Source organism: Citrobacter sp. RHBSTW-00859, assembly GCF_013729795.1.
Lineage (GTDB): Bacteria > Pseudomonadota > Gammaproteobacteria > Enterobacterales > Enterobacteriaceae > Citrobacter > Citrobacter braakii.
The window spans coordinates 1,607,139-1,722,481 of record NZ_CP056284.1 but is presented as its reverse complement, the minus strand read 5'-3'; the positions used below and the strand labels follow the sequence as shown (position 1 = coordinate 1,722,481).

Below are 115,343 nucleotides of genomic sequence, written 5' to 3'. Positions count from 1 at the left end.
GCATTCCAACACGGAACAAGGTACCTCAATGTCGCTGAGGGCCTGGCTGAGTTTATGCATGACTGACCACGCGCTGTCACCATCAGGGCTAAGCAATTTGAGCGCCACCAGGCTGTTCTCATTGCTCTGACCGTTTTGCGGAATCGGTTCAACCTTTGAACCTGCGAAACCCACCGACCAACGATAGCACTGTGGCAGACGATGAACGATTGAGAGTTGTAATGTCATCACTTTCTTTCCCTGGAAGCACAATCACTTCACAATTATTTTACATCAATATTAACACATCATTGACAATACGTCTTTAAACAGTTCGTAAACGTTTACACCCTGACTTTATGCTGCTTTCCGAACCAAATATTTAAATTTATTCAACGGTTCTGGCATATTTCCGCGCTATATGTACTCGTTTCTGCGATCTAACTCAACCTTTTTAACTACAATGATGTGACTTTTTACATAAATTGATTTTACATAAAATAAACATAAGTGGGGAAATTGATAGATTTTCGGTTGATGTACATCAACTCTGGAGGCCCTATCGCCCCCAGGTTGTGTAATAGATCACCGTTTTTTGGCGCGGCTGGCGTAGAGATAGAAGAGAATTGAGCAGGTAGCGCAAAACGCTATCGACCAGATCATCGGCCAGGCCGAGTTAAAGGTCGCCAGTGACAGCAGCGCCCCAACGATGGCGCCAATGCCAAAACGGAACGTCCCTGCCAGCGATGACGCCGTTCCCGCCATATGCGGAAATTCATCCAGAATGACCGCCATGGCGTTGGATGACACCATCGACACGCAGCCAACAAACGCCGCAACGCCCACCACCAGCGCCCAGAAACCAACCCCGAACAGTGCGCTAAAGACCATCCAGCCCGCCATCACGAACTGGATCCACAGGCCAGTACGGAACATATTCAACGCCCCAACCCGACGAACAAAGCGGCTGTTGATGATGGTCATCACGAACAGGAAAACAATGTTCAGCGCGAAGTAATAGCCGAAATGCTGCGGTGAAACGTGGTTGATCTCAATGTAAACAAAAGGTCCGGCGCTCAGGAACGAGAACATCCCGGCAAAACTAAACCCACTGGCCAGCATATAGCTCAGTACACGCTTGTGGCGAAACAGCGAGGCAAAGTTGCCGAGAGTAGTACGCAAGCGAAACGGCTGGCGGCGCTCAACCGGCAAGGTCTCTTTGATCAGCGTAAAGATCATCACCGACGCCAGAATAGCCGCCACGGCGAGGATCCAAAAGATGTAGTGCCAGCTCAGCCATACCAATACCCAGCCGCCCACGATGGGTGCCAGTAAGGGTGCAATTGTCGTGACCAGCATGACAAATGACATCATGCGCGAAAACTCTTCCTTCGGATAGATATCGCGCATCAGGGCGTTGATAACCACGCTCGCCGCAGCCGCAGCCAGACCATGGAAGAAACGCATCACGATCAGTTGATCGATAGTTTGTGCCAGTGCACAGGCAACTGCCGCCGCCGCAAACACCAGCGTCCCGCCCAGAATCACCGGCTTGCGCCCAATGCTGTCAGCCATTGGACCATAGAGTAACTGCCCCACCGCGAACCCAAGAATATAGGTACTGAGGGTCATCTGCGCGCTACCTGCAGGCACACCAAACTGTTCAGAGATAACAGGTAGTGCCGGAAGATACATATCAATCGACAACGGCATCAGCATGGCTAACAAGCCAAGGATAAAGACAATGGCAATTGACGAGTTCTGCCGGGTGGTCACATTTAGCTCCTGAAATTAACGCGGGGTTAAGTTAACGCTGGCGATTTCTTCTTCGGTCAATGGACGGTATTCACCCGGCTCCAGATCCTCATCAAGCTTGATGTCACCAATCCGTTCACGGTGCAGTTCCACAACGTGGTTACCGACGGCGGCAAACATACGTTTAACCTGATGATAGCGCCCTTCGCTGATGGTCAATCGCACCTGAGTTGGCGTAATAACCTCCAGCACGGCCGGTTTGGTCAGGTCTTTCTCATTATGCAGTTGTACGCCATGGGCAAACTGTTCGGCGGTGTCATCTGCCACCGGCGACTCCAGCGTTACCAGATAGGTTTTCTCACAATGGTGACGTGGCGAAGTGATGCGATGCGACCACTGTCCGTCATCGGTCATCAGCACCAGTCCGGTGGTGTCGATATCCAGGCGCCCTGCCGCATGCAGTTTGTAGGCAACCGGCTCATCAAGGAAATAGAGCACTGTCGGGTGATCCGGGTCATCCGTTGAGCAAACATAACCCTGAGGTTTATTCAGCATAAAATAGCGCGGGCCATTTTGTTGAATCAGGGAATTGCCGTCATATTCTACGTCGTGTTCTGGCAGCAGCTTAAAGGCACTGTTTTTGACGATTTCACCGTCGACGGTAACGCGGTTAGCACGGATCTCACGCCCGGCAATAGCGCGGCTGACGCCGAGTTGCTGAGCGATAAATTTATCAAGTCGCATGAGTGTGATTTTTGCCTGTAAAAAACAAGAAGCGGGATTGCGCCCGAAAAGTGGGACGATTATCCGCCCAGTATAGCGGCGTTACACCATCCCTCAAGGGAAATGATTCATGGCATACTATACATTGTTGCTGCTTACCTTAATGAGCCCATGATTTTTACTCTTCGCCCGTACCAAAAAGAAGCCGTGGATGCCACGCTCAACCATTTCCGCCACCATCGCACGCCAGCGGTTATCGTCCTGCCAACCGGTGCGGGAAAAAGCCTGGTGATTGCTGAACTGGCCCGCGTGGCGCGTGGTCGCGTGCTGATACTGGCGCACGTTAAAGAACTGGTCGCGCAAAACCATGCCAAATATCGCGCGCTGGGGCTGGAAGCCGATATTTTTGCCGCAGGTCTGAAGCGTAAAGAGAGCCACGGGAAAGTGGTATTTGGCAGCGTACAGTCGGTAGCGCGTAATCTTGACGCCTTTCAGGGAGAATTCTCGCTGCTTATCGTCGATGAATGTCACCGTATTGGTGATGATGACGAGAGTCAGTATCAGCAAATCCTCACTCACCTGACCAAAGTAAATCCCCACTTACGCCTGCTCGGGCTTACTGCCACTCCTTTTCGTTTGGGCAAAGGCTGGATTTATCACTTTCATTATCACGGTATGGTGCGCGGCGATGAAAAAGCGCTGTTTCGTGACTGCATTTATGAATTACCGTTGCGTTACATGATTAAACACGGCTACCTGACGCCGCCAGAACGCCTCGACATGCCGGTAGTGCAGTATGACTTCAGCCGCCTGCAGGCACAGAGTAACGGCCTGTTTAGCGAAACGGATCTCAATCAGGAACTGAAAAAGCAGCAGCGAATAACGCCGCATATCATCAGCCAGATTGTCGAGTTTGCCCAGACGCGCAAAGGGGTGATGATTTTCGCCGCCACAGTGGAGCACGCCAAAGAAATCCTGGGCCTGCTGCCTGCTGACGATGCCGCGCTAATCACCGGAGACACGCCTGGCGCAGAGCGTGATGTGCTGATTGAAGAGTTCAAAGCCCAGCGCTTTCGCTATCTGGTGAATGTGTCGGTCCTGACCACTGGCTTCGATGCCCCGCACGTCGACCTTATCGCCATTCTGCGCCCGACGGAGTCAGTTAGCCTTTACCAACAAATTGTCGGTCGCGGCCTGCGCCTGGCGCCGGGTAAAACCGACTGTCTGATCCTCGATTATGCCGGTAACCCGCACGATCTTTACGCGCCGGAAGTGGGGGCGCCGAAAGGGAAAAGCGATAACGTTCCGGTGCAGGTGTTCTGTCCCGCCTGCGGGTTTGCAAACACCTTCTGGGGCAAAACAACGGCAGACGGCACGCTGATTGAACACTTTGGCCGCCGCTGTCAGGGGTGGTTTGAAGATGATGACGGCCATCGCGAACAGTGCGATTTTCGTTTTCGTTTTAAAAACTGCCCACAATGCAACGCGGAAAATGATATCGCCGCCCGCCGTTGTCGGGAGTGCGACACGGTGCTGGTTGACCCGGATGACATGCTGAAAGCCGCGCTCAGGCTCAAAGATGCGCTGGTCCTGCGCTGTAGCGGCATGGTGTTACAAAACGGCCAGGATGAAAAAGGTGAATGGCTAAAAATCACCTATTACGATGAAGATGGTGCCGACGTTAGCGAACGCTTTCGCCTGCATACTCCCGCGCAGCGTACGGCTTTCGAGCAACTGTTTATTCGCCCGCACACCCGAACGCCCGGCATTCCCTTACGCTGGATAACCGCCGCCGATATCCTCGCGCAGCAGGCGCTGTTACGTCATCCTGATTTCGTGGTGGCGCGCATGAAAGGTCAGTACTGGCAGGTCCGTGAAAAGGTCTTCGATTATGAAGGACGCTATCGTCGGGCACATGAATTACGCGGTTAATCGTACTTTTGATTGATGTACCAGCCGTTTAAGTATAGAATCTCGCCCGCTTTTGCATACGCAAAGCAGATCACTTACCTGTTGCTGGGTCGCCTGTAGCAGGAATTATTAAAGAGAGATTTAAATGTTTACTATCAACGCTGAAGTACGTAAAGAGCAGGGTAAGGGTGCGAGCCGCCGCCTGCGTGCCGCTAACAAGTTCCCGGCAATCATCTATGGTGGCGCAGAAGCCCCGGTTGCTATCGAACTGGATCACGATGCAGTTATGAACATGCAAGCTAAAGCTGAATTCTACAGCGAAGTTCTGACCATCGTTGTTGACGGTAAAGAAGTTAAAGTTAAAGCTCAGGCTGTACAGCGTCACCCGTTCAAGCCGAAGCTGGCACACATCGACTTCGTTCGCGCGTAATCGCTTACAAGTTGAATAAATATCCTCCGGCATAGCCGGAGGTTTTTCGGATGCGCCTATAAGGCTCTGTTACCAGCCGCGCCCTAACAGGCGCATACGATCTGACATTTGCATCAGACTTCGTTACTTACGGCCCGTAAACGGGCTACCCGCATAAGGGATCGATAACTGCTCACCCATTTTATCTTCTGCAAGCTGGTGCTTTATGTATTCCTGTATCTTCACCGTGTTCTTACCCACCGTATCTACGTAGTATCCCCGGCACCAGAACTCTCTATTCCTGTACTTGAATTTCATATCCCCAAACTGTTCATACAGCATCAGACTGCTTTTCCCTTTCAGATACCCCATAAAGCCGGATACGCTCATTTTGGGTGGGATTTCCACAAGCATATGGATATGATCCGCACAGCATTCCGCTTCCAGGATCCGCACGTTTTTCCACTCACACAGCTTTCTTAAGATGCTGCCTATCGCCCTGCGTTTCTCACCGTAGAATGCTTGTCTCCGGTATTTGGGCGCAAAAACTATGTGATATTTACAGTTCCATCGGGTGTGCGCTAAGCTCTTTTCGTCCCCCATTGGGACCCCCTTTTGATTTCTTGTTAAACATTTGCAGTTGCCAGACCGCAATGTGTTTTAACAAATCAAAAGGGGTTTTAATAACTGGCCCAAAGCTGAAAGCTTTCCGGAACCCCCAGCCTAGCTGGGGGTTTTCTGTGCACAAGAAAAACCCCGCCTCGGCGGGGTATTTTTATGGGATTTTGTTGGCGGTAAAGATGAATCACGCAAGCCGGATGGGGGCGTTAACGCCCCCATCCGGCAAACGGCTTTATTTCCCGCCCGAGGTACGACGCTGTAGCTGATCGCGCAGGTTCGGCGGCGTACCTTTGATGGTCAAAGTATCTGTGGCTGGATCCCAGAAAATACGCTCACCCAGTAACATGGCGTCGAAGTTGATGGTTAACCCGCCGCCGCTTCCGGCAAATTTGGTTAACTGACGCAGCGTGCTGCGATCCGCCGGGAAGCTCTCTTCCAGCTCGTAGCCTTTGTCAGCGGTAAATTCGCTGAAGCTGACTTCACTGACGCCGGAAAGCTCTTTGGACAGCGACTCCAACTCGATCTCTTCACCGGCCTGCAGTTGCTCGTTACAGTAGCTGTACACCTGCTGACGCACGTTCTGGCGTTCAGCTTTATCGAGTTGCGCCTCGGCGGTAAAGTCATCGACCGCCTGCAACAGGCCGCGGTTTTGCGCTTTGGCGTTAAGCCCCTCGCTGGCGCCCAGGAAGTCCATAAAGAAATCGGCGACTTTGCGCCCTACCCGCCCTTTCAGGAACGTCAGATAGCGCGTGGACTCCGGGTTGGTTTCCCACTCGGTTAAATCAATACGCGCCACGATATCCGCATGATTGATATCCAGATAGTGCGTCGGGTTGATATCCAGATTTTCATTGACGCGCATACTGCTTAAATTGTTCAGCACGGCGACCAGCAGATACTCTACCGCCAGATAGCGGTAATGGCAGAACAGGACAATGCCGCCATCAGCAAAAGGATATTTCGCCAGTTCGTCTCGCAAGCGCCCAGTCGCTGCACGACTAAAGGCCAGAAAATCCTCTTCGCCCTGACGCTGTAAACGCAGCGTTTGCGCCAGTTCACTCTCTGCGTTAAACAGGCCATAAGCTTTATTCTTGGCGCTGTACACCCGATGCAACTCAGCCATCATATCGACAACGGTCGCTGTCGGTTCCAGTAATGAATCGCGCAAGACCAGCTCAAGGTTCTGCTCGTCACGTTTGATAAGCTGGTGCAGGGCAATCTGGTTGATATCCAGACTCATGATAAACTCTCCTTTTAGACCGGGCGGTATTCAACCACCTGCCGGGCAGTGACGCAATAGAAGATAAAAAAGCAGAAAAAAAACTGTCTGTACGGTAATATGTTGCCCTTTCATGAACAGACTGATTTCGATTTATGCCACAAATTTCCCGCTATAGTGACGAACACGTTGAACAACTGCTGAATGAGATGCTCAACGTACTGGAAAAACATAAGGCGCCGACCGACCTTTCCCTGATGGTACTGGGAAATATGGTGACTAACCTTATCAATACAAGCATCGCACCGGCCCAGCGCCAGGCGATTGCCAACTCTTTTGCCCGCGCATTGCAGTCTTCGGTAAACGACGACCAAGCGCATTAAGAGCCTGCTCCGGGGAAACGAACAACAGTTTATGGTAACTCATCGTCAACGCTACCGTGAGAAAGTCTCCCAGATGGTTAGCTGGGGGCACTGGTTTGCCTTGTTCAACATTCTGTTGGCCATGGTGCTCGGTAGCCGTTACCTGTTTGTCGCCGACTGGCCGACAACCCTTGCAGGTCGTGTTTATTCCTACCTGAGCGTTGTCGGGCATTTTAGCTTTCTGGTGTTCGCCACCTATCTGCTGATCCTGTTTCCCCTGACGTTTATCGTCATGTCCCAGAGGCTGATGCGATTCTTATCAGCTATTCTGGCGACGGCTGGCATGACGCTGTTGCTAATCGACAGCGAAGTTTTCACCCGCTTCCACCTGCATCTCAATCCAATCGTCTGGGAACTGGTCATCAACCCAGACCAGAATGAAGCGGCGCGTGACTGGCAGCTGATGTTTATCAGCGTACCGGTTATTCTGTTAATTGAAATGCTGTTTGCGACCTGGAGCTGGCAAAAGCTGCGCAGCCTGACGCGTCGTCGCCATTTTGCCAAACCGTTAGCAGCATTCTTCTTCGTTTCCTTTATCGCCTCGCACGTGGTGTATATCTGGGCGGATGCCAATTTCTATCGCCCGATTACCATGCAGCGTGCGAATCTGCCGCTCTCCTACCCGATGACGGCACGTAAATTCCTGGAAAAACATGGTCTGCTGGATGCGCAAGAGTATCAGCGACGCCTGATCGAACAGGGCAATCCGGAAGCGGTTTCCGTGCAGTACCCGCTCAGCGAACTGCGCTATCGCGATATGGGCACCGGTCAGAACGTGCTGCTGATTACCGTCGACGGTCTGAACTACTCACGCTTTGAAAAACAGATGCCTGCGCTGGCTGAATTCGCCGGGCAGAATATCTCGTTTACGCGTCACATGAGCTCAGGCAACACCACGGATAACGGGATCTTTGGCCTGTTCTATGGTGTCTCGCCAAGCTACATGGACGGCATTTTGTCGACCCGTACGCCTGCGGCGCTGATTACTGCACTGAACCAGCAGGGTTACCAGTTAGGGCTATTCTCCTCGGATGGCTTTACCAGCCCGCTGTATCGCCAGGCGCTGCTGTCAGACTTCTCCATGCCAAGCGTACAAACGCAATCTGACGAACAAACCGCAAGCCAGTGGATTAACTGGCTGGGACGCTACGCGCAGGAAGATAACCGCTGGTTCTCGTGGGTCTCCTTTAACGGGACGAACCTTGATAACAGCAACCAGAAGAACTTTGCCAAACGCTATGCCAGCGCCGCTCAGGATGTGGATGCCAATATTAACCGTATTCTTAGTGCCCTGCGCGACTCCGGTAAACTGAACAACACGGTGGTGATTATTACCGCAGGTCGGGGCGTGCCGCTGACTCAGGAAGAGAACAATTTTGCCTGGTCGCGCGGTCATCTGCAGGTTCCGCTGGTTATTCACTGGCCGGGAACGCCTGCCCAACGCATCAATAGCCTGACCGATCATACAGACCTGATGACAACGCTCATGCAGCGCCTGCTGCACGTCAGCACGCCTGCTAACGAATACTCGCAGGGGCAGGATCTGTTCAATGCAAACCGCCGCCATTACTGGGTTACCGCCGCCGACGGCAGCACGATGGCCGTTACCACGCCAGAGATGACGCTGGTGCTGAACAACAACGGTAATTATCAGACCTATGATTTACGCGGCGAAAAAATAAAAGATCAGAAACCGCAGCTAAGCCTGCTGCTACAGGTTCTGACGGATGAGAAACGATTTATTGCTAACTGATTAATTATAAATCACTTAGCGATGCTTCCCCTTGCATTCGCAGCGGAAAGCAGTAGTATTAGCAGCCATAGCATCGGCACGTAGCGCAGCCTGGTAGCGCACCGTCATGGGGTGTCGGGGGTCGGAGGTTCAAATCCTCTCGTGCCGACCAAAAATCCCAGAAAAACCAACCTTCATGGTTGGTTTTTTTATGCCCGCGATTCCACGTTCCTTATTATTACCCCGGCCTTTAGCACAGGTTTTACTACTTACCCATGCACAAATTGGGGTAAAATTTACCCTCTCATCAGCGCGATGAAACTAGACGAGTGATGCGCTGAAAACAATAATGATACTAATAAAAACTCAGGAGAATAGTATGCCTGAAGCAACGCCTTTTCGGGTGCTGATTGTCGACGACCACCCACTAATGCGGCGAGGAATTAGTCAATTATTGCAACTGGATCCCGCATTTAACGTAGTCGCGGAAGCAGGTGACGGTGCCAGCGCTATCGATCTGGCTAACCGTCTGGACCTGGATGTGATCCTGCTGGATCTCAATATGAAAGGCATGAGCGGACTGGACACCCTGAATGCGCTGCGCCGGGATGGCGTCACCGCGCAAATTATTATTCTTACCGTCTCGGATGCCGCCAGCGATGTGTACGCCTTAATTGATGCCGGCGCGGATGGTTATTTACTCAAAGACAGCGATCCTGAAGTCTTGTTGGAGGCCATTCGCAGCGGCGCCAAAGGCGGTAAAGCTTTTAGCACACGCGTCAGCGAATATCTGCGCGAACGCGATCTGTTCGGCGCACAAGAAGATCCCTTCAGCATTCTCACCGAACGTGAACTGGATGTATTGCATGAACTGGCTCAGGGGCTGTCGAACAAACAGATTGCGTCAGTGCTGAATATTTCCGAACAGACCGTGAAAGTGCATATTCGCAACCTGCTGCGCAAACTCAATGTGCGCTCTCGCGTTGCAGCTACCATTCTGTTTTTACAAACGCGCGGAATGCAGTAATCCATGAAGAGGCCGGATAGCCCCGATATGCGAAGCGCTATCGGGGCTATTCTGGATACTTATTTCTCCTGTGGCGTTAGCTGCTCCATCGCCTGCTTAATGCTCCGTTCTATTACCGCCCGACGGGTATCGTTGGCAGGTAATAGTTTCAGCATCATCTCCCACGCCGCAACCGCCTCGCCGAAGCGCTGCTGTTCAAAGGCGTTGAAAGCGTACATGCTGAGAACCCGCACGTTGGCATGTTCGCCACGCACCAGTTGGCGTAACAGCTCCCCTCCCCGACGGTTATCATCAGGATCGGAAGAACGGGTCAGCGCTTCCGCATAGCCCAGCGCCGCATCGCTGTTTTTAGGATCCAGTCGATAGGCATTGGCATAGGCTTCAGTGGCCGTACTGGCGTTACCGAGAACCATGCCAATGCGTCCAAGCATGATCCAGCCTTCAACATTTGCGGGATCGGCTTGTAAACGCGTACGCAGCCCCAGCGCCAGACGCGCCATATCTTTTTCATTGAGCGGTTCCGCTTTCGGATCCAACGCTCGCTCCAGCAGCGCCGGAGCCTGAGCGGTGGCCTGCTGCCAAACCTGAACCTGCTTATAGCTGCCGGTTTGGTAATAGCTTACTGCGCCAACCACCAGCGCCACCACGATACCTGGCACAAACAACCCGAATCCACCGCGCTTGCCATTCGGAATAACATCGTCAGGAAACGCTTCCTGTTTCACCCGAACGCGTCGGCGAGTACGGGCGAAAATAATCCAGCCCCCCAGACCAATCGCTACCACCGGCATCACCCACAGCAGCACGGTAAGCGGCGTTAACGGCGGATCGTACGTGACGAAGTTGCCGTAGCGCGCCACCATGTAATCGACAATTTCTTTCTGGCTTTTTCCTTCCTGCATTAGTTCGTACACTTTCTGACGCAGGTCGGTGGCAATCATCGAGTTAGAATCGGCAATGCTGTTGTTCTGGCATTTAGGACAACGCAGTTGTTCAGTAAGCTGGCGAAACTGCTGCTCCTGCGCTTCGTCCTTAAACTGCATCACGTCGATAGTCGCAAGCGCGGATCCCGAGATAACCAGCATTAGCAGGCCCAGTAAAAATCTCATTGCGCAGCCTCCTTACTGTACTTGTCCCATAACGGTTTGATCTCGCTCTCCCACACCCGGGCGTTCAGATCGCCGGCATGGCGATAGCGAATAATGCCTTTGCCGTCGATCAGGAACGTCTCCGGAGCACCGTACACGCCAAGATCCAGACCGAGCATACCGTCGCCGTCAAACAGACTTAATGAGTAAGGATTACCCAGCTCTTTGAGCCAGACAATGGCTTTCTGACGATCATCTTTATAGTTCAGACCCACTACCCGCACGCCTTGCGCAGACAGCTGATTCAGATACTGATGCTCGGCGCGACAGGTCGGGCACCAGGTCGCCCAGACGTTCAGCAATACCGGTTTGCCCTGCGTCAGCACATCGGCCTGATAGTGCTGACCCGGATTTTCCAGTGACTCCAGGCGGAATGTCGGAACAGGTTTGCCGATCAGCGCCGATTCCAGATTAGTGGGATCGTCCCCCTGAGCGTTACGCGCGAGCTGCCACAACAGCGCCGCCGCAATGATGAGAAAAATAATAAACGGAATTAACAGTGCGTTGCGCTTCATACAGCCTCCGACGCATTTTTTTGCACCGCGGCGCGAGGACGCGTCCGCTGGCGATAGCGTGGATCAAACAGGCAGAACAACCCGCCCAGCGCCATCAGCAATCCTCCGGCCCAAATCCAGCGAATAAACGGTTTGTAGTACAGGCGTACAGCCCATGCGCCATTATCCAGTTCTTCACCCAGCGCAGCGTACAGATCGCGCGTGAATCCTCCGTCAATTGCCGCTTCGGTCATCATCGAACTGGTGCTGTTATAGAAGCGTTTTTCCGCATGCAGCGTGGCTTCTGGCTTACCATCTCGGGTAACCCCAATAATGGCAACGCCGCCCCGGTAGTTTGGCCCGGTAATATCTTTCACTTCGCGGAAAGTGAACTGATAGTTATGGATACTAACGCTATCACCCGCTTTCATGCGCACATCGCGTTCAACGCTGTAGTTCTGGCTAAAGGCAATACCAACAATGGTAATCGCCAGCCCGACGTGACCCGATACCATGCCCCAGTAGCTTGGCGTCAGCTTTGTCCCACGGGAAATACGCAGGAACGCTTCGGACATCGCCAGTACGAATATCCAGCACGCCATCGCCAGCCCCACCACTGTCATGGCGCCAATGCGATCCTCTAGCAGCCACGGCAGCAGCAGCGACAGAACAAGGGTGGTGACAAACGCGATAAGCAATAACGTTTTCAGTTTACGCGGTCGGTCACGGCCCCAGCGCACTAATGGCCCAATCCCCAACAACAGTGCGAACGGCGCCATCAGCCAGGTGAACATAGTGTTGAAAAACGGCTCGCCAATCGAAATGCTGCCCAGCCCCAGCTGTTTGTGCACCAGCGGCAGCAGTGTGCCCAGTAGCACCACCAGCATGGCGGCAATCAGCAGGACGTTATTCCCCAGCAGCAGTGATTCACGCGACCACAGCGCGTTGTTCACCCGTGAGCGAACCTTGTGACCGCGCACCGCAAACAGCAGCAGGGAGCCGCCAATTACCAGCACCATAAAGGCCAGAATAAACATTCCGCGCGACGGATCGGAGGCGAAAGCATGCACCGACACCAGTACGCCGGAGCGCACCAGGAAAGTACCTAACAGACAAAGTGAGAATGCGCAGATTGACAGCAGCAGCGTCCAGGCTTTAAAGCTGGCGCGCTGTTCGGTTACCGACAACGAGTGCATCAGCGCCGTTCCCACCAGCCATGGCATAAACGAGGCGTTTTCAACCGGATCCCAGAACCACCAGCCGCCCCAGCCCAGCTCGTAATAGGCCCAGGCCGAACCGAGCACAATGCCCAGCGTCAGAAACACCCACGCCGCCAGCGTCCACGGACGCGAAAAACGGGCGAATGTGCTGTCCAGTCGTCCGCTCATCAGCGCAGCAATCGCAAACGCAAAGGCGACCGAGAAGCCGACATACCCCATGTACAGCAGCGGCGGATGGAAAATCAGCCCCGGATCCTGCAACAGCGGGTTCAGGTCACGTCCTTCAATCGGGAAGTTCGGCAACGTGCGGGCAAACGGGTTGGAGGTAAACAGAATAAACAGCAGGAAACCGACGCTGACCATTCCCATGACCGCAAGCACGCGGGCGACGATATCCAGCGGCATGCGCTGGCTGAACGCTGCAACGGCGAACGTCCAGCCGCTCATCAGCAGCACCCACAGCAGCAGCGAGCCTTCATGCGCCCCCCACGTCGCCGCCACCCGATACCAGACCGGAAGCTGGGTATTGGAGTTGCTGGCGACGTAGGTCACGGTAAAGTCATTAACCACGAAGGCGTTGACCAGAATCAGGAACGCCCCCATCACACAGATAAACAGTACCCAGGCAAAGGGACGCGCGGAGGCCATCATCCGCACGTCGCCACGCGCTACGCCCCAAAGCGGATAGACCGACAGCAGTAATGCAACGCCAAGCGCAAGGCACAACAGCGCATTGCCAATTTCAGGCATCATGACGTTTTATCCTTATAAACACTTTCCGGGCGACGGTGGTTTTCCTGCATCGCTTTTTCGACTTCCGGCGGGGTGTAATTTTCATCATGTTTAGCAAGCACTTCTTTGGCCTGCACATGATTTCCCCCGTCCAGTTCGCCCTGAACGACGACGCCCTGCCCTTCGCGGAACAGATCCGGCAGAATGCCTTCATAGGTGACATCCACCACACCTTCGGCGTCATAGATGCTGAAATTCACCTTCAACGACTGCGGATCGCGCTTTACGCTGCCAGGCATTACCATACCGCCCACGCGCAGGCGCTGGCCGACTTCAGGCATTTGCTGCGTTTCGCGCTTACCGTAGAGTATCTCTCCCGGCGTATAGAACAGATCGATATTGGAACGCAGCGCGTAGAGCACCAGCGAAATGGTCAAAGCCAGACCTGCCAGGACCGCGCAGGCTATCCATAACCGATTTTTACGTCGAATATTCACGCCGCCTCCCGTTGCACTTGCGCCGCGCGCATGCGCGCTTCTCTCGCCCGCTGCTGCGCGACACCGCGTAAGATGGCACGATGCTGTAACGCAGAATGCAGCACCAGCGCCACCAGCGGGATAACGCTCATCGCCACAGCCAGCCAGACATACAAGGCGTAACCGCCCATCGCGAAAAAATCACTCCATGATGCAAATGCAGGGGTCATTGGCGGCCTCTTTTTAAGATCAGTTCGCTCACCCACGGGCGGCGTTTTTCCATCATCAAAATCAGGTTACGCATGCGCATCAGCGCCAGCGTGACAAACAGTAACAGGTAGCCGACGATCGCCAGACGCAGCGGCGCGCGCATTGCCGGATCGATACTCTGCTGCATACGGGTCGACCCCTGATGCAGCGTATTCCACCACTCGACCGAGTAGTGAATAATCGGTAAGTTGACCACGCCAATCAGCACCAGAATGCCGGCAGCGCGACCAGCCAGACGGCGGTCGTCAAAGGCATGCCACAGCGCAATGGCGCCAACGTAGAGAAACAGCAGCACCAGTTCAGAGGTGAGTCGGGCATCCCAGACCCACCAGGTACCCCACATCGGTTTGCCCCATGCAGAGCCCGTCACCAGCGCAATAAAGGTAAACACGGCACCAATGGGCGCCATCGCGGCCAGCGCCAGATTGGCCATTTTCATCTGCCAGACCAGGCCAATAAACGCGGCAACGGCCATCGATGCATAAATACCCATCGACCAGATTGCCGCCGGAACGTGCAGATAAATAATGCGATAGCTCTGCCCCTGCTGATAATCCGCAGGCGCGAAGCCAAAGCCCCAGATCAACCCGGTTATCAGTACCACCGCGCTGGCAATCGCCAGCCACGGGATAAACCAGCCGCAGATCTGATAGAGCCGAGGAGGCATCGCCAATTGATGAAGTGTTTTCCACATAGTTCAGTCACCAGACTCCGTAAATTAATATCCGTTGTGCCGGGGCGCCTTGCCCGGCCTGCATATCTCAACTGCGCTACTGCACGCTGATCCGTAACGCCGCAGCTGTGGCAAACGGGCTTAGCGTGGCGCTGCCGACCAGCAACGCGCCCAGAATCGCCATGTACCCTTCAACCGGTAAGTGCATGGAAGCCGCATCCATCGCCGCGGTCGCAAAAATCAGTAAGGGTATGGTGAGCGGAAGTACCAGCACGCTTAACAGCACGCCGCCGCGCTTTAAGCCCACCGTCAACCCCACGCCCGGCGCGCCGAGGAAGCCCAGCGTCGGCGTCCCGAGTAACAAGGTCAGCGCCATAATTTTCCAGCCGTACATGTCCATGCCCAGCAGCAACGCCACCAGCGGCGAGAGGATCAGCAGCGGCAGGCCGGTCACGACCCAGTGCGCCATCACTTTCGCCAGCACCACTGCCGGCAGCGGCAACGGCAGCAGCATCAGTTGCTCAAGGCTGCCGTCCTGCAGATCATCACGAAACAGGCGCTCCAGCGCCAGCAACGACGCCAGCAGCGCCGCAACCCAGATGATGCCCGGCGCAATACGCGCCAGCAGTTGCGGCTCCGGCCCAATGCTCAGCGGGAACAGCGTAATAACAATCAGGAAGAACCATAAAGGATTGGCGATTTCCGCACTATGACGAAACGCAACTCGTAGTTCTAAACGGAAGATTCGCCACATCATTGCGTTGCCCTCTCGCTGGTCAGCGCAATACGTCGCACTTTATCGGTCTCGACATTGAGCGGTTGGTGGGTGGTGAGAATAACAATACCGCCCTGCTCCGTATGCTGCGCCATACGCTGAGTCAGTCGCTCAACGCCGTTCACATCAATGGCGGTAAAGGGTTCGTCGAGGATCCACAGCCGGGCGCGGGTCAGCCACAAACGGGCCAGCGCCACGCGCCGCTGTTGTCCGGCGGAGAGTTGATTCACCGGGATGTCTTCATATCCGGCAAGCCCCGCCTGCGCCAGCGCAGCCAGACACTGTGCGACGTCGCCGTCATGATGGAAGAAACGCAGGTTTTCCAACGCCGAAAGCCGGGTTTTTATCCCCGGCTGATGTCCGATCCACAGCAGTTGTTGATGGTAGCTGTCCCGCACGTGATGCAGCGGTTGCTCTTGCCAGCAAACCTCCCCTGCGTCGGGACGCGCCAGCCCGGTAAGTAACCGCAGCAAAGTGGTTTTCCCTGCGCCGTTGCTGCCGGTAATTTGTACCCATTCCCCTGCGTTGACGCGAAATGACAAATCGCTGAACAGTATTCTGTCATCCCGCTCGCAAAGTAATTCTCTGGCTTCAAGCATACCTGGTTATCTACATCCTGTTAAAATCCCGGTTTGACTTCGCGCATATCAGGCAGTTTGTGCGCTATCCCTTTATGACAGTCAATACAGGTTTGCCCGTCTTTCACGGCCTGGTCGTGCATTTTGGCCGCAACGCCTTTCTGGGCGGTTAAATCCATAAACTCGAAGTTGTGACAGTTTCGACACTCTTGCGAATTGTTATCTTTCATACGCCGCCACTCATTTTGCGCCATCGTTAAACGATGGTCTTCAAATTTCTGCGGTGTATCTATCAACCCCAGTGCTTTCGCGTACAGCTCTTTACTGGCCTTGATCTTACGAATCATTTTCGGACCCCACTCATGTGGGACGTGACAATCAGGGCAAGTCGCTCGCACACCACTACGGTTGTTGTAGTGTACGGTTTCCATGTATTCCTGGTACACCGTATTGCGCATTTCGTGACAGCTAATGCAGAACTCTTCTGTATTGGCCTTTTCCATACCGGTATTAAAGCCGCCCCAGAAAATAATGCCGCCCACAAAGCCGATTAACAACAGCGTGCCGAGCGCCAGACGGCTGGGGCGACGCCACCATTGCCAGACGCGCTTAATCCAGCCTGGTTTACGGTTAGAATTTTCCATAATGACCTCTTATTTCCCGTAACCTTTCGAGGGGGTGAAGGTATTTTCAACAATCGGCGCGGCGTCAGCCTGCGGAACGTGACATTGCAGGCAGAAATAACGACGCGGCGCGACTTCAGCCAATACCTTGCCGTCGCTGTCCATAAAGTGCGTCGGACTGATGCGCGGCGCACCGGTGGTGCGATAGCTTTCCACACCGTGACATTGCAGGCAGCGGTTAGTGTTAGTCGTCACCTGATACCCTTCAACGCTGTGCGGAACCATCGGCGGCTGATTCACATAGTTCAGCGGCATACGCACTTGCTCTTTCGGCATGCGAATCGCCCCTTCTTGTGTCCCTGAGACTTCCGGTGACTGACTCAGATCCACTCCGTTTGCAGCCCAAACGGCCCCACTGACTACCAGGGCCAGCGCAGCCGTCCATTGACTCAGCGCTTTAATCAGGTCATGGCTTTTCATGATTTCGCTCCCGAACTCCATCGTGTTGTTATTGTAAAAACATCCTCAGAACAGACATCCACACAGCGACCGCAGGCCATGCAATCGCGGCTGGTTACCTGCACCGGACTTTGCTCATCCAGCACCGGCGCACGTAGCACATGCGGTTCCGGGCAAACATGAAAACAATCCATACAGCGGTTACATCTGTTACGTTCTTTTGCCGAAACGGTTAATGCACCTTTACTCCCCACCACGCTATACAGCGCACCCAGTGGGCAAAGATGCCCGCACCAGCCATGCTCAACGACCAGTAGATCAAATAAAAACAGCGCGAGGATCAGCAGCGCCCCGCTGCCAAATCCCATGACCAGGCTCCGTCCGAGCAGAGAGACTGGATTTATCCACTCCCACAGCAGCGTACCGGTCACGGCGGAACCGACCAGGATAACCACCAGCAGGACGTACCGTATATGTCGCGGCAGGGTTGCAGACTGATTCAGGTCAAACCTTCTGCGCAACCAACTGGCTAAATCGGTGACAGGGTTCATGGGACAAACCCAACTGCAAAACAGTCGCTTACCCGCCAGGGCATACAGCACCGTGATGATGACCGCCCCCGTTAACGCAACCGTCGCCGGCAGGTGTCCGCTGGCCAGGCTTTGCAGGGTAATCAGCGGATCGGTGAACGGGATGGAGTCCAGCAACAGGCTGCTACTGTAATTGCCATGCAGGATCCAGACGCCAAGCCACGGGCCGCTAAGGAACATCGCCAGTATCAGAAACTGGCTCAGACGACGCAGCACCAGCCAGCGATGACTCTTCCACCATCCTTTTTTTACCTGCGCTTCACGCCCGGCGTCACGTTTACGATTTGCCATTGTTCCCCTCCAGCCAACCGAAGCGGTAATGGTGTCCTAACTCCCCTTTCGCCAGCGACAGGGGCAGCACTTTTATTGCTGGCTGCTCCAGGACGCAGACTTTTTCGCATTTCCCGCAGCCGGTGCAGGCATCGCTGTGTACGGTCGGAATAAACCGCGCATGCTTGCCGGTACGCATGTTGCGGTCCAGCTCCAGGGTGATAGCCTCATCGATTTTCGGGCATTCGCGATAGCAAACGTCGCAGCGTAATCCCTGATAGTTGAGGCAGTTTTCGTGATCCAGCAGTACCGCCAGCCCCATGCGTGAATCGTCAATAGATTCAATGTCCCTGTCCAACGCACCGCTGGGGCAAACTTTGGCGCACGGAATGTCTTCACACATTTCGCAGGGAATATCACGCGCGACAAAATACGGCGTACCGGCAGCCAGCCCTGAGGCCAGCGTCGCCAGCTTCAGCGTGTCATACGGGCAGGCCTGAACGCACTGACCACAGCGCACGCAGGCACTGGCGAATGCCTCCTCGCTCAGCGCGCCTGGCGGGCGTAGCCGCACGCCGGTTGCACGTGCGGTTTGCTGTTGCAACCCCAGCGCCACGCCAACGACGGCCAGTCCGCCCGCTGCGCGAACCATATCGCGCAGAAAGCGGCGGCGGCCATTTTGGGGTTTTGCTGACCGGGACATAACGCGTTACACCTTCGCCAGTTTCACAGCGCACTTCTTGAAATCCGTCTCTTTGGAGAGCGGATCCGTCGCATCCAGCGTCAGGTTGTTCACCAGCTGTGCGGCGTCGAAGAACGGCATGTAGACCAGCCCCTGCGGTGGACGGTTACGCCCGCGCGTTTCAACTATCGAGATAACTTCACCACGACGGGAAACCACTTTGACTTTGTCGCCACGGCGCAGATCGCGTGCTTTTGCATCCAGCGGATGGATAAACAGCACAGCTTCCGGGAAAGCACGGTGCAGCTCAGGTACGCGACGCGTCATACTGCCGGTATGCCAGTGCTCCAGCACACGTCCGGTAGACAGCCACAGGTCGTACTCTTTATCCGGCGCTTCTGCGGCAGGTTCAAATGGCAGCGCGAAGATGACCGCTTTGCCGTCCGGCTTACCGTAGAACTTGTAGCTTTCACCCGCTTTCACGTAAGGGTCGTTGCCTTCGCTGTAGCGCCACTGGGTCTCTTTGCCCTCAACGACCGGCCAGCGTAAACCGCGCGCTTTGTGGTAATCGTCAAATGGCGCAAGGTCATGCCCGTGACCGCGACCAAACCAGGCGTACTCTTCGAACAGTCCTTTTTGCAGATAGAAGCCCAGCTCGCGGGATTCATCGTTCAGCTGATCTTCAGCCAGTTCAGCCACCGGGAATTTCGTCACTGCAGGCGTGGCAAACAGTACGTCATACAGCGTTTTGCCGCGCAGTTCCGGTTTCTGTGTCAACAGCGCTTCCGGCCACACTTCTTCTGTTTTGAAGCGACGAGAGAACTGCACCAGTTGCCACAGATCCGATTTCGATTCACCCGGCGCTTTAATCTGCTGACGCCAGAACTGTGTACGGCGTTCCGCGTTACCGTAAGCACCTTCTTTCTCTACCCACATCGCGGTCGGCAAGATCAGGTCGGCCGACAGAGCGCTGACCGTCGGGTACGGATCGGAGACGATGATGAAGTTGCGCGGATCGCGCCAGCCCGGCATACGCTCTTCGTTGATGTTCGGACCGGCCTGCATGTTGTTGGTACACATCGCCCAGTAGACATTGAGCTTGCCATCTTTCAGCGCACGGTCTTGCGCCACGGCATGCAGACCGATTTTTGCCGGAATAGTCCCCGCCGGAATATTCCAGTGCTTCTCGCAGATATCGCGGTGTTTTTCGTTCGTAACCACCATGTCCGCAGGCAGACGGTGGGAGAACGTACCGACTTCACGCGCGGTACCGCAGGCGGAAGGCTGACCGGTCAAAGAGAACGGACCGCAGCCTGGCTGGGAGATTTTACCGGTCAACAGGTGCAGGTTATAGACCAGGTTGTTGGCCCACACGCCGCGGGTATGCTGGTTGAAGCCCATCGTCCAGTAGGAGATGACTTTTTTCTTCGGATCGGCATACAGCTGCGCCAGCTGTTCCAGCTGATCTTTCGGTACGCCGGTCATTTCGGCGGTTTTATCCAGCGTGTACTCGGCAACAAAGGCTTTGTAGTCCTCAAAGCTCATCGGCTCAGAGGCATCGGAGCCCGGGTTTTTCGCCGCTTTTTCCAGCGGATGGGTTGGACGCAGACCGTAGCCAATGTCCGTCACGCCTTTACGCAGATTAACGTGCTTGCTAAAGAAATCCTGGTTGATCGCATTGTTTTGAATGATGTAGTTAGCGATGTAGTTGAGGATCACCAGATCGGTTTGCGGCGTGAAGACCATGCCGTTATCCGCCAGCTCAAAGCTGCGGTGCTGGAAGGTGGAGAGCACCGCGACATTAACATTGGGATCGGAAAGACGACGGTTGGTGATGCGCGACCACAGGATCGGGTGCATCTCCGCCATATTCGCGCCCCACAGGACGAAAGCATCTGCATGCTCGATATCGTCATAGCAGCCCATCGGTTCATCCATACCGAATGTACGCATAAAGCCGACTACCGCTGACGCCATGCAGTGACGCGCGTTCGGGTCGATGTTATTCGAACGGAAACCCGCTTTAAACAATTTGGCAGCGGCATAACCTTCCCAAATCGTCCACTGACCCGAGCCGAACATACCGATAGACTCCGGACCTTTCTCTTTCAGGGACGTTTTGAATTTCTCTTCCATCACGTCAAAGGCCTGGTCCCAGCTAATCGGGGTGAACTCGCCTTCTTTGTGATACTTACCGTCCTTCATGCGCAGCATCGGCTGCGTTAAACGGTCTTTTCCGTACATGATTTTCGGCAGGAAGTAACCTTTGATGCAGTTAAGCCCACGGTTAACCGGCGCATCCGGATCGCCCTGGCATGCCACAACACGCCCTTGCTGCGTCCCGACCAATACGCCACAGCCCGTCCCGCAAAAACGGCACGGGGCTTTGTCCCATTTGATGGCTTCTTGCTGACCGACTACCGCACGGGCTACGCCCGGCACGCTTAACCCGGCAGCCGCCGCAGCGGCCGCAACGGCGTTAGCTTTCATAAAGCTACGACGACTGAGTTTCATGGTGTTTCCTCACCTTGCTCATCCTGCTGGTGATAAACCAGCGACACCGCCAGCACGCCCGCAACGTTGCGCACTGACTCAATAGTTTTCATTAACGTTTCGCTGTGCTCAGCTTCCACCACCACGATCAGTTGACCGCTTTCCACATCGCTGAGTGCAACTTCGCAACCTGGGAATGAACGCAACTGCGTGGCGATATCATTGATATGCTGACTTTTGGCCTGAACGACCAGGCTGCAGACCTGCCAGTTATTGTCCATGGTTGTACTCCGCGTTAATGGCTGATACCGGGCAGATAGCGACACATGCGCCACATCCGTTACAGTCCTGATTGTCGAGCTGCGGCTGATAAATGCCGGACAGCGTGGGACGAAAGGTTATGGCCATGGGCTCACAGCTATCCTGACAGCGATGACATTCAACGGACTGATGTGCGAGACAGTTTTCCCCAATCGTAAAATTCAGATCCCATGCCCTGGTGTGGCGCGGAAGAAAAAGGGATTCAGAACAGGCCTCTGCGCAGGCATAGCAAAAGCTACACTCGCCGTGTTTGAAATTTACGCTCGGGTAACCGCCCTGGCCTCGCTGCAGGATGTCGGTTTCACACGCCTGGATGCAGGCGTCACAACGAAGGCAATGGGCCAGAAAGTGAGAGTCTTCCTTGCTCCAGGGCGGACGGATCCCTGAGTTGGCATTTCGCCAACTGCCTGTCAACATGCCTCGACGGGATAAATCAACCATGACATTGTCCTTCCATAATGACGCCCTTCCCTGGCGGGTTGAACGACATAAAAAACTGCACTATTTATGAGTAGTTATTTTTAGTCGTAAGATATTTCAGGATGTGTTAGAGGTGCATACCCCAATCGGGGTAAATGCTGTTGCCGGATCAAAGGAGTGTTGAGTTGGCGGGAAAAAATGCGCTTTTGCTCACAATTCAATGAGTTATATAAAACCGTATATAACGAACCACTCAAAAAGAGAATGATTTTATAATTAAGATTATTCTTAGAATATATCGCTAGTCTGAAAGCAGACATATACCAAATACACTTAAAATATAAGTAAATCCAGCTTAATCGATTATGTAAATATGTTAACCTGCCCCAGACTCGTTCATAAGACAGAAGAAAGGAAACACTGTGAACAATAAGATGAAAACAATTGTCCCTGCCGTACTTTTCGCCGCCTTTGCCAGCGCCTCTGCATGGGCTGCCAGTAACGATGCCAGCGCTCAGCCGCTGGAAAAAGTCGCCCCTTATCCTAAGGCGGAAAAGGGTATGAAGCGCCAGGTTATTCAGCTTACCCCTGAGAAAGATGAATCTACTCTGAAAGTAGAACTGCTGATCGGACAAACGCTGGAAGTTGACTGCAACCAACACCGCCTGGGCGGAGAACTGGACAGCAAAACGCTGGAAGGTTGGGGATATGACTACTATGTCTTCGACAAAGTGACGTCTCCGGTTTCAACCATGATGGCCTGCCCGGACGGTAAGAAAGAGAAGAAATTTATTACCGCGTATCTGGGTGATGACGGCATGCTGCGCTACAACAGCAAGTTACCGATTGTGGTCTATACGCCGGAGAACGTGGAAGTTAAATACCGTATCTGGAAAGCGGAAGAGAAGATTCAGGACGCAGTCGCGCGATAAGTAAGAATGTGCCGGAGGGCGGCGTACCGCCTTATCCGGCATTTTATTTACAGTGCGATATCCGCTACAGTTTTCTGCTCAGGCTGCGGTGGCGCCTGAGGTTTCAGCTGAGGTTTCGGCGCTTCATCAGCAGCCTGCGGCTTGTCATATTTCAGCCCCAGAACATCACTGGTGTATTGCAGCTCTTGTTCCGTAGCTTCAACGTTACCGTTCAGCTTGGTACCATAAGACGGAATAATGGTTTTCAGTTTCGCCTGCCATTCAGGGCTGGCCACTTTATCTTTAAACACTTTTTCCATCAGATGCAGCATAATCGGCGCCGCGGTTGATGCACCCGGAGAAGCGCCCAGCAGCGCGGCAATGGTGCCCTCTTTATCGCTGACGACTTCGGTACCCAGACGCAGCACACCGCCCTTCTCCGCATCACTTTTAATGATCTGCACACGCTGGCCCGCCTGCCATAAACGCCAGTCTTCTTTTTTCGCCTGCGGATAGTACTCTTGCAGCGCGGCAAAACGGTCGTCATCGCTGAGCATCACCTGGCTTACCAGATATTTCACCAGATCGAAGTTATCCAGACCCACGTTGACCATCGGCATAAAGTTCGAGGTGGTGGTCGAGCTGAGCAGATCCCACAATGAACCGTTTTTCAGGAATTTGGTGGAGAATGTCGCGAATGGCCCAAACAGCACGACGCGTTTGCCATCAAGGATACGGGTATCGATGTGCGGCACGGACATCGGCGGCGCGCCAACGGAGGCCTGGCCGTACACTTTCGCCAGGTGGCGATTCACCACGTCCGGATTATCCGCAACCAGGAACTGCCCGCCAACCGGGAATCCGGCATAACCTTTCGCTTCCGGAATGTCGGTTTCCTGCAACAGCTTCAGCGCAGCGCCACCGGCACCGATAAAGACAAACTTCGCCTTGATATCGTGTTCCGCTTCGTTATTTTTCAGATCGGCGACCGTGACGGTCCAGCTATTGTCGGCATTGCGTTTAAAGCCACGCACTTCGGTACTCAGCTGCAGCGCAAAGTTGGGCTTTTTCTGCAACGAGGCAATCAGCTGGCGCGTGATTTCGCCGTAGTTTACGTCAGTACCAATCTCGGTACGCGTTGCCGCGACTTTCTGCTTCGGATCGCGGCCTTCCATGACCAGCGGCGCCCACTCTTTAATCTGCGCGTGATCTTCGGAATAACGCATGCCACGGAATAACGTGCTCTGCTGCAGTGCGGTGTAACGGGCACGCAGGAAGTTCACGTTCTCGTCACCCCAGACAAAACTCATGTGCGGAACGGTGGTGATAAATGAGCGTGGTTCATGCATTACGCCATTATTGACCTGATAGGCCCAAAACTGGCGGGAGATCTGGAAGGCTTCGTTGATTTCGACTGCCTTTTCAATGCTGATGCTACCGTCGGCCTTTTTAGGCGTGTAGTTCAGCTCCATCAGTGCGGAGTGGCCTGTTCCGGCGTTATTCCAGCCGTTTGAGCTTTCCTGCGCTACACCATCCAGTCGCTCAACCATGGTCATTGACCATTGCGGTTCCAGCTCCTGTAAATAGGTTCCCAGCGTGGCGCTCATGATGCCGCCGCCAATCAACAGTACATCCGTTTCCTGCTCTTCCGCCGCTTTCGCTTTTGCCGCCATCGAGACAACATTCAGCCCAACGGCCATGGTGAAGAGCATGGCAGTCACTTTTTTCATAATGTTAATGCCTTACTTTTAGTATCGCTTTTTTGCTTTTAATGCAGGTGAAAATCGAGCGGTATCAACGGTAACACTTAAGTAAAAATATTTAAATATTGTTTATAAATTATATTTAATTTTTAAAAATGTTATTAATACGTTGATAGTTTATACGGTTATTGACAATCATTTCTGGAAACCGGTCCGTCAGACAGGTACTATGCTGCGCTTTGCTATTCACCGCACGGATGCCTGTCGGTCTGCTGTATCGGGCCATTTTTGACCTAAGAGTAATGATGTCTGCCACTCAACCCTCCTCTGTCGCAGTAGCGGAGCACGCGACGCGCGCAGTGCTGCGCCAACCCCGTTTACTGGTTCGCGAAACGCTGGCCGGTGTGGTAACCGCCCTGGCGCTGATCCCGGAAGTGATCTCTTTTTCCGTTATCGCCGGCGTCGATCCTAAAGTCAGCCTGATAGCCTCAGTCGTACTGTGCCTGGCAATGTCATTTTTAGGTGGCCGTCCGGCAATGGTTACCGCAGCGGCAGGATCGGTCGCGCTGGTGATTGGCCCGATGGTGCATCAACACGGCGTCCAGTACATCCTGCCTGCGGTGGTGCTGGCCGGGATTATTCAGATCCTGTTTGGCGTATTGGGGATGGCGCGTCTGATGCGATTCATTCCTACAGCCGTCATGACCGGTTTTGTGAACGCGCTGGGTATTTTGATTTTCTTTGCCCAGGTCCCGCATTTCTGGGGTAAAAGCCCGCTAATCTGGGGGCTGTTTGTCCTGACCCTGCTGATTGTGCTGTGGGTTCCGCGGTTTATTAAAGCGATCCCCGCGCCGCTTATCGCCATCGTGCTGCTGACGGTGTTCACTGTCACCAGCGGACAACTATTACCGACCGTCGGTGACGAAGGTTCAATGCGCGGCGGCCTGCCGGGATTCACGCAGTTATTGGTACCGCTCAACCTGCAAACGCTGGCGATTATCTGGCCCTGCGCGCTGAGCATCGCTTTTGTCGGGTTAATGGAGTCGCTGTTAACCGCCCGTCTGGTGGATGACCTGACGGTTACGCCGTCGAATAAGAATCGCGAGAGCGCCGGGCTGGGGATAGCCAATATTCTGGCCGGTTTTTATGGCGGCATCGCCGGGTGTGCGATGATTGGTCAAACCATCGTTAACGTCGAGATGGGCAAAGGACGCAGCCGCGTCTCGACGGTCGCCGCCGGGCTGGTGCTGTTGTTGCTGGTCACTGGGTTAAGCGAAGTAATGGCGAAAATCCCCATGTCGGTGCTGGCGGGAATTATGGTGATTGTGGCGGTGAAAACCTTCAGTTGGCACAGCATCCAGCCCGCTACGCTGCGGCAACTCCCCGTTACCGAAACGCTGGTGATGCTGATGACCGTCGCGGCGACGGTGTCAACCGGCAACCTGGCGCTTGGCGTGGTTGCCGGGGTGATGACGATGCTCATTCTGCCGCGTATCGTCAGAGGCAAACGTGCGGCTACATCAGAAACAGCGTTGCCAGACCGAGAAAAATAAAGAAACCACCGGTATCGGTGATTGCCGTAATCATGACGCTCGAGCCGACCGCCGGGTCGCGCCCGAGCTTCACCATCGTCATCGGAATAATAACGCCCATCAACGCCGCCATCAGCAAATTGAGCATCATCGCCAGGGTCATCACGCCGCCGAGCGCCATGTCATCGTACAGCCACCAGGTAATGCCGCCCATAATTCCGCCCCACACGAGGCCATTAATCAACGCCACGCCCATTTCGCGCAGGATCAAAAACGTCAGGTTTCCCGGCTGAATATTTTGTAGCGCCAGCGCGCGAACAATCATGGTGATGGTTTGATTCCCGGTGTTGCCGCCGATCCCCGCCACAATCGGCATCAGCGAGGCCAGCGCGACCAGTTGCGAAATTGTATGTTCAAAGCCGTCGATCACTCGCGAAGCAATAAAGGCGGTACAAAGGTTAACGGCCAACCACGCCCAGCGGGTTTTTACCGCTTTCGTGACGGGGGCAAACACATCCTCTCCGGCGCTTAAGCCGCCCATTCGACGCAGATCGGTATCGGTTTCTTCATAGACCACATCGACGATCTCATCGATGGTTAAACGGCCCATCAGTTTACCTGAAGAGTCAACGACCGCGGCACTGACCAGGTCGTCACGTTCAAAGGTTCGCGCGGCGTGTTCGGCGATATCTTCCGGAGAAAAGGTGAGCGGATCATCTTCCATCACCTCGCTGACTTTTCGCTGCACATCATTGAGCAGAATACAGGTGAGCGTCAGTTCCCCGACCAGCACTTTATTGCGGTCGGTCACGAAGAGTTTATCGGTGTTCTCCGGCATTTTTCCCAGCCGCCGCAGGTAGCGTTGCACCACTTCCAGCGTCACGTCCGGACGCACGGTGATAACTTCGAACTCCATAATCGCACCGACGCGATTCTTCTCGTAGTGCAGCACCTGGCGGACGCGCGCCCGCTCCTCGGCCGGTAACGTCGCCAACAGTCGACCCGTGAGGTTACGAGGGAGGTGCTGAACCAGATAAATCTGTTCGTCGATATCAAGGTATTGCAACGCATCCAGCAGCTCACGGTCGCTCATCTCATCGATCAGGTCGTCCCAGACGTTTTCAGACGCCTCAAGCAGGACGTTACCGCGCTTTTCACTTTCGACCAGTCGCCACAGGGCGTGACGCTCTTCAGAAGGTAATGCTTCAAGGGTATCCGCCAAATCGGGCGGCGGCAGGTGGGCGACCAGCGCCCCTACCTCAGCAATATCGTCGGCTAACGTGCCGACGTCATATTGCTCAGCCAGGGTAAGCTTGCCCAATAGCGTTGAAACAACGGCTTTATCAGTGGTCAGCAGCCAGATAAGACGCGCACGCTCTTCATCACGCAGTCTGGCGCTGTTTTTGTTTGTTACAGGCATTAATCATAAATCCATGATATGAAATATCATTAATCATGATGCCGATTTATGTAAATAACAATAAACAGTGCCGCCGGGTGGATAAAAAACCGGCGGCATGTGGGATCATGCGGTGCGAGCCACCGCGTCACGCGAGGCGGCATCACGCTCATCGCCCAGCAGTTCACTCAACTGTCCGTTACGCATTTCCAGCAGACGATCGGCGTGAATAAAATAGTGATCGTCATGGCTAATGGCGAAGATAGTTTTACCCATTTCTTGCATCAGCGGTAACAGGACCTGATAGAACTCACGACGGAAATGGGGATCCTGATCGGCAGCCCATTCATCCAGCAGAATGATGTCGCGCTCCTCCGCCAGAGCCAGCAGCAGCGCCACGCGTTTCTTCTGCCCTTTCGACAGCTTCAGATTGAGGATGCGACCATCATTCATCTCCAGCTTGTGACCCATCTTCAGATGTTCCAGCCACTTCGCTACCAGCTGCGGATTGGCTTCTTTACCTTCCGGCCCCAGCAGTTTGTCGAACAGCCAGACGTCGGTAAACACGGCGGAAAACAGCTTGCGATAATCTTCCGGCTTTTCAACAGCCACGGCCTTACCATCAAGCAAAATTTCACCTGACTGCGGCTGGTATAGCCCAGTCAGTAACATCGCCAGCGTAGATTTCCCGCTGCCGTTGCCGCCAATCAGGAAGATCAGTTCACCGCGATGAATCGTCAGATTTACCGGCCCTACGGAAAAGGCATTATCCTGATAGTGGAAAACCACGTTACGCAGTTCCAGCGTTTGCCAGTTTGGAAAAGCGGTTGGGCGCGGGAATTCGGCCTTAAAAGGTGCCAGTGCGAATTTATTCAGCTTGTTGAAAGCCACCTGCGCAGTGAGCAGGGTTGGTAGCGCGCCAACGGCAGAGAGCAGCGGTGTACGCAGGAATAACAGCGTCAGTGAGTAAGTCGCCGCCACGGCGGTATCCGCCCAGCCCAGACTATTGGCCATCCAGAACACCAGGCCAATGGCGCCCAGCATCATAATGTTTGACCAGTTGACCGCGCTCAGGTGGAAGGTATCGGCGCGAATAATATGGTGACGGTACTCTTTGGCATCCGGGACGTACATCTGATTAAAGATATGCTCGGCGCGCTCGCGGTTGAGCGTCAGCTCTTTGCGCCCTTCCAGCACCGTCTGATAATCGTTGTACAACTTGTCTTCTGTTTCGCGCAGGGTAGCCATGTGCTTATACACCCGCGCCACCAGCACAAATCCCCCCCAGATGGTGATTGCCATCCAGATAGCCGTCACCAGCAGCATTTTGGTCGACAGCATCGCCAGATACGCCGCCGATCCGATGGTCAGGATAATCCCCTGCACCAGCTCAGGCAGACGAACAAAGGCGATGGTGATGTTGCGAATATCGCTGGTTAAACCGGCCAGCAACGAGGCGCTGCCAAGCTGTTCAATACGCTCGACGTGGGTATCCAGAATACGTTTGATAAATTCGCTACGCAGACGGTAGACAAAGTGGTGGCCGAGCGTGGTCAACGCCAGCTGAGAGCCGAGAGTGACAACCATCAATAGCAGCAACAGGCCAAGAAACTCCGGCAGCACCATCAACGTGGTGTCGACCGTTTCAATCAGACGCTGGTTGATAAACGCAATCAGCCCAATCCCCAACGCTGCGCTGGCGAGGCTGAGCGCCATGACGCTGATAAATGGCCAGCGATACTGCCGCCAGACAAGAAGTAAAAGTTCCATGCGAACAACCCGGACAAGTAATAACAGCCCGCAGTTTAAACATCTCTTCGCTGACAGCAAAAATAATTCTTATTTTTATTCTTTTTTACCCGCCTGACGAAACGTCAGATTGTAGCGACAGTCTCCGGTCAACGGATGATACCCCGTCTTAAGCGGCTGGATCCCATGATAAAACAGCCGCGAAGTACCGCCCCACACCACCACATCGCCATGTTCCAGCAACAAACGCTTTAAGGGGTCATTACGGCGCAAGCCGCCAAATTGAAAGATGGCCGGCAATCCTAGCGACACCGAGACAATCGGCGCCCGCAGGTCGGGTTCGTCTTTATCCTGATGTAAGGACAGTTTTGCCCCTGGCGTGTAGCGGTTAATCAGACAGGCATCGGGTTGAAAATCAGCATAGCCCGCCGCCGTCGCTGCCTGTTGGCACAGGTCAGCGAATGCATCCGGCAGCGGCGGCCAGTGCGCGCCGGTTAGCGGATCAAAAGGAGAATAAAGGTAACCATGTTGATCCGTCGTCCAACCCAGACGACCGCAGTTGGTCATTGCCACCGACATCGTGTAGCCGCCGGGCGTCACCATCTGGCGAAACGGCGACTGTCTGGCGATAGCGGCTATCGCCTGCAGCAGAGACGGTGCGCAGTCAAAAGCGAAGCGTCGCAGAATAACCGCGCCTGACGCCAGCGGCTCCTGCCAGGGTTTCGCATCCGCAAAGAGATCGAGCATTATGTTTCCTCGCCAGTCGTTTCACGTTGCAGTAACTGTGCTTTGCGCGCAATGCCCCACCGGTAGCCCGAAAGCGCGCCATCGCCGCGGATCACCCGGTGACACGGGATGACGATTGCCAGTTTATTCGCCCCACAGGCGCTGGCCACCGCACGCACCGCCTTCGGTTTGCCGATGGCGCTGGCCAGTTGCTGGTAGCTCATCGTTTCGCCGCACGGAATTGCGCGCAACGCCTGCCACACCTGCTGCTGAAATGCGGTTCCCCGGATATCCAGCGGCAGCGATAACGGCGCGTCACGCGCATTGATTGCGGCGATCACTTCGCGCACGCGCTGCTGAAAATCGGCATCTGCTGGCACATCCTGAGCGGCGGGAAACAGCTCATGCAGATCCGCAACCAACGTAGCGTCATCATCACCTAGTAAGATCGCGCAGATACCACGTTCGCTTTCCGCCACCAGACAGCGACCCAGAGTGCAATCTGCCAGGGTATAGCGTACAGAAACGTTGTCACCACCTTTACGAAATTGCTTTGCGGTCATGCCTAACGTCTGATCCGCTTTTCGGTAGTAGCTGCTGCTGTCGGGAAATCCGGCGTTGAGAATTGCCTGCGTTACCGGAACGCCTTTCGCCAGCGCATCGCGCAGACGACGGGCGCGCCAGGACTGCTGCCACGCTTTGGGGGTCATGCCCGTTGTGGCTTTGAACAGGCGATGTAAGTGATACGGGCTCATCGCCACCTGCTGCGCCAGCTCGTCCAGCGTGAGGGGAGATTCCTGCTCCAGCAACTGGCAGGCGTGGGCTATTTTCTCCAGCCGATGCTGGTGGGCGCTGTCTTTATCCGGCTGACAACGTTTACAGGGACGAAAACCGGCGGCCAGCGCCTGCCGGGCATCGGCAAAGAAAGTGACATTTTTGCGCAGCGCATGTTTCGCCCGACAGGACGGACGGCAGAAAATGCCGGTAGTCTGGACGGCGAAAACAAACTGACCGTCAGCGTCAGCGTCACGATCCACAACGGACTGCCAGCGGTCATCATCAGTTATGTGTAAACGATTTTTCATTATGGACTCCTTTGTTAAGCATAGCGCTTAGCCTCAGTGTGTCCCCATAGCCGGATACAAAAACCCGCAATCTTGCTTATTAATTTTTTTCGCTGAGCAGGAAGCTTTTAAACTGCGGCGACATCCAGGTTTTAAACCCCTCGCCCTCTTTTATAATCATATAGACCGCGAGTCCTTCACGACGCACCACCTCTTTGGCCTTTTCCGGGCCGAGAACCATCAATCCGGTATCCCAGCCGTCAGCCTCCAGCGCCGTTGGTGCGATTACCGTTACAGATACCAGGTTGTGTTCAATCGGACGACCGGTTTGCGGATCAATAACATGGGAAAGGCGCTTACCATCCAGCTCATAATAGTTACGGTAGCTGCCGGAGGTGCTAATGCCATGCCCGTTAATGTCGACAATCGCCTGCACCGCGTTTTCGCGATCGGTCGGTTTCTGAATCGCGACTCGCCACGAAAGCCCGTCTGCATTCATACCGCGGCTGTTCAATGCACCACCAACAGATACCAGATAACGGGCGATCCCTTCCTGCTCCATTAATCGTGCCAGATGATCGGCGGCATAACCTTCGCCAACGGTCGAGAGATCCACGTACAGCTCGGGCAAATCTTTTTGCAGGTAGTTCCGATGCGCCTCATTAACAACCTTCAGATGTGAAAGCCCGGTTTGCGCTTTTGCGGCGTCAATTTGCGCCTGCGTAGGAATATGCACCGGTTGCTGATCCGGGCCAAAGCCCCACAGATTGACCAACGGACCCACGGTAATATCCATGGCCCCACCGGTTTTTGCGCCAATGCGTAGCGCCGAAGTCACGATATCGGCCATAGCATCATTAACCGGCCATGGCGACAGGCTTTTCGACAGGTTGAAGCGCATTAACGCAGAATCATTTTTATAGGTAGAGAGAAGCTGATCGTCGGCATCCAGCTGAGCCTGGATCTTCGCCTGCAGTTCCCCGGCGCGTTTGGCATCTACGCCCACCGCACTGACCCGCCAGAAAGTGCCCATGGTTTTACCTTCCAGAACGGTGGCAGGTTGTGTGGTCTGGGCAGGTTTCGGGACTTCATCGCACCCGACAAAAAAGATCGTCACAGCCAGTAGTGCTGCGCGATAGAAATTCACTTCCATACGTAATTATCCTCATGCGAACGGGCGCAAGAGTACACCAAAAATCGTTGTTTGTACGACGAAAAAACGGCATTAAAAAAGGCCCCGCAGGGCCTTTTAACGACATGAGCGCAGATTAGAACTGGTAAACCAGACCCAGCGCTACGATATCATCGGTAGCAATACCTGCTGCCTGGGTAAACGCATTGTCATCCAGCAGGTTGATTTTGTAATCAACATAGGTAGACATGTTTTTGTTGAAGTAGTAAGTCGCGCCAACATCAACATATTTCACGATATCCTGGTCACCGTAGTTGGTGAAGCCATTGCTGATGTCTTTGCCTTTTGACTGCAGGTAAGCCACGGAAGGACGCAGACCGAAATCGAACTGGTACTGTGCCACAACTTCAAAGTTCTGTGCTTTATCTGCGAAGCCATATGCAGCAGTCCGGTTGCTACCGTTAGAGGTACCGAAACGGGTTGCGTTATAGGACTGGGAGTACTGTGCAGCCAGGTAAACGTTGTTAGCGTCGTATTTCAGACCACCGGTATAAACCGTTGCACGGTCACCGTTACCGTACACGCCAAGAGCATTCTGATCAGCGGTACGTTTAGAGGTAGTGATCGCACCACCGATACCAAAGCCAGAGCCGAGATCGTAAGTCAGAGAGCCGCCGTAACCATCGCCATTCTGGGTCAGCAGGCTACGACCACCTTCGTTTTCACCGCTTACGCTGCCGTTTTTACCCTGGTACTGCAGGGCAAAGTTCAGACCATCAACCAGGCCAAAGAAATCTGTATTACGGTAGGTCGCATAACCGTTACCACGCTGCTGCATGAAGTTGTCCGCACCGTAGGTGTCACCGCCGAATTCTGGCAGGACGTCGGTCCAGGACGTTACATCATAAGTTACACCGTAGTTACGACCGTAGTCGAAAGAACCTGCATCAGCGAATTTCAGGCCTGCGAATGCCACACGCGTCCAGGCGTCGTTGCTGGATTCACTCTGGTTGCCTTGAATCTGGTATTCCCACTGGCCGTAACCGGTCAGTTGGTCGTTAACCTGGGTTTCGCCTTTGAAGCCGATACGCATGTAAGTCTTATCACCATCATCACCTTTGTTATCGGAGAAATAGTGCAGACCGTCGACTTTGCCGTACAGGTCTAATTTGTTGCCGTCTTTGTTATAAATTTCAGCCGCATTTGCTGCGCCTGCTACCAGCAGTGCTGGTACCAGGAGGGACAGTACTTTAACTTTCATGTTATTAACCCTCTGTTATATGCCTTTATTGCTTTTTTATGCCACTGCATACTGATTAAGGTCATTAACCAGTCGGCAACTTCATTCTCCGCAAAAACACAGAATAATCCAACACGAATATGATACTAAAACTTTTAAGGTGTTTCATTTATCGACATAGATGTTTCAAAATATTAATAAGGGGGAACTTTTTTAAAATCAAAAAACAGGCAAAATAAGCACAAATAATCAAGAACTGTTTTAATTAAATTTAAAATCAATAAGTTACATTGAAAATAGTTATAGCACTGAATGACAAAACAAAATCTTCACTCGCAACTAAAATAGACTCGCTATCATCATTAACTTTATTTATTACCGTCATTCATTCATGAATGTCTGTTTACCCCTATTTCAACCGAATGCTTCGCGTTCGGTTTTTTTTTACCCTTCTTTACACAAAACTTACCGTTCTGTGCTACCGATGCAAAACTATAACAACTATTAACTATCTCATTGCGTCGTATTCAGATATAAATCTGATTAATAATTTCTTGTTATTTAATGCTAAATGTATACATTCCGTACAAATATTTGTACCCGCCTTTATCCACTGTACACCTTTGCATTGTCATAGCTGCAACAGAATGGAGCGTAAAAAATGCGGGCCATCCGGCGTGGTGTAAGTGTGGCAATTCATATATTACCCTTTATACTGCCCCATCATCTTTCGCGTCGTTTAACAGGTCATAAACACGAATGAGTCAGTCTGACACAACGGCTTCTACCCGATTCTCCCTGCTACCGGGAAGTATTACCCGTTTCTTCTTATTACTGATCGTTGTGCTGTTGGTGATGATGGGCGTTATGGTCCAGAGCGCCGTCAACACCTGGTTAAAGGATAAGAGCTATCAGATTGTCGATATCACCCATGCCATTCATAAAAGGGTCGATACCTGGCGATACGTGACCTGGCAAATCTATGACAATATTGCCGCCACGGCCAGTTCACCTGGTGCCGAAGGACTGCAGGAAACGCGTCTGAAACAAGACGTCTATTATCTTGAGAAACCGCGCAGAAAGACCGAGGCGCTGATTTTCGGTTCCCATGACAGTTCTACGCTGGAGATGACCCAACGCATCTCAACCTATCTTGATACGCTGTGGGGCGCGGAAAATGTTCCGTGGTCTATGTATTACCTGAATGGTCAGGACAATAGCCTGATCCTTATCTCAACGTTGCCGCTAAAAGATCTGACTTCCGGTTTTAAAGAGTCGGCGATTGGTAATATTGTCGATTCACGGCGAGCGGAAATGTTACAACAGGCCAATGCGCTGGATGAACGTGAAAGCTTCTCTTCACTGCGCCGTCTGGCGTGGCAGAACGGGCATTACTTCACGCTACGCACGACCTTTAATCAGCCTGGACATCTGGCAACCGTTGTCGCCTTTGATCTGCCGATTAATGACTTGATCCCACCCGGTATGCCGCTGGACAGCTTCCATCTGGTTCCAGATGCCACGTCAACAACCGAGCATCTGAATGAAAAAGAGTCGCCTGACAGCGTCAGCATTAATTTCAACAACAGTAAAATTGAGATCTCTTCGGCGCTAAACTCAACGGATATGCGGCTGGTGTGGCAGGTTCCGTTTGGCTCATTGCTGCTCGACACCTTACAAAGCATTCTGCTGCCGCTGTTACTCAACATTGCTTTGTTGGCCCTGGCGCTGTTTGGCTATACCACCTTTCGCCACCTTCCTGCCCGTTCCACCGAAGTGGCACCAAACCTTGCGGCAAATAATGAACTGCGTGTTCTGCGCGCCATCAATGAAGAGATTGTGTCTCTGCTGCCTCTGGGCTTGCTGGTGCACGATCAAGAAGCAAACCGCACGGTTATCAGCAATAAAATTGCCGACCACCTGTTACCGCATTTAAATTTGCAAAACATTACCAGTATGGCGGAGCAGCATCAGGGGGTGATTCAGGCCACCATCAATAATGAGCTGTATGAGATCCGGCTGTTCCGCAGCCAGATCTCATCGAGAACACAGATCTTTATTATTCGTGACCAGGACCGCGAAGTGCTGGTTAATAAGAAGCTGAAGCAAGCGCAGCGACTGTATGAGAAAAACCAGCAGGCCCGGGCGGCCTTTATGCAGAATATCGGCAGCGCACTGAAAGACCCGGCTAAAACACTTGCCGCTAATGCTGCCGCACTGAATAGCCCGGACAGCCAGAAACTGGCCAATCAGGCAGACGTTCTGGTGCGTATGGTAGATGAAATCCAGTTGGCCAACCTGCTGGAAAGCGACGCCTGGAAAAGTGAATCGACGCTGTTTTCCGTGCAGTCGTTAATTGATGACGTGGTTCCGGAGGTTCTGCCAGCCATTAAACGTAAAGGGCTGCAGCTACTGATTAAAAATCACCTTAGCGCCCATGATGAACGCCGCGGCGACCGCGATGCCCTGCGCCGTATTTTGCTGTTGCTGATCCAATATGCGGTAACCACCACGCAAATTGGCAAAATCACGCTGGAAGTCGACCAGGATGAGTCGGAGACTGAACGCCTGACCTTCCGCATTCTGGATACCGGGCAAGGTGTCACGTTGAATGAAGTTGATAACCTGCACTTCCCGTTCATCAATGACACCCAGGGCGATCGGTATAGCAAGGCCAACCCGCTGACGTTCTGGTTATGCGATCAGCTCGCCCGCAAGCTAGGTGGACACCTGAACATTAAAGCGCGGGAAGAACTTGGAACACGTTATATAGTCCATGTTAAAATGCCGCTGCACGATCAACATGCTGAAAGTGAAGAGCGTTTGTTAGATGACGTCTGCATAATGGTTGATGTCACCTCTAATGACGTACGCAGCATCGTATTACGCCAACTGGAGAACTGGGGAGCAACCTGCATCACGCCTGATGAGCGGTTGAATAGTCAAGAATATGATCTCTTTTTAACAGATAATCCGTCTAATCTTACTGCCTCAGGCCTTCTTTTAAGCGATGATGAGTCTGGCGTGCGGAAAATTGGCCCTGGTCAGCTGCGCGTCAACTTTAATATGAGCAATGCTATGCAGGAAGCTGTCCTCGAGCTGATAGAAGAGCAGCTGGCACAAGAAGAGATCCAGGAACTCCCCCTCGGCGGAGATGAAAACGCCGAACTTCATGCCAGTGGTTACTATGCACTCTTTGTAGACACAGTACCGGATGATGTTAAGAGGTTGTATACTGAGGCAGCAACCAGCGATTTCGCTGCGTTAGCCCAAACGGCCCATCGCCTGAAAGGCGTGTTTGCCATGCTTAATCTGGTACCCGGCAAGCAGTTATGTGAAGCGCTGGAACATCTTATTCAAGAGAAAGATGCTCCAGGTATAGAAAAATACATCAGCGACATTGACGATTACGTCAAGAGCTTGCTGTAGCAAGGTAGCCCAATACATGAACACTATGAACGTAATTATTGCCGATGACCACCCGATTGTACTGTTCGGTATTCGTAAATCACTTGAGCAAATCGAGTGGGTAAACGTTGTCGGCGAATTTGAAGACTCCACTGCACTGATCAACAATTTGCCTAAGTTAGATGCTCATGTGTTGATTACCGACCTCTCCATGCCAGGAGATAAATACGGTGACGGGATCACGTTAATTAAGTATATCAAGCGCCATTTCCCGAGCCTGTCGATTATTGTTCTCACCATGAACAACAACCCGGCAATCCTGAGCGCGGTACTGGATCTCGATATTGAAGGAATTGTCCTGAAGCAAGGCGCGCCAACAGATCTGCCGAAAGCGCTTGCCGCGCTGCAGAAGGGTAAGAAATTCACCCCGGAAAGCGTTTCTCGTCTGCTGGAAAAAATCAGCGCCAGCGGTTACGGCGACAAACGTCTGTCACCGAAAGAGAGCGAAGTTCTGCGCCTGTTTGCCGAAGGTTTCCTGGTTACTGAAATCGCGAAAAAACTCAACCGCAGTATTAAAACCATCAGCAGCCAGAAAAAGTCGGCAATGATGAAACTCGGTGTGGAAAACGATATCGCCCTGTTGAATTACCTTTCTTCCGTCACGCTGAGTCCGTCAGACAAAGAGTAATTCTTTTAACATCGACGTGCCTGATGGCACGGCGTTTATCAGGCCTACGAATGACACGATATTGTGCGTGTTACGTAGGCCGGATAAGGCAAACGTCCCCATCCGGCCTCTTTTATTCCCGCGCCTTTCTCACTCTTTCCGCATAGACCGTCAGCGTCTGCTTCAATACATCTAACGTCACCGGCTTAGACAGACAGCTATCCATACCTGACTCCAGACAACGCTGCTTCTCTTCAGCCAGCGCGTTAGCCGTCACGCCGACAACCGGCAGGGTTAATCCTAACTGGCGAATACGCTGGGTCAGACGATAACCATCCATGTTCGGCATGTTAACGTCGCTCAGCACGATGTCGATATGGTTTTTACTCAGTACATTGAGTGCGTCCACGCCGTCATTCGCGGTTTTACACTGATACCCCAACGATCCCAACTGATCGGCCAGTAAACGCCTGTTGATAGGATGATCGTCGACCACCAGAATCATCATGTCATCGTTAGTTGCAGCAACTTTATCCGGGGCTGGCAACGCCGTTGAAAGCTCTTCACTGCTCAGCTCAAGGCTGTAGATATGCGCCAACAGCGCGGGCAATTCGTGAGGCGATGCCACGCTGTGCACCCACTCCCCAGGCCCCCTTTCCAGCGGAATACCGATATGACGACGGCAGAAAATCACCGCGGCACGTCCCTGCCACGCCTGGTCCAGCACATCGTCGGCAATCAGCAGGTCATCCGCATCCGGTTGCTGTCCCTCATAGCACTGCACCGTCATCCCGTTACGCGCCAGACTGGATTCAATAAACTGGTACAGCGACGCGTTACGCACCGCCAGCCAGCAACGTTTACCGACAAGCCCTTCGATACCTTTTTTCAGCGGGTACTGCGCGCCATAAAGCGGAATACGCAGCATAAACTGGCTACCCATTCCCGGTTCAGAATCGACGGAAATATCCCCATCCATCATGCTGATCAGTTTTTCACAGATAGCCAAACCAAGCCCGGTACCCTGGAAATTACGCTGTACGCCGGTTCCCACCTGGAAGAAAGGATCGAACAAGCGGACGACCTCTTTGGCAGGGATCCCAACCCCGGTATCACGCACGCGAATACTGAGATAGTCTTCGTTGCACTGCACGTGCAGCACAATGCAGCCGGTATCGGTAAACTTGATAGCATTACTCAGCAGATTGGAAATCACCTGCTGCAAACGCATCGGATCACCATTGAGCGCCACCGGTACATTCGGGTCGATAAAGCAGTACAACCCCAGCTGTTTGCGAACCACCAGCGGCAGATAGTTAGCCGTAATATGATTCATTACTTCACGCGGTGAAAACTCGCGCGGTTCAATCTTCAGCTGTTCAGATTCAATTTTCGAGAAATCGAGAATATCGCTGATAATTTTCAACAGCAGGCTGGAAGAGTTGTTCATCGCCGTCACCAGGCGATCCACTCCGTTGGGTAACTCTTTGGTTTGCAACAAATCAAGGTTACCGATAATGCCATACAGCGGCGTACGCAGCTCGTGGCTTACCGTCGCAAGGAACATCGATTTGGACTGGCTCGCCTGCTCCGCCGCCTGCGCCATCTCCTGCAACGACTCTTCCATTTTAACGCGCGCGCTGATGTCAACCAGCACACAAATTGCCACGTTTTCATTACGATAGCGCGAGTGCACAAAGCTGATTTGCAGATTGGTATTGTTGCTGGTCAGCACATCAACAAAATTGACCTGCTGGCCGCAGATAATTTGCGTTAACCGTTGCCGGTCTTCATGCGTTAGCATGTTGAGATAGGTGTGCGCCAGCTCATTACTCAGGATGTTAATGCCATCTATCGTACGCAGAATACAAATCCCAACCGGCGCAGAAGCCACGATTTTACGGTTAAACTGCTCGTGCTCTTCCAGACGCTGGGCATCGCTTTCCGCAGGAATAAAAATGCGCCGCTCATACATGCGCGTGAGCATAAATAACGCCGCGCCAACCAACACATTCAGCAGAATAGCGTTCAGGATCATCATGCGGATCCGCTCCAGCACCAGATCGACCGGTACTGAATAAACAATGCTTAGCGATGACGGGGGCAGGTTTTTCTTCAGCACCAGTTCGTGAAAACCCGACGTATAGCCAAACCAGGAGCGCTCCTGCATCCAGCGAGGTTCAGCCTTAATATTCCCCTCGGGGCCGGTGAGCGAAATCAGCGCATGGCCATTTTCATCAAGGATGGTCACTCCCATCGGCAAACTGCCCGGCGTGAAAAAGTTCTCCATGCGGATAGGCTGTTCCACACCCAACAGCGCCTGCAGGCGATTAGCGAGATAAACCGGCGTCAGCGCATAGAAATAGCCTATCCCCGGCCGCGGCCCCTGGCTAATCCAGAACAGGTTATTACCGTTTTCGTCCTGCGGCGCATTGCGATACTTAATAATGCGCTCATGCAGCGCCTTCAACGCCCCGTCACGTTCGACAGGCATATCACGCAGACCGAAATTGGCCATGCAAAGGTTGTCGCTGCCGATCAGGAACACACGATTCAAATCATAGGCCGCGGAAAAGTTATCCCGCCAGTAGCGCATAAACCACGCCAGCGATTCCAGCGAACCTCGCCAGGCGTTGCCCATCACCGAGCAGTCGGAGTCGGCAAACAGCGGCTCGAAGTTTGGCACGGCGGTTTTATCATCTCGCGCGCGCAACGACATCACACCGTTTTCCGCCGTTAAGCGATTCTCCGCGATATATTTCAGCTCTTTAATCACATCAGAGGTGCGCTGAATGTAACGTTGGGCCTGATCGGAACTGAGGTTAAGCTCCTGGTGAATCTCGGACTCTCTCTGGTGCAGCGCATTCACGATGTAGAAAACGGAGGCAAATGCGATTAGCCCCCAGATCAGGAGCGCCAACGCCCTGAACAGATAGCGTGAGACTTTTAGCGTTGAATGAACGGAAGCAAGGTATTTCAAAGGGGCGAAGCTCCGCCTCAGGGCATTAATAGAGTGCGGTTAAGGTAGCGGTAAATGTCCGGCGTCGCAATGCCCTCTCTTTACGGGAATATGATACACCGCTCTGAAACCATTGTCTTAACCCGTGATAATCATCGTTTGCCTGAAAAACACTGCACGGATGTCAGAATGCGCGACCTGAGATGGCTGGCTCGTCGGTTATACCCACGACGATTACGCAACCAAATGATCATGATGGCCATCCTGATGGTCATCATTCCGACGATATCTATAGGTTATATCGTAGAAACTGAAGGCCGTTCAGCAGTCTTATCTGAAAAAGAGAAAAAACTGTCATCGGTGATAACCCTGCTAAACGATGCGCTGGGCGACCGCTTTAGTCACTACCCAAATTTGCCGCGTGAAGCACGCATTCGCGCGCTTAATCAAGAGTTGGCCCCCATCACCGAGCGCATTACGCAAGCGTTTCCCGGCATTGGCGCCGGGTATTATCACAAAGCGCTGGATGCCATTATCACCTACGCCCCCTCCGCGCTTTACCAAGGCAACGTAGGTATCACCATCACCGAGGATCATCCCGGACGCGAAGTGATGAGTAGCAACGCGCCTGTGGTCTATTCCGGGCGACAGGTTCGCGGCGACATACTCAACTCAATGATCCCAATAGCGCGCCAGGGAGAGGTTATTGGGTATATCTGGGCCAATGAGCTCACCGAAGATATCCGCCAGCAGGCCTGGAGAATGGATGTCAGGATTATTGCCGTACTGGTTGCCGGGCTCATCTGTAGCCTGCTGCTCATCGTGCACTTCTCACGTCGACTCAGTGCGAATATCGACATCATCACTGATGGGCTTTCCACGCTGGCACAAAAAACCCCTACCCGACTGCCTGAACTCCCCGGCGAGTTAGGACAAATCAGCCGTAGCGTCAATGCGCTGGCACAAACGCTACGGGAAACCAAAACCCTTAACGATCTGATCATTGAAAATGCCGCAGATGGCGTGATCGCCATCGACAGGCAAGGCGACGTTACCACCATGAACCCGGCGGCAGAACAGATAACGGGCTACACGCTGCATGAGCTGGTCGGACAGCCCTATGCGACACTCTTTGCCAATACGCAGTTTTATAGCCCGGTACTGGACACCCTTGAGCACGGTACTGAACATGTGGCCCAGGAGATTAGCTTTCCAGGACGTGAACGCACCATTGAGATCAGTGTAACCACCAGTCGGATCCATAACGCACACGGCGAGCTGATTGGCGCGCTGGTTATTTTCTCCGATTTAACCGCCCGTAAAGAGACCCAGCGTCGGCTGGCGCAAACCGAAAGGCTTGCCACCCTGGGTGAGCTGATGGCCGGCGTCGCGCATGAAGTGCGAAACCCGCTGACCGCAATTCGTGGCTACGTCCAGATCATCCGCCAGCAAACCTCGCTGCCGGAACATCAGGAATATTTATCTGTTGTGCTGAATGAAATTGATTCCATCAATAAAGTTATTCAGCAACTGTTAGATTTCTCACGCCCACGACAAAGCCAGTGGCAACAGATTCGGCTCAATGCGCTCATTGAAGAGACGCTAATCCTGGTGCAAACCGCTGGCCTGCAGGCACGGATCGCCTTTACAACGGAATTAGATCCCAACCTGCCGCCGATCGTCGCCGATCGCGAGCTTCTCAAACAGGTGATCCTCAATATTTTAATCAATGCGGTACAGGCGATCGCTGCGCGAGGCGAAATTCGCATCCGTACCTGGCAATACTCGGCCTCGCAACAGGCCGTGATGATTGAAGATAATGGCAACGGTATCGATCTCGCCATACAGAAGAAAATATTCGATCCCTTTTTTACGACAAAAGCATCAGGCACCGGTCTTGGACTGGCGCTGAGCCAGCGCATCATCAACGCGCATCAGGGGGATATCCACGTAACCAGCCAGCCTGGCTGCGGGGCGATATTCACTCTGATTTTACCTCTTAACCCGCAGGGAAATCCGTCAGAATGAAAACGACCTATCGTATTCTCATCGTTGATGATGAAGAAAATGTTCGCCGTATGCTTGCCACCGCATTTTCCCTGCAAGGGCATGAGACACATTGCGCCAGCGACGGGAAAGCCGCGCTGAGCCTGTTTAGCGAAACGCAGCCAGACGTGGTGCTGATGGACATTCGCATGCCGGAGATGGACGGTATCGACGCGCTGAAAGTTATGCGCACGCAGCAACCACGGATCCCCGTCATTCTGATGACCGCTTACGCTGAAGTAGAAACCGCAGTAGAAGCTTTACGTAGCGGCGCATTCGACTACGTGATTAAGCCCTTTGATCTCGACGAGCTAAGCATGGTGATTCAACGCGCATTGCAACTGCAGGAGATGAAACAGGAAATCCGCAATCTGCATAAAGCGTTGACCACCAGCTGGCAGTGGGGACACATTCTGACCACCAGCCCGCGTATGATGGATATCTGTAAAGACACGGCGAAAATCGCCCTCTCCCAGGCAAACGTGTTGATTAGCGGTGAAAGCGGCACAGGAAAAGAGCTGATCGCCCGCGCCATTCACTACAACAGCAAACGCGCCAATGGCCCCTTTATCAAAATTAACTGCGCGGCCCTGCCGGAGTCGTTGTTGGAAAGCGAGCTATTTGGTCACGAAAAAGGCGCGTTTACCGGGGCACAGACATTACGCCAGGGATTGTTCGAACGCGCTCATCAGGGAACTTTATTGCTTGATGAAATTGGCGAGATGCCGCTGGTGCTGCAGGCTAAGCTGCTGCGCATTTTGCAGGAGAGGGAGTTTGAACGCATCGGCGGGCACCAGACCATTCGCGTTGACATTCGAATCGTCGCCGCCACCAACCGCTGTCTGCAAACGATGGTGAAGGAAGGAACGTTTCGCGAAGACCTGTTTTACCGGCTCAACGTTATCCATCTGACTTTGCCGCCCTTACGCGAGCGTCGTGAAGATATTGCCTTATTAGCAAACCACTTTTTACAAAAATTCAGCTCTGAAAATCAGCGGGATATTATCGAAATCGACCCGACGGCGATGTCGATCCTCACCGCCTGGCCCTGGCCCGGTAACATTCGCGAACTGTCAAACGTCATCGAACGTGCAGTCGTTATGAATACCGGTGCGGTGATCTTTGCCGACGATCTCCCCGACCCGTTGCGCAACCCGGTGAGCGCCACAACAGAAACAAAACCGACTTACTCCGGGGAACGCAATCTGAAAGAAGAGATTAAACGTGAGGAAAAACGAATTATCCTCGAAGTCCTCGACAATCAGGACGGCAATCGCACCCGCACGGCGCTGATGCTGGGAATTAGCCGTCGCGCTTTAATGTATAAATTACAAGAGTACGGCATCGACCCATCGGGTTCCTGATACGCAAGTTTGCTATGCAGAATTTTGCACACTGCGCAAAATTCTGCATAACCCCTCGTGGTCTCCTTTCACCAAGACCACAAAAATAAACCAATAAATTCAATCAACTAAACATTAATACGTTTCTTTAGTCATTCTGGCACCCTGCTTGCAATTCCCTGAGCGTACCCAAAATGGAGTATGCAAAAAGGGAAACATAATGAAAACAAAACTGATTACCTTACAAGACGCTGCGGGCTTCTTTCGTGACGGCATGACCATCATGGTCGGTGGTTTTATGGGCGTTGGCACACCACCTCGTCTGGTTGAAGCCCTGCTGGAGTCCGGCGTCAGAGATCTGACGCTGATTGCTAACGATACCGCCTTTGTCGATACCGGTATCGGCCCCCTGATCGTCAATGGGCGGGTGAGCAAAGTGATTGCCTCGCACATTGGTACAAACCCGGAAACCGGTCGTCGCATGATTGCCGGCGAGATGGATGTACAGCTGGTTCCGCAAGGTACCCTGATCGAGCAGATTCGTTGCGGCGGCGCGGGTCTTGGCGGCTTTCTGACCCCCACTGGCGTTGGCACCATCGTGGAAGAAGGCAAGCAAACCATGACGCTTGAGGGTAAAACCTGGCTGCTTGAACGCCCATTACGCGCCGATTTAGCGCTTATTCGCGCCCACCGCTCTGACATGCTTGGCAACCTCACCTACCAGCTCAGCGCCCGTAACTTTAACCCTCTGATTGCCCTCGCCGCTGATATCACGCTGGTCGAACCGGACGAAATGGTTGAAACAGGGGAGCTGCAGCCTGACCAGATTGTGACCCCCGCCGCCGTTATCGACCATATCGTCATTCCACAGGAGAGCTAATCATGGATGCTAAACAACGTATTGCGCGCCGGGTGGCGCAAGAACTTCGCGATGGCGATATCGTCAACTTAGGTATCGGCCTGCCAACGATGGTAGCTAACTATTTACCTGCTGATATTCACATTACGCTGCAATCTGAGAACGGTTTTCTGGGACTGGGCCCAGTCACCACCGCCCATCCTGACCTGGTGAACGCGGGCGGCCAACCGTGCGGTATTTTGCCGGGCGCGGCGATGTTTGATAGCGCCATGTCGTTCGCGTTGATTCGCGGCGGTCATGTTGATGCCTGTGTGCTTGGCGGGTTGCAGGTCGATGAGCAGGCAAACCTCGCCAACTGGGTGGTTCCCGGCAAGATGGTGCCCGGCATGGGTGGCGCAATGGATCTGGTGACCGGTGCACGTAAAGTCATTATCGCCATGGAGCATTGCGCAAAAGACGGCTCAGCAAAAATCCTGCGTCAATGCACCATGCCGCTCACTGCACAGCATGCTGTGCATATGCTGGTCACCGAGCTGGCTGTATTCCGCTTTATAGATGGCAAGATGTGGCTGACTGAAATCGTCGAAGGATGCGACATCGCCACGCTATGTGAAAAAACCGAAGCACAGTTTGAAATTGCCGACGATCTGCGCATCCTGCGAGGTGACGCATGATTGGCCGCATCGCCCGCTTTATGACACGGGTAGTCAGCCGCTGGCTGCCCGACCCACTGATTTTCGCCATGTTATTAACGTTGCTGACCTTTGGCATCGCGCTGTGGTTAACGCCGCAGACCCCCATCAGCATGGTGAAATTCTGGGGTGACGGTTTCTGGAACCTGCTGGCGTTTGGTATGCAGATGGCGCTGATCATCGTAACCGGCCATGCGTTAGCCAGTTCCGGGCCGGTGAAAAGCCTGCTGCGTACGGCGGCATCAGCCGCCAAAACCCCCGCTCAGGGCGTCATGCTGGTGACTTTTTTTGGTTCAGTTGCCTGCGTTATTAACTGGGGATTTGGTCTGGTGGTCGGGGCGATGTTCGCCCGCGAAGTTGCTCGTCGGGTACCGGGTTCCGATTATCCGTTACTGATTGCCTGCGCCTACATCGGGTTCCTGACCTGGGGCGGCGGCTTCTCCGGCTCAATGCCTTTGCTGGCGGCAACGCCTGGCAACCCGGTCGAGCACGTAGCGGGCCTCATTCCTGTCGCGGATACCCTGTTCACCGGCTTCAATATTTTCATCACGCTCGGCCTGATTGTGGTGATGCCGTTTATCACCCGGATGATGACGCCAAAACCTTCAGATGTGGTGAGCATCGATCCGAAACTGTTACTGGAAGAAGCTGATTTTCAGAAGAAACTACCGCCAGATGCGCCGCCATCTGAAAAACTGGAAGAGAGCCGCATTCTGGCGCTGATCATCGGTGCATTAGGGATTGCCTATCTGGGTATCTACTTTGCCGAGAAAGGTTTCAACATCACCATCAATACCGTCAACCTGATATTTATGATTGCCGGTCTGCTGCTGCACAAAACGCCGATGGCCTATATGCGTGCCGTCAGTGCTGCCGCACGGAGTACCGCCGGGATTCTGGTGCAATTCCCCTTCTATGCCGGCATTCAGTTGATGATGGAGCACTCCGGCCTCGGTGGGCTCATTACTGAATTTTTCATCAACGTTGCCAACAAAGATACCTTCCCACTGATGACTTTCTTCAGTTCAGCCCTGATTAACTTTGCCGTGCCATCCGGCGGTGGCCATTGGGTTATTCAGGGACCGTTCGTCATGCCTGCCGCTCAGGCGCTGGGTGCCGATCTTGGCAAATCAGTCATGGCCATCGCCTACGGTGAGCAGTGGATGAACATGGCACAACCGTTCTGGGCGCTACCCGCGCTGGCCATCGCCGGTCTCGGAGTACGCGACATTATGGGCTACTGCATCACCGCCCTGCTCTTCTCCGGCGTCATTTTTGTTATTGGATTGACCTTGTTCTGACGGCAACAACTTAATTAAAGGAACTGAAAAATGAAAAACTGTGTCATCGTCAGCGCGGCACGTACCGCAATCGGCAGTTTTAACGGCGCACTGGCAACTACGGGTGCCGTCGAGCTTGGATCAACCGTCATTAGAGCCGCTCTTGAACGCGCGCACCTTGACCCACAGCGCGTGGACGAGGTGATTATGGGCAACGTGCTGCAGTCAGGACTCGGGCAAAACCCAGCGCGTCAGGCATTATTAAAAAGCGGCCTGTCCGACACCGTTTGCGGCTTTACCGTCAACAAAGTGTGCGGCTCTGGCCTGAAAAGCGTAGCGCTTGCCGCCCTCGCTATCAAGGCCGGACAAGCCCAGGCGATCGTCGCGGGTGGGATGGAAAACATGAGCCTGGCCCCCTACCTGTTAGACGCAAAAGCCCGCTGGGGCTATCGCCTCGGTGACGGGCAATTATCCGACGTGATTCTGCGCGATGGCCTGATCTGCGCCGAGCATGGTTACCACATGGGGATCACTGCAGAAAATGTTGCCAAAGAGTATGGCATCAGCCGCGAAATGCAGGATGAACTGGCTCTGCAGTCGCAGCGTAAAGCCGTTGCCGCAATCGAGTCTGGCGCATTTGAGGCTGAAATCGTGCCCGTCAGCGTGTCATCACGGAAGAAAACCATCATCGTTGAGCGTGACGAATTCCCCAAAGCTGACTCGACGACCGAAGGCCTCGCCGCATTGCGTCCAGCATTCGATAAAGCAGGAACCGTCACCGCAGGTAACGCCTCGGGGATCAACGACGGTGCAGCGGCATTAGTGATAATGGAAGAGTCCGCAGCACTGGAGGCTGGGCTGAAGCCATTGGCGCGGATCAAAGCCTGGGCCAGTGGCGGTGTAGCTCCGGCTATGATGGGGATGGGGCCGGTTCCCGCCACGCTGAAGGCACTGCAACTGAGCGGCTTACAGCTTTCTGATATCGATCTGATCGAAGCCAACGAAGCATTTGCTGCTCAGTTTCTTGCCGTTGGTAAAACGCTGGGATTTGATCCGCAAAAGGTTAACGTCAACGGTGGGGCAATTGCGCTGGGACACCCTATTGGCGCCAGCGGCGCGCGAATACTGGTGACGCTGCTGCATGCGCTACAGGCACGGGATCAAACGCTTGGACTGGCCACACTGTGCATCGGCGGCGGTCAGGGCATTGCGATGATAGTGGAGCGAATGAATTAAAAAAAAGGGCCGGATATTTCCGGCCCTTTTTATCACGTCTTAATTACTCTTCAGCGTCGTCCGCTGCATCGTCATCGCTTTCCGCTTCAGGCGCGATATCCTCGTCCCCTTCAGCAGCGCTACCGTCGATGGAGTCGAGCTCTTCATCATCAACCGGTTCAGCAACGCGTTGCAGACCCACAACGTTTTCATCTTCCGCAGTACGGATGAGGATAACGCCCTGGGTGTTACGTCCTACCACGCTGATTTCCGACACGCGAGTACGCACCAGCGTACCTGCATCGGTGATCATCATGATCTGGTCGGTATCTTCAACCTGCACTGCGCCGACAACGGAACCGTTGCGCTCGGTGACTTTGATGGAGATAACGCCCTGGGTCGCACGAGACTTGGTCGGATACTCTTCCGCCGCCGTACGTTTACCGTAGCCGTTCTGGGTAACGGTGAGGATAGCACCTTCACCGCGCGGAACGATCAGCGATACCACGCTGTCGCTTTCCGCCAGTTTGATACCGCGTACGCCGGTCGCGGTACGTCCCATCGGACGAACAGCCCCCTCTTTGAAGCGCACCACTTTACCGGCAGCAGAGAACAGCATAACTTCGTCACTACCAGACGTCAGGTCAACGCCAATCAGCTCATCGCCTTCGTTCAGGTTAACCGCAATGATACCGGCTGAACGCGGACGGCTGAACTCGGTCAGCGCTGTTTTCTTCACGGTACCGCTGGCGGTTGCCATGAAGACGTTGACGCCTTCTTCGTACTCACGTACTGGCAGAATTGCGGTGATACGTTCGTTAGCTTCCAGTGGCAGCAGGTTGACGATAGGACGTCCACGCGCACCACGGCTTGCTTCCGGCAACTGATAAACCTTCATCCAGTACAAACGACCGCGGCTGGAGAAGCAGAGGATCGTGTCATGGGTGTTGGCCACCAGCAGGCGGTCGATAAAGTCTTCTTCTTTAATTCGTGCTGCAGATTTGCCTTTACCGCCACGACGCTGCGCTTCGTAATCGGTTAACGGCTGATATTTCACGTAGCCCTGATGAGACAAGGTCACGACAACATCTTCCTGGCTAATCAGATCTTCGATGTTGATGTCAGCGCTGTTCGCGGTGATTTCGGTCCGACGTGCGTCGCCGAACTGTTCACGAATCAGCTCCATCTCTTCACGGATGACTTCCATCAGACGATCGGCGCTACCCAGAATGTGCAGCAGTTCAGCGATCTGCTCCAGCAGCTCTTTGTATTCGTCGAGCAGTTTTTCGTGCTCAAGGCCGGTCAGTTTCTGCAAACGCAGATCCAGAATGGCCTGGGCCTGCTGTTCAGTCAGGTAGTACTGACCGTCACGCACGCCAAATTCCGGTTCCAGCCATTCAGGACGTGCGGCATCATCGCCGGCACGTTCCAACATGGCAGAAACGTTACCCAGCTCCCACGAACGCGCGACCAGCGCTGCTTTCGCTTCTGCCGGGGTCGGCGCACGGCGGATCAGTTCGATGATCGGATCGATGTTCGCCAGCGCAATCGCCAGTGCTTCAAGGATGTGCGCACGGTCGCGGGCTTTACGCAGTTCAAAGATAGTACGGCGGGTTACGACTTCACGGCGGTGACGTACAAACGCAGCAATAATATCTTTCAGGTTCATGATTTTCGGCTGTCCATGGTGCAACGCAACCATGTTGATACCGAAAGAAACCTGCAGTTGGGTCTGGGAGTAGAGGTTGTTCAGAACCACTTCCCCGACTGCGTCGCGTTTCACTTCAATCACGATGCGCATACCGTCTTTGTCAGACTCGTCACGCAGCGCGCTGATACCTTCAACGCGTTTGTCTTTTACCAGCTCGGCGATTTTCTCGATCAGGCGCGCTTTGTTCACCTGATACGGAATTTCATGGACGATGATGGTTTCACGGCCAGTTTTGGCATCCGCTTCGACTTCCGCGCGTGCGCGGATGTACACTTTGCCACGGCCGGTACGGTAGGCTTCTTCAATACCACGACGACCGTTGATGATCGCGGCGGTCGGGAAGTCCGGACCCGGAATATGTTCCATCAGCCCTTCAATGCTGATGTCTTCATCGTCAATGTATGCCAGGCAGCCGTTGATCACTTCCGTCAGGTTGTGCGGCGGAATGTTGGTTGCCATACCTACCGCGATACCGGACGAGCCGTTCACCAGCAGGTTAGGAATTTTGGTTGGCATGACGTCAGGAATTTGTTCGGTGCCGTCGTAGTTATCGACGAAATCCACCGTTTCTTTTTCCAGGTCAGCCATCAGCTCATGGGCGATTTTCGACATACGGATTTCCGTATAACGCATCGCCGCTGCGGAGTCGCCATCGACAGAACCAAAGTTACCCTGACCATCTACCAGCATGTAACGCAAGGAGAATGGCTGCGCCATACGAACAATGGTGTCGTAAACGGCGATATCACCATGAGGGTGGTATTTACCGATTACGTCACCAACGACACGGGCAGATTTTTTATAGGCTTTATTCCAGTCGTTGCCCAATACGTTCATGGCGTAAAGTACGCGACGGTGAACCGGCTTCAGGCCATCTCGGACGTCCGGCAGCGCACGGCCAACAATGACCGACATCGCATAATCCAGATAGGAGCTCTTCAGCTCTTCCTCAATGTTGACCGGTGTAATTTCTCTCGCAAGGTCGCTCATCTAACCGCTATCCCTCTACTGTATCCCGGATTCAAAGGTCGCAAATTATAACACATCCGTGCAGATTCAGGTAAATGGATTCCCCCTGACAGAGGCTTTATTCATCCCGTCAGGCTGATATACTCATTTGCATCGCAAATTTAGGAGTAGAAGCCCCAATGAATGCCGAAAAACCTCCGGTAACTCACAACGTTGATCAGGAAGAAATTGCCAAGTTTGAAGCAGTCGCGTCACGCTGGTGGGATCTTGAGGGTGAATTTAAGCCACTGCACCGTATTAACCCACTGCGCCTGGGCTATATCACGGAGCGCTCAGGCGGCCTGTTTGGTAAAAAGGTACTCGACGTCGGCTGCGGCGGCGGCATTCTGGCGGAAAGCATGGCGCGCGAGGGCGCAACCGTCACCGGGTTGGACATGGGCTTTGAACCGTTACAGGTAGCAAAACTGCATGCGCTGGAGAGTGGCATCCAGGTGGAATACGTTCAAGAAACGGTTGAAGAACATGCGGAAAAACATGCGCATCAGTATGACGTTGTGACCTGCATGGAAATGCTGGAGCACGTACCGGACCCGCAGTCGGTGGTCAGGGCCTGCGCCAGACTGGTCAAACCGGGCGGCGAAGTGTTTTTCTCCACGCTTAATCGCAACGGCAAATCCTGGCTAATGGCGGTGGTCGGCGCGGAATATATTTTGCGTATGGTGCCGAAAGGTACGCATGATGTGAAAAAATTCATTAAGCCGGCTGAACTGTTAGAGTGGGTTGACCAGACCGTGCTGAAAGAGCGTCATATGACCGGCCTGCACTACAACCCGATCACCAACAGTTTTAAACTCGGCCCCGGCGTTGATGTGAACTATATGCTACACACTACCGCGCAAGCAGATTAACCTCCTCCACCCGGCCGGATAAGGCGTGCAACGCCGCAATCCGGCACCGTACCTGATAGTGCGCAGCTTTCGGGCCTGCGCATCGCCTACCAATCCTGAGTAGGATCGTCAGGGCAATTTTTGCGCCAGGTCATAAGAACTTACCTTGCCTTAGATGAAGAAATCAGCACTCGATCAAATTTTCTATTTTTTTTCTCAATTATTGACATCCTCGCCAGGCCTTATAAGACGCGCACTTAGCGATTATTACCCTTTTGCAACCTCAATTTAACCTCAAAATCAACTCTTGTACTGAAAAGAATCCCTACTAGAATACTCACCATATAGCGTCTACTTTATCAAACAACCCCTACATATAGTATTTATCCACAGACTTAGTCACAACATGACTTTGTGGATAATATGGGGGATATTTTTTCTTTCACGGACAGGTAAAAAACCACATGAATCAGAGTCTGCTGGTGACAAAGCGTGATGGTAGTACAGAGCGCATCAATCTCGACAAAATCCACCGAGTTCTGGATTGGGCGGCAGAAGGACTGAATAACGTATCGATTTCTCAGGTCGAGTTGCGCTCCCACATTCAGTTTTATGACGGTATCAAGACATCCGATATCCATGAAACAATCATCAAAGCTGCCGCCGACCTGATCTCCCGCGAGGCACCGGATTATCAGTACCTGGCTGCTCGCCTGGCGATTTTCCATCTGCGCAAAAAAGCCTACGGCGAGTTTGAACCGCCGAAACTGTTCGACCATGTCGTGAAAATGGTTGAAATGGGCAAATACGACAATCATCTGCTGGAAGACTACACGGAAGAAGAGTTCAAGCAGATGGACTCGTTCATCGTACACGACCGTGATATGACCTTCTCCTACGCTGCGGTGAAGCAGTTAGAAGGTAAATACCTGGTACAAAACCGTGTTACCGGTGAGATTTATGAAAGCGCGCAGTTCCTCTACATTCTGGTAGCGGCCTGCCTGTTCTCTAACTATCCGCGTGAAACGCGTCTGCAATACGTAAAACGTTTCTACGACGCCGTTTCTACGTTTAAAATTTCGCTGCCGACGCCGATTATGTCCGGCGTGCGCACCCCTACCCGTCAGTTCAGTTCCTGCGTACTGATCGAGTGCGGCGACAGCCTGGACTCCATCAACGCCACCTCCAGCGCGATTGTGAAATACGTTTCCCAGCGCGCCGGCATCGGTATCAACGCCGGTCGCATCCGTGCGCTGGGTAGCCCGATCCGCGGCGGTGAAGCGTTCCACACCGGTTGTATTCCGTTCTACAAGCACTTCCAGACCGCGGTAAAATCCTGCTCCCAGGGCGGCGTACGCGGCGGTGCTGCAACGCTGTTCTACCCAATGTGGCACCTGGAAGTTGAAAGCCTGCTGGTCCTGAAAAACAACCGTGGCGTCGAAGGCAACCGCGTGCGTCACATGGACTACGGCGTACAGATCAACAAACTGATGTACACCCGTCTGCTGAAGGGCGGCGACATCACGCTGTTCAGCCCGTCCGACGTTCCAGGCCTGTATGATGCGTTCTTCGCTGACCAGGACGAATTCGAACGTCTGTACACCAAATATGAAAACGACGACAGTATCCGCAAGCAACGCGTGAAAGCCGTTGAGCTGTTCTCACTGATGATGCAGGAACGTGCCTCTACCGGGCGTATCTATATTCAGAACGTTGACCACTGCAACACCCATAGCCCGTTTGATCCAATTGTCGCTCCGGTGCGCCAGTCTAACCTGTGCCTGGAAATCGCCCTGCCGACCAAACCGCTGACCGACGTTAACGACGAAAACGGCGAAATTGCGCTGTGTACGCTGTCCGCATTTAACCTCGGTGCTATCAACAGCCTGGACGAGCTGGAAGAGCTGGCCGAATTGGCGGTGCGCGCGCTGGATGCGCTGCTCGATTATCAGGATTATCCAATTCCTGCCGCCAAACGCGGCGCGATGGGTCGCCGTACGCTGGGTATTGGCGTGATCAACTACGCCTACTGGCTGGCGAAAAACGGTAAGCGTTATTCTGACGGCAGCGCGAACAACCTGACTCACAAAACCTTTGAAGCCATTCAGTATTACCTGATGAAAGCCTCTAACGAGCTGGCGAAAGAGCAAGGCGCGTGCCCGTGGTTTAACGAAACGACCTACTCCAAAGGTATTCTGCCGATCGATACCTATAAAAAAGATCTCGATGCTATTGTCAACGAGCCGCTGCATCTGGACTGGGAACAACTGCGTGAATCCATCAAGACGCACGGTCTGCGTAACTCCACGCTGTCAGCCCTGATGCCATCGGAGACCTCTTCGCAGATCTCTAACGCTACCAACGGTATTGAACCGCCGCGCGGCTATGTGAGCATCAAAGCGTCGAAAGACGGTATTCTGCGCCAGGTCGTGCCGGACTACGAACACCTGCACGACGCGTACGAACTGCTGTGGGAAATGCCGAACAACGATGGCTATCTGCAACTGGTAGGTATCATGCAGAAATTTATCGATCAGTCGATTTCCGCCAACACCAACTATGATCCGTCGCGCTTCCCATCCGGAAAAGTACCGATGCAGCAGTTGCTGAAAGACCTGCTCACCGCCTACAAATTTGGTGTCAAAACGCTGTATTATCAAAACACCCGTGACGGTGCGGAAGATTCTCAGGACGATCTGGTGCCGTCCATTCAGGACGATGGCTGCGAAAGCGGCGCATGTAAGATCTGATGAACGATGCCGGGTGGCACCAGGCTCACCCGGCCTACAGTAGCTTGGTTTGTAGGCCGGAAAGGGTGCTTGTAACGCCATCCGGCACTCATCCCACAAAGGATTCACATCAATGGCATACACCACTTTTTCACAGACGAAAAATAACCAACTTCTGGAACCGATGTTCTTCGGCCAGCCGGTGAACGTCGCCCGCTACGATCAGCAAAAATATGACATCTTCGAAAAACTGATCGAAAAGCAGCTCTCTTTCTTCTGGCGTCCGGAAGAAGTTGATGTTTCTCGCGATCGCATCGACTACCAGGCGCTGCCGGAGCATGAAAAGCATATCTTCATCAGCAACCTGAAATATCAGACGCTGCTGGACTCCATTCAGGGACGTAGCCCGAACGTGGCGCTGCTGCCGTTAATCTCGATCCCTGAGCTGGAAACCTGGGTGGAAACATGGGCGTTTTCAGAAACGATCCACTCCCGTTCCTACACCCACATCATTCGTAACATCGTGAACGATCCGGCGGTGGTGTTTGATGACATCGTCACCAACGAGCAGATCCAGAAACGCGCGGAAGGCATTTCCAGCTATTACGACGAATTGATTGAGATGACCAGCTACTGGCATTTGCTGGGCGAAGGCACGCATACCGTTAACGGTAAAACGGTTGTCGTAAGCCTGCGTGAACTGAAGAAGAAGCTGTATCTGTGCCTGATGAGCGTGAACGCGCTGGAAGCGATCCGCTTCTACGTCAGCTTCGCCTGCTCCTTCGCCTTCGCCGAACGTGAACTGATGGAAGGCAACGCGAAAATTATTCGCCTGATCGCCCGCGATGAAGCCCTGCATTTGACCGGGACCCAGCATATGCTGAACCTGCTGCGCAGCGGCGTGGACGATCCGGAAATGGCGGAAATCGCCGAAGAGTGTAAGCAAGAATGTTACGACCTGTTCGTACAGGCTGCGCTGCAGGAAAAAGAGTGGGCGGATTATCTGTTCCGTGACGGCTCAATGATTGGCCTGAATAAAGACATTCTGTGCCAGTACGTTGAGTACATCACCAACATCCGTATGCAGGCTGTCGGACTCGACTTGCCGTTCCAGACCCGCTCTAACCCAATCCCATGGATCAACACCTGGCTGGTGTCTGATAACGTGCAGGTTGCGCCGCAGGAAGTGGAAGTCAGCTCTTACCTGGTCGGCCAGATCGATTCGGAAGTCGATACCGACGACCTGAGTAACTTCCAGCTCTGATGGGCCGCGTTACTCTGCGCATCTCTGGCACACAACTGCTGTGCCAGGATGAACACCCTTCCCTGCTTGCCGCGCTCGAATCGCACAATGTTGAAGTTGAATACCAGTGCCGCGCAGGTTATTGCGGCTCCTGCCGTACCCGCCTGGTAGCGGGACAGGTCGACTGGATTGCCGAACCTCTGGCCTTCATTCAGCCAGGTGAAATTTTGCCCTGCTGCTGTCGGGCAAAAGGCGATATTGAAATAGAGCTGTAACGCGTGGCGGGATAAAAATTAGGACTAAAAAAGAGCCGCCGATGGACGGCAGCTCTTTATTTCTCCTGGAGGCAGGTATGGTCACGTTGACGGCAGACGGCCTTATCTAGCCGTTAATAACGTTTGATCCAACCAGGCCTGTGACCGGAGGTGCATCACAGACCTTGTGCCATTACTCTTTATTCAGGAATGTCACTGCTTTGTCGGGGAAGTCGGTGAACAGCCCGTCAACGCCCGCCTTGTTATACAGAATGTCATACAGCTGGTTTACGTCAGTGGTGTAATCCGGCAGCTGATCGGCACGAACGGTATAAGGATGCACCACCATCTTATTCTGATGCGCGTCCTGTACCATACCCGTTAACGAGATATTGCCTTTCTTCGACTTCTCATCAATCAGCATGTGATAGTCCGGCCCAATGCCGTCCGCATACTGCGCAACCTGCTTCATGGCACCCGGTTTAAACATCCAGTCGTAGTTGTAATTAACCCAACTACCGTCCGGCTTTTTCTCCTGAGTTTCATTCCAGTCAGTGTACGCAATCAACTGTACCAGATTGAGATCCATCCCCATCTTCGGTTCCAGTTCATTCTTAATGCGCTTTAACTCTGCGACATCAAAACACTGTAGATAAACCTTGTCATTCTTGTCGGTGTACCCGTACTTTTTCAGCACTTCCAGCGTTTTAGCCGCAATGTCCTTCCCTTCCTGATGATGGAACCACGGCGCTTTCATTTCCGGGTAAATGCCAATGTTTTTGCCGGTTGAATGATTTAATCCCTGAACAAACTCAATCTCTTCTTCGAAAGTGTGCACACGGAAATCAGATTTACCCATCGGGAAACGCCCCGGGTAGGTCTGGACCTTTTTGCCATTTTCGATATCAAAGCCTTCGGTAAATTTCAGCGATTTAATCTCATCCAGCGTAAAGTCGATAGCGTAGTAGCGCCCATCTTTACGCGCACGATCCGGGAAACGCTCGGCAACATCGGTGACGCGGTCAAGGTAGTGGTCATGCAGGACAACCAGATGGTCGTCCTTGGTCATCACCAAATCCTGTTCCAGGTAATCAGCCCCCTGAGCATAAGCCATCGCTTTTGCTGGCAGCGTATGCTCCGGTAGATAACCGCTGGCGCCACGGTGCGCAATCACGATTTTTTCTGCGGCAACCGCCGCGCTGCTCACCACAATACCTGTCAGCATTAGCGCCACGCTGAGACTTTTCAATGTGGTTTTCATCTATTAGCCCCCGTTACGCTTCAGTGCGATCTCTTCGTGATGGCGTTTTTCGCCAATCATGACGACCACCAGCAGAATAACCGCCAGCACGCTACCGCCAATCATCACCATAAAGCCGCCGTCCCAACCGAAGAAGTCAACGGTATAGCCAACAATGGCGCTTGCCGCTACGGAACCGCCGAGATAACCGAAAAGACCGGTAAAGCCAGCCGCCGTACCCGCCGCTTTTTTCGGTGCCAGTTCCAGCGCATGCAGACCAATCAACATTACCGGACCGTAGATCAGGAAGCCGATGATAATCATACAAGCCATATCCACGTTCGGGTTGCCTGCCGGGTTCATCCAGTAGACGATAGTCGCGATAGTCACCAGCGTCATAAAGAACACGCCGGTCGCACCACGGTTGCCACGGAAGACTTTATCCGACATCCAGCCGCACAGCAGCGTGCCCGGAATACCCGCATATTCATACAGGAAGTAGGCCCAGGATGATTTATCCAGCGCGAAATGTTTCACTTCTTTCAGATAGGTCGGGGACCAGTCCAGGATGCCGTAACGCAGCAGATAAACAAACACGTTGGCGATAGCGATGTACCACAACAGTTTGTTCGGCAGTACGTATTGCATGAAGATCTGCTTCGCAGTCAGCTCTTCTTCCGCTTTCTCGTTGTAATCGTCCGGGTAGTCGTTCTTGTACTCTTCGATAGGCGGCAGGCCACAAGACTGCGGCGTATCACGCATCAGAGCAAAAGCAAACAGCGCGACGACGATCGCACCGAAAGCAGGCATGTACAGCGCCGCTTTCCAGTCATTGAACCAGGCCATACCCAGCAGGAACAACAGAGGAGGCAGACCACCGCCCACGTTGTGCGCACAGTTCCAGACGGAGACAATGCCCCCACGCTCTTTCTGCGACCACCAGTGCACCATGGTACGACCACACGGCGGCCACCCCATTCCCTGGAACCATCCGCAGAGGAACAGCAGCACAAACATAACCGCAATGCTCGAAGTCGCCCACGGCACAAAGCCCATGAACAACATGACAGCGGCGGCCAGAATCAGACCCGCTGGCAGGAAAACGCGCGGATTCGAGCGATCCGAAACGGACCCCATGATGAATTTCGAAAATCCGTAAGCAATGGAGATACCGGATAACGCAAAACCCAGATCGCCACGCGAGAAACCTTGCTCAACCAGGTACGGCATCGCAAGGGCAAAGTTCTTACGTACCAGATAGTACGCGGCATAGCCAAAGAAAATCCCCAGAAAGATCTGCCAACGTAATCGACGATATGTCGGGTCGATCTCCGCTGCAGGCAAACGCGCCGTGTGTGACGCTGGTTTAAAAATGCTCAACATAGTGTAGCCTCCGTGGCCGTCTTTCATTCGAAGTAAACACTGCAGTTCGTCATTACTACCCTACCGCTCCCAGTGTGGCCGCGATGTTAAGGAAAGATACATAACAAAAATGTGAAACGCTGCACATATTGTTACAGATTTATGACAAATGTTCATAAAGGCGCACGAAATCACGTTTCATTTTCGAATAATGAGCGATTATGCGCGAAATCAAACAATCCATGTTTTTTATGTGGCTAAATGATAAAAAACGAACTGTGAGGAAAAACAATGAAAATTCGCGACTCGCAAACAAGTGACGTGATTATCATTGGTGGAGGAGCAACAGGTGCAGGGATCGCACGCGATTGTGCGCTGCGCGGGTTGCGCGTCATCTTAGTGGAACGCCACGATATCGCCACAGGGGCGACCGGACGTAACCACGGTCTGCTGCACAGCGGAGCACGCTACGCCGTCACCGACGCTGAATCTGCCCGGGAGTGCATCAGCGAAAACCAAATTCTCAAACGTATCGCCCGTCATTGCGTTGAGCCGACAGACGGTCTGTTTATTACCCTGCCGGAAGATGAACTCTCCTTCCAGGCAACCTTTATTCGCGCCTGCGAAGAGGCCGGTATTCGCGCAGAAGCAATTGACCCTAAGCAGGCGCGCATTATCGAGCCTTCCGTCAACCCACAGCTGATTGGCGCGGTAAAAGTGCCGGACGGCACGGTTGATCCTTTCCGCTTAACCGCCGCCAACATGCTGGATGCGCGTGAGCATGGCGCAGTAATCTTAACGGCGCATGAAGTGACGGGACTGATTCGTGAAGGGGCAACGGTTTGCGGCGTGAACGTACGCAATCATCTGACGGGTGAGATGCAGTCTCTGCATGCGCCGGTAGTCGTCAACGCCGCCGGGATCTGGGGCCAGCGCATTGCGGAATATGCCGATCTGAGCATCCGTATGTTCCCGGCCAAAGGTTCGCTGCTGATTATGGATCACCGCATTAACCAGCATGTCATCAACCGCTGTCGTAAGCCGTCTGACGCCGATATCCTGGTGCCCGGTGATACCATTTCGCTGATTGGTACCACCTCACAGCACATTGATTACGATGATATCGACAGCAACCGCGTCACCGCAGAAGAGGTCGATATACTGCTGCGTGAAGGCGAGAAACTGGCACCGATTATGGCGAAAACGCGCATTTTACGCGCCTACTCCGGCGTGCGTCCTCTGGTAGCCAGCGACGACGATCCAAGTGGCCGTAACGTCAGCCGTGGGATTGTACTGTTCGATCATGCCCAGCGTGACGGACTGGACGGGTTTATCACCATTACCGGCGGCAAATTGATGACCTACCGCCTGATGGCAGAGTGGGCCACCGATGCCGTTTGCCGTAAGCTGGGCAATACCCAACCTTGCACAACGGCAGACACGGCGCTGCCTGGCTCACAAGAATCGACCGAGCATACGCTCAAACGCGTGATCTCGTTGCCCGCGCCACTGCGCGGCTCAGCGGTCTACCGTCACGGCGATCGCACCCCTGCGTGGCTTAGCGAAGGTCGTCAGCACCGCAGCCTGGTCTGTGAATGCGAAGCGGTCACTGCAGGTGAAGTGCAGTACGCCGTCGAGAATTTGACCGTCAACAGCCTGCTGGATTTGCGTCGCCGTACCCGTGTTGGAATGGGGACCTGCCAGGGCGAATTGTGTGCCTGCCGCGCCGCAGGTTTGCTGCAACGTTTTAATGTCACCACCGCCGCGCAATCTATCACCCAGCTTTCCGATTTCCTCAACGAACGCTGGAAAGGCGTGCAGCCTATCGCCTGGGGAGATGCGCTGCGCGAAAGCGAATTCACACGCTGGGTCTATCAGGGATTGTGCGGTCTGGAAAAGGAGCACCAGGATGAAATTTGATACCGTCATTATCGGCGGCGGCCTGGCCGGACTGCTGTGCGGCCTGCAACTGCAAAAAAGCGGTTTACGCTGCACGATTGTCACTCGCGGCCAAAGCGCCCTGCATTTCTCCTCCGGCTCACTGGATTTGCTCAGCAACTTACCCGATGGCCAACCGGTGACGGATATAGAAGCAGGCCTGAATGCGCTGCGCACTCAGGCACCCGCGCACCCGTACAGCACCATCGGAACGCACAACGTCCTGGAGCTGGCCCAGCAGGCGCAAAATCTGCTGGAAGAATGCGGAACGCATTTGCAAGGCAAGGTACATCAGTCACATCAACGCATCACCCCGCTGGGAACGCTGCGCTCAACCTGGTTAAGTTCCCCGGAAGTTCCGGTCTGGCCGCTGTCCGCGCAGCGTATCTGCGTTGTAGGTATTAGCGGTTTACTGGATTTTCAGGCACATCTCGCCGCGGCGTCGCTGCGTCAACGCAATCTCAGCGTCGAGACGGCAGAAATCGATCTGCCTGAGCTGGATGTCCTGCGTGATAACCCGACCGAGTTTCGCGCCGTCAATATTGCGCGCCTGCTGGATAACGAAGATAAATGGTCGCTGCTCTATGACGCTTTACTGCCAGTAGCAAAAACCTGCGACATGATAATTATGCCGGCCTGCTTCGGTCTGGCGGATGAACAGCTCTGGCAATGGCTTAACGAGCGCCTCCCCTGCTCGCTGACGCTGTTACCGACCCTACCGCCTTCGGTACTGGGTATGCGTTTGCATAACAAATTGCAGCGCCAGTTTGTGCGCCAGGGCGGCGTCTGGATGCCGGGTGATGAAGTGAAGAAAATCACCTGTCAGGACGGCGTGGTCAGCGAAATCTGGACCCGTAATCATGCCGATATTCCTTTGCGGCCACGTTTCGCCGTGCTCGCCAGCGGCAGCTTCTTCAGCAGCGGGCTGGTCGCCACGCGTGAGGCCATCTACGAACCTATCCTGGGGCTGGATGTACAGCAAACCGCCACGCGCGCCGAGTGGTATGAGCGTGACGTCTTCGACCCACAACCGTGGCAGCAGTTTGGCGTTACGACCGATGCCGGGCTGCGCCCGTCGCTGGCGGGACAAACGATAGAGAACATGTATGCCATCGGTTCCGTTCTCGGCGGATTCGACCCTATCGCCCAGGGTTGCGGAGGCGGCGTGTGCGCTGTTAGCGCCTTACACGCCGCACATCATATTGCGAAACGTGCAGGAGGCCAGCAATGAGCGACACACGTTTTGAAAGTTGTATAAAATGCACGGTGTGCACCACGGCCTGCCCGGTAAGTCGCGTCAATCCGAACTACCCTGGCCCTAAACAGGCCGGACCGGACGGTGAGCGTCTGCGCCTGAAAGATGGCGCGTTATATGACGATGCGCTGAAATACTGCATCAACTGTAAGCGCTGCGAAGTGGCCTGTCCGTCAGATGTGAAGATTGGCGATATCATCCAACGCGCGCGCGCTAAATACGACACTACGCGTCCGTCGCTGCGTAACTTCGTCTTAAGCCATACCGATTTGATGGGTAGCGTATCCACACCATTCGCCCCGATAGTGAATACCGCCACCTCACTCAAACCGGTGCGTCAGTTGCTGGATTACGCGCTAAAAATCGACCATCGCCGTACGCTGCCGAAGTACTCTTTTGGCACCTTCCGCCGCTGGTATCGCAGCGTTGCCGCACAGCAAACGCAATATCAGGATCAGGTTGCCTTTTTCCACGGCTGTTTTGTGAATTACAACCATCCGCAGCTCGGCAAAGATCTGATCAAAGTGTTGAATGCGATGGGAACCGGGGTGCAACTGCTGAGCAAAGAGAAATGCTGCGGCGTACCGCTGATTGCCAACGGTTTTACCGATAAAGCGCGTAAGCAGGCGGTGAGCAACGTGGCCTCGCTCAGAGAAGCAATTGACGGCAAAGGCATTCCGGTGATCGCCACCTCATCAACCTGCACCTTTGCGCTGCGTGATGAATATCCGGAAGTGCTGGACGTCGACAACTCAGGTCTACGCGAACACATTGAACTGGCAACCCGCTGGCTGTGGCGCAAGCTGGATGAAGGCAAAACGCTGCCGCTGAAAACGCTGCCGCTGAAAGTGGTCTACCACACGCCATGCCACATGGAGAAAATGGGCTGGACGCTCTACACGCTGGAACTGCTACGACAAATTCCAGGGCTGGAGCTAACGGTGCTGGACTCGCAATGTTGCGGGATTGCCGGGACATACGGCTTTAAAAAGGAAAACTACCCGACATCGCAGTCCATTGGCGCACCGCTGTTCCGCCAGATTGAAGACAGCGGCGCTGATATCGTCGTCACCGACTGCGAAACCTGTAAATGGCAGATTGAGATGTCGACAAGCAAACGCTGCGAACACCCCATCACCCTCCTTGCCAAAGCGTTAGGTTAATTCTGTTGCCCGGTGGCGTTGGCTACCGGGCTTTAGCACCTAATAACTACTTTTCAGCGGTTGAATTGCCGGTCCTGATTTAAACATTGCCAGCCTGCGATCCAGCGCTTCGGTATAAAGCATGGTATCCACGCCTACCGCGACAAAATTTGCTCCCCATTGCAGACATTTCTGCGCCATTGTTGGGTCAACAGCGAGGAAACCGGCTGCTTTTCCGGCTGCGCGGATACGGCGAATGCTTTGCTCAATGATCCGCTGCACCTCCGGGTGTCCGGCATTATCCGGATAGCCCAACGACGCAGAAAGATCCGCCGGGCCAATAAAGACACCGTCAATACCGTCAACGTCCAGAATGGCATCCAGATTATCCAGTGCCGCTTTGCTTTCGACCTGTACCAGCAGGCAGAGTGATTCATTAGCCTGGGCCATATAATTGTCGATACGCCCCCAGCGCGCCGCCCGTGCCACGCTGGCGCCGACACCACGCTCGCCGAGCGGTGGATAACGAGTCGCGGAAACCACCTGAAGCGCCTGCTCTGCGCTGTCGACCATCGGGACAAGCAGCGTCTGCGCGCCAATATCCAGCACCTGCTTGATCAACGCTTTACTGCCTTCCACCGGGCGAACCACAGGCTGGCTGGCATAAGGCGCAATCGCCTGCAACTGATGGTAAAGATCCTGCACCGTGTTCGGCGCGTGTTCTCCATCAATCAGCAGCCAGTCATAGCCCGACGTCGCGGCAATCTCCGCCATGTAGGAGGTGGTCGAACTGAGCCACAGGCCGACCTGGACTTCCCCTTTGCGTAATCCTTCTTTGAAGGGATTTGATAACAATGCGTTCATAACGATCCTTACAACGTAGATAAGATTAATGATGCGCAGCGCCTGCTTGTGAAACTGAACGGTTCACACTCAGCGTAAAGATGATTAGCGAGCCAATAATCGCGACGCCCGCGAGGACCAGCAGGCCCGCCGCATCGCTGGCAAACACCGTTTCGGCTTTGACGCGCAGAATGGGAGCAATAAAGCCGCCGACGGCACCAAACAGGTTGACGAAGCCGATTCCCGCCGCCAGAGCAGTCCCGGAAAGAAGTTGCGTTGGCATCGTCCAGAACACCGGCTGTACCGCAATGAAACCGACTGCCGCGACGCAGAGCGCCACAATCGCCAGTACCGGTGAAACCAGCCCGGAAAGGCCAATGCCGATTCCTGCCGCCAGCAGCGTCAGCGCAGCAACATTACGCCGGTCGCCGGTGCGATCGGAGTAGCGGGGAATAAGCCAGGTACCAAACAGCGCCGCCACCCACGGTATTGCCGCCACGACCGAAGCCGTAAAGCCCACTTTTGTCCCTAACAACGCAGCAACCTGGGTTGGCAGGAAGAAGATCAGGCCATACACCGCCACCTGGATCGTCAGATAGATAATCGCCAGTTGCCAGACACGGCCGTTACGCAGCGCATCCGACAGGCGCGAAGTGACCTTTTTCTCTTCTTCACTTGTCAGTTGGCTAATGAGTACTGCCTTTTCCTCCGCGCTCAGGAAACGCGCCTGCTGCGGGGTATCATCCAGCCAGAAGAAGGTGAAAATACCCGCACCTACCGCCAGTAAACCTTCGATAACGAACATCCAGAACCACCCTGGATGCCCCATAAAGCCGTGCATCTCCAACAGCGCACCGGAAAGCGGCGATCCCAGGGTTAACGCCAGCGGCGCCCCCATGTAGAACAGCCCCATGATGCTGGCGCGGTTACGCTGGGGGAACCACTGGGACGTCAGGTAGATCATACCGGGGAAGAAGCCCGCCTCTGCCGCCCCCAGCAGAGTACGGATAATCAGAAATTTCGATTCAGTATCCGCCCATGCCATCGCCGCAGAGAGGAATCCCCACAGCAACGTGGTGGTACCAATCCAGGTTCTGGCACCAAATTTACGCATCAACAGGTTGGCAGGAACCCCCAGAAAGGCGTAAACCACAAAGAAAATCCCCGCGCCCAACGCGTAAGCTTCGTTGCTCAGACCGGTATCAATCTGATAGGTCTCTTTGGCAAAACCGATGTTCGAGCGGTCAAGAAACGCCAGCACATACAGCGCCAGCATAAAGGGAATCAAACGGGCGCGGTTTTTCTTCACCACACCATCAAGTAACGTGGTACTCATAGCAAGATCCTCAAAGAAATGAGGGCGTTGCCGTGGCATTGGCAACGCACTGGTCATTAGTGGCTATAAGGGCGCTTCAGATTGCAGTCGCGGTTAAGCTCGACGCCAAATCCTGGTTTGTCGAGCACTGACTTATGAATGCGGCCATTGACGGGTACCGGTTCGTCCAGAAGGATCGGATCAAACTGTGGACGCATCGTTGAACAATCCGGGCTGGTCATCAAAAACTCGCTGAACGGGGTATTGGTGAACGTGATCACCGCATGGTGCGAGTAAACCGAGGAACCATGTGGCACCACCAGTTGTCCGCGCGATTTAGCAATAGCGGCAATTTCCACCAGCGTGGTTAACCCACCGCACCAGCCCACATCCGGCTGCATGATATCGATGCCGGTTTCTGAGAGTGTGCGGAAGGACTGCAGCGTCCCGTGGTGTTCACCGCTGGTGACCATCATCCCCGCCGGGGCGTTACGTTTCAGCTCGCGATAACCTTCATACTGCTGCGGCGGCAGACACTCTTCGATCCACTTCAGATTAGACGGTGCGCAGGCATGGGCCAGTTTGGTGGCATAGTTCACGTCCTGACTCATCCAGCAATCAAGCATCAACCAGAAATCCGGACCGCATTTCTCACGCATGTCGGCTACCATTGCCGCATCTTTGCGGATCCCTGCATCCCCGTCATGCGGCCCCCAGTGGGTCGGCATTTTGCCGCCAATAAAGCCCATTTCTTTCGCCAGATCAGGGCGCGCACCGGTCGCGTAGAATTGAATTTCGTCGCGTACCGCGCCGCCCAGTAGTTTGTAGACCGGTAACCCCACCACCTTGCCAAACAGATCCCACAACGCCAGATCCACGCACGAGATGGTGTTCATCACCAGACCGCCGGAGCCGGAATAGTACATCGTTGCGCCCAGCATCTGATCGTGAATGAGTTTAATATCACTGACGCATTTCCCTTCAATAAAACGATTGAGATGCTTTTCCACAATAAAGCACCCCATCTCCCCTGCCGTGGAAACAGCAAAACCGGTCTGTCCGTTTTCAGCTTCCACTTCAACAATCAGTGTCCCTAATACGTTTATGCCAAAGGACTGGCGCGATTGCTCATATTCACGATATTTGCTCATTGGCGTGGCGATATGATCGTCAATCCAGTGGTTAGCCCCCTGATCGTGATAATCGCCGCCGCCAGCGCCTTTATCCGCCGTAGCACCACCGGTAAACCAGGCACGAACGTGTTTAATTTTAGGTAGGGTCATGGTGTTCTCCTTTTTATGAAGCGAGTGAGTCGAAGGGACTTTTCCATCCCAACAGGCGTGAAATATCCCTGGCGCAGGCAATCGCTTTACCGGCCAGATAATCACGGTTCTCTTCGTTAATTTGCAGACGAGTGCCGACCACTGAAATCGCGGCGGTCAGTTCATTGTTAGCGTTAAAAACAGGCGCTGCGACGCAGCGAACATCGGGATAATCTTCGCCATTATCAAAGCTCCATCCACGCTGTCGAATACGCTCCAGCTCGTCATTCAACTGCTGTGGCCTGGTGATCGTGGTCGGCGTTGCCTGTTCCCATATCAGCTGTTCAATAATGGCTTTTCGTGCGGCTGCCGGTTGCCAGGCCAGCAGGCATTTGCCGATACCCGAGCGATAGAGCGAAAGACTTTTCCCTTCGTGGGAGCGCACGCTGATAGTGGATGACGATTCCACTTTCAGAATGTAATACGCGCTTTCGTGGTCGATGATCCCGAGATGGCAAAGTAACCCTGTCTCATCCATCAACTGTGTCAGCCGTGGACGCGCCAGTTCACGTAAATCCATCTTGCTCAGCGCATGCCCGGACAGCTCAACCAGCTTGGTCCACAGGCAGTAATTTTCCTGATGATCAATGCTGATAAAGCGCTGACGCTTCAGTTCATTAAGTAACAGGTACGCGGTGCTTTTTGGAATACCCAGCGCCTCTATGATGGTGGCGGCGCTACATGGGCCGATACGCGCAATGAGATTGAGTATTTCGATCGCCCTGGTGAGCGCGGGAACTTTGCTTGATTCCAACATACTGGACTCCAGTCTGAGATACTGGAATCAGTGTGGTAGGTTAAGGGGGTTAAAATTGTGAAGCGCATCAAATCCTCTCGTTCTTCCAGCTGGCTGGAGAAAAAACGAGCATAATTGTGAACTAACGCACGGATTTTTTTACAGAGAGTACAACAGGTTGGACTGATAACGGGAAGGCCAGAATGCCTTCCCATAACAAGCGCGTGAGAGAGTGCAAGTCAGGAAGACAGCGTCAGGGATTCAACCACTTCTATCCAACCGTGTTCGCTGGCAATATCCTGCCCGTTGAGCCAACGGCGCAGCATATTGAGCGCCATCATTGCGCACACTTCCTGACGCACCGACAAACTATAACGATTAGCGTTCAGCCGTACGCGTAAGGCATGCGTTCCATCAGGCGTTGCCAGCGCAAAGTTAATATGTTCGTTTTCGAAAGCCGATACCGCCAGCGCCAGCCCGGCATAATGGTTGCCGCGTCGTTCGGTTATCCAGTGTGCCGTTTGCGCCAGCGTTTCTTCCTGGGGCGGAACCACTTCGCTCGCTAACAGCGGAGCATTCGCGCGCGAAAGCTGCAGCGCCACCAGACCACCGGTGAATTGTTCGCTTAGCGTCAGGCTGTATTGCCGTTCCTGCAACGTGCGGGCGATTTGCGCGGGTAAACCTTCCGTACCTTCGAAAATCATATTCTGCCCGGCAACCCGCTTAACTTCTGGCCACAGCGCCAGCATCGCTTCCCGTTGGGAATCCGGCCCGGTCAGCTTTAGTTCGATAATCGGCATTGACGAGCGGTAGCCCATTGTCACTCCCGGAGGCAATTGCAGCGGATTCAGGCTCTGCGCCAGCTCGCTTTCAGAACGACCAAAGGTGGTTAATCGCAGGCATAGCGGGGGTTGAGACAGCGAAAAACGCTCACGCAAACGCGGCAGGATCTCATGCTCAACCATGACTTTAAATTCTGATGGCACTCCTGGGGTAAAGAACATCAGGCAGCGGTTAAGCTTCAGGGCAAACCCACACGCGGTTCCTACCGGATTATTGATGAATTCCGCACTGGCAGGTAGCTCAGCCTGTTTGCGGTTACTCGGTGCCATCACGCGTCCACGATCGCGAAAATAACGCGCCATCTCGGCGAGCCATGCTTCATGCAGCACCAGCCCTTCACCTTTTGCCGTGGCCGCCGCCAGCGCGCTCAAATCATCGCTGGTTGGTCCCAGACCGCCGTTAACGATCAGTACATCGGCATGTTCGCTACGCTCACGCAAAACGGCGACCAAATCATCAAGATTGTCACCTACCGTGTTGCGACGGGTTAGCGGTAACCCCTGATTAAAGAAAAAATCGGCCAGCCAGGCGGCATTCGTGTCGACGATTTGTCCGTGCAACACTTCATCCCCGGTGGATAGCATCTCCACGTTTAACATCGTGTTCTCCTGCTTTTATGATGAAAACACTATAACGCATGGAGGGGGGAAGGCGCGACTGAACGCCGCGCCGGAAAAATCAGAAACTCGCGTTAACCCCAACGTACGGGCCGTCAGCAATCGCGTTATCGCGGTTACCGTCTTTGCCTGCCAGGTTCAGGTAGCGATAACCGGCTTCAATGCTCAGCGGACGCATAATGGTCAGACGCGCACCTGCATTCGCTTCTTCATAGCTGTCGATACCGCTGGAAAGAGAATCGGGAGAGTAATAATACTCGCCAAACAGGCGGAGGCTGTCGCCAATCGGCCACTGCAAACCGCCACCGACCGCCGCCGCGTAACCCTCGTCACCATCATTCGGGTTAGTATAAATGCCTTTCCCACCGACCGTTGCCAGCAGCGGACCGAGAGGAATATTCAGACCCAGTCCCAGACCGGCCGCATCGCCGTCGTCATCGTTATGCATCCAGTTACCGCTGACGGCCAGACCGGTGGTCTCAGTACCCATACCGAAACTCAGGTTGGTGTAGTCTTCGCCAGCCTGGCCGCTGATGCTAATCGCGCTCGCCGACGCGGAAACAAACAGCATTCCGGCAAAACCCAACATTAAACTTTTTTTCATTTTCTATCCTTTCCAGCAAGAATCAAAACATAGCCCCAAAACCGGTGAATTGTACTGTCAGATCACGAGGAATCAATGCACTAAAAAAGCGATGCAATAACATATTGTAAGCAAATACTACTCACAAGATTTAGATAAGGTTAAATTCTTGTAGCAATTACGCCACTGATGGCAGCAGAACGCCATTTTCTACAAACATCCTGTTTTCCCTGCCAAAGCGGCGTTATTCGTCGATGAAGCGTTTTTTCTACCGCCAGCAAAAGGTAAGATGCGTGCACGATGGAATTTTCTATACCTCCCCCTACAAGGATTCGACTTATGCGCCAAAGAACAATTGTTTGCCCATTAATTCAAAACGATGGCTGTTATTTACTGTGCAAAATGGCAGACGACCGCGGTGTGTTCCCCGGTCAGTGGGCGCTTTCTGGCGGCGGCGTTGAACCGGGTGAACGTATTGAAGAAGCTTTGCGCCGTGAAGTAAGAGAAGAGCTGGGCGAACAACTAGTGTTATCAGACATTATGCCATGGACCTTCAGTGACGATGTTCGCACCAAAACGTACGCCGATGGCAGTCAGGAAGAGATTTATATGATTTATCTCATCTTCGATTGTGTGGCGGCTAATCGTGAAGTGAAGATTAACGAAGAATTCCAGGCATTCGCCTGGGTTAAAGCGGAAGATCTCGGCTCTTACGATTTAAATATCGCCACGCGTAAAACGTTAACCTTGAAAGGGTTACTGTAAGTTATCATTTTAATAGCGGCATTGCGCTCATCAGTCTGCAGATAACAGCAATGTCGCCCAAACTACTCAAGAACCTACATGATCTTTTTTTCATTAAGATAAATAAAAACACGCTATTCCTCTCTCTTTCCCAAACCTTAAACTCTTAAGGATAAATTAACCTTCCGTCATTACTCTTTGAAGCCTGATGAAATAATTAACGACGCCCCTATTTATCACTAAAAATAAAACGTCGGTGGCGTTAAATGGCTTGAAGGAATAATGATGTCTGACTTTTTGCCTTTCTCTCGCCCGGCAATGGGGGCTGAAGAACTTGCTGCTGTGAAGACGGTTCTGGACTCTGGATGGATAACCACCGGCCCGAAAAATCAACAGCTGGAAGAAGCCTTCTGCCAGCTCACGGGAAATCAACACGCCGTCGCCGTCTGCTCCGCAACGGCAGGAATGCACATCACGCTGATGGCGCTGGACATCGGTGCAGGCGATGAGGTCATTACACCGTCAATGACGTGGGTTTCTACCCTCAACATGATTGTCCTGTTGGGTGCGACGCCAGTCATGATCGACGTCGACCGCGATACGCTCATGGTCACACCGGAGCAAATTGAGGCCGCCATCACCCCGCGAACCAAAGCCATTATTCCGGTACATTACGCAGGCGCCCCCGCCGACCTGGACGCGATTTATGCCATTGGCGAACGCTATGGCATTCCGATTATAGAAGATGCGGCCCACGCCGTAGGGACGTTGTATAAAGGTCGTCATGTCGGCGCGCGCGGCACGGCAATATTCTCGTTTCACGCCATCAAAAATATTACCTGCGCCGAAGGCGGGTTGATCGTTACCGACGACAGCCAGCTTGCCCAACGGCTTCGCAGCCTGAAGTTTCACGGTCTGGGCGTTGATGCCTTTGATCGACAAACCTATGGCCGGGCGCCGCAGGCCGAAGTGCTTGCGCCAGGGTACAAGTACAACCTCACGGATATCAATGCCGCCATTGCGTTGGTACAGCTAAATAAACTGGAACACCTGAACTCACGCCGGGCGCAAATTGCCCGCGAGTATCAACAGGCGCTGGCCGATACGCCATTTCAACCACTGAGTCTGCCCCAGTGGGCGCACGTTCACGCCTGGCACCTGTTCATCATTCGCGTTGACGAAGCCCGCTGCGGTCTGAGCAGAGATGCCTTAATGGAAGCGTTAAAGGCCAAAAATATCGGCACCGGTCTGCATTTTCGTGCGGCCCATACGCAAAAATATTACCGCGAACGCTTCACTACCCTTTCGCTCCCCAATACAGAATGGAATAGCGCGCGCATTTGCTCACTGCCGTTATTCCCCGATATGACCGCCGATGACACCCAGCGGGTAATTACGGCACTTCGCGAGATTGCAGGACAATAACCATGTTTGAAGCAGCACCGATCAAAAAAGTCTCGGTGGTCATTCCCGTTTTTAATGAACAGGAAAGCTTGCCAGAGTTAATCAGACGTACCAGCGCTGCCTGCGAAAAATTGGGCAAAGACTATGAAATTCTGCTAATTGATGACGGCAGCAACGACCATTCCGCACAGCTGATGATGGATGCTTCCCAGGCACCGAACAGCCATATTGTTTCTATTTTATTGAATCGCAATTACGGGCAACACTCGGCGATTATGGCCGGTTTCAGTCATGTCACCGGCGACGTGATCATCACACTGGATGCCGATTTGCAAAACCCGCCGGAGGAGATCCCACGGCTGGTCGCCACCGCAGATGAAGGCTTCGATGTGGTCGGCACGGTACGTCAGAACCGTCAGGACAGCGTATTTCGTAAGACCGCATCGCGAATGATTAACCATCTGATTCAGCGCACCACCGGTAAAGCGATGGGCGACTACGGTTGCATGTTACGCGCTTATCGCCGCCATATCGTCGATGCCATGCTGCATTGCCAGGAGCGCAGCACCTTTATCCCGATTCTGGCCAACATTTTTGCCCGGCGCGCTACGGAAATCCCGGTACACCATGCAGAGCGTGAATTTGGTGACTCCAAATACAGCTTTATGCGTCTGATCAACCTGATGTATGACCTGGTGACCTGTCTGACCACAACGCCACTTCGTATGTTGAGCCTGTTGGGCAGCGTAATCGCCGCCACTGGCTTTACCTTGTCTATCCTGCTTGTGGTTCTGCGTCTGACGCTCGGTCCACAGTGGGCCGCGGAAGGGGTATTCATGCTGTTTGCCGTCCTGTTTACCTTTATCGGCGCACAGTTTATTGGCATGGGTTTACTCGGCGAATATATCGGTCGCATCTATAACGATGTCCGCGCCCGCCCCCGCTATTTTGTTCAACACGTTATCCGCCCACAAACCACGCAGCCAACCGAGGAAAACCGCGCATGAAAGCCATCGTATTTGCCTATCACGATATGGGATGTCAGGGTGTCCAGGCTTTGTTGGATGCCGGTTATGAAATCGCTGCCATTTTTACGCACACTGATAATCCGGGCGAAAAAGCATTTTTTGGATCGGTTTCCCGCCTTGCCGCCAGCGCCGGAATTCCGGTTTACGCCCCGGACGAGGTCAATCATCCCTTGTGGATTGAACGCATTAGCCAACTGGCGCCGGATGTTATCTTCTCGTTCTACTATCGTCATTTACTGAGTGATGAGATCCTCAGTCTTGCGCCTGCGGGGGCTTTTAATCTGCACGGTTCGTTGCTGCCGAAATACCGTGGTCGCGCGCCGCTGAACTGGGTATTGGTCAATGGCGAAACCGAAACCGGCGTCACGCTTCACCGCATGGTCAAACGCGCGGATGCTGGCGCCATTATTGCCCAGCAGCGCGTCGCTATTTCGCCGGATGACGTGGCGTTAACGCTGCACCATAAATTGTGCCAGGCTGCGCGTCACCTGCTGGAACAGGCACTGCCCGCGATTAATACCGGGGATTATGCAGAACGCCCCCAACAGGAAGCAGATGCTACCTGTTTTGGTCGCCGTACACCGGAAGATAGCTTCCTCGACTGGAACACACCTGCCGCGGAGTTGCATAACCAGGTCCGCGCCGTCAGCGATCCGTGGCCGGGCGCACACAGCTATGTCGGTACACAAAAGTTCACCGTCTGGTCATCGCGCGTTTGCGTAAATGACTCAGCGACCCAACCGGGTACCGTCATCTCCGTTTCTCCTTTGCTGATCGCCTGTGGCGATGGCGCCCTGGAAATTATTACCGGACAAGCTGGCGATGGTATTGCAATGCAAGGGTCGCAACTGGCGCAGGTTCTGGGCCTGGTTCCAGGCTCCCGCCTGAACAGTCAATCAGTTACCACCACTAAACGTCGTACACGCGTGCTGATCCTCGGCGTCAATGGCTTCATTGGTAACCATCTGACCGAACGCCTGCTGCAAGAAGATCATTACGAAGTGTATGGGCTCGATATTGGCAGTGACGCCATTGGACGTTTTCTGCAGCATCCGCGATTCCACTTCGTCGAAGGCGACATCAGCATTCACTCCGAATGGATTGAATACCATGTTAAAAAATGCGACGTCGTGCTGCCGCTGGTGGCGATCGCAACGCCAATCGAATATACCCGCAACCCGCTGCGCGTATTTGAGCTCGATTTTGAAGAGAACCTGAAAATCATTCGCTACTGCGTGAAATACCATAAGCGCATCATTTTCCCGTCAACGTCCGAAGTCTACGGCATGTGTACCGACAAAGTCTTCGATGAGGACAGCTCGAATCTGATCGTCGGTCCGGTGAATAAACCACGCTGGATCTACTCCGTTTCCAAGCAGTTGTTGGACCGCGTAATCTGGGCGTACGGCGAAAAAGAGGGATTGCGCTTCACCCTGTTCCGCCCGTTTAACTGGATGGGGCCGCGTCTGGACAGCCTTAACGCCGCGCGTATCGGCAGCTCACGCGCCATTACCCAACTGATCCTCAATCTGGTGGAGGGTTCACCGATTAAGCTGATTGAAGGCGGCAAGCAAAAACGCTGCTTTACCGACATTCGGGATGGTATCGAAGCCCTGTACCGCATCATTGAAAACGAAGGCGGACGCTGCGACGGTGAGATTATCAACATCGGTAATCCGCAGAACGAAGCGAGTATTCAGGAACTGGCAGAAATGCTGCTTACCTGCTTTGAAAAACATCCATTGCGTAGCCACTTCCCGCCGTTTGCCGGTTTCCGTGACGTCGAAAGCAGCAGCTACTATGGTAAAGGTTATCAAGACGTTGAACATCGTAAGCCCAACATCCGCAATGCGAAACGCTGCCTGAACTGGGAGCCCACCATTGAGATGCAGGAAACGGTAGAAGAGACGCTGGACTTCTTCTTACGCAGTGTGAATATCACGGAACACACATCATGACCCAAGTCGGCTTGCGCATAGATGTCGATACTTTCAGGGGGACGCGCGAAGGCGTACCCCGCCTGCTGGAGACATTGAACCGACATAACGTGCGGGCAAGTTTTTTCTTTAGCGTTGGACCGGACAACATGGGACGCCACCTCTGGCGTCTTGTGAAACCACAATTTCTGTGGAAGATGCTGCGCTCAAACGCCGCATCACTTTACGGATGGGATATATTGCTGGCGGGAACCGCCTGGCCGGGAAAAGAGATCGGCCAGGCCAACGCGGCGATCATTGCGCAAACCGCCCTGATTCATGAAACCGGTTTGCATGCCTGGGATCACCATGCCTGGCAGGCGCGAAGCGGAAACTGGAATGATAAACAGCTGATTGATGATATTTCACGAGGCATCACGGCCCTTGAAACTCTTATCGGACAACCCGTCACTTGTTCTGCCGTTGCCGGATGGCGTGCCGACGATCGCGTCGTCCACGCCAAAGAAACGTTCCATCTGCGTTATAACAGCGACTGTCGGGGAACGTCGTTATTCCGTCCGGTGCTGACATCCGGGAAAACAGGTACGCCGCAAATTCCCGTCACGCTACCCACCTGGGATGAAGTGGTTGGTCAGGAAGTCCAGGCGGTGGACTTCAACGCTTACATTCTCTCCCACATCCAGATGAGCAGAGGAACACCGGTGTATACCATTCATGCGGAAGTTGAAGGCATCGCCTTTCAGCAGAATTTTGACGAGCTGCTTACTCGCGCCGCAGACATGGGGATAACATTTTGCCCGCTCGGCGACCTGTTACCGGACGATGTCAGTTCGCTGCCAACAGGGCAGATCGTGCGTGGCAAAATACCCGGCAGAGAGGGATGGGTCGGCCGCCAACAACCAGTGAGTGTGACAAGATGAAACTTACTGTCCGCTACACCCTGGCATTTATCGCTTTTATTGCGCTGTATTTTATTCTCCCCATCAACAGTCGCCTGCTGTGGCAGCCTGATGAAACGCGCTATGCCGAAATCAGTCGGGAAATGCTGACCTCTGGCGACGGGATCGTTCCGCACTTTTTAGGGCTGCGGTATTTTGAAAAACCAATTGCCGGATACTGGTTAAACAGCATCGGGCAATGGCTGTTTGGCGCCAATAATTTTGGCGTCAGAGCAGGAGCCATTTTTGCCACTTTGCTGACGGCGCTAATGGTAGCCTGGCTTGCCATGCGGTTGTGGCGGGATAAGCGCACCGCCGTACTCTCTTCGGTTATCTTTTTAACGTTTTTTTCGGTTTACAGCATCGGTACCTACGCGGTACTTGATCCCATCATTGCGCTCTGGCTAATGGCGGGCATGTGCTGCTTTTGGGAGGGGATGCAAGCCACCAGCAGAACGCGCAAAATTACCGCCTTTCTGCTGTTAGGGTTAACCTGCGGCATGGGCGTGATGACCAAGGGTTTCCTGGCACTCGCCGTTCCTGTACTCAGCGTACTGCCGTGGGTTTTCGTACAAAAGCGCTGGAAAGATCTCATTATCTACGGTCTGCTGGCAGTAGTCGGTTGCATCGTGACTGTGCTGCCTTGGGGAATAGCGATTGCCCGGCGTGAGCCGGATTTCTGGCATTACTTCTTCTGGGTCGAGCATATTCAACGTTTCGCGCGGGAGGATGCCCAACATAAGGCCCCCGTCTGGTACTACATTCCGGTATTGGTGGCAGGCGCATTACCGTGGCTCGGGCTGCTCCCCGGCGCGCTGCGTACGGGCTGGCGTGAACGGGATGTTCCGCGCAGCGCACTGTACCTGCTGAGCTGGTTTATCATGCCAATCCTGTTTTTCAGCATTGCGAAAGGAAAACTGCCGACCTATATTCTTTCCTGCTTCGCGCCGCTGGCAATATTGACGGCGCGTTTCGGCCTGCAGGCCGCGCAAAAAGGCGCAACCGCGCTGCGCGTGAATGGCTGGATCAACGTTCTGTTCGGCGTGACCGGCATTGTCGCCACGTTTATTGTTTCTACACTGGGTCCATTAAAGACGCCGGTCTGGTCGCATATCGAAACCTATAAGGTGTTTTGTGCGTGGGGCATTTTTATCATCTGGACGCTCTTTGGCTGGTATACGCTAAATAACCGCGAGAAGAACTGGACGTTCGCAGCGTTGTGTCCATTAGGCCTGGCACTGTTGTTTGGCTTCTCCATTCCTGACCGGGTGATGGAATCTAAACAGCCACAATTTTTTGTCGAGATGACCAAAGAGTCGCTGGAGTCGAGCCGTTATATTCTCACCGACAGCGTTGGCGTCGCCGCGGGGCTGGCCTGGAGCCTGAAGCGTGACGACATCATAATGTACGGACAAACGGGCGAGTTAAAATATGGCCTTAACTACCCGGATGCCCAGGGGCGTTTTGTCGGTCGGGGGAACTTTGCCGAGTGGTTAGCGCAACATCGTCAGCAAGGAAACATTACGCTCGTGCTCACAATTGATAAGGATGAAGATATTAATCGACTTGCTATCCCTCCCGCTGACTATATCGATAATCAGGGGCGTCTGGTCCTGATTCAGTATCGGCCGAAATGATCTGGATAGCCTTAGTTCTCGCCAGCCTGCTCAGCGTCTGCGGTCAGTTATGTCAGAAGCAGGCGTCGCGACCCGTTCCCGTTCGAGCGCGAAAACGCCACATTACGCTATGGATTGGGCTTGCTCTGGCAAGTCTCGGTCTGGCCATGCTGCTATGGCTGGCGGTGCTGCAGAACATTCCGGTCGGCATCGCCTACCCCATGCTGAGTCTTAATTTTGTATGGGTGACTCTGGCTGCCTGGAAAATCTGGCGCGAACCCGTCACCCCGCGCCACTGGCTGGGAGTGGGGTTAATCATCACCGGCATCTTTATTCTTGGGAGCGCGGTGTAATGGGCATCTTTTGGGGATTATGCAGCGTTATTATCACTTCAGCCGCCCAGTTGAGTCTTGGCTTTGCGATGGATAATCTGCCGCCAATGCTGCAGCCGCAGCAATTCATTTCCGCCGTATTCTCTCTTAGCGTCGGCGCATTTGCTTTGTATGCCGGACTGGCAGGGTATTTACTGTCGGTGATTTGCTGGCATAAAGCGCTGCACCAGCTCGCACTGAGCAAAGCGTATGCCCTGCTCAGCCTGAGCTATGTACTGGTGTGGGTTGCATCAATGATCCTGCCCGGCTGGCAGGGAATATTTTCAGCGAAAGCGCTCGCCGGAGTGCTGTGCATCATGGCAGGGCTACTGACGATTTTTTTACCTTCACACCAGTGCCAACCCTGAGATTATTTATCTTCAGACAGTCGTAACAGGCGTTCCCATTCCTCGCACGTGTACTGTCTGGCATCAATTATTTTGATTAACCGTGAGGTATCGCGATTAATGCAATACAGTGCATCTTTCAGCGGTGAAAGGAGGTCTCCGGGCTTAACCCACTCGGAAGAGTGCGCCTCAGCCAGCATCTTTAGCGAACCGCCGCCATCACAAAGTACGATATAGAGCCTGCCTGCTTTTTTGTGACAGCAAGACTTCTTCACATGCCATTCCATAGCGCACCTTTTGTTAAAAAATTTCACAACAGGTTACACATTAGCAGATAAACAAAATGACAATAGCGACTCAATAGCGAAAGTGAGAAATGTAATTACTGTTTGCTTAATTTTAAGAATGAAGCACTTACCCAATCTGACAGCGCACGACGAGAGATTTTAATCCCTCCGGATTTTAGTTCGGGTGGCAATGTCAGCCAGCATACCGGTTGCTGAAAGCGGGCCAGCTTATCTTTCACCCACTCTGCCAGATTGGTGTCACCCGCATTGGTGTCATACTCAACGACCGCCACCGGGCGATGACCAAACTCTTTGTCTTCTATCGGCACAATGAAGGCTTGCAGAACATGCGGATGCGCAGCAATCACGCGTTCCACCTCTTCCGGCTGTATGCCTTCCCCGCCGCTAAAGAACAGATTGTCCATCCGACCGACAATGGTTAACTTGCCGTCCTTCAACACCCCGCGATCGCGGGTGGCAAACCAGCCTTCCGCGTTTACTAAAGGAATCAGTTGCCCGTTACGCCAGTAACCTTGCGCCATGCTGGCGGCACGCAGCCAGACTTCACCATCAACGATTCTGACTTCTCTGCCTGCCAGGGGCGACCCCACATCTGCCAGGCCATCCGCTTCTTTCGCACAGACCGTAGAAGCAAACTCCGTTAAACCGTAACCGCACCAGCAGCGAATCCTTTGCTCGCGCGCCTGTTCCGTCAATTCAACAGGAATTGCCGCGCCACCCAGGAGCACTGCTTTGAGCGTTACCGCCGTTTTGTTGACCAGCAGGCGCCACAGCTGCGTGGGCACCAGCGAAGCATGAGTGCATCCAGCCAGCATTTGCTCCAATGGTTGCTTGTCGCGCACGGTCATTCGTGCCCCGGCAAACAACCAACGCCACAAAATACCCTGGCCGGAAACATGAAACAGCGGCAGCGAGAGCAGCCAGTCATCTTCAGCATCAAATGGCATTAATGACAGCACGCCCTGCGCGCTTGCCAGATGAGCCTGACAGGTATGCACCGCTGCCTTTGGCAATCCGGTAGAACCTGAGGTTAACGTCATCGTGCTCAACCGCTGGGGTAACCACGCGGCGGCATGCTTGCCTGGCACTGCCTGCATCTGCAACGGATGGAGTCCCGCGAGAACATTAGCTGCCTCAAGATCCAGCGCAAAACGCAGCGTTAAGTCCGGGACCAGCGCGTCAAGCAGCGATTGAGGCAGCTGCGGGTTCACAGGTAAAACCCGCGCCCCACATTGCAGCAATGCCAGCCAGGCCAGCAAAGCACGCGGATGATTCCAGGCGCGAAGCAGGACGCCATCGCCCTCTTCCACGCCCTGAGCGGCAAAACCGCTGGCCAGATGGTCAACGCGCGTGCAGAGCTCGCTCCAGCTTAATACTTCATCGTTGAGGCGTAGAGCAGGCACCTCTGCACGAACCTGTCGCCAGTGACGCCACGGCCAGTCATCGGGTTGTACCAGGCCCGATATGCTTACGCTATCGGGCATTTCCCGCTGGGTCATAGCAGGCGTTCCAGCGCATCAACATCGATACACGGCAATGCGCTACCCGGCCAGGTGCGTACCTGCTGGCACTGCATCAGGCTCAGGGTATCCAGCCCCGGAATGGTCTGCGGCGTCAGCCAGGCGGCAATTCGCGCCAGTTGGGTTAAGCCCAGGCTCGACTCGATCGACGAACTAATAACAGCGGTGAGACCAAGTGCATGCGCCGCTTCCACCTGTTCGCGCACTTTATCGAGACTGCCCGTCAGCGTAGGTTTGATAACCACTGCCTTGACGCCCTCTTCGGCTTCGAAGATGAAATCCGCTTCACGCAAGCTTTCATCCCAGGCAATGGCAATGCCGGTTTCACGCGCAAAAGCACGAGAGTCATCGCGGGTTTTGCATGGCTCTTCGAGAAAAGCGATGCGCCCGCGGTACTCTGGATTAACGTACTTCGCGAACTGCTGGGCTTTCAACTGCGTCCAGGCTCGGTTGGCGTCAAGTCGCAAATGCAGCTCCGGGATAGCCTCAAGCAGCAGGTTGGCGACCATACCGTCGCGAACCGCTTCATACAGTCCGACCTTTATCTTCGCTACTTTTTCACCCGGCATGTCCGCCAGTTGCAGTACCAGATCATCAGGATCGCCCGTACACAGCGGCGCTGCACGGTAGTCTGCGTCTTCTGGCAATGCGCCAGCCAGTTCGGCCAGCGCACAGCTTGCGCCAAAGGCGACCGAAGGCAGCTGCGGTAAGGAAGAATCCCCCTGTAGCCAGCCGTTGACCCAGGCCAGCAGCTCGGTTTGCGCCTCTTCCCAGCTCTCCTGACTGAAGCCCGGCAGCGGGGAGATCTCTCCCCACCCTTCGCGCTCGCCGTCATAAAGGCGAACGTACAGCCCGTCACGCGTTTTTAACCGCCTGTCGCGCAGAATCACCCCCGCGTCCATGGGGATCTGCCAGCGGTATACCTGCGCGCTACGCATTACGGATTCCGTTTAAATTTGCTGAAATCCGGCTGACGTTTCTGGTTAAAGGCGTTACGGCCTTCCTGACCTTCTTCCGTCATGTAGAACAGCATGGTGGCGTTACCCGCCAGCTCTTGCAGACCAGCCTGACCATCGCAGTCGGCGTTCAGTGCAGCTTTCAGGCAGCGCAACGCCATCGGGCTGTTTTGCAGCATTTCACGACACCAGCGTACGGTCTCTTTTTCCAGATCGGCCAGCGGAACCACGGTGTTTACCAGGCCCATATCCAGCGCTTGCTTCGCATCGTACTGACGGCACAGGAACCAGATTTCACGCGCTTTTTTCTGACCGACAATACGCGCCATGTAAGAGGCACCCCAGCCGCCATCGAAGGAACCGACTTTCGGACCGGTCTGGCCGAAGATGGCGTTTTCAGCCGCAATGGTCAGGTCACACATCATGTGCAGCACATGGCCGCCGCCGATGGAAAAGCCTGCAACCATCGCCACTACCGGCTTCGGACAGGTACGAATCTGGCGCTGGAAGTCCAGTACGTTCAGGTGATGCACACCGGAATCATCCTGGTATCCGCCGTAGTCACCGCGCACTTTCTGATCGCCACCTGCGCAGAACGCTTTGTCGCCAGCACCGGTCAGAATAATCACGCCAATGTTGTCATCATAGCGAGCATCCGCCAGCGCCTGGATCATCTCTTTCACGGTGACCGGACGGAAGGCATTGCGTACCTGCGGACGATTAATGGTGATCTTTGCGATACCGTCGGTGGATTTCTCGTAGAGAATGTCGGTGTAGCCTTCAGAGCAATCGTGCCATTCTATCGGTGCGTAAAGCATTGTTTCATCAGGATAGATCATAAAATGTCCTATAGTCAGCGATGCAGAATCTGAGCCAGACAGTCCACCACGTCAGCGGGATTGTCCCGATGCGCGTTGTGTCCGGCATTACGAATCACATGGCTTGGTACGGATATTTCCGCCGCCAGAGCGCGGAATTTATCGTCACGTTCACCACATAAATAATAAAACGGAAATGTGCGCTTAGTGAGTTGCGCACGTAAATCAGGTTGTACGGCCAGCGAGGTGGCCTCCAGCATCGCCGCCAGCGTATGCCCGTTATTCTGGCTACGCATTGCGACCAGCGCTTCTCTTTGCGCCGCATTCAGCGAGGAAAAAACCGGCTGTTGATACCAGTCAATAAACACCTCGCACAACGGCTCAGCGCGAAAACGCGCAGCCCAGCGACCATCAGAGAGGCGACGCTGAACGCGCGCCTCCTCACTTTGCAAGCCTGGATGTCCACCTTCAACCACCAGACCGCACAGTCCTGGCATCTCCTGACAAGCCGCCATCATCGCGACTCTGCCGCCAAGAGAGTAACCTACCAACCAGTATTTAAGTATGTTGTAACTAAGCAGTGTGTTACGCAGCAAAGCGCTTACGTCGTCGAATCCGCTCACGCTGATGTCAGCGGAGCCACCGTGTCCCGGCAGGTCGATATACAGCCGCGAATAATTCTTAAACGCTTCGCCAACCGTCTGCCATTCCCGACAATCACCGGAAAAACCGTGCAGGAAAACCAGCCAGGGAAATCCCGTCTGACCCACTTTCGCCTGCGCGTGCAGGATCATAGATGGCTTACCTGTGCCAGCAGTTGCTGCAGGGTTTGCGCCCCATCAGTTTCGTTTACCACCAGCTCAATCACCGTTGCCGCCGGAGTACGCCAGGCGTTAGTCAGCGCGCTCTCCAGTTGCTCCCAGTTTTCCGGGCGCTGGTATTTAAGGTTAAACATGGCGGCAGCATGCTCAAAATGCACGTTCTGCGGCATCAGGTAGAACCGTTCGCGTTCGCTTGCTGGCGTCGGCAACAGGGAAAAAATTTGCCCGCCGTTATTATTGACCACTATCAGGACAAACGGCGCGGAAACCTGGCGCAATAACGCCAGCGCATTGAGGTCATACAGCGCAGATAAATCGCCGACGATAGCCAGCGTCGATTTCGCGCTGGCGCGCTGTACGCCTGCTGCCGTTGACAGCAGGCCGTCAATGCCGCTCGCGCCACGGTTGCTATAGACCGGGTAACCCGCCGGAAGCTGCGACAGCGCATCAATCAGGCGCACCACCAGGCTGTTGCCTACGAACAGTTGCCCCTGCTCCGGCAAGTATTCGCGGATACGGTGGGCTAATTGCGCTTCACCAAACGCGTCGCGACGGGCTTCTACCGCCTGCCAGGCCAGTTGTGCCAGGCGTGGGATCTCCACGCACCAGGGCTGACGTTTCTCCGCCGGATGCAGCTCCAGCCAGTCGCCAACCGTCGCTACCAGTCTGCGCCCACGATGGTGAGCCGGATCGAGGCGGCCTTCGATATTATCGACAATCCAGTATTCCTGCGGATCACAGCTGGCCTGCCATTGCAGGAGCCGTTTTCCGGTCAGGCTACTGCCAAGCTGCACCACAATCTGCGCCTGCTGTAATTCAGTGACCGCTTTCGCATTTCCCAGCCACAGGTCGGCGCACGGCAAAGGTTGTCCGGTTTGTGACAGAACATCGCCAATCAGCGGCCAGCCTAGCATCTGCGCCCACTGCGCAACCTTTTTGCCCTCTTCCGCGCTCATGCGGCCTGCAACAACAACGCCGCGTTTTTGTCGCCAGAAAAACCAGTCACGCTGTTTGTCGCTTTCCAGCCGACGCGACTCACGCAGCCAGGGTTTATCATCCTGCCACCAGTCGCCAAGGCGCTGCTGCCAGTCAATCCCCGTTTCGTCCATGTCGCCATACAGCGGTTCCGCAAATGGGCAATTGATATGAACCGCCCCGCTATGCAGCGCAGCTAAGGCGTTATCAATGGTGGATACCAGCCAACTAGCCGGAATGTTCTGGGTCGGGCGCGGTAAAGAGAGCGTTTGCGATGGATGCGAGGCAAACATTCCGGCCTGACGAATCGCCTGGTTAGCGCCGCAGTCGATAAGCTCAGGAGGTCTGTCAGCCGTGAGTAGAATCAGCTTTTCACCGGTCAGGCCCGCTTCAATCAACGCGGGATACAAATTTGCCACCGCCGTACCGGACGTCACAATCACAGCGACAGGCTGCCGGCTGACTTTTGCCAGACCTAAGGCCAGATGCCCAAGGCCACGCTCATCAAAATGAGTATGGTGAATAAAAGCGGGGTTTTCCGCAGCCGCCAGAGTCAACGGTGTAGAACGAGAGCCAGGGGCAATGCAGACATGCCTGACGCCGTGGCGAGTGAGTGCTTCCAGAATGACCGCCGCCCAGCGTCGGTTAAATGCGCTTACTGACATGAGATTGTCCGGTATCAATATTGCGACACAGTATAAAGAATCGAATAAATGGATTTTTGATATGAGTCGGTAATATACAACTCATTACCCTTCCATCTGTAATAAAGTGCGCAGTCCTGCCGCTTTATTGTCTATTTCTTGCCATTCCTGTTCAGGATCTGAACCACGCACGATCCCTGCCCCGGCATACAGGCGTATCACATTTTCACTAATTTTCGCCGACCGTAATGACACGCAAAACTCGCTTTGGCGCAGAGAAAGGTAACCCGCAGAACCGGCATACCACTCGCGTTCAAACGGTTCATTTTGTTGGATAAATTCACGCGCCAGCTCACGCGGAATACCTGCGACTGCCGCCGTGGGCTGGAGCTGCATCAGACAAAGCGTATCATCAGCCTGATTCAGTTCCGTCCAGATACAGCGGCGCAGGTGCTGCACTTTGCGCAGTCTAAGCACCTGCGGCGGCAGCACATCAAGAGTTTGCGTACAGCCTTGCAGACGCTGGCAAATATCTTCGACCACCAGCATATTCTCGCGCTGGTTTTTATCATCTTTCATTAGCCATTCCCCCAACTGCCAGGCCCGATGATCCTCAGGGTGGTTGGCAACGGTTCCCGCCAGCGCCTCGGTGCGCAGCGCCGTGTCACGCCGCCGATACAGACGTTCAGGGGAAGAACCAAGAAACGCACACTTTGCGGAGAACGCCATAAAGAAATGGTAGCAGTTCAGGTTTAGACGACGACTGGAAGCCATCACGGCCGCGGCGTTAACCGACTGAGAAAACTGTAAATCGGTCGCCCGCGCCAGCACGACCTTATCGAGCTGTTCCCTATTGATCGTTTGCGTGGCGAGCTTTATCAGGTCTATCCAGCCAGTTTTATCCGGCCAGTTCTGTTCTCCCGTCAAACGCAGACGCAATGCGGGCAGCGGCTTTACGTTGGCGAGCGATGAGATAAACGCCACCGCCTGCGCGGCGTCTTCACGCAGCGACACGTCGCTAAAGAGATGTAAGCGTAAGCTTGCCACTCCGGCGCAACGTCGCCACTCCAACCGTGGCAATAACAAATGGCCGCGCTGAGGCTCAAAGGCATTCAGGCCCCAGATACGCAGGTCAGGATTATCATTATGCTGATGTAAAAAATGCTGGGCTAATTCGAGCGAGGAAAATGTAGCAACAGCGCCCAGTACGGCGGCTTCTTCATCGCCATTACGCTGTTGCCAGTAAAACTGGGGCCAGACAGGTTGACTGGCCAGCCATCCTAAAGCGTCAAACGCATCATTCAGTGGGAAAGGGATATCGTAAATACGAATTCCAGGTGCTGCTGGTATCTCTTGCGACAAATGACGCATCAGACTTTCCAGCGCAGTAGTGATTGAATGCACGCGGACCTCTCCCTGTTAAAAACCTCACATTATACGGGGTACTGAGCAGAAAAAGCAGTACCCCCAGTTAGGGAGTACGTACAAATGCGCTGACGGAATGGAATTTATCGCCGTGCTAACAATAATCCCATCACTAAACCGACCGTGGCGCCAACGCCGATTCCGCGCCAGGGTTTTTCATGCACATAATCATCCGCCCGGCAAACGGCTTTCTTTGCGCGGTAATAGTAGCTGTCAGAGGCGTGGCTGACACGATTTCTCACCTCTTCTAACGCCCGCTCTGCCCGCGCTTTTAACTCAAGGTATTTTTGATCGGCTGGATCGCCGGAAGAACGCAGCACCTCCTCCAGCGTTTCACTCAATAATTCCAGATCGTCATCGATACGTGATTCATAAGAATGAAAAGACATTTTATTCTCCCTTTCTATTGACGTACCCGCTAACTATAGACAATCAGGCGTGTTTGCGCCTGTTTACGCCTGATGTGCTTCCCGCGCCATTCCGACGTGTGGAATACCGTCTTCGTCATAAATATCCGTGACCGGCACAAAGCCAAAGCGCGCATAGAATGATTGCAAATGTGCCTGCGCCCCCAGATACAGCGCCTTGTGCGGCCAATGCTGCGTACAGGAGGCCAGCGTCTGAGTCATTAGCTGTTGCCCCAATTTTTCACCCCGCAGCGCTTCGCTTACAATCACCCGACCAATGACGACCGGCTCAAGCTCATCATCGCTTTTCAAAATCCTCGCATACGCCACCAGTTCATCGTTATGCCAACCCAGAATGTGCCGGTTTTCACCACTGAGGTCATCACCATCCACATCCTGATACGGACACCGTTGCTCAACAACAAATACCGCACAGCGAAGCTCAAGAATGGCGTACAGCTGCTGTGTATTGAGCTTTGCATGGTGGAGATCTTGCCAGTGAATCATAGTCTGCCCCTTTGTTGTGATAACCTGAACACCCTGCCTTATTGATGGCGAAAAGTGTAACGCGAAGATGGAATTACTATTTTTAGGCACGTCTGCGGGAGTCCCCACGCGCTCACGCAATGTAACGGCAATTTTACTGAATCTGCAACACCCGACTCAGGCGGGGCTGTGGCTTTTCGATTGTGGTGAAGGAACGCAGCATCAGATGCTGACCACGCCATTTAACCCTGGAAAACTCGAGCGTATTTTTATCAGCCATTTACACGGCGATCACCTGTTTGGTTTACCGGGGCTGCTGTGCAGTCGCTCAATGGCCGGGAACGTCCAGCCACTGACGCTTTACGGACCAAAGGGATTGCGAGAGTTTACCGAAACGGCTTTGCGTTTGAGCGGCTCCTGGACCGATTATCCGCTGGATATTGTCGAAATCACCGCGGGTGAAATTGTTGATGACGGCCTGCGTAAAGTAACGGCGTACCCGCTGGAGCATCCGCTGGAGTGCTACGGTTTTCGTGTTGAAGAGCACGACAAACCGGGGGCACTTGACGCCAGCGCCTTGAAGGCGGCTGGTGTTAAAGCGGGCCCGTGGTTCCAGGATTTGAAAGCCGGGAAAACCATCGTGCTGGAGGATGGTCGAGCGATTAACGGTGCCGATTTTCTCGGCCCTGCCACCAGAGGAAAATCTGTGGCTATTTTCGGCGACACAGGACCTTGCGCGTCCGCCATTGAACTGGCACGCGGTGTGGATGTGATGGTACATGAAACCACACTGGACTCCTCAATGGAGGAAAAAGCCAACAGCCGCGGTCACAGCTCGACCCGACAAGCCGCCCAGTTGGCGCTTGAGGCCGGAGTGGGACGCCTGATCATGACCCACGTTAGCTCACGCTACGATGAAAAAGGCTGTCAGCGGTTACTCGAAGAGTGCAAAGCGATATTTCCAGACACTGAACTGGCTCACGATTTCGCCATTTTCACCGTTTAATGCTCCATTTTTCCGCCTCAGTGCCGATAACAGTGGAAAGGCTGGCTTTCACACTGAGGACAGGATGAACAATTTCCAGAAAGATATTGATGACAGGACAAACCTAACCCTGTCTAACCGTTTTGAACTGCTGCTGTTTCGCCTTGGCAAATCCGTCGAGGAGCAGAAATCAGAACTGTTTGGCATCAACGTATTCAAACTGCGTGAAATCGTACCGATGCCGACCTTTACGCGTCCCGCAGGTATGAAAGCCCCGTTGCTGGGTATGGTTAACATTCGCGATCAGGTGATCCCGGTGATTGATCTGCCTGCCGTCGCGGGCTGTAAGCCAGAGACCGGACTCAACATCCTGTTGATCACGGAATATGCCCGCAGCGTTCAGGCGTTTGCGGTGGAGTCGGTAGAAAACATTATGCGTCTGGACTGGCAACAGGTGCATACCGCCGAGAAAGCCGTCAATGGTCGCTACATTACCAGTATCGCCTGTCTGGACGACAACAAAGAGACTAACAATCTGGCGCTGGTGCTCGATGTCGAACAGATCCTGTACGATATTGTACCGTCGAACCACGACCTGCGCGCAACAGAGCTGAAAACCAATAAGTTCAACATTACGCCGGGTGCGGTGGCGATTGTGGCTGATGATTCCAAAGTGGCTCGCGCGATGCTGGAAAAAGGGCTTAACGCCATGGAGATCCCACACTTGATGCATGTGACGGGCCAGGATGCGTGGGAAAAGATACAACAGCTATCTGAAGAAGCAGAAGCGGAAGGTAAACCAATCAGCGAGAAGATTGCGCTGGTGCTCACCGATCTGGAAATGCCGGAGATGGACGGTTTTACGCTTACCCGTAAGATAAAAACCGACGAACGCCTGAAGAAGATCCCGGTCGTTATCCACTCCTCACTTTCCGGTAGCGCCAATGAAGATCACGTACGCCGAGTGAAAGCAGATGGTTACGTGGCCAAATTCGAAGTCAATGAGCTGTCTTCAGTAATTCAGGAAGTGATGGATCGCACAGCGAAAGGCATCAGCGGCCCGCTGGTGAGCCGTCAACTTTCGGCCTGACGCCCCAGCAACTTGAAGTATGACGAGTATATACAGGTAAAAAAAAAGAGTCTGGACATTGTCCAGACTCTTTTTCGATCACAGCATGATGAATTACATCAGCGGAGCCGCTAACTGCACGATGCTGATCAACGGTTGCGGGTAGATACCCAGCACCAGTACCAGCAGAGCAGAAATCAACACCACGATACCGCCCGCGCTGTACTGCCAGTTGGACGGCGCATCGCGATTCAGTTGCTGCGGTGCGCTCAGGTACAGGCTCACGGCAACGCGCAGGTAGTAGTACAAACCAATCGCGGAACCCACCACCACGGCGGCAACCAGCCACCACAGATTAGCCTGCACACCCACCGCCAGTACGTAGAACTTACCGATAAAGCCCAGCGTCATCGGAATACCCGCCAGAGACAGCATCATCACCGTCATCACCGCCGCGAGGATTGGACGATGCCAGAACAGACCACGGTAGGAGAACAGAGAGTCTGCATCCGGACCGCGGTACGGGCTGGACATCAGGCTGACCACACCGAACGCACCGAGGCTGCTGAACAGATAACCGGCCAGGTAAACGCCAACCGCTTCCATCGACATCTCGCCGCTCTGCAGGGCAATCAGCGCCACCAGCAGGTAACCGAGGTGAGAGATAGAAGAGTAACCAAGCAGACGTTTGATGTTGGTCTGGCTCAGCGCCATCAGGTTACCGAAGATAATAGAAGCAAAGGCAATCACACCCAGCACGATCCGTACCGCTTCGCTATCACCTACCGGTGCGTACAGGAACAGACGCATCACCACGCCGAAGATAGCGATTTTGCTCGCCGTCGCCAGGAAGGTGGAAACCGGAGCCGGAGCGCCCTGGTATACGTCTGGCGTCCACAGGTGGAATGGAACCAGTGAGAGTTTAAAGCCGAGGCCAACAATCATCAGACCGAAGCCCGCCAGCAGCAGCGGTTCTTGCAGCATACCGTCGCCGAGGCTCTTACCGAGCGCGACAAACGACAGGTTGCCAGACTGCGCGTACACCAGCGCCATACCAAACAGCAGGAAGGAAGACGCTGCGGCAGACAGAATGGTGTATTTGATACTGGCTTCCAGCGAACGTTTCTGACGGAACGCATAGCCAACCAGACCAAACAGCGGCAGAGAGATAAGCTCAATACCAAGGAACAGCGCCGCCAGATGGTTAGCGTTAGCCAGCAGAATACCGCCGAGCGCGGCAATCAGCACCAGCAGATAGAACTCTTCCCGGTTGTCGTCGTAGCCTTCCAGCCACGGGTAAGCGAAGGTACAGGTGGCAAGACTCGCCAGCAGCACCAGCCCGGTGTAGAGCATGGCGAAACCGTCAACCCGCATCAGCGGGGTGACGTCCATAGCGCCCGCCTGGCCAACAAACCAGAGCGAAACCAGTGCGGCGTTAAGCCCAATGACCGACAGCGTGGCATTGAGGAAGTGATTGCGTCGCCACGCAATGGAGAGCATCACAACCACCACCGTCAAGCCGACGATCAGCAGCGGTAGCAGCGCAATCAGGTGTTGTGGAGTTATTGTCATGGCGATTTACGGCCTTGTAGTAGTAACGGAATTAACAAACCACTGCTGGATGTTGCTCATCGCAGAATGCGAGGTATCCAGAATCGGCTGCGGATAGAAGCCAAGCAGTACCAGAAGCACGACCAGCAACAGGATGATAAACAGCTCACGCAGCGACATCCCTGGCAGTTCAACACTGGCAATCTGGCTCTTCGCCTTACCAAAGTAAGCGCGATGCAGCATCGCCAGCGAGTAAACAGAAGCAAACACCAGACCAAATGTCGAGATCACGGTAATAACCGGAACCACCTGGTAGCTGCCGAACAGAATCATAAATTCGCCAACGAAGTTACCTGTACCCGGCATACCCAGCGTACACACTGCAAAGAACATTGACAGTGCAGGCAACCATTTCATTTTGCCCCACAGGCCGCCCATCATACGCATATCACGCGTGTGCAGACGTTCGTACAGCTGACCACACAGGATGAACAGACCGGCTGCGGACAGGCCGTGCGCGATCATCTGAATCACCGCACCCTGGTATGCCAGCTGGCTGCCGGTGTAGATAGCAATCAGTACGAAGCCCATGTGGGATACGGAGGTGTAAGCAATCAGACGTTTGATGTCGTACTGATTAAAGGCCATCCACGCGCCGTAGAAGATGCCGATGACGCCAAGCCACATTGCGATAGGCGCAAACTCCGCTGACGCATTCGGGAACAGCGGCAGGGAGAAGCGCAGCAGACCGTAGGCTGCGGTTTTCAGCAAGATACCTGCCAGGTCAACGGAACCTGCGGTCGGTGCCTGGGAGTGAGCATCCGGCAACCAGCCGTGCAGCGGAACCACCGGCATTTTCACCGCGAAAGCGATGAAGAAGCCCAGCATCAGCAGGTATTCCACGCCGTGGGACATCGGAGTATTCAGCAATTCTTCATAGTTGAAAGTCCACACACCGGTCGCTTTGTAGTGCACAAACACCAGCGCCAGGATGGCAATCAACATCACCAGACCACTCGCCTGGGTATAAATGAAGAACTTGGTTGCTGCCGTGATACGCGTTTTACCGTCAGAGGCTTTATGCCCCCATAGCGCGATCAGGAAGTACATCGGCACCAGCATCATTTCCCAGAAGAAGAAGAACAGGAACATGTCGATGGCAAGGAACACGCCGATTACGCCGCCTAAGATCCACATCAGGTTCAGGTGGAAAAAGCCCTGGTATTTTTCGATTTCATTCCAGGAGCAAAGTACCGCCAGAACACCGAGCAGGCCGGTCAGCACCACCATCAGCAGCGACAGACCGTCGATAGCAAGATGAATCGAGATGCCAAAGCGTGGGATCCACGGCAGGACAAACTCAGACTGCCACTGCGGAATGCCAGTGGATTGCGTCAGTGAATAGCCGCCCTGCAACCAAAGTTGCAGGCCAAGCGCCAGCGTCAGTCCCATGGTAATCAGCGCGATCCAACGCGGCACCTTCACGCCAAAGCGTTCGGTCTGCCAGCACAGGAAGCCACCGATAAAGGGAATCAATATTAGCCAGGGTAGTAACATGGCGATTTTTATTCCTTTTTAAGGCCCCTAATAGAGGCCTGATTTTCAACGAATTTGGATAAAATTCACTTTACGATCAACGCAGTACCATCAACAGAGCCAGCACAACGACGGCACCGATGCTCATTGATGCTACATACCAACGCAGATAGCCGTTCTCGCTTAACAACAGGCCTTTACCTGCAAAGCGGGAAAGGATCGCCGGAATGTTCATCATTGCGTTCAGCGGATCGCGTTTCAGCAGCCATGCAACGCCCAAGAACGGCTTGACGAACACTTTGTCGTACAGCCAGTCGAAGCCCCAGGCGTTATACCACCAGGTACCCAGCAGACGGCCTGGCGCACTGTTGGCAATCGACGTCACCAGAGTACGTTTACCCAGCCACAGCCATGCAGCGATCAGAATGCCTGCAATCGCGACGATACCGGAGGTAATTTCCAGGGTCATCACGCGACCATGCTCAAGCTCGGTCGTCGCAGGCAGTACCCCCTGCAGCGGTGGCACAATCAGTGCGCCAACGAAGGTGGACAGGATCATCAGCACAATCAGCGGCAGATGATGCGTAATCCCCTTCCCTGCGTGAGCGTGAATTTGCTCTTTACCGTGGAACACGATGAAAATCATACGGAAGGTGTACAGAGAGGTCATGAACGCACCGACCAGACCTGCAACCATCAGATTGATATGACCATTCGCCATCGCACCGGCCAGAATCTCATCCTTACTGAAGAAGCCTGCGGTAATCAGCGGCAGAGCCGACAGCGCCGCGCCACCGATCAGGAAGCAGAGATACACCAGCGGAATAGACTTACGCAGACCGCCCATCTTGAAGATGTTCTGTTCGTGGTGACAGGCCAGGATAACCGAGCCGGATGCCAGGAACAGCAGCGCTTTAAAGAAGGCGTGCGTCATCAGGTGGAAAATCGCCGCGTCCCACGCCTGAACCCCGAGAGCCAGGAACATATAACCAATCTGGCTCATGGTGGAGTACGCGAGAACGCGTTTAATGTCGGTCTGTACCAGCGCGGCAAAACCAGCCAGTACCAGAGTGATAGCCCCGATAATCCCCACCAGATGCAGGATTTCCGGCGTCATCAGGAACAGGCCGTGAGTACGTGCAATCAGGTAGACACCGGCGGTAACCATCGTCGCGGCGTGGATCAGCGCGGAGACAGGCGTCGGACCTGCCATCGCGTCAGCAAGCCATGTCTGCAACGGCAGCTGCGCGGATTTACCCACCGCACCGCCCAGCAGCATCAGGGTTGCCCACATCAGCATGTTGTTACCATCTGCAAAGTGAGCAGGTGCCAGTTCCACCATTTCGCGGAAGTTCAGCGTGCCCAGCTCGTTGTAGAGGATAAACAATGCGAAGGCGAGGAACACGTCACCCACACGGGTCACCACGAAGGCTTTCATTGCCGCAGCGCCATTCTTCGGATCGGTGTAATAGAAACCGATCAGCAGATAGGAGCACAGGCCCACGCCTTCCCAGCCGAGGTACATCAGCAGCAGGTTATCCGCCAGTACCAGAACCACCATGCTGGCGATAAACAGGTTGGTGTAGGCGAAGAAACGGGAGTATCCCTCTTCACCGCGCATATACCAGGAGGCGAACATGTGGATCAGGAAACCCACACCGGTCACCACACTGAGCATGGTCAGCGACAGGCCGTCCAGCACCAGGTTAAAACCGATATTGAAGTCACCGACAGACATCCACGTCCACAGCGGCTGGCTGTAGGCCTGTTGACCATTAGCAAAGAAGTCAACGCCAACAAACGCGGTCACCAGCGCCGCCAGGCCAATCGACCCGACGCCCACGGTCGCGGACAGATTTTCTGACCAACGACCGCGAGAGAACGCCAGTAATACAAAGCCAATAAATGGCAGAATAATGGTTAAGGCAAGCATGTTCATCCACGCATCTCACTTACTGAATCGATGTTCAGGTTCTGGCGACGGCGATGAAGTTGCAGCAACAGCGCAAGTCCAATGCTCGCTTCCGCAGCCGCAAGGCTGATGGCGAGAATATACATCACCTGACCATCGGTCTGGCCCCAGTAGCTTCCGGCGACCACGAAGGCCAGCGCGGAGGCGTTAATCATGATTTCCAGCCCGATCAGCATAAACAGCAGATTGCGGCGGATAACCAGACCGGTTAAGCCCAGTACGAATAAGACAGCCGCGAGGATCAGTCCATGTTGTAAGGGGATCATGCGTGCTCCTCCGTTTTTCTTTTCGCGCGGTCATCGGTGCGATTGCTCAGCACTTCACCAGAACGCTCTTCGCGCCCTACGTGGAAGGCCACAACCAGACCTGCCAGCAGCAGCATCGAAGCCAGCTCGACCGCCAGTACATACGGTCCGAACAGGGAAATACCGACAGCTTTCGCGCTAATTGGCGTCCCGTCGATGCCCTGATCGTTAACACCCAGAATGGCATAAACAATAACCGCCAGCATGATGGCCGACAGAATCGCCGGTCCAATCCACACCTGCGGTTTCAGCCACTGGCGTTCCTGTTCAATTTCAGAACCACCGAGGTTGAGCATCATGACCACGAACACGAACAACACCATGATGGCGCCCGCGTAGACGATTATTTCCAGCGCCCCCGCGAAGTAAGCACCTAACGAGAAGAACACCCCGGAAATCGCCAGCAGCGAAATAATCAGGTACAGCAGTGCGTGTACCGGATTGGTGTGGGTGATCACCCGCAAGGTTGCGAGAATGGCTATCAGGCCACAGATATAAAAAGCGAACTCCATTGCCCCTCTCCTTACGGTAACAGGCTCTTGACGTCGATAGGCTTGGCTTCGTTCTCTGCTTCGCCCTTATCTTTGCCGTCGATTGCCATACCTGCCATCCGGTAGAAGTTATATTCCGGGTATTTACCCGGACCGGAGATCAGCAGATCCTCTTTCTCGTAAACCAGGTCCTGGCGCTTGTACTCACCCAGCTCGAAATCTGGAGTCAGCTGAATAGCCGTTGTCGGACAGGCTTCTTCGCACAGGCCGCAGAAAATGCAGCGTGAGAAGTTAATGCGGAAAAACTCCGGATACCAGCGGCCGTCTTTGGTCTCTGCTTTTTGCAAAGAGATACAGCCTACCGGACACGCTACCGCACACAGGTTACAGGCAACGCAGCGCTCTTCGCCGTCCGGGTCACGGGTCAGAACGATACGACCACGAAAACGGGGCGGTAGATAGACCGGCTCTTCCGGGTACATCTGCGTTTCGCGTTTCGCGAACGCATGCAGGCCGATCATCCAGATACTGCGTACCTGGGTGCCGAAACCTACTAACAATTCTTTTAAGGTCATGGTCTTTGTGTCCCTTATTGCGCCTGCCAGAGAATGACAGCCGCCGTTACCAGCAAGTTGACGAGCGTCAGCGGCAGACAGACTTTCCAGCCGAAGGACATTACCTGGTCATAACGAGGACGCGGTAACGACGCACGAATCAAAATGAACATCATCATGAAGAACGCGGTTTTCAGCGCGAACCAGACGAATGGCGGTAAGAACGGACCATGCCAGCCACCGAAGAACAGGGTAACCATCAGTGCAGAAATGGTGACGATGCCGATGTACTCACCCACGAAGAACAGACCGAATTTCATACCGGAGTATTCAATGTGGTAACCGTCGGCCAGTTCCTGCTCGGCTTCTGGCTGGTCAAACGGGTGACGGTGACACACCGCCACGCCCGCGATGGCAAAGGTGACAAAACCAAAGAACTGCGGAATAACGTTCCAGATATCAGCCTGGTTGTTGACGATGTCGGTCATGTTAAATGAACCGGCCTGCGCCACCACGCCCATCATGGAAAGTCCGAGGAATACTTCGTAGCTCAGCGTCTGCGCAGACGCACGCATCGCACCGAGCAGCGAGTATTTGTTGTTACTGGACCAGCCTGCGAACAGCACCGCGTATACCGCGAGGCCTGCCATCATCAGGAAGAACAGGATCCCGATGTTCAGATCTGCAACCACCCAGTTCGGGCTCACCGGCACGATGGCGAAAGCCAGCAGCAGCGAGGTGAAGGCGATCATCGGTGCCAGGGTAAAGATGACGCGATCCGAGAATTTCGGGATCCAGTCTTCTTTAAAGAACATCTTGATCATGTCCGCAACCAGCTGGAGCGAACCGCCCCAGCCAACACGGTTCGGTCCGTAACGGTTCTGGAACAGACCGAGCAGACGACGTTCGCCAAAGCTCATGAATGCCCCGCAGGTGACCACCACCAGCAGAATCACGACCGCTTTGAGAACGCTCAGCAGGATCTCAATCAGATCGGGTGTAATCCAACTCATTGTTGTGCCTCCTGCAGATCCTCAAGACGTGCACCAGCCAGAACCGGCGCGATGCCAGGCATACCCATTGGCAAACCAACCTGCCCTGCCGTTAATCCTTCAGCGATTTCAACCGGCAGCGTAACCGTGTTGCCATCGTAGCTGAAAGAAACGCGCGTACCGGCATTCACACCCAACTTCGCGGCATCAGCCGGGTTGAGTTTGATGTACGGTTGCGGCATACGGGTCTGGAAGACAGGCGCACGCTGGGACATTTCGTCACTACCAAACAGATGATAGTAAGGCGCGACACGCCACTGACCATCCTGAGCCTGGAAGCTCGCCGGAACGGTTGTGAAGTAATCCAGACCATCTGCAGAAGCTTCGATCAGACGCACGCCCGGATCGCCATGACGCAGTTTACCGCCCACTTCATCCTGGAACTTGTTCCACGCCTGTGGGGAGTTCCAGCCCGGAGCCCAGGCAAACGGAATTTGCGAACGCGGCGCAGACGGCTGGTTGTTCCCTTCCATGGAGAAAGCGAACATGGTGTCTTTGTCCTGCGGCTGGCGTGGTTCGTGAACGCTGATGTTGGCGCGCATTGCGGTACGACCACTGTAGCGGTGCGGTTCACGTGCCAGTTTCTGTCCACGGATACGGAAGCTTGCATCCGGCGCGGCATCTTTAATACCCGCCAACTGCGGTAACTTCTCAACGACCGCGTCGATAACATGGTCGAGCTGCGTCCAGTCCACTTCACGACTCTGCACGGTACTGTGCAGCGAGTGCAGCCAGCGCCAGCTTTCCAGCATTACGGTGTTGCTGTCGTAGTAGGATGGGTCATAGACCTGGAAGAAACGCTGGGCGCGCCCTTCGTTGTTAATTACCGTACCATCGCTTTCAGCGAAGCTAGCGGCGGAAAGCACCAGATGGGCGTTTTCCATAATAGCCGTGCGCTGATGGTCAACGACCAGTACCAGCGGCGCTTTCGCCAGCGCGGCGTTCACACGCGTTGCTGAAGCATGGCGATGCAGGTCATTTTCCAACACCACAACGGCGTCAGCACGACCTGTTTCCAGTTCGGTCAGCGCGTCGTCGAGGGAACCACCGCCAATCATACCCAGCCCCATACTGTTGACAGAGCGAGCAATCATGGTGATTCCGACGTCTGCACCACGGCCTTTCAGCGCCTTCGCCACGTTGGCAGCAGCCTGAATCACGTCGGCGCTACCGGCGTTGGTACCGGAAATAATCAGTGGTTTCTTCGCCCCGGCCAGAGCCTGAACGATGACGTCAATTTTGTTCTGCAGGTCACGGTCGATACCGTCAACCGCCGGTGCGTTGTTATCCAGTGCATGGGCGATAGCGAAACCTAAACGCGCCTGATCTTCAACCGGCGCACGGTAGGTCCATGCCGCGATATCATCCAAACGGGTGTTATCGACGTTGGTAACGAACAGCGGGTGCTTGGCGCGCTGGCCAATATTGAGGATTGCCGCAATCTGCCAGTCGGCCACTTTCTGCGCCGCCGCCATTTCACGCGCTTTACCTTTCACCGCCTGACGCACTGCCAGCGCAACGCGCGCGCCGGTTTGGGTGACATCTTCGCCCAGGACCAGAACCGCATCGTATGACTCGATTTCGCGCAGTGCCGGGGTATGAATACCGCCGTCACGCAGCACGCTCAGAGCCAGTTGCAGACGTTCCTGCTCGCCCTGGGCAATACCGGTATAGAAGTTATCCGCACCGACCAGTTCACGCAGCGCGAAGTTACTTTCAACGCTGGCCCGCGGGGAGCCGATACCAATCACTTTCTTCGACTGACGCAGAATATCTGCCGCGCCCTGCATCGCCTGTTCGGCGTTCAGCGTGATCAGGTCATCGCCACGACGCTGTACCGGCTGACGCGGACGGTCTTTCAGGTTCACGTAACCATAGCCAAAACGACCACGGTCGCAGAGGAAGTAGTGGTTAACGGTACCGTTGTAGCGGTTTTCGATACGACGCAGTTCACCGTAGCGCTCGCCCGGGCTGATGTTACAACCGATAGAACACTGCTGGCAGATGCTCGGCGCAAACTGCATGTCCCATTTACGGTTATAACGCTCGGAGTGCGTTTTATCGGTGAAGACGCCGGTCGGGCAAATTTCCACCAGGTTACCGGAGAATTCGCTTTCGAGCGTACCGTCTTCCGGACGACCAAAGTAGACGTTGTCATGTGCGCCATAGACGCCCAGATCCGCACCATCGGCGTAATCTTTGTAGTAACGTACGCAGCGATAGCAGGCGATGCAGCGGTTCATTTCGTGAGAGATGAACGGCCCCAGGTTCTGGTTGCGGTGAGTACGCTTCGTGAAGCGGTAGCGACGGAAGCTATGACCGGTCATGACGGTCATATCCTGAAGGTGGCAGTTACCGCCTTCTTCACAGACCGGACAGTCGTGCGGGTGGTTAGTCATCAACCACTCCACTACGCTTTCGCGAAACTGCTTCGCTTCTTCGTCATCAATTGAAATAAAGGTGCCTTCGGTGGCCGGTGTCATACAAGACATCACCAGGCGACCACGCGTGTCTTCCGCGTTTTGATATTGCTTCACCGCACACTGGCGGCAAGCACCGACGCTTCCCAGCGCCGGGTGCCAGCAAAAGTACGGAATATCAAGGCCGAGAGACAGACAAGCTTCCAGCAGGTTGTCCGCTCCGTTGACCTCATATTCTTTGCCGTCTACATGAATCGTAGCCATAGTCAGCATGCTTCCAGTTGGCTCGGTCTAAAACCGAGCGTTAATCGAATTTCTGATCGCGATTCAGGGTTACCCTGCTATTACCAGCGCTCTTTCAGCAGGTTCGGCTGAATACCACCAATCTGATGGGTATTGCTGAAGGACTGCTTGATGCCAGCTTCGAATTCTTCGCGGAAATATTTAATGGCGCTCTGCAGCGGCTCCACCGCACCCGGTGCGTGTGCACAGAAGGTTTTACCCGGGCCGAGGAAACGACACAGTTGCTCAAGCGTCTCGATATCCCCAGGCTGGCCTTCGCCACGCTCCAGCGCGCGCAGAATTTTCACACTCCACGGCAGACCGTCACGGCACGGCGTACACCAGCCGCAGGACTCGCGGGCAAAGAACTCTTCGAGGTTACGCACCAGAGGAACCATGCCAATCTCGTGATCGACGGCCATTGCCAGCGCGGTGCCCAAACGGCTACCGGCTTTACCAATGCTTTCGAATTCCATCGGCAGATCGAGGTGCGCTTCAGTCAGGAAGTCAGTACCCGCGCCGCCCGGCTGCCAGGCTTTGAACTTCAGGCCATCGCGCATGCCGCCCGCGTAATCTTCGAGGATCTCGCGCGCGGTAGTACCGAAAGGCAGTTCCCACAGGCCAGGGTTCTTCACGCGACCGGAGAAGCCCATCAGCTTGGTGCCCGCGTCTTTGCTCTGCGAAATGTTCTGGTACCACTCCACGCCGTTCGCGAGGATAGCTGGTACGTTACACAGGGTTTCGACGTTGTTAACGCAGGTCGGCTTACCCCAAGCGCCAGAGCTTGCCGGGAACGGCGGCTTGGAACGTGGGTTAGCACGACGACCTTCAAGGGAGTTAATCAGCGCCGTCTCTTCACCGCAGATATAGCGCCCTGCCCCGGTGTGGACAAACAGTTCGAAGTCGAAACCGGTGCCCATGATGTTTTTGCCAAGCAAGCCGGCTTCGGTTGCTTCGGCAATCGCGCGACGCAGATGCACAGCCGCTTCGATATATTCACCACGCAGGAAGATGTAACCACGGTACGCTTTCAGCGCAAACGCGGAGATCAGCATGCCTTCTACCAGCAGGTGCGGCAGTTGTTCCATCAGCAGACGGTCTTTATAGGTACCCGGCTCCATTTCATCGGCGTTACACAGCAGGTAACGGATGTTCATGGATTCGTCTTTCGGCATCAGGCTCCACTTCAGACCGGTGGAAAAGCCCGCACCGCCGCGCCCTTTCAGGCCAGCGTCTTTTACCTGATTAACGATTTCATCCGGTGACAGCCCGGTCAGGGCCTTACGTGCACCTTCGTAGCCGTTCTTGCTACGGTATTCGTCCAGCCAGACCGGCTGTTTGTCATCACGCAGACGCCAGGTCAGCGGATGCGTTTCGGGAGTACGGATAATGTCTTTCATTTATACCGCTCCAGCAGTTCGGGAATGCCTTCCGGGGTCAGGTGAGCATGAGTATCCTCATCGATCATCATGTTCGGCCCTTTATCGCAGTTCCCCAGGCAACAGGTCGGGAGCAGCGTAAAACGACCGTCAAAGGTCGTCTGCCCCGGCTTGATGTTGAGTTTTTTCTCAAGCGCAGCCTGGATCCCCTGATAGCCGTTGATATGGCACACCACGCTGTCGCAGTAGCGGATCACGTGGCGACCTACCGGCTGGCGGAAGATCTGGCTATAGAACGTGGCAACACCTTCTACGTCGCTTGCCGGGATCCCCAGCACATCAGCGATCGCATAGATCGCCCCATCCGGCACCCAGCCACGCTGTTTCTGAACGATTTTCAGCGCTTCAATGGACGCCGCACGCGGGTCTTCGTAGTGGTGCTTCTCGTGCTCAATCGCTTCACGCTCAGCCGCACTCAGCTCAAAAGCCTCGGTTTGTGGTTGTTGATTCTCGTGCATAATTAGCGGTCCACATCTGACATAACAAAATCGATACTACCCAGGTGGACGATAAGGTCGGACACCAGGCTGCCACGTACCGCTACCGGGATCTGCTGCAGGTGCGCATAGCTCGGGGTACGGATACGGGTACGGTAACTCATGGTGCTGCCATCGCTGGTCAGGTAGTAACTGTTAATACCCTTGGTCGCTTCCACCATCTGGAAGGACTCGTTTGCCGGCATAACCGGTCCCCACGAAACTTGCAGGAAGTGGGTGATCAGGGTTTCGATATGTTGCAACGTGCGCTCTTTCGGCGGCGGCGTAGTCAGCGGGTGATCCGCTTTGAACGGGCCTTCCGGCATGTTGTTGAGGCACTGCTCAAGGATGCGCAGACTCTGGCGCAGCTCTTCAACTTTCAGCATCACGCGGGTATAGCAGTCGGACACGCCGCCGCCAACCGGGACTTCAAAGTCAAAGTTTTCGTAGCCAGAGTATGGACGCGCTTTACGCACGTCAAAATCAATACCGGTCGCACGCAGCGCAGCACCGGTACAACCCCAGTCCAGCGCTTCTTTCTTACCGTAAGCGGCAACGCCTTGCGAACGGCCTTTCAGGATGGTGTTACGCAGTGCGGCTTTCTCGTAGGAATCCAGACGTTTTGGCATCCAGTCGAGGAAGTCACGCAGCAGTTTGTCCCAACCGCGCGGCAGATCGTGTGCCACACCGCCGATACGGAACCAGGCCGGGTGCATACGGAAACCGGTGATCGCTTCCACTACGTCATAGATTTTCTGACGGTCGGTAAAGGCGAAGAAGACCGGCGTCATCGCGCCGACGTCCTGGATGAACGTGGAGATGTACAGCAGGTGGCTGTTGATACGGAACAGTTCAGACAACATAACGCGAATCACGTTGACGCGATCCGGCGTGGTGATGCCAGCCAGTTTCTCAACGGCCAGTACGTAAGGCATTTCGTTAACGCAGCCGCCGAGGTACTCGATACGGTCGGTGTACGGAATGTAGCTATGCCAGGACTGACGTTCACCCATCTTTTCAGCGCCACGGTGGTGGTAGCCGATGTCAGGCACGCAGTCGACGATTTCTTCGCCATCAAGCTGCAGCACAATACGGAACGCGCCGTGAGAAGACGGGTGGTTAGGACCGAGGTTGAGGAACATGAAGTCCTCGTTTTCGGAACTACGCTTCATGCCCCATTCTTCTGGTTTGAAGGTCAGTGATTCCATTTCCAGATCCTGTTTGGCTTTGGTCAGCTCAAACGGATCGAATTCGGTCGCACGCGCCGGGTAGTCTTTACGCAGCGGATGACCTTCCCAGGTATGCGGCATCAGCAGACGCGTCAGGTGCGGGTGACCTTCGATGTCGATGCCAAACATTTCCCAGGTTTCACGCTCATACCAGTTGGCGTTCGGGAACAGTTTGGTGAACGTCGGTACGCGCAGGTCGTTTTCAGACAATGCCACCTTGAGCATGATATCGCGATTGCGTTCAATGGAGATCAGGTGATAGAAAACGGAAAAATCCGCGGCAGGTAAGCCTTCGCGGTGCGTACGCAGACGTTCGTCCATGCCGTGTAAGTCAAACAGCATGACGTAAGGTTTCGGCAGTCTCTTTAAGAAATCGCCAACTTCCAGTAATTGTTCACGCTTGACCCAAACAACAGGTACCCCGGTGCGAGTCGCCTGAACGGTAAAGGCATCCGGCCCAAAACGGTTGCACAGTTCGCCAATGACCGGGTCATCAAGGTGATCCCGTGTTTGCCATACAGCGTCTTGCGCGGTTAAGTCGGTCATATTGTTCACCATTGCAAATGGTCCGTGGTGGTCGGCAGTGCTTCGCGCTATTTATGTAGTGATAAGCGAAGGAAGTGCTGCTGCCGACAGGCGCAAATTAAATCTCGTCTGGTGTACGAAGATTCGTTACAGCAATACGTTCGCCGCGTTTACGCTCGCGTTCTGACTGCATATTGGCGCGATAAACGCCCTGATCGCCAACCACCCAGGAGAGCGGACGGCGTTCTTTGCCAATGGAATCTTGCAGCAGCATCAGAGCCTGCATATACGCTTCCGGACGCGGCGGGCATCCCGGGATGTACACATCGACCGGAATAAATTTATCAACGCCCTGCACCACAGAATAGATGTCGTACATACCGCCGGAGTTGGCGCATGCGCCCATGGAAATAACCCATTTCGGTTCCAGCATCTGATCGTAGAGGCGTTGAATAACCGGCGCCATTTTGGTAAAGCAGGTTCCGGCTACGACCATCAGGTCAGCCTGACGCGGCGATGCACGTAGTACTTCCGCACCAAAACGGGCCACATCATGCACGGCGGTAAACGAGGTCACCATCTCAACGTAGCAGCAGGAAAGGCCAAAGTTATATGGCCAAATTGAGTTTTTACGGCCCCAGTTAACCATGTCATGCAGCTTGCCCATGAACACGTTTTTGTTAACTTCTTGCTCCAGGGGGTCGGTTACGATCTCCTGTTTTTGCAGGGGGTAACGGTCGTTCTCACCGTTAGGATCTATGCGGGTGAGCGTATAATCCATCTTAATGCCTCGCGGTTAGCGTTGACGATTAGCGATACTGTTCGTTTCCGGGTTCATACGCTCGCGGCGTGAACGCACGGGCGTCCAGTCCAGCGCGCCAATACGCACCAGATAAACCAGACCTGCCAGTAACACAAAAATAAAAATTGCAGCTTCCACAAAGCCAATCCAGCCGCTTTCACGGATAGAAGTTGACCATGCGAACAGATACAGCGCTTCAACGTCGAAGATAACGAAGAACATGGCTACCAGATAAAACTTGGCAGACAGGCGCAAGCGGGCGGTGCCGACCGAGTCGATACCTGATTCAAACGGCACGTTTTTAGATCTCGCGCGCGCGCGACCACCTAAAAACCAGCCGCCGACGAGCATCAGGCAGCACAGGCCAATGGCAACAATAAGAAAGATAGCGAATGCCCAGTGATGAGCGATGATTTCAGTGGATGTTGACATACTCATTGCTTACTCATCAAAAGTAGCGCCAAATTCTCTGCTCTTTTCGGCAGATGAACGCCACATCGATTCATGGGGAGGAATAAAAAAAACCTTACAATCACTGTGAAAAACCATTTTATACAGCTAATTGATGGGGTTTTTTACTCCTTTCTATAACCTTTTGTCAACTTTAACAAAAGTTTCCTCACATTATTTTACACCGCTCCAACTTCATTAACATAAAGTGCTATTTAGACCAATTTCGATCTCATCATCGGTCATTTTTAATGTTGTTGAATCGTGTCCGTAGTGAAGTAAAAAAGATAATACTCACCTATTTTGACAGGAATTCACCCAGATGCCTCCCCCTAAATGGGAGTATTTTCTTGATCTGTGACACGCTTTTGTTAATTCACCATAAAAAACAGCAACAATTTCTCTAGTTTTTTAACATGGAAACAATTAGTAACGCTGCTGCTTATTTTTCAGCCAGGTGTCAGGCCGTTTTTTTACCTTCTGATTTTGTTAAGTTTTAGTATAGCAAATGACATAAAGCGGCAATATTTACATAAAAAAAGAGCCGCTGGATGTTTTTTCATCACCAGTGGCTCTTTTTTACACTAACATTTTAAAACGATTTTTTGTGACGGATTACTCAAAGTCGCCTTCAACAATCAGCGAGTCATCTCCCCCTTCCGGGGTAAACTGATTGTATTGCCAAGGATTTTGATACGTTTGCATCGACTTAAAGATAACTTCTGCCAACTCATTTTGCGTGGACGGATCGCAGCACAACAAATACTCAGTATCAGGCAATGGCGGTAATCCGTCGGCGGCGCCCAGTACGCGTAAATCCGGACTCATCATTTCAACAGGCCGCGCAGTGACGCCGAGCCCTGCTTTTACCGCCGCGCGAACCGCAGGTAAGGTTGAAGCAACATAAGCCAGGCGCCACGGGATCTGAGCAGCATTTAATGTCGCCAGCACGATATCGCGAAACGGGCTCGGATCGTCCAGCAGAACCAACGGTACCGGCTCACCTTTTTGCAGAATATATTCGGCAGCACAGTACCAATGCGTTGGCGAGGTACGCAGATTCAGACATTCAAAATCGCCAGGACGGTTGGTAGTCACAACCAAGTCCACTTCTTGCGACTTCAGCATATCCACCATGTAGGCGTTACGCTTGACCCTCACATCCAGCGCAAGCTTCGGATAAACCGAACTTATTCGGTTGAGCAGGAAAGGCAGTATGGTATCGGCTGATTCATCAGAAGCACCGATAGTTAACACTCACTGAAGATTATTAAACATTAATGATGAGCATGCCTCATCATTAAAGCGCAGTATTTTTCTGGCGTAACCCAACAGTTGTATACCATGTTCGGTCAGTAGTTTGTTGCGTCCATGGCGCGCGAACAACTCTTTCCCCACGAGTTGCTCAAGACGCTGCATTTGCTGACTCACCGCAGACTGAGTTCGACATACCGCAGCTGCCGCAGCCGCAAAGGTATTCAGGTCGGCAACAGCAACGAAGGTTCTCAGCAGATCGAGGTCGAGGTTAATTATCGGACGATTTGCATTTATCATAGTTTTTCACTTACTCGCGGGTCATACCGGGTTAATGCTGTGCATTTGGAATCAAACAACTCCATTTGTAATGTGCCTCCCTCGCAGTTTCGCTTAGTGTAACCAAGTGAAAATAAGGATGTATTTGGTTTAACAAACGAAACAATTCTCTTTCCTGGCTATTTTAATTCCCGTGATATTCATCGGAATATAGCAACGAGAAAGAGCCGAATTTTTAGCTGCTGGATGATTCTGACTTAGGGAAAACATGTAAATTTTGTAAATTTAAAAAAAAGTTAACGAACAATAATTTACACATTAAAAACTAACTTTTCAGTGTGTTAGGAACAACCAACAAACATTTGAATTATCTTAAAATTCAGACTACTTACCATTTCATGAGACTTATCTTAACCTAAAACCACTATATTTATAAGTGTTATCGTGAATAATTCCAGGCTACCAGGTGTTATGTCAGAGCATCGGTTTTCCTATTATTGGCCCATCCAATTTAATGTCGTTTAAATATTAAATAATAATTAATTAAGAATTCTTCAATTCATTAATTATGCTTAACAATGAATTCACACCGTATCACGTACGGATCAGGCCGATAACAGGTCCCGCAGTTAAAACCTCAGTATTTTCGAATTACCTCATCCAGCTTAGACACCCGTGACATTTCGCTTTACAGGCTTAACTTTTTTTGACCAAACAAATCACCACAATCAAACCAATAAAACAAAACATACTACCAACAAAACATATTCAGATAGATTATTATCTCATAATATTTACATTATTTAGTTGTTAACAGTTAATTATCACTTCATAGCTTTTCAAAATCTTCTACTAAAGACCCTTCAAAACTCACCGCCGTGGGAGTACATTGTGCTGGGCTGACTTCCATGGCAGGGAGTGGCATTCACAGCTAAAAAGGTCAACGTTCATGTCCCCCATTGAAAAATCCAGCAAATTAGAAAACGTCTGTTATGACATTCGCGGCCCGGTTCTGAAGGAAGCAAAGCGCCTGGAAGAAGAAGGCAATAAGGTTCTGAAACTGAACATCGGCAACCCGGCGCCATTCGGGTTTGAAGCGCCAGATGAAATACTGGTGGATGTGATCCGCAATTTGCCAACAGCGCAAGGATATTGCGACTCCAAAGGCCTTTATTCCGCCCGTAAAGCGATTATGCAGCATTACCAGGCCCGTGGTATGCGCGATGTAACCGTGGAAGATATTTATATCGGCAACGGCGTTTCTGAATTAATTGTGCAGGCTATGCAGGCATTGCTGAACAGTGGGGACGAAATGCTGGTTCCTGCTCCTGATTATCCGCTGTGGACGGCGGCGGTATCGCTCTCCGGCGGTAATGCCGTGCACTACCTGTGTGACGAATCATCAGACTGGTTCCCGGACCTGGATGATATCCGCGCCAAAATTACGCCGCGTACGCGTGGGATCGTCATCATCAACCCAAACAACCCAACCGGCGCTGTTTACTCTAAAGAGCTGCTGATGGAGATTGTTGAGATTGCTCGCCAGAACAACCTCATCATCTTTGCGGATGAGATTTACGACAAAATTCTCTACGACGACGCTGAGCACCACTCCATCGCTGCAATGGCGCCGGATCTGCTGACCATCACCTTCAATGGCCTGTCAAAAACCTATCGCGTTGCCGGTTTCCGTCAGGGCTGGATGGTGCTGAACGGGCCGAAGAAACATGCTAAAGGGTATATTGAAGGTCTTGAGATGCTGGCCTCTATGCGCCTGTGTGCCAACGTTCCGGCGCAACATGCCATTCAGACCGCGCTGGGCGGATACCAGAGCATAAGCGAATTTATCATGCCTGGTGGGCGTCTGTATGAACAACGCAACCGCGCCTGGGAACTGCTCAATGACATTCCTGGTGTCTCCTGCGTAAAACCGCGCGGCGCGCTGTATATGTTCCCGAAAATTGATGCTAAACGCTTCAACATTCATGACGACCAGAAGATGGTGCTCGACTTCCTGCTGCAGGAAAAAGTACTGCTGGTTCAGGGAACAGCGTTCAACTGGCCGTGGCCGGATCATTTCCGCATCGTCACGCTGCCGCGTATTGACGATATTGAAATGTCGCTGAGTAAATTTGAGCGTTTCCTGTCAGGGTATCACCAGCTGTAATTAAACAAAGGCTGTCGGATGGATGACGAGTATTTGCATCTGACAGCCTTCTCTGCGCAAAATGACTCTTAGGTTGCCATCATATAAGGGTCGTTATGAAGCAGAGCCATTTTTTTGCCCACCTCTCCCGTCTGAAGCTCATTAATCGCTGGCCGCTGATGCGCAACGTGCGCACCGAAAACGTGTCTGAACACAGTCTGCAGGTTGCCATGGTTGCCCATGCGCTGGCCGCGATCAAAAACCGCAAATTTGGTGGTCAGGTTAATGCTGAGCGTATTGCTCTGTTGGCGATGTATCACGATGCGTCAGAAGTGCTGACCGGTGATCTCCCTACCCCGGTGAAATATTTCAACTCACAGATTGCGCAGGAATATAAAGCGATAGAGAAAATTGCCCAGCAAAAGCTGGTCGATATGGTACCTGATGAACTGCGCGATATTTTTGCGCCGCTCATTGATGAACATGCCTTAAGTGAAGAAGAGAGATCGATTGTTAAACAGGCCGATGCCCTGTGCGCGTATCTGAAGTGTCTGGAGGAACTCTCTGCCGGTAACAACGAATTTCTGCTTGCCAAGACGCGTCTGGAAAAAACGCTCGAGTCGCGACGCAGCGAAGAGATGGACTACTTTATGGACGTGTTTGTCCCGAGTTTTCACCTCTCATTAGATGAAATCAGCCAGGATTCTCCGCTATAAACGCATGACCCGGTGGCGGCGAAGATATCCCCGTCGCCATCCGCCAACAACATCAAAACGGAAACAGCATCGGGATCATCACCACGCACACCGCCATCACAATGATGGTAAACGGTACGCCAATCTTCACGAAATCGCTAAAGCTGTAGTTGCCAGGTCCGAGCACCAGAGTGTTTACCGGCGAAGAGACCGGTGTCATAAAGGCTGCGGATGCTGCCATCGCAATCCCCATCGCAAAAGGATACGGTGAAACGCCCATCGACTTTGCAGCCGCCAGCGCGATTGGCGCCATCAGCACCGCCGTCGCGGTGTTGGAGATAAATAACCCGATAGTCGCACACAGCACGAACAGGCAGCCCAACATCACATACGGGCCATACCCGCCACCGACATCCATCAGCCCTTTCACCACCAAGTCGACACCGCCGGTTTTTTGTAAAGCCAGCGCGAAGGGCATCATCCCGACAATCAAAATAATGCTTGGCCAGTGAATCGCTTTATAGGCACTTTCGGCATCAATACAGCGAAATTTCCCCATCAGTAGACAAGCGATGATCGCAGCCACCGTATTGGGAATTTCATCAGTGAGCATCAGAGCAACCATCAGCACCAGACAGAAAATCGCATGCGGTGCCTGGCTGTGCGCCGGAGAAGCTTCACTGACTTCCTCTGGCATATTCAGCACGACAAAATCACGCCCTTTTTGTCCCAACAGTGTGATGAGCTTCCAGTTGCCCACCACTAATATGATATCGCCCATCAGCAATGGCTCATCCACCACCGCTCCAGCCAGAGCCGCGCCATCGCGCTTCAGCCCAACGACATTCAGCCCGTAGCGGGTACGAAAAGCGATTTCCCGTACCGTTTTGCCGATCAATTCCGATTCAGGGATCAGAGAGATCTCGGCCATCCCCACATCAAGCGCCTGCTCGGAGAAGTATTCGCCGCGCAGTACCATTGGTTCCAGAAACTGTTCACTGCAAAATTCACGCAGGTCGACATCGGCCGCAGACATATCAATCAGCAATACATCACGGGCGCGAAACTCAGAAACCCCGTTAACGTCGACTATTACGCGACGAAAGCGACGCCAGCGTTCCACGCCAATCACGTTTGCCCCGTAGCGCTCACGCAGCTTCAGATCATCCAGACGCTGGCCAATCATAGGAGAACCGGGACGAATCGCCAGCCGACGCGCGCGCCCGGTCAGGCGATATTCTTTAATCAGATCGCGAAAGGTCCGGCGTTTCCAGCCGTCTCCCGGCTGTCTGGAATCTTCTCCCTTGAGCATAAAGCGCATCAGCAGCATATAAATTATGCCGAGAACCAGAACCACCAGCCCCAGCGGGGTAACGCTAAAAAAGCTGAACCCGTTAAGTCCTTCACGTAACAGTTCACTGTTGACGACCAGGTTCGGCGGCGTCGCCACCAGCGTCATCATGCCGCTTATCAGGCCGGCAAAGCTCAGCGGCATCATCAAGCGTGAAGGGGAAATTTCCATGCGCATGGAAACGCTTAAGACCACCGGGATAAAGATGGCGACCACGCCGGTCGAACTCATAAACGCCCCGAGTCCGGCAACGGTAATCATCAGCAACACCAGCATTTTGACTTCACTGCTGCCAGCCACCTTCACCAGCCAGGCACCCATTACTGTCGCCACCCCGGTACGCACCAGGCCGTCGCCGATAATGAATAATGCCGCTATCAAAATAACGTTAGGATCGCTGAATCCGGAAAAGGCTTCTGTGATGCTCAATGTTCCGCTCAGAACAAAGGCAATGATGACCAGCAAAGCGACCGCGTCCATACGCACTCTGCCAGTAACAAACAAGACGACGGCAATCGCCAGCAATGAGAGAACCCATATCAATTCACCGTTCACAACATATCCTTGTTAAATGAGAGGGATGGATCGATTCTGCCATAAAAAAGCCCCAACAATCTGGGGCTAAATCATGTTCAGGTATTTCTTACCACGACCACATTGCCGTTGGGCTGTTTGGTCACAGAAATATGTTCCAGACTGGTCAGCGAAAAATCGACCTCATCCAGACGCGGCGTGTCCACAGGCGCGTTGACCGCTATCACATGACACCCTGCCGCCAGTCCTGAAAGCACCCCAGCGGGCGCATCTTCCACCACCGCGCATTCCTGTGGCGCAAGACCCAGAAGCTGGGCGCCTAACAGATAGGCGTCTGGCTCGGGTTTGCCTCTTTTTACCCGCTCGGCGGTGACAAACACTTCAGGAGCAGGCAGACCCGCGACACGATGACGCGCTCGTGCGACCGGCATGGATCCGGAGGTCACAATCGCCCATGGAATACCCGCTTTATTGAGGTGGTTGAGTAAATCAACAGCTCCCGGCAGCGCAGTGATCCCAGCGGTTTCCGTCGCTTCGATCTGCTCCAGGCGGGTGAATTCCGCGGCGATCTCAGCCTCAGATTTGCCCAACATAAAGTGTCGCAGGGAGGTAATGGCCTGCTTGCCATGAATAAAGCCGAGCACCTCGGCGTGATCGAGACCAAAACGATCGGCCCAGTTGCACCACGCGCGTTCTACTGCGGGTAAGGAATCGACCAGCGTTCCATCCAGATCAAACAGAAAACCTTTGCACTGCACGCTCGCCCCCTCAGGCATTAATGATTTGGTTAATTTCATTCGCACTCAGGTGATACTGGCGCGGGCAAGAGTGCCAGACATTCAGCATACGCTGATATTTTTCCCACATCGGGGTCTGGGCGTTGAAGCCATGCGTACCCGCATCAAAGTGGGTATAACGACCTTCTACATTAACCATAAAACGTACGTACCCGAGGTAACGGGCTTCCGTTGCGGCGTCAAAGCCAAGGAAGGTCACGCGACGCTCATCAATAGCCTGCGCGTCCTTAAGATTAGTCCAGGACACATGTAATGCGTGATACATCTCCATAATATCGATAATCGTACGACAGGTTTCTTCCGTCAGCTCACCAAACTCACGATCCAGCTCGCGCATCTGCAAGCCGTAACCGCGTTCAATAATCGTCTGCAAACGACGATAACGCTCGGCGTTAGTGGGATCGAGCATAGTCATCATTTTGTACTGATTAGACAAAATCAGACGTTGAGCGTTGGTCATTTCCATTTGGGACTCCTGTATCACTACTACTGCGATGAAAAAAAAGAAGGCATCTTGTGCCTTCTTTTATATGCGTAATCAGGGGTCAATTACAAATCATCGAGGAAAGTTTTATCCAGTTGTTTGAAGGCGCGCTTAAGCGTGTCAGCCAGCGCCTGATAATCAGGCTTTCCTTCTACCGGAGTGAGCGCCTGCCCGGCTTCTTGCAATTTACCCCGAACTTCGTAGAACCAGTTGAGTATTGAAGGCGGCAGCGGCGTTACAGAACGTTTACCCAGCCACCACATGCCCTGCATCGGCAGGCTGAGCGCAAACAGCGCAGTCGCCACGGCCGGTCCCAACTGCCCCCCTAACGCAATTTGCCAGCATAAGGTGAAGACGGCGATAGGCGGCATAAAACGGATCGCGTAACGCGTCATGCGGATCACGCGGTTCTCTACAAACACTGGCGCGAGGCGCTTTTCCATTGGCCACGTCTTCGCATAGTGCTGCCCCCGGCGAAACAAGCTAAAAAAATTGACGGAACGATTATCCGGTGTCGACATGGCGGTTACCTCAACTTCACATATAAAAATTAAAAAATTTGTGCAAAACAACAACTACAAAGGACATCGTTCAAAACATTTTGTCTTTAATACCCACATTCAGGTATCCTGTGCCGGCCTGTAAGGCCTTTAGTCCAAAATCATTGAGTCGTCAAATTGACACATAGTATGCCATTGGCTGAAAAATACGCAAAATGACATAGACTCAAAGGTATTTATTCCATCGTGCCCAAAAAGACTATGGCGCATGATGTTAATCATAAACGTCGGTGTCATCATGCGCTACGCTCTATGACTTCCTGACGTTTTTTTAGCCACGTATCATAAATAGGTACTTCCATGTCGAGTAAGTTAGTACTGGTTCTGAACTGCGGTAGCTCCTCACTGAAATTTGCCATCATCGATGCAGTAAACGGTGAAGAATACCTCTCTGGTTTAGCCGAATGTTTCCATCTCCCAGAAGCACGTATCAAGTGGAAAATGGACGGCGGTAAACAAGAAGCGGCTTTAGGTGCAGGCGCCGCTCACAGTGAAGCGCTGAATTTTATCGTTAATACTATTCTGGCACAAAAACCAGAACTGTCTGCTCAGCTGACTGCGATTGGTCACCGTGTTGTTCACGGCGGCGAGAAATACACCGGCTCTGTGGTTATCGACGATTCTGTTATTCAGGGTATCAAAGACGCAGCCTCTTTTGCACCGCTGCATAACCCTGCACACCTGATCGGTATCGCAGAAGCGCTGAAATCCTTCCCGAATCTGAAAGACAAAAACGTGGCTGTGTTCGACACCGCGTTCCATCAGACCATGCCGGAAGAGTCTTACCTCTATGCTCTGCCATACAGCCTGTACAAAGAACACGGTGTTCGTCGTTACGGCGCACACGGTACCAGCCACTTCTTCGTGACTCAGGAAGCGGCAAAAATTCTGAACAAACCGGTTGATGAGCTCAACATCATCACTTGCCACCTGGGCAACGGCGGTTCTGTATCTGCTATCCGTAACGGTAAATGTGTTGATACCTCCATGGGTCTGACCCCGCTGGAAGGTCTGGTGATGGGTACGCGTTCCGGTGACATCGACCCGGCGATCATCTTCCACCTGCACGACACCCTGGGCATGAGCGTTGACCAGATCAACAAAATGCTGACCAAAGAGTCCGGCCTGCTGGGTCTGACCGAAGTCACCAGCGACTGCCGTTATGTTGAAGATAACTACGCGACTAAAGAAGACGCTAAACGTGCAATGGACGTTTACTGTCACCGTCTGGCGAAATACATCGGTTCTTACACTGCGCTGATGGATGGTCGTCTGGATGCAGTTGTCTTCACCGGTGGTATTGGTGAAAACGCAGCGATGGTTCGTGAACTGTCTCTGGGCAAACTGGGCGTTCTGGGCTTTGAAGTTGACCACGAACGTAACCTGGCCGCACGTTTCGGCAAATCTGGTTTCATCAACAAAGAAGGTACCCGTCCTGCGGTGGTTATCCCAACCAACGAAGAACTGGTTATCGCGCAAGACGCGAGCCGTCTGACTGCCTGATTTCACACCGCCAGCCTAGCTGGCGGTGCTGTTTTGTAACCCGTCTACATCGACGGTAACGAAAGAGGATAAACCGTGTCCCGTATTATTATGCTGATCCCTACCGGAACCAGCGTCGGTCTGACCAGCGTCAGCCTTGGCGTGATCCGCGCAATGGAACGCAAAGGCGTTCGTCTGAGCGTCTTCAAGCCGATCTCTCAACCGCGTGCCGGTGGCGATGCGCCAGACCAGACTACCAGCATCGTCCGTGCTAACTCTTCTCTGCCAGCCGCTGAGCCGCTGAAGATGAGCCACGTTGAATCTCTGTTGTCCAGCAATCAGAAAGATGTGCTGATGGAAGAGATCATCGCGAACTACCACGCGAACACTAAAGACGCTGAAGTTGTACTGGTTGAAGGCCTGGTCCCAACTCGTAAACATCAGTTCGCACAGTCTCTGAACTACGAAATCGCGAAAACGCTGAACGCAGAAATCGTCTTCGTAATGTCTCAGGGTACTGATACCCCGGAACAGCTGAACGAGCGTATTGAACTGACTCGCAGCAGCTTCGGCGGCGCGAAAAACACCAACATCACCGGCGTAATCGTTAACAAACTGAACGCACCGGTTGATGAGCAGGGCCGTACTCGCCCGGATCTGTCCGAGATTTTCGACGACTCTTCCAAAGCGAAAGTGATCAAAGTTGATCCGGCTAAACTGCAAGAATCCAGCCCGCTGCCGGTTCTGGGCGCGGTGCCATGGAGCTTCGATCTGATCGCAACGCGTGCAATCGATATGGCGCGTCATCTGAACGCCACTATCGTTAACGAAGGTGATATCAATACCCGTCGCGTGAAGTCTGTGACTTTCTGCGCACGCAGCATTCCGCACATGCTGGAGCACTTCCGTGCCGGTTCTCTGCTGGTGACTTCCGCCGATCGTCCTGACGTGCTGGTTGCAGCATGCCTGGCAGCCATGAACGGCGTGGAAATCGGTGCCCTGCTGCTGACTGGCGGCTACGAAATGGACGCGCGTATCACTAAACTGTGCGAACGTGCATTTGAAACCGGCCTGCCGGTATTCATGGTGAACACCAACACCTGGCAGACCTCTCTGAGCCTGCAGAGCTTCAACTTGGAAGTTCCGGTTGACGATCACGAACGTATTGAGAAAGTTCAGGAATACGTTGCTAACTACATCAACGCTGACTGGATTGAATCCCTGACCGCGACCTCTGAGCGCAGCCGTCGTCTGTCTCCGCCAGCGTTCCGTTATCAGCTGACCGAGCTGGCACGTAAAGCCGGCAAGCGCGTTGTTCTGCCGGAAGGTGACGAGCCGCGTACCGTTAAAGCGGCGGCTATCTGTGCTGAACGCGGTATCGCAACCTGCGTACTGCTGGGCAACCCGGATGAGATCACCCGCGTTGCGGCCTCTCAGGGCGTTGAGCTGGGCGCTGGCGTAGAAATCGTTGATCCAGATGTGGTTCGCGAAAGCTACGTTGCTCGCCTGGTCGAACTGCGTAAAAACAAAGGTATGACCGAAACCGTTGCCCGCGAACAGCTGGAAGACAACGTGGTTCTCGGTACCCTGATGCTGGAACAGGACGACGTTGACGGTCTGGTTTCTGGTGCAGTTCATACCACCGCGAACACCATCCGTCCGCCGCTGCAGCTGATCAAAACTGCACCGGGTAGTTCCCTGGTGTCTTCCGTGTTCTTCATGCTGCTGCCGGATCAGGTTTACGTATACGGCGACTGCGCGATCAACCCGGATCCGACTGCAGAGCAACTGGCAGAAATCGCGATTCAGTCCGCTGAATCCGCCATTGCCTTCGGTATCGAACCGCGCGTAGCAATGCTCTCCTACTCCACCGGTACTTCTGGTGCAGGTAGCGACGTAGAAAAAGTTCGTGAAGCCACGCGTCTGGCGCAGGAAAAACGTCCTGACCTGATGATCGACGGTCCGCTGCAGTATGACGCCGCCGTTATGGCTGACGTAGCAAAATCCAAAGCGCCGAACTCTCCAGTTGCAGGTCGCGCTACCGTGTTCATCTTCCCGGATCTGAACACCGGTAACACCACCTACAAAGCGGTACAGCGTTCTGCCGACCTGATCTCCATCGGGCCGATGCTGCAGGGTATGCGCAAGCCTGTGAACGACCTGTCTCGTGGCGCGCTGGTTGACGACATCGTCTACACCATCGCTCTGACCGCGATCCAGTCTTCCCAACAGCAGCAGTAATCTGTCGAGTGTGCCGGATGTCTTATCCGGCAACACTTCTGCTTATTAAACCGGAAATAGCTTATATTTCCGGTTTTTTTATACCTGTTTTTCCCGTTGGCATATTCTGAAACATTTGCCAGGATGCGCTGCATCAATGAATAACTATTCTCCTGTTTGCATACTTATCCTCTTTTGCATTGCAACAGGGATAGTCTTTCATGTCAGCAGTAACAGAAACACAGCCAGCTAAAAAATGGGCGATGCCCGATACGTTGGTGATTATTTTTTTCGTTGCCATTTTAACCAGTCTGGCGACATGGGTTGTTCCCGTCGGGATGTTCGACAGTCAGGAAGTGCAGTATCAGGTTGATGGACAAACCAAAACCCGTAAGGTGGTCGACCCCCATTCTTTTCGAATTCTGACCAACGACGCGGGCGAAGAGCAGTATCACCGGGTGCAGTTTTTCACCACCGGTGATGAGCGCCCTGGCCTGATGAATTTTCCGTTTGAAGGGTTAACCTCCGGCTCTAAATTCGGCACTGCCGTCGGCATTATTATGTTTATGCTGGTGATTGGCGGCGCATTCGGCATCGTTATGCGTACCGGAACCATCGATAACGGCATCCTGGCGCTCATCCGCCATACGCGAGGAAACGAAGTCCTGTTTATCCCGGTGCTGTTTGTTCTCTTCTCATTAGGCGGCGCGGTGTTTGGCATG

The 115,343-nt window shown here is 53.6% G+C and carries 100 protein-coding genes, 1 tRNA gene and 1 pseudogene (2 of these 102 cut by a window edge); 38 read left to right on the top strand and 64 right to left on the bottom strand.

Annotated features, from left to right (window positions below):
- The 3 genes from HV302_RS08525 to rsuA all read right to left on the bottom strand — a co-directional run.
- A protein-coding gene (locus HV302_RS08525) for a YejG family protein (protein WP_029139605.1) crosses the window boundary here: on the bottom strand, nucleotides 1-231 show its 5' portion. It extends 114 nt beyond the left edge of the window; 231 of the gene's 345 nt are visible here — the first part of the coding sequence; the start codon lies at nucleotides 229-231; the stop codon falls past the left edge of the window.
- Between the two features lie 333 nt (nucleotides 232-564).
- A complete protein-coding gene (locus HV302_RS08520) occupies nucleotides 565-1,755 on the bottom strand; it encodes a Bcr/CflA family multidrug efflux MFS transporter (protein WP_016153755.1) in 1,191 nt (396 codons plus the stop codon).
- 15 nt (nucleotides 1,756-1,770) lie between these two features.
- Entirely contained in the window at nucleotides 1,771-2,478 is a 708-nt protein-coding gene (rsuA, locus tag HV302_RS08515; RefSeq protein WP_016153756.1) for a 16S rRNA pseudouridine(516) synthase RsuA, read from the bottom strand.
- 150 nt (nucleotides 2,479-2,628) lie between these two features.
- Here rsuA and HV302_RS08510 point away from each other — a divergent pair, with 150 nt between their 5' ends.
- Nucleotides 2,629-4,389 carry a DEAD/DEAH box helicase gene (locus HV302_RS08510; RefSeq protein ID WP_032931694.1) on the top strand — a complete coding sequence of 587 codons (1,761 nt, stop codon included), beginning with the start codon at nucleotides 2,629-2,631 and terminating at the stop codon, nucleotides 4,387-4,389.
- Between the two features lie 124 nt (nucleotides 4,390-4,513).
- Nucleotides 4,514-4,798, top strand: a complete 285-nt coding sequence (gene rplY / locus HV302_RS08505) for a 50S ribosomal protein L25 (RefSeq protein WP_016153758.1) — start codon at nucleotides 4,514-4,516, stop codon at nucleotides 4,796-4,798.
- Between the two features lie 123 nt (nucleotides 4,799-4,921).
- On the opposite strand, the gene tnpA is transcribed toward rplY, so the two are convergent.
- Together tnpA and yejK are read right to left on the bottom strand one after the other, a co-directional pair.
- Nucleotides 4,922-5,380 (bottom strand): IS200/IS605 family transposase, encoded by a 459-nt coding sequence (gene tnpA / locus HV302_RS08500; protein ID WP_079778750.1) that lies wholly within the window; start codon nucleotides 5,378-5,380, stop codon nucleotides 4,922-4,924.
- 250 nt (nucleotides 5,381-5,630) lie between these two features.
- Nucleotides 5,631-6,638: a nucleoid-associated protein YejK gene (yejK, locus tag HV302_RS08495; RefSeq protein WP_181627195.1), complete on the bottom strand. Its 1,008-nt coding sequence runs from the start codon at nucleotides 6,636-6,638 to the stop codon at nucleotides 5,631-5,633.
- Nucleotides 6,639-6,772: 134 nt separating this feature from the next.
- Between yejK and HV302_RS08490 the strand changes: the two genes are divergently transcribed.
- From HV302_RS08490 to narP, 4 genes are all read left to right on the top strand, one after another.
- On the top strand, nucleotides 6,773-7,000 hold the full coding sequence (locus tag HV302_RS08490; RefSeq protein ID WP_003027506.1) for a YejL family protein: 228 nt from the start codon (nucleotides 6,773-6,775) through the stop codon (nucleotides 6,998-7,000).
- A 31-nt stretch (nucleotides 7,001-7,031) separates the two neighbouring features.
- Nucleotides 7,032-8,792 (top strand): LPS biosynthesis-modulating metalloenzyme YejM, encoded by a 1,761-nt coding sequence (gene yejM, locus HV302_RS08485; protein ID WP_016153760.1) that lies wholly within the window; start codon nucleotides 7,032-7,034, stop codon nucleotides 8,790-8,792.
- Between the two features lie 74 nt (nucleotides 8,793-8,866).
- A tRNA-Pro gene (locus tag HV302_RS08480) sits at nucleotides 8,867-8,943 on the top strand.
- Nucleotides 8,944-9,150: 207 nt separating this feature from the next.
- Nucleotides 9,151-9,798 (top strand): nitrate/nitrite response regulator protein NarP, encoded by a 648-nt coding sequence (gene narP, locus HV302_RS08475; protein ID WP_016153764.1) that lies wholly within the window; start codon nucleotides 9,151-9,153, stop codon nucleotides 9,796-9,798.
- 59 nt (nucleotides 9,799-9,857) lie between these two features.
- Here the strand turns inward: narP and HV302_RS08470 are convergent, their stop codons facing one another.
- The 15 genes from HV302_RS08470 to napF form a co-directional block, all read right to left on the bottom strand.
- Complete coding sequence (locus tag HV302_RS08470) at nucleotides 9,858-10,907, bottom strand: cytochrome c-type biogenesis protein CcmH (protein WP_181627194.1); 1,050 nt, start codon at nucleotides 10,905-10,907, stop codon at nucleotides 9,858-9,860.
- Nucleotides 10,904-11,461 (bottom strand): thiol:disulfide interchange protein DsbE, encoded by a 558-nt coding sequence (dsbE, locus tag HV302_RS08465; protein WP_003834613.1) that lies wholly within the window; start codon nucleotides 11,459-11,461, stop codon nucleotides 10,904-10,906. The genes HV302_RS08470 and dsbE overlap by 4 nt, the downstream gene beginning before the upstream one ends.
- Nucleotides 11,458-13,413, bottom strand: a complete 1,956-nt coding sequence (locus HV302_RS08460; RefSeq protein ID WP_181627193.1) for a heme lyase CcmF/NrfE family subunit — start codon at nucleotides 13,411-13,413, stop codon at nucleotides 11,458-11,460. The genes dsbE and HV302_RS08460 overlap by 4 nt, the downstream gene beginning before the upstream one ends.
- On the bottom strand, nucleotides 13,410-13,889 hold the full coding sequence (gene ccmE, locus HV302_RS08455; protein ID WP_016153767.1) for a cytochrome c maturation protein CcmE: 480 nt from the start codon (nucleotides 13,887-13,889) through the stop codon (nucleotides 13,410-13,412). Before ccmE ends, HV302_RS08460 begins: the two co-directional genes overlap by 4 nt.
- Nucleotides 13,886-14,098 carry a heme exporter protein CcmD gene (gene ccmD / locus HV302_RS08450; protein ID WP_016157004.1) on the bottom strand — a complete coding sequence of 71 codons (213 nt, stop codon included), beginning with the start codon at nucleotides 14,096-14,098 and terminating at the stop codon, nucleotides 13,886-13,888. The genes ccmE and ccmD overlap by 4 nt, the downstream gene beginning before the upstream one ends.
- On the bottom strand, nucleotides 14,095-14,832 hold the full coding sequence (locus HV302_RS08445) for a heme ABC transporter permease (protein WP_016153769.1): 738 nt from the start codon (nucleotides 14,830-14,832) through the stop codon (nucleotides 14,095-14,097). The genes ccmD and HV302_RS08445 overlap by 4 nt, the downstream gene beginning before the upstream one ends.
- 76 nt (nucleotides 14,833-14,908) lie before the next feature.
- Nucleotides 14,909-15,568: a heme exporter protein CcmB gene (gene ccmB / locus HV302_RS08440; RefSeq protein ID WP_003027542.1), complete on the bottom strand. Its 660-nt coding sequence runs from the start codon at nucleotides 15,566-15,568 to the stop codon at nucleotides 14,909-14,911.
- Nucleotides 15,565-16,185 (bottom strand): cytochrome c biogenesis heme-transporting ATPase CcmA, encoded by a 621-nt coding sequence (gene ccmA / locus HV302_RS08435; RefSeq protein WP_016153771.1) that lies wholly within the window; start codon nucleotides 16,183-16,185, stop codon nucleotides 15,565-15,567. Before ccmA ends, ccmB begins: the two co-directional genes overlap by 4 nt.
- A 20-nt stretch (nucleotides 16,186-16,205) precedes the next feature.
- Nucleotides 16,206-16,808 carry a cytochrome c-type protein NapC gene (gene napC, locus HV302_RS08430; protein WP_003027548.1) on the bottom strand — a complete coding sequence of 201 codons (603 nt, stop codon included), beginning with the start codon at nucleotides 16,806-16,808 and terminating at the stop codon, nucleotides 16,206-16,208.
- 9 nt (nucleotides 16,809-16,817) lie between these two features.
- Nucleotides 16,818-17,267: a nitrate reductase cytochrome c-type subunit gene (gene napB, locus HV302_RS08425; RefSeq protein WP_016153772.1), complete on the bottom strand. Its 450-nt coding sequence runs from the start codon at nucleotides 17,265-17,267 to the stop codon at nucleotides 16,818-16,820.
- Nucleotides 17,264-18,127 carry a quinol dehydrogenase ferredoxin subunit NapH gene (napH, locus tag HV302_RS08420; protein ID WP_049041119.1) on the bottom strand — a complete coding sequence of 288 codons (864 nt, stop codon included), beginning with the start codon at nucleotides 18,125-18,127 and terminating at the stop codon, nucleotides 17,264-17,266. Before napH ends, napB begins: the two co-directional genes overlap by 4 nt.
- Nucleotides 18,114-18,809, bottom strand: coding sequence for a ferredoxin-type protein NapG (napG, locus tag HV302_RS08415; protein WP_016153774.1), 696 nt, complete (start codon nucleotides 18,807-18,809; stop codon nucleotides 18,114-18,116). The genes napH and napG overlap by 14 nt, the downstream gene beginning before the upstream one ends.
- Before the next feature lie 6 nt (nucleotides 18,810-18,815).
- Nucleotides 18,816-21,302: a nitrate reductase catalytic subunit NapA gene (gene napA, locus HV302_RS08410; RefSeq protein WP_181627192.1), complete on the bottom strand. Its 2,487-nt coding sequence runs from the start codon at nucleotides 21,300-21,302 to the stop codon at nucleotides 18,816-18,818.
- The gene (napD, locus tag HV302_RS08405; RefSeq protein ID WP_016153776.1) at nucleotides 21,299-21,562 is read right to left on the bottom strand and encodes a chaperone NapD; all 264 of its coding nucleotides are present in this window, start codon (nucleotides 21,560-21,562) and stop codon (nucleotides 21,299-21,301) included. The genes napA and napD overlap by 4 nt, the downstream gene beginning before the upstream one ends.
- On the bottom strand, nucleotides 21,552-22,043 hold the full coding sequence (gene napF / locus HV302_RS08400) for a ferredoxin-type protein NapF (protein ID WP_016157008.1): 492 nt from the start codon (nucleotides 22,041-22,043) through the stop codon (nucleotides 21,552-21,554). The genes napD and napF overlap by 11 nt, the downstream gene beginning before the upstream one ends.
- Nucleotides 22,044-22,456: 413 nt before the next feature.
- Between napF and eco the strand changes: the two genes are divergently transcribed.
- Nucleotides 22,457-22,954, top strand: a complete 498-nt coding sequence (eco, locus tag HV302_RS08395) for a serine protease inhibitor ecotin (protein WP_181627191.1) — start codon at nucleotides 22,457-22,459, stop codon at nucleotides 22,952-22,954.
- Nucleotides 22,955-23,001: 47 nt separating this feature from the next.
- On the opposite strand, the gene mqo is transcribed toward eco, so the two are convergent.
- The gene (gene mqo, locus HV302_RS08390; RefSeq protein WP_181627190.1) at nucleotides 23,002-24,663 is read right to left on the bottom strand and encodes a malate dehydrogenase (quinone); all 1,662 of its coding nucleotides are present in this window, start codon (nucleotides 24,661-24,663) and stop codon (nucleotides 23,002-23,004) included.
- 278 nt (nucleotides 24,664-24,941) lie between these two features.
- Here mqo and HV302_RS08385 point away from each other — a divergent pair, with 278 nt between their 5' ends.
- On the top strand, nucleotides 24,942-26,189 hold the full coding sequence (locus HV302_RS08385; RefSeq protein ID WP_181627450.1) for a SulP family inorganic anion transporter: 1,248 nt from the start codon (nucleotides 24,942-24,944) through the stop codon (nucleotides 26,187-26,189).
- Here the strand turns inward: HV302_RS08385 and mgtE are convergent.
- From mgtE to HV302_RS08355, 6 genes are all read right to left on the bottom strand, one after another.
- Nucleotides 26,152-27,588 (bottom strand): magnesium transporter, encoded by a 1,437-nt coding sequence (mgtE, locus tag HV302_RS08380; protein ID WP_016153782.1) that lies wholly within the window; start codon nucleotides 27,586-27,588, stop codon nucleotides 26,152-26,154. The two genes, HV302_RS08385 and mgtE, sit on opposite strands and share 38 nt — an antisense overlap.
- Nucleotides 27,589-27,693: 105 nt before the next feature.
- Nucleotides 27,694-29,337: a multidrug ABC transporter permease/ATP-binding protein gene (locus HV302_RS08375; RefSeq protein ID WP_016157011.1), complete on the bottom strand. Its 1,644-nt coding sequence runs from the start codon at nucleotides 29,335-29,337 to the stop codon at nucleotides 27,694-27,696.
- 75 nt (nucleotides 29,338-29,412) lie between these two features.
- The gene (gene alkB, locus HV302_RS08370; RefSeq protein WP_016153784.1) at nucleotides 29,413-30,063 is read right to left on the bottom strand and encodes a DNA oxidative demethylase AlkB; all 651 of its coding nucleotides are present in this window, start codon (nucleotides 30,061-30,063) and stop codon (nucleotides 29,413-29,415) included.
- Nucleotides 30,063-31,127: a bifunctional DNA-binding transcriptional regulator/O6-methylguanine-DNA methyltransferase Ada gene (gene ada, locus HV302_RS08365; protein ID WP_181627189.1), complete on the bottom strand. Its 1,065-nt coding sequence runs from the start codon at nucleotides 31,125-31,127 to the stop codon at nucleotides 30,063-30,065. Before ada ends, alkB begins: the two co-directional genes overlap by 1 nt.
- Nucleotides 31,128-31,206: 79 nt before the next feature.
- Nucleotides 31,207-32,259: an FAD:protein FMN transferase ApbE gene (gene apbE / locus HV302_RS08360; protein WP_049268999.1), complete on the bottom strand. Its 1,053-nt coding sequence runs from the start codon at nucleotides 32,257-32,259 to the stop codon at nucleotides 31,207-31,209.
- A gap of 115 nt (nucleotides 32,260-32,374) precedes the next feature.
- Complete coding sequence (locus HV302_RS08355; protein ID WP_016157015.1) at nucleotides 32,375-33,499, bottom strand: porin OmpC; 1,125 nt, start codon at nucleotides 33,497-33,499, stop codon at nucleotides 32,375-32,377.
- Nucleotides 33,500-34,237: 738 nt separating this feature from the next.
- On the opposite strand from HV302_RS08355, the gene rcsD reads away from it, so the two are divergent.
- Both rcsD and rcsB read left to right on the top strand, forming a co-directional pair.
- Nucleotides 34,238-36,907 (top strand): phosphotransferase RcsD, encoded by a 2,670-nt coding sequence (gene rcsD, locus HV302_RS08350; RefSeq protein WP_181627188.1) that lies wholly within the window; start codon nucleotides 34,238-34,240, stop codon nucleotides 36,905-36,907.
- 16 nt (nucleotides 36,908-36,923) lie between these two features.
- Entirely contained in the window at nucleotides 36,924-37,574 is a 651-nt protein-coding gene (rcsB, locus tag HV302_RS08345) for a response regulator transcription factor RcsB (RefSeq protein ID WP_003027592.1), read from the top strand.
- A 112-nt stretch (nucleotides 37,575-37,686) separates the two neighbouring features.
- On the opposite strand, the gene rcsC is transcribed toward rcsB, so the two are convergent.
- Nucleotides 37,687-40,533 carry a two-component system sensor histidine kinase RcsC gene (gene rcsC, locus HV302_RS08340; RefSeq protein WP_053389233.1) on the bottom strand — a complete coding sequence of 949 codons (2,847 nt, stop codon included), beginning with the start codon at nucleotides 40,531-40,533 and terminating at the stop codon, nucleotides 37,687-37,689.
- Nucleotides 40,534-40,701: 168 nt separating this feature from the next.
- Between rcsC and atoS the strand changes: the two genes are divergently transcribed.
- The 6 genes from atoS to HV302_RS08310 all read left to right on the top strand — a co-directional run bounded on the left by atoS (nucleotide 40,702) and on the right by HV302_RS08310 (nucleotide 47,968).
- Nucleotides 40,702-42,540 (top strand): two-component system sensor histidine kinase AtoS, encoded by a 1,839-nt coding sequence (gene atoS / locus HV302_RS08335; protein WP_142417550.1) that lies wholly within the window; start codon nucleotides 40,702-40,704, stop codon nucleotides 42,538-42,540.
- On the top strand, nucleotides 42,537-43,922 hold the full coding sequence (gene atoC / locus HV302_RS08330; RefSeq protein WP_019077262.1) for an acetoacetate metabolism transcriptional regulator AtoC: 1,386 nt from the start codon (nucleotides 42,537-42,539) through the stop codon (nucleotides 43,920-43,922). Before atoS ends, atoC begins: the two co-directional genes overlap by 4 nt.
- Before the next feature lie 199 nt (nucleotides 43,923-44,121).
- Nucleotides 44,122-44,781: an acetate CoA-transferase subunit alpha gene (atoD, locus tag HV302_RS08325; protein ID WP_016153792.1), complete on the top strand. Its 660-nt coding sequence runs from the start codon at nucleotides 44,122-44,124 to the stop codon at nucleotides 44,779-44,781.
- Between the two features lie 2 nt (nucleotides 44,782-44,783).
- Nucleotides 44,784-45,434 (top strand): 3-oxoacid CoA-transferase subunit B, encoded by a 651-nt coding sequence (locus tag HV302_RS08320; RefSeq protein ID WP_016157021.1) that lies wholly within the window; start codon nucleotides 44,784-44,786, stop codon nucleotides 45,432-45,434.
- Nucleotides 45,431-46,753 carry a TIGR00366 family protein gene (locus HV302_RS08315; protein WP_181627187.1) on the top strand — a complete coding sequence of 441 codons (1,323 nt, stop codon included), beginning with the start codon at nucleotides 45,431-45,433 and terminating at the stop codon, nucleotides 46,751-46,753. Before HV302_RS08320 ends, HV302_RS08315 begins: the two co-directional genes overlap by 4 nt.
- A gap of 30 nt (nucleotides 46,754-46,783) precedes the next feature.
- Complete coding sequence (locus HV302_RS08310; protein ID WP_109017493.1) at nucleotides 46,784-47,968, top strand: acetyl-CoA C-acetyltransferase; 1,185 nt, start codon at nucleotides 46,784-46,786, stop codon at nucleotides 47,966-47,968.
- 43 nt (nucleotides 47,969-48,011) lie between these two features.
- Here HV302_RS08310 and gyrA read toward each other — a convergent pair whose 3' ends face one another.
- Nucleotides 48,012-50,648 carry a DNA topoisomerase (ATP-hydrolyzing) subunit A gene (gyrA, locus tag HV302_RS08305; protein WP_049281471.1) on the bottom strand — a complete coding sequence of 879 codons (2,637 nt, stop codon included), beginning with the start codon at nucleotides 50,646-50,648 and terminating at the stop codon, nucleotides 48,012-48,014.
- A gap of 158 nt (nucleotides 50,649-50,806) precedes the next feature.
- On the opposite strand from gyrA, the gene ubiG reads away from it, so the two are divergent.
- From ubiG to yfaE, 4 genes are all read left to right on the top strand, one after another.
- Nucleotides 50,807-51,535, top strand: a complete 729-nt coding sequence (gene ubiG, locus HV302_RS08300; protein WP_016157023.1) for a bifunctional 2-polyprenyl-6-hydroxyphenol methylase/3-demethylubiquinol 3-O-methyltransferase UbiG — start codon at nucleotides 50,807-50,809, stop codon at nucleotides 51,533-51,535.
- Nucleotides 51,536-51,978: 443 nt separating this feature from the next.
- The gene (gene nrdA, locus HV302_RS08295; protein WP_016153798.1) at nucleotides 51,979-54,264 is read left to right on the top strand and encodes a class 1a ribonucleoside-diphosphate reductase subunit alpha; all 2,286 of its coding nucleotides are present in this window, start codon (nucleotides 51,979-51,981) and stop codon (nucleotides 54,262-54,264) included.
- 112 nt (nucleotides 54,265-54,376) lie between these two features.
- Nucleotides 54,377-55,507: a class Ia ribonucleoside-diphosphate reductase subunit beta gene (nrdB, locus tag HV302_RS08290; protein WP_181627186.1), complete on the top strand. Its 1,131-nt coding sequence runs from the start codon at nucleotides 54,377-54,379 to the stop codon at nucleotides 55,505-55,507.
- Nucleotides 55,507-55,761, top strand: a complete 255-nt coding sequence (gene yfaE / locus HV302_RS08285; RefSeq protein ID WP_016153800.1) for a ferredoxin-like diferric-tyrosyl radical cofactor maintenance protein YfaE — start codon at nucleotides 55,507-55,509, stop codon at nucleotides 55,759-55,761. The genes nrdB and yfaE overlap by 1 nt, the downstream gene beginning before the upstream one ends.
- Nucleotides 55,762-55,933: 172 nt before the next feature.
- On the opposite strand, the gene glpQ is transcribed toward yfaE, so the two are convergent.
- Nucleotides 55,934-57,001, bottom strand: coding sequence for a glycerophosphodiester phosphodiesterase (gene glpQ / locus HV302_RS08280; protein WP_016157024.1), 1,068 nt, complete (start codon nucleotides 56,999-57,001; stop codon nucleotides 55,934-55,936).
- Between the two features lie 3 nt (nucleotides 57,002-57,004).
- On the bottom strand, nucleotides 57,005-58,363 hold the full coding sequence (gene glpT, locus HV302_RS08275; protein ID WP_016153802.1) for a glycerol-3-phosphate transporter: 1,359 nt from the start codon (nucleotides 58,361-58,363) through the stop codon (nucleotides 57,005-57,007).
- A 270-nt stretch (nucleotides 58,364-58,633) separates the two neighbouring features.
- Here glpT and glpA point away from each other — a divergent pair, with 270 nt between their 5' ends.
- From glpA to glpC, 3 genes are read left to right on the top strand one after another with little or no spacing between them, the layout of a single operon-like run.
- A complete protein-coding gene (glpA, locus tag HV302_RS08270) occupies nucleotides 58,634-60,262 on the top strand; it encodes an anaerobic glycerol-3-phosphate dehydrogenase subunit A (protein ID WP_016157025.1) in 1,629 nt (542 codons plus the stop codon).
- Entirely contained in the window at nucleotides 60,252-61,511 is a 1,260-nt protein-coding gene (gene glpB, locus HV302_RS08265) for a glycerol-3-phosphate dehydrogenase subunit GlpB (RefSeq protein WP_046275944.1), read from the top strand. Before glpA ends, glpB begins: the two co-directional genes overlap by 11 nt.
- Entirely contained in the window at nucleotides 61,508-62,698 is a 1,191-nt protein-coding gene (gene glpC, locus HV302_RS08260) for an anaerobic glycerol-3-phosphate dehydrogenase subunit GlpC (RefSeq protein ID WP_047359207.1), read from the top strand. Before glpB ends, glpC begins: the two co-directional genes overlap by 4 nt.
- Nucleotides 62,699-62,737: 39 nt before the next feature.
- Here glpC and yfaU read toward each other — a convergent pair whose 3' ends face one another.
- The 6 genes from yfaU to HV302_RS08230 all read right to left on the bottom strand — a co-directional run bounded on the left by yfaU (nucleotide 62,738) and on the right by HV302_RS08230 (nucleotide 68,957).
- Nucleotides 62,738-63,541: a 2-keto-3-deoxy-L-rhamnonate aldolase gene (gene yfaU / locus HV302_RS08255; protein WP_151222479.1), complete on the bottom strand. Its 804-nt coding sequence runs from the start codon at nucleotides 63,539-63,541 to the stop codon at nucleotides 62,738-62,740.
- 25 nt (nucleotides 63,542-63,566) lie between these two features.
- Nucleotides 63,567-64,856: an MFS transporter gene (locus tag HV302_RS08250; RefSeq protein ID WP_016153808.1), complete on the bottom strand. Its 1,290-nt coding sequence runs from the start codon at nucleotides 64,854-64,856 to the stop codon at nucleotides 63,567-63,569.
- A 56-nt stretch (nucleotides 64,857-64,912) separates the two neighbouring features.
- Complete coding sequence (rhmD, locus tag HV302_RS08245; RefSeq protein ID WP_016153809.1) at nucleotides 64,913-66,118, bottom strand: L-rhamnonate dehydratase; 1,206 nt, start codon at nucleotides 66,116-66,118, stop codon at nucleotides 64,913-64,915.
- Nucleotides 66,119-66,131: 13 nt separating this feature from the next.
- Nucleotides 66,132-66,914, bottom strand: a complete 783-nt coding sequence (locus tag HV302_RS08240) for an IclR family transcriptional regulator (RefSeq protein ID WP_016153810.1) — start codon at nucleotides 66,912-66,914, stop codon at nucleotides 66,132-66,134.
- 218 nt (nucleotides 66,915-67,132) lie between these two features.
- On the bottom strand, nucleotides 67,133-68,335 hold the full coding sequence (locus HV302_RS08235) for a nicotinamide mononucleotide deamidase-related protein YfaY (protein WP_181627185.1): 1,203 nt from the start codon (nucleotides 68,333-68,335) through the stop codon (nucleotides 67,133-67,135).
- A gap of 79 nt (nucleotides 68,336-68,414) precedes the next feature.
- Entirely contained in the window at nucleotides 68,415-68,957 is a 543-nt protein-coding gene (locus HV302_RS08230) for a YfaZ family outer membrane protein (RefSeq protein ID WP_016157029.1), read from the bottom strand.
- A 318-nt stretch (nucleotides 68,958-69,275) separates the two neighbouring features.
- On the opposite strand from HV302_RS08230, the gene nudI reads away from it, so the two are divergent.
- From nudI to arnF, 8 genes are all read left to right on the top strand, one after another.
- Nucleotides 69,276-69,701 carry a nucleoside triphosphatase NudI gene (gene nudI / locus HV302_RS08225; RefSeq protein WP_181627184.1) on the top strand — a complete coding sequence of 142 codons (426 nt, stop codon included), beginning with the start codon at nucleotides 69,276-69,278 and terminating at the stop codon, nucleotides 69,699-69,701.
- A 264-nt stretch (nucleotides 69,702-69,965) separates the two neighbouring features.
- On the top strand, nucleotides 69,966-71,105 hold the full coding sequence (gene arnB / locus HV302_RS08220; protein WP_047416290.1) for a UDP-4-amino-4-deoxy-L-arabinose aminotransferase: 1,140 nt from the start codon (nucleotides 69,966-69,968) through the stop codon (nucleotides 71,103-71,105).
- A gap of 2 nt (nucleotides 71,106-71,107) precedes the next feature.
- Nucleotides 71,108-72,091 (top strand): undecaprenyl-phosphate 4-deoxy-4-formamido-L-arabinose transferase, encoded by a 984-nt coding sequence (arnC, locus tag HV302_RS08215; protein ID WP_141895440.1) that lies wholly within the window; start codon nucleotides 71,108-71,110, stop codon nucleotides 72,089-72,091.
- Nucleotides 72,088-74,070, top strand: a complete 1,983-nt coding sequence (arnA, locus tag HV302_RS08210; RefSeq protein WP_181627183.1) for a bifunctional UDP-4-amino-4-deoxy-L-arabinose formyltransferase/UDP-glucuronic acid oxidase ArnA — start codon at nucleotides 72,088-72,090, stop codon at nucleotides 74,068-74,070. Before arnC ends, arnA begins: the two co-directional genes overlap by 4 nt.
- On the top strand, nucleotides 74,067-74,969 hold the full coding sequence (gene arnD / locus HV302_RS08205; RefSeq protein ID WP_016157033.1) for a 4-deoxy-4-formamido-L-arabinose-phosphoundecaprenol deformylase: 903 nt from the start codon (nucleotides 74,067-74,069) through the stop codon (nucleotides 74,967-74,969). The genes arnA and arnD overlap by 4 nt, the downstream gene beginning before the upstream one ends.
- On the top strand, nucleotides 74,966-76,624 hold the full coding sequence (gene arnT / locus HV302_RS08200; RefSeq protein WP_181627182.1) for a lipid IV(A) 4-amino-4-deoxy-L-arabinosyltransferase: 1,659 nt from the start codon (nucleotides 74,966-74,968) through the stop codon (nucleotides 76,622-76,624). Before arnD ends, arnT begins: the two co-directional genes overlap by 4 nt.
- On the top strand, nucleotides 76,621-76,956 hold the full coding sequence (gene arnE, locus HV302_RS08195) for a 4-amino-4-deoxy-L-arabinose-phosphoundecaprenol flippase subunit ArnE (RefSeq protein WP_016153819.1): 336 nt from the start codon (nucleotides 76,621-76,623) through the stop codon (nucleotides 76,954-76,956). The genes arnT and arnE overlap by 4 nt, the downstream gene beginning before the upstream one ends.
- Nucleotides 76,956-77,342 (top strand): 4-amino-4-deoxy-L-arabinose-phosphoundecaprenol flippase subunit ArnF, encoded by a 387-nt coding sequence (gene arnF / locus HV302_RS08190; protein ID WP_181627181.1) that lies wholly within the window; start codon nucleotides 76,956-76,958, stop codon nucleotides 77,340-77,342. Before arnE ends, arnF begins: the two co-directional genes overlap by 1 nt.
- A gap of 2 nt (nucleotides 77,343-77,344) precedes the next feature.
- Here arnF and pmrD read toward each other — a convergent pair whose 3' ends face one another.
- From pmrD to HV302_RS08145, 9 genes are all read right to left on the bottom strand, one after another.
- On the bottom strand, nucleotides 77,345-77,608 hold the full coding sequence (gene pmrD / locus HV302_RS08185) for a signal transduction protein PmrD (protein WP_047416297.1): 264 nt from the start codon (nucleotides 77,606-77,608) through the stop codon (nucleotides 77,345-77,347).
- Nucleotides 77,609-77,703: 95 nt separating this feature from the next.
- A complete protein-coding gene (gene menE, locus HV302_RS08180; RefSeq protein WP_181627180.1) occupies nucleotides 77,704-79,128 on the bottom strand; it encodes an o-succinylbenzoate--CoA ligase in 1,425 nt (474 codons plus the stop codon).
- Nucleotides 79,125-80,087 (bottom strand): o-succinylbenzoate synthase, encoded by a 963-nt coding sequence (menC, locus tag HV302_RS08175; RefSeq protein WP_181627179.1) that lies wholly within the window; start codon nucleotides 80,085-80,087, stop codon nucleotides 79,125-79,127. Before menC ends, menE begins: the two co-directional genes overlap by 4 nt.
- A complete protein-coding gene (menB, locus tag HV302_RS08170; protein WP_019077285.1) occupies nucleotides 80,087-80,944 on the bottom strand; it encodes a 1,4-dihydroxy-2-naphthoyl-CoA synthase in 858 nt (285 codons plus the stop codon). Before menB ends, menC begins: the two co-directional genes overlap by 1 nt.
- A gap of 14 nt (nucleotides 80,945-80,958) precedes the next feature.
- Nucleotides 80,959-81,717: a 2-succinyl-6-hydroxy-2,4-cyclohexadiene-1-carboxylate synthase gene (menH, locus tag HV302_RS08165; protein WP_181627178.1), complete on the bottom strand. Its 759-nt coding sequence runs from the start codon at nucleotides 81,715-81,717 to the stop codon at nucleotides 80,959-80,961.
- Entirely contained in the window at nucleotides 81,714-83,384 is a 1,671-nt protein-coding gene (gene menD, locus HV302_RS08160; RefSeq protein ID WP_016157038.1) for a 2-succinyl-5-enolpyruvyl-6-hydroxy-3-cyclohexene-1-carboxylic-acid synthase, read from the bottom strand. The genes menH and menD overlap by 4 nt, the downstream gene beginning before the upstream one ends.
- 84 nt (nucleotides 83,385-83,468) lie before the next feature.
- Entirely contained in the window at nucleotides 83,469-84,767 is a 1,299-nt protein-coding gene (gene menF / locus HV302_RS08155; protein WP_131379697.1) for an isochorismate synthase MenF, read from the bottom strand.
- A 104-nt stretch (nucleotides 84,768-84,871) separates the two neighbouring features.
- Nucleotides 84,872-85,177 (bottom strand): stress response protein ElaB, encoded by a 306-nt coding sequence (gene elaB, locus HV302_RS08150; RefSeq protein WP_003027683.1) that lies wholly within the window; start codon nucleotides 85,175-85,177, stop codon nucleotides 84,872-84,874.
- Nucleotides 85,178-85,240: 63 nt separating this feature from the next.
- Entirely contained in the window at nucleotides 85,241-85,702 is a 462-nt protein-coding gene (locus tag HV302_RS08145; RefSeq protein ID WP_016153827.1) for a GNAT family N-acetyltransferase, read from the bottom strand.
- A gap of 67 nt (nucleotides 85,703-85,769) precedes the next feature.
- On the opposite strand from HV302_RS08145, the gene rbn reads away from it, so the two are divergent.
- Complete coding sequence (gene rbn, locus HV302_RS08140; protein WP_016157040.1) at nucleotides 85,770-86,687, top strand: ribonuclease BN; 918 nt, start codon at nucleotides 85,770-85,772, stop codon at nucleotides 86,685-86,687.
- 64 nt (nucleotides 86,688-86,751) lie between these two features.
- Nucleotides 86,752-87,756 carry a chemotaxis protein gene (locus HV302_RS08135; protein ID WP_016157041.1) on the top strand — a complete coding sequence of 335 codons (1,005 nt, stop codon included), beginning with the start codon at nucleotides 86,752-86,754 and terminating at the stop codon, nucleotides 87,754-87,756.
- A 93-nt stretch (nucleotides 87,757-87,849) separates the two neighbouring features.
- On the opposite strand, the gene nuoN is transcribed toward HV302_RS08135, so the two are convergent.
- From nuoN to lrhA, 14 genes and pseudogenes are all read right to left on the bottom strand, one after another.
- Entirely contained in the window at nucleotides 87,850-89,307 is a 1,458-nt protein-coding gene (nuoN, locus tag HV302_RS08130; RefSeq protein WP_016153830.1) for an NADH-quinone oxidoreductase subunit NuoN, read from the bottom strand.
- A 6-nt stretch (nucleotides 89,308-89,313) separates the two neighbouring features.
- Nucleotides 89,314-90,843 carry an NADH-quinone oxidoreductase subunit M gene (nuoM, locus tag HV302_RS08125; RefSeq protein WP_016153831.1) on the bottom strand — a complete coding sequence of 510 codons (1,530 nt, stop codon included), beginning with the start codon at nucleotides 90,841-90,843 and terminating at the stop codon, nucleotides 89,314-89,316.
- A 76-nt stretch (nucleotides 90,844-90,919) separates the two neighbouring features.
- Nucleotides 90,920-92,761, bottom strand: coding sequence for an NADH-quinone oxidoreductase subunit L (gene nuoL / locus HV302_RS08120; RefSeq protein ID WP_016153832.1), 1,842 nt, complete (start codon nucleotides 92,759-92,761; stop codon nucleotides 90,920-90,922).
- Nucleotides 92,758-93,060: an NADH-quinone oxidoreductase subunit NuoK gene (gene nuoK, locus HV302_RS08115; RefSeq protein WP_006683663.1), complete on the bottom strand. Its 303-nt coding sequence runs from the start codon at nucleotides 93,058-93,060 to the stop codon at nucleotides 92,758-92,760. Before nuoK ends, nuoL begins: the two co-directional genes overlap by 4 nt.
- A complete protein-coding gene (gene nuoJ, locus HV302_RS08110) occupies nucleotides 93,057-93,611 on the bottom strand; it encodes an NADH-quinone oxidoreductase subunit J (RefSeq protein ID WP_016153833.1) in 555 nt (184 codons plus the stop codon). Before nuoJ ends, nuoK begins: the two co-directional genes overlap by 4 nt.
- An 11-nt stretch (nucleotides 93,612-93,622) precedes the next feature.
- Complete coding sequence (nuoI, locus tag HV302_RS08105) at nucleotides 93,623-94,165, bottom strand: NADH-quinone oxidoreductase subunit NuoI (protein WP_005129470.1); 543 nt, start codon at nucleotides 94,163-94,165, stop codon at nucleotides 93,623-93,625.
- Between the two features lie 14 nt (nucleotides 94,166-94,179).
- Nucleotides 94,180-95,157 (bottom strand): NADH-quinone oxidoreductase subunit NuoH, encoded by a 978-nt coding sequence (gene nuoH / locus HV302_RS08100; RefSeq protein WP_181627177.1) that lies wholly within the window; start codon nucleotides 95,155-95,157, stop codon nucleotides 94,180-94,182.
- On the bottom strand, nucleotides 95,154-97,880 hold the full coding sequence (gene nuoG, locus HV302_RS08095) for an NADH-quinone oxidoreductase subunit NuoG (RefSeq protein WP_181627176.1): 2,727 nt from the start codon (nucleotides 97,878-97,880) through the stop codon (nucleotides 95,154-95,156). The genes nuoH and nuoG overlap by 4 nt, the downstream gene beginning before the upstream one ends.
- A gap of 80 nt (nucleotides 97,881-97,960) precedes the next feature.
- On the bottom strand, nucleotides 97,961-99,298 hold the full coding sequence (nuoF, locus tag HV302_RS08090; protein WP_016153836.1) for an NADH-quinone oxidoreductase subunit NuoF: 1,338 nt from the start codon (nucleotides 99,296-99,298) through the stop codon (nucleotides 97,961-97,963).
- Complete coding sequence (gene nuoE, locus HV302_RS08085) at nucleotides 99,295-99,795, bottom strand: NADH-quinone oxidoreductase subunit NuoE (protein ID WP_003028069.1); 501 nt, start codon at nucleotides 99,793-99,795, stop codon at nucleotides 99,295-99,297. The genes nuoF and nuoE overlap by 4 nt, the downstream gene beginning before the upstream one ends.
- Nucleotides 99,796-99,797: 2 nt before the next feature.
- Nucleotides 99,798-101,600 (bottom strand): NADH-quinone oxidoreductase subunit C/D, encoded by a 1,803-nt coding sequence (nuoC, locus tag HV302_RS08080; protein ID WP_181627175.1) that lies wholly within the window; start codon nucleotides 101,598-101,600, stop codon nucleotides 99,798-99,800.
- Between the two features lie 85 nt (nucleotides 101,601-101,685).
- On the bottom strand, nucleotides 101,686-102,348 hold the full coding sequence (gene nuoB, locus HV302_RS08075; RefSeq protein WP_003028075.1) for an NADH-quinone oxidoreductase subunit NuoB: 663 nt from the start codon (nucleotides 102,346-102,348) through the stop codon (nucleotides 101,686-101,688).
- 15 nt (nucleotides 102,349-102,363) lie between these two features.
- A complete protein-coding gene (nuoA, locus tag HV302_RS08070) occupies nucleotides 102,364-102,807 on the bottom strand; it encodes an NADH-quinone oxidoreductase subunit NuoA (RefSeq protein WP_181627174.1) in 444 nt (147 codons plus the stop codon).
- A 627-nt stretch (nucleotides 102,808-103,434) separates the two neighbouring features.
- A pseudogene (gene lrhA, locus HV302_RS08065) lies at nucleotides 103,435-104,373 on the bottom strand (transcriptional regulator LrhA).
- 928 nt (nucleotides 104,374-105,301) lie between these two features.
- Between lrhA and alaA the strand changes: the two are divergent.
- Complete coding sequence (gene alaA, locus HV302_RS08060) at nucleotides 105,302-106,519, top strand: alanine transaminase AlaA (RefSeq protein WP_005129483.1); 1,218 nt, start codon at nucleotides 105,302-105,304, stop codon at nucleotides 106,517-106,519.
- 95 nt (nucleotides 106,520-106,614) lie between these two features.
- A complete protein-coding gene (gene yfbR, locus HV302_RS08055) occupies nucleotides 106,615-107,214 on the top strand; it encodes a 5'-deoxynucleotidase (protein ID WP_003028083.1) in 600 nt (199 codons plus the stop codon).
- A 52-nt stretch (nucleotides 107,215-107,266) separates the two neighbouring features.
- Here the strand turns inward: yfbR and HV302_RS08050 are convergent, their stop codons facing one another.
- The 4 genes from HV302_RS08050 to yfbV all read right to left on the bottom strand — a co-directional run bounded on the left by HV302_RS08050 (nucleotide 107,267) and on the right by yfbV (nucleotide 110,880).
- The gene (locus HV302_RS08050; protein WP_019077293.1) at nucleotides 107,267-109,099 is read right to left on the bottom strand and encodes an SLC13 family permease; all 1,833 of its coding nucleotides are present in this window, start codon (nucleotides 109,097-109,099) and stop codon (nucleotides 107,267-107,269) included.
- A 77-nt stretch (nucleotides 109,100-109,176) separates the two neighbouring features.
- The gene (locus HV302_RS08045) at nucleotides 109,177-109,854 is read right to left on the bottom strand and encodes a sugar phosphatase (RefSeq protein ID WP_181627449.1); all 678 of its coding nucleotides are present in this window, start codon (nucleotides 109,852-109,854) and stop codon (nucleotides 109,177-109,179) included.
- Nucleotides 109,847-110,341: a YfbU family protein gene (locus tag HV302_RS08040; RefSeq protein WP_016153841.1), complete on the bottom strand. Its 495-nt coding sequence runs from the start codon at nucleotides 110,339-110,341 to the stop codon at nucleotides 109,847-109,849. Before HV302_RS08040 ends, HV302_RS08045 begins: the two co-directional genes overlap by 8 nt.
- Nucleotides 110,342-110,424: 83 nt before the next feature.
- The gene (gene yfbV, locus HV302_RS08035) at nucleotides 110,425-110,880 is read right to left on the bottom strand and encodes a terminus macrodomain insulation protein YfbV (RefSeq protein WP_016153842.1); all 456 of its coding nucleotides are present in this window, start codon (nucleotides 110,878-110,880) and stop codon (nucleotides 110,425-110,427) included.
- A 339-nt stretch (nucleotides 110,881-111,219) separates the two neighbouring features.
- Between yfbV and ackA the strand changes: the two genes are divergently transcribed.
- The 3 genes from ackA to yfcC all read left to right on the top strand — a co-directional run.
- Nucleotides 111,220-112,422: an acetate kinase gene (ackA, locus tag HV302_RS08030; protein WP_016153843.1), complete on the top strand. Its 1,203-nt coding sequence runs from the start codon at nucleotides 111,220-111,222 to the stop codon at nucleotides 112,420-112,422.
- Between the two features lie 75 nt (nucleotides 112,423-112,497).
- A complete protein-coding gene (pta, locus tag HV302_RS08025; RefSeq protein WP_016153844.1) occupies nucleotides 112,498-114,642 on the top strand; it encodes a phosphate acetyltransferase in 2,145 nt (714 codons plus the stop codon).
- Nucleotides 114,643-114,842: 200 nt separating this feature from the next.
- On the top strand, nucleotides 114,843-115,343 hold the beginning of the coding sequence (gene yfcC, locus HV302_RS08020; RefSeq protein WP_181627173.1) for a putative basic amino acid antiporter YfcC. 1,020 nt of this gene lie beyond the right edge of the window; only the first 501 of its 1,521 coding nucleotides appear in the window; the start codon lies at nucleotides 114,843-114,845; the stop codon falls past the right edge of the window.

Coding starts and splice junctions, on each gene's coding strand:
- HV302_RS08230 (WP_016157029.1), bottom strand. CDS start 68,957: ATGAAAAAAAGTTTAATGTTGGGTTTTGCCGGAATGCTGTTTGTTTCC.
- rhmD (WP_016153809.1), bottom strand. CDS start 66,118: ATGACCCTACCTAAAATTAAACACGTTCGTGCCTGGTTTACCGGTGGT.
- glpC (WP_047359207.1), top strand. CDS start 61,508: ATGAGCGACACACGTTTTGAAAGTTGTATAAAATGCACGGTGTGCACC.
- atoS (WP_142417550.1), top strand. CDS start 40,702: ATGCGCGACCTGAGATGGCTGGCTCGTCGGTTATACCCACGACGATTA.
- menC (WP_181627179.1), bottom strand. CDS start 80,087: ATGCGTAGCGCGCAGGTATACCGCTGGCAGATCCCCATGGACGCGGGG.
- rcsB (WP_003027592.1), top strand. CDS start 36,924: ATGAACACTATGAACGTAATTATTGCCGATGACCACCCGATTGTACTG.
- nuoL (WP_016153832.1), bottom strand. CDS start 92,761: ATGAACATGCTTGCCTTAACCATTATTCTGCCATTTATTGGCTTTGTA.
- tnpA (WP_079778750.1), bottom strand. CDS start 5,380: ATGGGGGACGAAAAGAGCTTAGCGCACACCCGATGGAACTGTAAATAT.
- pmrD (WP_047416297.1), bottom strand. CDS start 77,608: ATGGAATGGCATGTGAAGAAGTCTTGCTGTCACAAAAAAGCAGGCAGG.
- rsuA (WP_016153756.1), bottom strand. CDS start 2,478: ATGCGACTTGATAAATTTATCGCTCAGCAACTCGGCGTCAGCCGCGCT.
- napC (WP_003027548.1), bottom strand. CDS start 16,808: ATGGAAAATTCTAACCGTAAACCAGGCTGGATTAAGCGCGTCTGGCAA.
- nuoE (WP_003028069.1), bottom strand. CDS start 99,795: ATGCACGAGAATCAACAACCACAAACCGAGGCTTTTGAGCTGAGTGCG.
- nrdB (WP_181627186.1), top strand. CDS start 54,377: ATGGCATACACCACTTTTTCACAGACGAAAAATAACCAACTTCTGGAA.
- HV302_RS08045 (WP_181627449.1), bottom strand. CDS start 109,854: ATGCCTGAGGGGGCGAGCGTGCAGTGCAAAGGTTTTCTGTTTGATCTG.
- HV302_RS08320 (WP_016157021.1), top strand. CDS start 44,784: ATGGATGCTAAACAACGTATTGCGCGCCGGGTGGCGCAAGAACTTCGC.
- mqo (WP_181627190.1), bottom strand. CDS start 24,663: ATGAAAAAAGTGACTGCCATGCTCTTCACCATGGCCGTTGGGCTGAAT.
- ccmA (WP_016153771.1), bottom strand. CDS start 16,185: ATGCTTGAAGCCAGAGAATTACTTTGCGAGCGGGATGACAGAATACTG.
- eco (WP_181627191.1), top strand. CDS start 22,457: ATGAAAACAATTGTCCCTGCCGTACTTTTCGCCGCCTTTGCCAGCGCC.
- nudI (WP_181627184.1), top strand. CDS start 69,276: ATGCGCCAAAGAACAATTGTTTGCCCATTAATTCAAAACGATGGCTGT.
- HV302_RS08375 (WP_016157011.1), bottom strand. CDS start 29,337: ATGGAACTTTTACTTCTTGTCTGGCGGCAGTATCGCTGGCCATTTATC.
- yejK (WP_181627195.1), bottom strand. CDS start 6,638: ATGAGTCTGGATATCAACCAGATTGCCCTGCACCAGCTTATCAAACGT.
- nuoI (WP_005129470.1), bottom strand. CDS start 94,165: ATGACCTTAAAAGAATTGTTAGTAGGTTTCGGCACCCAGGTACGCAGT.
- ubiG (WP_016157023.1), top strand. CDS start 50,807: ATGAATGCCGAAAAACCTCCGGTAACTCACAACGTTGATCAGGAAGAA.
- HV302_RS08135 (WP_016157041.1), top strand. CDS start 86,752: ATGAACAATTTCCAGAAAGATATTGATGACAGGACAAACCTAACCCTG.
- menH (WP_181627178.1), bottom strand. CDS start 81,717: ATGATCCTGCACGCGCAGGCGAAAGTGGGTCAGACGGGATTTCCCTGG.
- napF (WP_016157008.1), bottom strand. CDS start 22,043: ATGGTTGATTTATCCCGTCGAGGCATGTTGACAGGCAGTTGGCGAAAT.
- ada (WP_181627189.1), bottom strand. CDS start 31,127: ATGAAAAATCGTTTACACATAACTGATGATGACCGCTGGCAGTCCGTT.
- menD (WP_016157038.1), bottom strand. CDS start 83,384: ATGTCAGTAAGCGCATTTAACCGACGCTGGGCGGCGGTCATTCTGGAA.
- ccmB (WP_003027542.1), bottom strand. CDS start 15,568: ATGATGTGGCGAATCTTCCGTTTAGAACTACGAGTTGCGTTTCGTCAT.
- yejM (WP_016153760.1), top strand. CDS start 7,032: ATGGTAACTCATCGTCAACGCTACCGTGAGAAAGTCTCCCAGATGGTT.
- arnD (WP_016157033.1), top strand. CDS start 74,067: ATGACCCAAGTCGGCTTGCGCATAGATGTCGATACTTTCAGGGGGACG.
- nuoF (WP_016153836.1), bottom strand. CDS start 99,298: ATGAAAGACATTATCCGTACTCCCGAAACGCATCCGCTGACCTGGCGT.
- arnA (WP_181627183.1), top strand. CDS start 72,088: ATGAAAGCCATCGTATTTGCCTATCACGATATGGGATGTCAGGGTGTC.
- HV302_RS08470 (WP_181627194.1), bottom strand. CDS start 10,907: ATGAGATTTTTACTGGGCCTGCTAATGCTGGTTATCTCGGGATCCGCG.
- glpA (WP_016157025.1), top strand. CDS start 58,634: ATGAAAATTCGCGACTCGCAAACAAGTGACGTGATTATCATTGGTGGA.
- HV302_RS08235 (WP_181627185.1), bottom strand. CDS start 68,335: ATGTTAAACGTGGAGATGCTATCCACCGGGGATGAAGTGTTGCACGGA.
- HV302_RS08145 (WP_016153827.1), bottom strand. CDS start 85,702: ATGATTCACTGGCAAGATCTCCACCATGCAAAGCTCAATACACAGCAG.
- mgtE (WP_016153782.1), bottom strand. CDS start 27,588: ATGCCTGTAACAAACAAAAACAGCGCCAGACTGCGTGATGAAGAGCGT.
- rcsD (WP_181627188.1), top strand. CDS start 34,238: ATGAGTCAGTCTGACACAACGGCTTCTACCCGATTCTCCCTGCTACCG.
- yfaE (WP_016153800.1), top strand. CDS start 55,507: ATGGGCCGCGTTACTCTGCGCATCTCTGGCACACAACTGCTGTGCCAG.
- nuoH (WP_181627177.1), bottom strand. CDS start 95,157: ATGAGTTGGATTACACCCGATCTGATTGAGATCCTGCTGAGCGTTCTC.
- HV302_RS08510 (WP_032931694.1), top strand. CDS start 2,629: ATGATTTTTACTCTTCGCCCGTACCAAAAAGAAGCCGTGGATGCCACG.
- atoD (WP_016153792.1), top strand. CDS start 44,122: ATGAAAACAAAACTGATTACCTTACAAGACGCTGCGGGCTTCTTTCGT.
- nuoC (WP_181627175.1), bottom strand. CDS start 101,600: ATGGTGAACAATATGACCGACTTAACCGCGCAAGACGCTGTATGGCAA.
- ackA (WP_016153843.1), top strand. CDS start 111,220: ATGTCGAGTAAGTTAGTACTGGTTCTGAACTGCGGTAGCTCCTCACTG.
- HV302_RS08310 (WP_109017493.1), top strand. CDS start 46,784: ATGAAAAACTGTGTCATCGTCAGCGCGGCACGTACCGCAATCGGCAGT.
- HV302_RS08240 (WP_016153810.1), bottom strand. CDS start 66,914: ATGTTGGAATCAAGCAAAGTTCCCGCGCTCACCAGGGCGATCGAAATA.
- HV302_RS08445 (WP_016153769.1), bottom strand. CDS start 14,832: ATGTGGAAAACACTTCATCAATTGGCGATGCCTCCTCGGCTCTATCAG.
- yfbR (WP_003028083.1), top strand. CDS start 106,615: ATGAAGCAGAGCCATTTTTTTGCCCACCTCTCCCGTCTGAAGCTCATT.
- arnT (WP_181627182.1), top strand. CDS start 74,966: ATGAAACTTACTGTCCGCTACACCCTGGCATTTATCGCTTTTATTGCG.
- ccmD (WP_016157004.1), bottom strand. CDS start 14,098: ATGACCCCTGCATTTGCATCATGGAGTGATTTTTTCGCGATGGGCGGT.
- nuoK (WP_006683663.1), bottom strand. CDS start 93,060: ATGATCCCCTTACAACATGGACTGATCCTCGCGGCTGTCTTATTCGTA.
- HV302_RS08355 (WP_016157015.1), bottom strand. CDS start 33,499: ATGAAAGTTAAAGTACTGTCCCTCCTGGTACCAGCACTGCTGGTAGCA.
- dsbE (WP_003834613.1), bottom strand. CDS start 11,461: ATGAAGCGCAACGCACTGTTAATTCCGTTTATTATTTTTCTCATCATT.
- napG (WP_016153774.1), bottom strand. CDS start 18,809: ATGTCCCGGTCAGCAAAACCCCAAAATGGCCGCCGCCGCTTTCTGCGC.
- nuoM (WP_016153831.1), bottom strand. CDS start 90,843: ATGTTACTACCCTGGCTAATATTGATTCCCTTTATCGGTGGCTTCCTG.
- arnE (WP_016153819.1), top strand. CDS start 76,621: ATGATCTGGATAGCCTTAGTTCTCGCCAGCCTGCTCAGCGTCTGCGGT.
- arnC (WP_141895440.1), top strand. CDS start 71,108: ATGTTTGAAGCAGCACCGATCAAAAAAGTCTCGGTGGTCATTCCCGTT.
- napB (WP_016153772.1), bottom strand. CDS start 17,267: ATGAAAAGCCATGACCTGATTAAAGCGCTGAGTCAATGGACGGCTGCG.
- alkB (WP_016153784.1), bottom strand. CDS start 30,063: ATGCTCGATCTCTTTGCGGATGCGAAACCCTGGCAGGAGCCGCTGGCG.
- arnF (WP_181627181.1), top strand. CDS start 76,956: ATGGGCATCTTTTGGGGATTATGCAGCGTTATTATCACTTCAGCCGCC.
- alaA (WP_005129483.1), top strand. CDS start 105,302: ATGTCCCCCATTGAAAAATCCAGCAAATTAGAAAACGTCTGTTATGAC.
- napH (WP_049041119.1), bottom strand. CDS start 18,127: ATGGCAAATCGTAAACGTGACGCCGGGCGTGAAGCGCAGGTAAAAAAA.
- HV302_RS08040 (WP_016153841.1), bottom strand. CDS start 110,341: ATGGAAATGACCAACGCTCAACGTCTGATTTTGTCTAATCAGTACAAA.
- elaB (WP_003027683.1), bottom strand. CDS start 85,177: ATGTCTTTTCATTCTTATGAATCACGTATCGATGACGATCTGGAATTA.
- yfbV (WP_016153842.1), bottom strand. CDS start 110,880: ATGTCGACACCGGATAATCGTTCCGTCAATTTTTTTAGCTTGTTTCGC.
- menB (WP_019077285.1), bottom strand. CDS start 80,944: ATGATCTATCCTGATGAAACAATGCTTTACGCACCGATAGAATGGCAC.
- HV302_RS08490 (WP_003027506.1), top strand. CDS start 6,773: ATGCCACAAATTTCCCGCTATAGTGACGAACACGTTGAACAACTGCTG.
- glpB (WP_046275944.1), top strand. CDS start 60,252: ATGAAATTTGATACCGTCATTATCGGCGGCGGCCTGGCCGGACTGCTG.
- rplY (WP_016153758.1), top strand. CDS start 4,514: ATGTTTACTATCAACGCTGAAGTACGTAAAGAGCAGGGTAAGGGTGCG.
- gyrA (WP_049281471.1), bottom strand. CDS start 50,648: ATGAGCGACCTTGCGAGAGAAATTACACCGGTCAACATTGAGGAAGAG.
- napD (WP_016153776.1), bottom strand. CDS start 21,562: ATGGACAATAACTGGCAGGTCTGCAGCCTGGTCGTTCAGGCCAAAAGT.
- glpQ (WP_016157024.1), bottom strand. CDS start 57,001: ATGAAAACCACATTGAAAAGTCTCAGCGTGGCGCTAATGCTGACAGGT.
- apbE (WP_049268999.1), bottom strand. CDS start 32,259: ATGGAAGTGAATTTCTATCGCGCAGCACTACTGGCTGTGACGATCTTT.
- HV302_RS08315 (WP_181627187.1), top strand. CDS start 45,431: ATGATTGGCCGCATCGCCCGCTTTATGACACGGGTAGTCAGCCGCTGG.
- menE (WP_181627180.1), bottom strand. CDS start 79,128: ATGACCCAGCGGGAAATGCCCGATAGCGTAAGCATATCGGGCCTGGTA.
- nuoJ (WP_016153833.1), bottom strand. CDS start 93,611: ATGGAGTTCGCTTTTTATATCTGTGGCCTGATAGCCATTCTCGCAACC.
- atoC (WP_019077262.1), top strand. CDS start 42,537: ATGAAAACGACCTATCGTATTCTCATCGTTGATGATGAAGAAAATGTT.
- nuoB (WP_003028075.1), bottom strand. CDS start 102,348: ATGGATTATACGCTCACCCGCATAGATCCTAACGGTGAGAACGACCGT.
- rbn (WP_016157040.1), top strand. CDS start 85,770: ATGGAATTACTATTTTTAGGCACGTCTGCGGGAGTCCCCACGCGCTCA.
- yfaU (WP_151222479.1), bottom strand. CDS start 63,541: ATGAACGCATTGTTATCAAATCCCTTCAAAGAAGGATTACGCAAAGGG.
- nuoG (WP_181627176.1), bottom strand. CDS start 97,880: ATGGCTACGATTCATGTAGACGGCAAAGAATATGAGGTCAACGGAGCG.
- HV302_RS08250 (WP_016153808.1), bottom strand. CDS start 64,856: ATGAGTACCACGTTACTTGATGGTGTGGTGAAGAAAAACCGCGCCCGT.
- narP (WP_016153764.1), top strand. CDS start 9,151: ATGCCTGAAGCAACGCCTTTTCGGGTGCTGATTGTCGACGACCACCCA.
- nuoA (WP_181627174.1), bottom strand. CDS start 102,807: ATGAGTATGTCAACATCCACTGAAATCATCGCTCATCACTGGGCATTC.
- HV302_RS08460 (WP_181627193.1), bottom strand. CDS start 13,413: ATGATGCCTGAAATTGGCAATGCGCTGTTGTGCCTTGCGCTTGGCGTT.
- glpT (WP_016153802.1), bottom strand. CDS start 58,363: ATGTTGAGCATTTTTAAACCAGCGTCACACACGGCGCGTTTGCCTGCA.
- nuoN (WP_016153830.1), bottom strand. CDS start 89,307: ATGACAATAACTCCACAACACCTGATTGCGCTGCTACCGCTGCTGATC.
- arnB (WP_047416290.1), top strand. CDS start 69,966: ATGTCTGACTTTTTGCCTTTCTCTCGCCCGGCAATGGGGGCTGAAGAA.
- nrdA (WP_016153798.1), top strand. CDS start 51,979: ATGAATCAGAGTCTGCTGGTGACAAAGCGTGATGGTAGTACAGAGCGC.
- HV302_RS08385 (WP_181627450.1), top strand. CDS start 24,942: ATGTCTGCCACTCAACCCTCCTCTGTCGCAGTAGCGGAGCACGCGACG.
- napA (WP_181627192.1), bottom strand. CDS start 21,302: ATGAAACTCAGTCGTCGTAGCTTTATGAAAGCTAACGCCGTTGCGGCC.